This window comes from Winogradskyella eximia (assembly GCF_003386165.1).
Classification (GTDB): domain Bacteria; phylum Bacteroidota; class Bacteroidia; order Flavobacteriales; family Flavobacteriaceae; genus Winogradskyella; species Winogradskyella eximia.
The window spans coordinates 208541-317586 of sequence record NZ_QRDV01000004.1; the positions used below are offsets into that span (position 1 = coordinate 208541).

At 32.3% G+C, this 109046-nt stretch carries 100 protein-coding genes and 2 pseudogenes; 52 read left to right on the plus strand and 50 right to left on the minus strand.

What is annotated here, in order from left to right:
- The 3 genes and pseudogenes from DFQ10_RS18580 to DFQ10_RS10655 form a co-directional block, all read right to left on the minus strand.
- Positions 1–3014 (minus strand): annotated as a pseudogene (locus DFQ10_RS18580) (hypothetical protein); the annotation flags it as partial.
- A gap of 96 nt (positions 3015–3110) precedes the next feature.
- Entirely contained in the window at positions 3111–3938 is an 828-nt protein-coding gene (locus tag DFQ10_RS10650; protein WP_115817403.1) for an ABC transporter permease, read from the minus strand.
- Positions 3939–3997: 59 nt separating this feature from the next.
- Positions 3998–4894, minus strand: coding sequence for an ABC transporter ATP-binding protein (locus tag DFQ10_RS10655; RefSeq protein ID WP_115817404.1), 897 nt, complete (start codon positions 4892–4894; stop codon positions 3998–4000).
- A 215-nt stretch (positions 4895–5109) separates the two neighbouring features.
- On the opposite strand from DFQ10_RS10655, the gene DFQ10_RS10665 reads away from it, so the two are divergent.
- Positions 5110–6174 carry a hypothetical protein gene (locus DFQ10_RS10665; protein ID WP_115817406.1) on the plus strand — a complete coding sequence of 355 codons (1065 nt, stop codon included), beginning with the start codon at positions 5110–5112 and terminating at the stop codon, positions 6172–6174.
- On the opposite strand, the gene DFQ10_RS10670 is transcribed toward DFQ10_RS10665, so the two are convergent.
- The 5 genes from DFQ10_RS10670 to DFQ10_RS10690 all read right to left on the minus strand — a co-directional run bounded on the left by DFQ10_RS10670 (position 6171) and on the right by DFQ10_RS10690 (position 11253).
- Positions 6171–6689: an IS1096 element passenger TnpR family protein gene (locus tag DFQ10_RS10670; RefSeq protein ID WP_115817407.1), complete on the minus strand. Its 519-nt coding sequence runs from the start codon at positions 6687–6689 to the stop codon at positions 6171–6173. The genes DFQ10_RS10665 and DFQ10_RS10670 overlap by 4 nt on opposite strands.
- Positions 6690–6714: 25 nt before the next feature.
- Entirely contained in the window at positions 6715–7731 is a 1017-nt protein-coding gene (locus DFQ10_RS10675; RefSeq protein WP_115817408.1) for a COX15/CtaA family protein, read from the minus strand.
- Positions 7732–7751: 20 nt separating this feature from the next.
- On the minus strand, positions 7752–9170 hold the full coding sequence (locus DFQ10_RS10680; RefSeq protein ID WP_115817409.1) for a CCA tRNA nucleotidyltransferase: 1419 nt from the start codon (positions 9168–9170) through the stop codon (positions 7752–7754).
- A gap of 160 nt (positions 9171–9330) precedes the next feature.
- Positions 9331–10035, minus strand: coding sequence for a sugar phosphate nucleotidyltransferase (locus tag DFQ10_RS10685; protein WP_115817410.1), 705 nt, complete (start codon positions 10033–10035; stop codon positions 9331–9333).
- Positions 10036–10038: 3 nt separating this feature from the next.
- On the minus strand, positions 10039–11253 hold the full coding sequence (locus DFQ10_RS10690) for a UDP-N-acetylglucosamine 4,6-dehydratase (RefSeq protein ID WP_245940688.1): 1215 nt from the start codon (positions 11251–11253) through the stop codon (positions 10039–10041).
- 176 nt (positions 11254–11429) lie between these two features.
- Between DFQ10_RS10690 and DFQ10_RS10695 the strand changes: the two genes are divergently transcribed.
- A complete protein-coding gene (locus tag DFQ10_RS10695; RefSeq protein WP_115817411.1) occupies positions 11430–12191 on the plus strand; it encodes a lipopolysaccharide kinase InaA family protein in 762 nt (253 codons plus the stop codon).
- Between the two features lie 9 nt (positions 12192–12200).
- On the opposite strand, the gene DFQ10_RS10700 is transcribed toward DFQ10_RS10695, so the two are convergent.
- A complete protein-coding gene (locus tag DFQ10_RS10700) occupies positions 12201–12956 on the minus strand; it encodes a glycosyltransferase family 2 protein (RefSeq protein ID WP_115817412.1) in 756 nt (251 codons plus the stop codon).
- A gap of 40 nt (positions 12957–12996) precedes the next feature.
- Between DFQ10_RS10700 and DFQ10_RS10705 the strand changes: the two genes are divergently transcribed.
- Positions 12997–13821 carry a glycosyltransferase family 2 protein gene (locus DFQ10_RS10705; protein WP_115817413.1) on the plus strand — a complete coding sequence of 275 codons (825 nt, stop codon included), beginning with the start codon at positions 12997–12999 and terminating at the stop codon, positions 13819–13821.
- Between the two features lies 1 nt (position 13822).
- Here the strand turns inward: DFQ10_RS10705 and DFQ10_RS10710 are convergent, their stop codons facing one another.
- The 4 genes from DFQ10_RS10710 to DFQ10_RS10725 all read right to left on the minus strand — a co-directional run bounded on the left by DFQ10_RS10710 (position 13823) and on the right by DFQ10_RS10725 (position 17787).
- Complete coding sequence (locus DFQ10_RS10710; RefSeq protein ID WP_115817503.1) at positions 13823–14902, minus strand: CDP-glycerol glycerophosphotransferase family protein; 1080 nt, start codon at positions 14900–14902, stop codon at positions 13823–13825.
- Between the two features lie 29 nt (positions 14903–14931).
- A complete protein-coding gene (locus DFQ10_RS10715; RefSeq protein WP_115817414.1) occupies positions 14932–15876 on the minus strand; it encodes a Stealth CR1 domain-containing protein in 945 nt (314 codons plus the stop codon).
- A 58-nt stretch (positions 15877–15934) separates the two neighbouring features.
- Complete coding sequence (locus DFQ10_RS10720) at positions 15935–16840, minus strand: ATP-grasp fold amidoligase family protein (protein ID WP_245940689.1); 906 nt, start codon at positions 16838–16840, stop codon at positions 15935–15937.
- Between the two features lie 131 nt (positions 16841–16971).
- The gene (locus tag DFQ10_RS10725; protein ID WP_115817505.1) at positions 16972–17787 is read right to left on the minus strand and encodes a 2,3,4,5-tetrahydropyridine-2,6-dicarboxylate N-succinyltransferase; all 816 of its coding nucleotides are present in this window, start codon (positions 17785–17787) and stop codon (positions 16972–16974) included.
- 541 nt (positions 17788–18328) lie between these two features.
- Here DFQ10_RS10725 and ruvX point away from each other — a divergent pair.
- The 4 genes from ruvX (at position 18329) to mazG (ending at position 20731) form a co-directional block, all read left to right on the plus strand.
- A complete protein-coding gene (ruvX, locus tag DFQ10_RS10730) occupies positions 18329–18745 on the plus strand; it encodes a Holliday junction resolvase RuvX (protein WP_115817415.1) in 417 nt (138 codons plus the stop codon).
- Positions 18746–18925: 180 nt separating this feature from the next.
- Complete coding sequence (gene def / locus DFQ10_RS10735) at positions 18926–19516, plus strand: peptide deformylase (protein WP_115817416.1); 591 nt, start codon at positions 18926–18928, stop codon at positions 19514–19516.
- 10 nt (positions 19517–19526) lie between these two features.
- The gene (locus DFQ10_RS10740; protein ID WP_115817417.1) at positions 19527–19955 is read left to right on the plus strand and encodes a DUF5606 family protein; all 429 of its coding nucleotides are present in this window, start codon (positions 19527–19529) and stop codon (positions 19953–19955) included.
- A 2-nt stretch (positions 19956–19957) separates the two neighbouring features.
- Entirely contained in the window at positions 19958–20731 is a 774-nt protein-coding gene (mazG, locus tag DFQ10_RS10745) for a nucleoside triphosphate pyrophosphohydrolase (RefSeq protein WP_115817418.1), read from the plus strand.
- A gap of 604 nt (positions 20732–21335) precedes the next feature.
- Here mazG and DFQ10_RS10750 read toward each other — a convergent pair.
- Positions 21336–23780 (minus strand): outer membrane beta-barrel family protein, encoded by a 2445-nt coding sequence (locus tag DFQ10_RS10750; RefSeq protein WP_115817419.1) that lies wholly within the window; start codon positions 23778–23780, stop codon positions 21336–21338.
- Between the two features lie 103 nt (positions 23781–23883).
- Here DFQ10_RS10750 and DFQ10_RS10755 point away from each other — a divergent pair, with 103 nt between their 5' ends.
- Positions 23884–24246, plus strand: a complete 363-nt coding sequence (locus DFQ10_RS10755) for a CoA-binding protein (protein ID WP_115817420.1) — start codon at positions 23884–23886, stop codon at positions 24244–24246.
- Here the strand turns inward: DFQ10_RS10755 and DFQ10_RS10760 are convergent.
- Positions 24243–25688 carry a sodium:solute symporter gene (locus DFQ10_RS10760; RefSeq protein ID WP_115817421.1) on the minus strand — a complete coding sequence of 482 codons (1446 nt, stop codon included), beginning with the start codon at positions 25686–25688 and terminating at the stop codon, positions 24243–24245. The two genes, DFQ10_RS10755 and DFQ10_RS10760, sit on opposite strands and share 4 nt — an antisense overlap.
- Positions 25689–25764: 76 nt before the next feature.
- Between DFQ10_RS10760 and DFQ10_RS10765 the strand changes: the two genes are divergently transcribed.
- From DFQ10_RS10765 to DFQ10_RS10800, 9 genes are all read left to right on the plus strand, one after another.
- A complete protein-coding gene (locus tag DFQ10_RS10765; RefSeq protein ID WP_115817422.1) occupies positions 25765–28755 on the plus strand; it encodes a T9SS type A sorting domain-containing protein in 2991 nt (996 codons plus the stop codon).
- Positions 28756–28838: 83 nt separating this feature from the next.
- The gene (recR, locus tag DFQ10_RS10770; RefSeq protein ID WP_115817423.1) at positions 28839–29456 is read left to right on the plus strand and encodes a recombination mediator RecR; all 618 of its coding nucleotides are present in this window, start codon (positions 28839–28841) and stop codon (positions 29454–29456) included.
- Positions 29457–29459: 3 nt separating this feature from the next.
- A complete protein-coding gene (locus DFQ10_RS10775) occupies positions 29460–30560 on the plus strand; it encodes a glycosyltransferase family 2 protein (protein WP_115817424.1) in 1101 nt (366 codons plus the stop codon).
- Between the two features lie 90 nt (positions 30561–30650).
- Positions 30651–32051: a dihydrolipoamide acetyltransferase family protein gene (locus DFQ10_RS10780; RefSeq protein WP_115817425.1), complete on the plus strand. Its 1401-nt coding sequence runs from the start codon at positions 30651–30653 to the stop codon at positions 32049–32051.
- A 183-nt stretch (positions 32052–32234) separates the two neighbouring features.
- On the plus strand, positions 32235–32681 hold the full coding sequence (locus DFQ10_RS10785) for a DUF134 domain-containing protein (protein ID WP_220352460.1): 447 nt from the start codon (positions 32235–32237) through the stop codon (positions 32679–32681).
- A gap of 3 nt (positions 32682–32684) precedes the next feature.
- Positions 32685–32885, plus strand: a complete 201-nt coding sequence (locus tag DFQ10_RS18455; protein WP_147299207.1) for a DUF5320 family protein — start codon at positions 32685–32687, stop codon at positions 32883–32885.
- Positions 32854–33243 carry a NifB/NifX family molybdenum-iron cluster-binding protein gene (locus tag DFQ10_RS10790; protein WP_115817426.1) on the plus strand — a complete coding sequence of 130 codons (390 nt, stop codon included), beginning with the start codon at positions 32854–32856 and terminating at the stop codon, positions 33241–33243. Before DFQ10_RS18455 ends, DFQ10_RS10790 begins: the two co-directional genes overlap by 32 nt.
- A gap of 71 nt (positions 33244–33314) precedes the next feature.
- A complete protein-coding gene (locus tag DFQ10_RS10795; RefSeq protein ID WP_115817427.1) occupies positions 33315–33734 on the plus strand; it encodes an acyl-CoA thioesterase in 420 nt (139 codons plus the stop codon).
- Between the two features lie 317 nt (positions 33735–34051).
- Positions 34052–36124 carry a hypothetical protein gene (locus DFQ10_RS10800; RefSeq protein ID WP_115817428.1) on the plus strand — a complete coding sequence of 691 codons (2073 nt, stop codon included), beginning with the start codon at positions 34052–34054 and terminating at the stop codon, positions 36122–36124.
- Between the two features lie 224 nt (positions 36125–36348).
- Here the strand turns inward: DFQ10_RS10800 and DFQ10_RS10805 are convergent, their stop codons facing one another.
- On the minus strand, positions 36349–38577 hold the full coding sequence (locus DFQ10_RS10805) for a tetratricopeptide repeat-containing hybrid sensor histidine kinase/response regulator (RefSeq protein ID WP_115817429.1): 2229 nt from the start codon (positions 38575–38577) through the stop codon (positions 36349–36351).
- 236 nt (positions 38578–38813) lie between these two features.
- Between DFQ10_RS10805 and DFQ10_RS10810 the strand changes: the two genes are divergently transcribed.
- The 9 genes from DFQ10_RS10810 to DFQ10_RS18460 all read left to right on the plus strand — a co-directional run bounded on the left by DFQ10_RS10810 (position 38814) and on the right by DFQ10_RS18460 (position 44088).
- The gene (locus DFQ10_RS10810; protein WP_115817430.1) at positions 38814–39590 is read left to right on the plus strand and encodes a 3'-5' exonuclease; all 777 of its coding nucleotides are present in this window, start codon (positions 38814–38816) and stop codon (positions 39588–39590) included.
- Between the two features lie 17 nt (positions 39591–39607).
- Complete coding sequence (locus DFQ10_RS10815; RefSeq protein WP_115817431.1) at positions 39608–40219, plus strand: fumarylacetoacetate hydrolase family protein; 612 nt, start codon at positions 39608–39610, stop codon at positions 40217–40219.
- Entirely contained in the window at positions 40220–40561 is a 342-nt protein-coding gene (locus tag DFQ10_RS10820; RefSeq protein WP_115817432.1) for an Hpt domain-containing protein, read from the plus strand. It abuts the gene before it with no gap.
- A complete protein-coding gene (locus DFQ10_RS10825) occupies positions 40562–41809 on the plus strand; it encodes a competence/damage-inducible protein A (protein ID WP_115817433.1) in 1248 nt (415 codons plus the stop codon).
- A 170-nt stretch (positions 41810–41979) separates the two neighbouring features.
- On the plus strand, positions 41980–42216 hold the full coding sequence (gene rpmB / locus DFQ10_RS10830; protein ID WP_115817434.1) for a 50S ribosomal protein L28: 237 nt from the start codon (positions 41980–41982) through the stop codon (positions 42214–42216).
- A 32-nt stretch (positions 42217–42248) separates the two neighbouring features.
- Positions 42249–42431 (plus strand): 50S ribosomal protein L33, encoded by a 183-nt coding sequence (gene rpmG / locus DFQ10_RS10835; RefSeq protein WP_020896723.1) that lies wholly within the window; start codon positions 42249–42251, stop codon positions 42429–42431.
- A 6-nt stretch (positions 42432–42437) separates the two neighbouring features.
- Positions 42438–42590, plus strand: a complete 153-nt coding sequence (locus DFQ10_RS10840; protein ID WP_115817435.1) for a DUF4295 domain-containing protein — start codon at positions 42438–42440, stop codon at positions 42588–42590.
- Between the two features lie 199 nt (positions 42591–42789).
- Positions 42790–43764 carry a signal recognition particle-docking protein FtsY gene (gene ftsY, locus DFQ10_RS10845; protein ID WP_115817436.1) on the plus strand — a complete coding sequence of 325 codons (975 nt, stop codon included), beginning with the start codon at positions 42790–42792 and terminating at the stop codon, positions 43762–43764.
- Positions 43765–43815: 51 nt separating this feature from the next.
- Positions 43816–44088 carry a hypothetical protein gene (locus DFQ10_RS18460; RefSeq protein WP_147299208.1) on the plus strand — a complete coding sequence of 91 codons (273 nt, stop codon included), beginning with the start codon at positions 43816–43818 and terminating at the stop codon, positions 44086–44088.
- Positions 44089–44213: 125 nt separating this feature from the next.
- Here the strand turns inward: DFQ10_RS18460 and DFQ10_RS10850 are convergent, their stop codons facing one another.
- From DFQ10_RS10850 to DFQ10_RS10860, 3 genes are all read right to left on the minus strand, one after another.
- Positions 44214–45179, minus strand: coding sequence for a fibronectin type III domain-containing protein (locus DFQ10_RS10850; protein ID WP_115817437.1), 966 nt, complete (start codon positions 45177–45179; stop codon positions 44214–44216).
- Between the two features lie 392 nt (positions 45180–45571).
- Positions 45572–46243 carry a fibronectin type III domain-containing protein gene (locus DFQ10_RS10855; RefSeq protein WP_115817438.1) on the minus strand — a complete coding sequence of 224 codons (672 nt, stop codon included), beginning with the start codon at positions 46241–46243 and terminating at the stop codon, positions 45572–45574.
- 58 nt (positions 46244–46301) lie between these two features.
- Positions 46302–47375, minus strand: coding sequence for a serine hydrolase domain-containing protein (locus DFQ10_RS10860; protein WP_115817439.1), 1074 nt, complete (start codon positions 47373–47375; stop codon positions 46302–46304).
- Positions 47376–47487: 112 nt separating this feature from the next.
- Here DFQ10_RS10860 and rimO point away from each other — a divergent pair, with 112 nt between their 5' ends.
- The gene (gene rimO / locus DFQ10_RS10865; protein ID WP_115817440.1) at positions 47488–48795 is read left to right on the plus strand and encodes a 30S ribosomal protein S12 methylthiotransferase RimO; all 1308 of its coding nucleotides are present in this window, start codon (positions 47488–47490) and stop codon (positions 48793–48795) included.
- A gap of 42 nt (positions 48796–48837) precedes the next feature.
- Here rimO and DFQ10_RS10870 read toward each other — a convergent pair whose 3' ends face one another.
- From DFQ10_RS10870 to DFQ10_RS10920, 11 genes are all read right to left on the minus strand, one after another.
- Complete coding sequence (locus tag DFQ10_RS10870) at positions 48838–49650, minus strand: hypothetical protein (protein WP_115817441.1); 813 nt, start codon at positions 49648–49650, stop codon at positions 48838–48840.
- 137 nt (positions 49651–49787) lie between these two features.
- A complete protein-coding gene (locus DFQ10_RS10875) occupies positions 49788–50330 on the minus strand; it encodes a DUF4287 domain-containing protein (protein WP_115817442.1) in 543 nt (180 codons plus the stop codon).
- A 220-nt stretch (positions 50331–50550) separates the two neighbouring features.
- Positions 50551–51261, minus strand: coding sequence for a flavodoxin family protein (locus tag DFQ10_RS10880; protein ID WP_115817443.1), 711 nt, complete (start codon positions 51259–51261; stop codon positions 50551–50553).
- A 43-nt stretch (positions 51262–51304) separates the two neighbouring features.
- Positions 51305–51676 (minus strand): VOC family protein, encoded by a 372-nt coding sequence (locus DFQ10_RS10885; RefSeq protein WP_115817444.1) that lies wholly within the window; start codon positions 51674–51676, stop codon positions 51305–51307.
- 436 nt (positions 51677–52112) lie between these two features.
- A complete protein-coding gene (locus tag DFQ10_RS10890) occupies positions 52113–52643 on the minus strand; it encodes a hypothetical protein (RefSeq protein WP_115817445.1) in 531 nt (176 codons plus the stop codon).
- Positions 52644–52764: 121 nt separating this feature from the next.
- Entirely contained in the window at positions 52765–53205 is a 441-nt protein-coding gene (locus DFQ10_RS10895; RefSeq protein ID WP_147299209.1) for a hypothetical protein, read from the minus strand.
- Between the two features lie 159 nt (positions 53206–53364).
- A complete protein-coding gene (locus tag DFQ10_RS10900; RefSeq protein WP_115817447.1) occupies positions 53365–53718 on the minus strand; it encodes a hypothetical protein in 354 nt (117 codons plus the stop codon).
- Positions 53719–53899: 181 nt separating this feature from the next.
- Positions 53900–54115 (minus strand): hypothetical protein, encoded by a 216-nt coding sequence (locus DFQ10_RS18715; RefSeq protein ID WP_115817448.1) that lies wholly within the window; start codon positions 54113–54115, stop codon positions 53900–53902.
- Positions 54116–54329: 214 nt separating this feature from the next.
- Positions 54330–54935, minus strand: a complete 606-nt coding sequence (locus DFQ10_RS10910) for a hypothetical protein (protein ID WP_115817449.1) — start codon at positions 54933–54935, stop codon at positions 54330–54332.
- A gap of 9 nt (positions 54936–54944) precedes the next feature.
- A complete protein-coding gene (locus DFQ10_RS10915) occupies positions 54945–57185 on the minus strand; it encodes an N-6 DNA methylase (protein ID WP_181897623.1) in 2241 nt (746 codons plus the stop codon).
- Positions 57186–57491: 306 nt separating this feature from the next.
- Positions 57492–59972 (minus strand): M14 metallopeptidase family protein, encoded by a 2481-nt coding sequence (locus tag DFQ10_RS10920; protein WP_115817451.1) that lies wholly within the window; start codon positions 59970–59972, stop codon positions 57492–57494.
- A 276-nt stretch (positions 59973–60248) separates the two neighbouring features.
- Here DFQ10_RS10920 and bshC point away from each other — a divergent pair, with 276 nt between their 5' ends.
- From bshC to DFQ10_RS10950, 6 genes are all read left to right on the plus strand, one after another.
- Complete coding sequence (gene bshC, locus DFQ10_RS10925) at positions 60249–61859, plus strand: bacillithiol biosynthesis cysteine-adding enzyme BshC (protein WP_115817452.1); 1611 nt, start codon at positions 60249–60251, stop codon at positions 61857–61859.
- A 3-nt stretch (positions 61860–61862) separates the two neighbouring features.
- The gene (locus DFQ10_RS10930; RefSeq protein WP_115817453.1) at positions 61863–63233 is read left to right on the plus strand and encodes a pyridoxal phosphate-dependent decarboxylase family protein; all 1371 of its coding nucleotides are present in this window, start codon (positions 61863–61865) and stop codon (positions 63231–63233) included.
- A gap of 151 nt (positions 63234–63384) precedes the next feature.
- On the plus strand, positions 63385–64920 hold the full coding sequence (gene guaA, locus DFQ10_RS10935) for a glutamine-hydrolyzing GMP synthase (protein ID WP_115817454.1): 1536 nt from the start codon (positions 63385–63387) through the stop codon (positions 64918–64920).
- A 48-nt stretch (positions 64921–64968) separates the two neighbouring features.
- Entirely contained in the window at positions 64969–66876 is a 1908-nt protein-coding gene (locus DFQ10_RS10940) for a LysM peptidoglycan-binding domain-containing protein (protein ID WP_115817455.1), read from the plus strand.
- A gap of 206 nt (positions 66877–67082) precedes the next feature.
- Positions 67083–67622, plus strand: a complete 540-nt coding sequence (locus DFQ10_RS10945; protein WP_147299210.1) for a DUF922 domain-containing protein — start codon at positions 67083–67085, stop codon at positions 67620–67622.
- A 76-nt stretch (positions 67623–67698) separates the two neighbouring features.
- Complete coding sequence (locus DFQ10_RS10950; RefSeq protein ID WP_115817457.1) at positions 67699–67926, plus strand: DUF3820 family protein; 228 nt, start codon at positions 67699–67701, stop codon at positions 67924–67926.
- A 241-nt stretch (positions 67927–68167) separates the two neighbouring features.
- On the opposite strand, the gene DFQ10_RS10955 is transcribed toward DFQ10_RS10950, so the two are convergent.
- Complete coding sequence (locus DFQ10_RS10955) at positions 68168–69475, minus strand: T9SS type A sorting domain-containing protein (RefSeq protein ID WP_115817458.1); 1308 nt, start codon at positions 69473–69475, stop codon at positions 68168–68170.
- Between the two features lie 605 nt (positions 69476–70080).
- Here DFQ10_RS10955 and DFQ10_RS10965 point away from each other — a divergent pair.
- The 4 genes from DFQ10_RS10965 to DFQ10_RS18755 all read left to right on the plus strand — a co-directional run bounded on the left by DFQ10_RS10965 (position 70081) and on the right by DFQ10_RS18755 (position 74204).
- On the plus strand, positions 70081–71697 hold the full coding sequence (locus DFQ10_RS10965) for a CTP synthase (RefSeq protein ID WP_115817460.1): 1617 nt from the start codon (positions 70081–70083) through the stop codon (positions 71695–71697).
- 122 nt (positions 71698–71819) lie between these two features.
- The gene (yidC, locus tag DFQ10_RS10970; protein ID WP_115817461.1) at positions 71820–73721 is read left to right on the plus strand and encodes a membrane protein insertase YidC; all 1902 of its coding nucleotides are present in this window, start codon (positions 71820–71822) and stop codon (positions 73719–73721) included.
- Between the two features lie 69 nt (positions 73722–73790).
- The gene (locus DFQ10_RS10975) at positions 73791–74066 is read left to right on the plus strand and encodes a GNAT family N-acetyltransferase (protein ID WP_220352462.1); all 276 of its coding nucleotides are present in this window, start codon (positions 73791–73793) and stop codon (positions 74064–74066) included.
- Positions 74067–74075: 9 nt separating this feature from the next.
- The gene (locus DFQ10_RS18755; RefSeq protein WP_262510804.1) at positions 74076–74204 is read left to right on the plus strand and encodes a hypothetical protein; all 129 of its coding nucleotides are present in this window, start codon (positions 74076–74078) and stop codon (positions 74202–74204) included.
- Positions 74205–74289: 85 nt separating this feature from the next.
- On the opposite strand, the gene DFQ10_RS10980 is transcribed toward DFQ10_RS18755, so the two are convergent.
- Positions 74290–75297 carry a fasciclin domain-containing protein gene (locus tag DFQ10_RS10980; protein ID WP_115817462.1) on the minus strand — a complete coding sequence of 336 codons (1008 nt, stop codon included), beginning with the start codon at positions 75295–75297 and terminating at the stop codon, positions 74290–74292.
- Between the two features lie 63 nt (positions 75298–75360).
- On the opposite strand from DFQ10_RS10980, the gene DFQ10_RS10985 reads away from it, so the two are divergent.
- From DFQ10_RS10985 to DFQ10_RS18790, 7 genes are all read left to right on the plus strand, one after another.
- Complete coding sequence (locus tag DFQ10_RS10985; RefSeq protein ID WP_115817463.1) at positions 75361–76071, plus strand: toxin-antitoxin system YwqK family antitoxin; 711 nt, start codon at positions 75361–75363, stop codon at positions 76069–76071.
- 269 nt (positions 76072–76340) lie between these two features.
- On the plus strand, positions 76341–77528 hold the full coding sequence (gene mnmA / locus DFQ10_RS10990; protein WP_115817464.1) for a tRNA 2-thiouridine(34) synthase MnmA: 1188 nt from the start codon (positions 76341–76343) through the stop codon (positions 77526–77528).
- 106 nt (positions 77529–77634) lie between these two features.
- Positions 77635–79257 carry a S8 family serine peptidase gene (locus tag DFQ10_RS10995; RefSeq protein WP_115817465.1) on the plus strand — a complete coding sequence of 541 codons (1623 nt, stop codon included), beginning with the start codon at positions 77635–77637 and terminating at the stop codon, positions 79255–79257.
- A 326-nt stretch (positions 79258–79583) separates the two neighbouring features.
- Entirely contained in the window at positions 79584–80525 is a 942-nt protein-coding gene (locus DFQ10_RS11000; protein ID WP_115817466.1) for an NAD(P)H-dependent flavin oxidoreductase, read from the plus strand.
- A gap of 116 nt (positions 80526–80641) precedes the next feature.
- Positions 80642–82114, plus strand: a complete 1473-nt coding sequence (locus DFQ10_RS11005; RefSeq protein WP_115817467.1) for a potassium/proton antiporter — start codon at positions 80642–80644, stop codon at positions 82112–82114.
- 108 nt (positions 82115–82222) lie between these two features.
- Positions 82223–82735 carry a DUF3124 domain-containing protein gene (locus DFQ10_RS11010; protein ID WP_245940690.1) on the plus strand — a complete coding sequence of 171 codons (513 nt, stop codon included), beginning with the start codon at positions 82223–82225 and terminating at the stop codon, positions 82733–82735.
- Between the two features lie 115 nt (positions 82736–82850).
- Positions 82851–82946, plus strand: coding sequence for a hypothetical protein (locus tag DFQ10_RS18790; protein ID WP_394347247.1), 96 nt, complete (start codon positions 82851–82853; stop codon positions 82944–82946).
- A gap of 536 nt (positions 82947–83482) precedes the next feature.
- Here DFQ10_RS18790 and DFQ10_RS11020 read toward each other — a convergent pair.
- Together DFQ10_RS11020 and DFQ10_RS11025 are read right to left on the minus strand one after the other, a co-directional pair.
- Positions 83483–86491, minus strand: coding sequence for an FG-GAP-like repeat-containing protein (locus tag DFQ10_RS11020; protein WP_115817469.1), 3009 nt, complete (start codon positions 86489–86491; stop codon positions 83483–83485).
- A gap of 60 nt (positions 86492–86551) precedes the next feature.
- On the minus strand, positions 86552–87595 hold the full coding sequence (locus tag DFQ10_RS11025; protein WP_245940692.1) for a hypothetical protein: 1044 nt from the start codon (positions 87593–87595) through the stop codon (positions 86552–86554).
- Positions 87596–87908: 313 nt separating this feature from the next.
- On the opposite strand from DFQ10_RS11025, the gene DFQ10_RS11030 reads away from it, so the two are divergent.
- The 3 genes from DFQ10_RS11030 (at position 87909) to DFQ10_RS11040 (ending at position 90200) form a co-directional block, all read left to right on the plus strand.
- Positions 87909–89288 (plus strand): MATE family efflux transporter, encoded by a 1380-nt coding sequence (locus tag DFQ10_RS11030; RefSeq protein ID WP_115817471.1) that lies wholly within the window; start codon positions 87909–87911, stop codon positions 89286–89288.
- Positions 89289–89406: 118 nt separating this feature from the next.
- Positions 89407–89634, plus strand: a complete 228-nt coding sequence (locus DFQ10_RS11035; protein WP_115817472.1) for a hypothetical protein — start codon at positions 89407–89409, stop codon at positions 89632–89634.
- Positions 89634–90200 (plus strand): phosphatase PAP2 family protein, encoded by a 567-nt coding sequence (locus DFQ10_RS11040; protein WP_115817473.1) that lies wholly within the window; start codon positions 89634–89636, stop codon positions 90198–90200. The genes DFQ10_RS11035 and DFQ10_RS11040 overlap by 1 nt, the downstream gene beginning before the upstream one ends.
- Before the next feature lie 3 nt (positions 90201–90203).
- Here DFQ10_RS11040 and DFQ10_RS11045 read toward each other — a convergent pair whose 3' ends face one another.
- The 4 genes from DFQ10_RS11045 to DFQ10_RS11060 form a co-directional block, all read right to left on the minus strand.
- Positions 90204–91811, minus strand: coding sequence for an ArnT family glycosyltransferase (locus DFQ10_RS11045; protein WP_115817474.1), 1608 nt, complete (start codon positions 91809–91811; stop codon positions 90204–90206).
- Entirely contained in the window at positions 91804–92427 is a 624-nt protein-coding gene (locus tag DFQ10_RS11050) for a lipid-A-disaccharide synthase N-terminal domain-containing protein (RefSeq protein WP_115817475.1), read from the minus strand. The genes DFQ10_RS11045 and DFQ10_RS11050 overlap by 8 nt, the downstream gene beginning before the upstream one ends.
- Position 92428: 1 nt before the next feature.
- Positions 92429–93154: a glycosyltransferase gene (locus tag DFQ10_RS11055; RefSeq protein ID WP_115817476.1), complete on the minus strand. Its 726-nt coding sequence runs from the start codon at positions 93152–93154 to the stop codon at positions 92429–92431.
- 91 nt (positions 93155–93245) lie between these two features.
- Positions 93246–93812 (minus strand): DUF2911 domain-containing protein, encoded by a 567-nt coding sequence (locus DFQ10_RS11060; RefSeq protein ID WP_181897624.1) that lies wholly within the window; start codon positions 93810–93812, stop codon positions 93246–93248.
- A gap of 203 nt (positions 93813–94015) precedes the next feature.
- On the opposite strand from DFQ10_RS11060, the gene DFQ10_RS11065 reads away from it, so the two are divergent.
- From DFQ10_RS11065 to DFQ10_RS11080, 4 genes are all read left to right on the plus strand, one after another.
- Positions 94016–94573 (plus strand): RNA polymerase sigma factor, encoded by a 558-nt coding sequence (locus DFQ10_RS11065; protein WP_317124891.1) that lies wholly within the window; start codon positions 94016–94018, stop codon positions 94571–94573.
- The gene (locus tag DFQ10_RS11070) at positions 94557–95126 is read left to right on the plus strand and encodes a hypothetical protein (RefSeq protein WP_115817478.1); all 570 of its coding nucleotides are present in this window, start codon (positions 94557–94559) and stop codon (positions 95124–95126) included. Before DFQ10_RS11065 ends, DFQ10_RS11070 begins: the two co-directional genes overlap by 17 nt.
- A 39-nt stretch (positions 95127–95165) precedes the next feature.
- Positions 95166–96719, plus strand: coding sequence for a hypothetical protein (locus DFQ10_RS11075; protein WP_147299211.1), 1554 nt, complete (start codon positions 95166–95168; stop codon positions 96717–96719).
- Positions 96720–96828: 109 nt separating this feature from the next.
- Entirely contained in the window at positions 96829–97515 is a 687-nt protein-coding gene (locus DFQ10_RS11080) for a peptidoglycan DD-metalloendopeptidase family protein (RefSeq protein WP_115817480.1), read from the plus strand.
- On the opposite strand, the gene DFQ10_RS11085 is transcribed toward DFQ10_RS11080, so the two are convergent.
- The 12 genes from DFQ10_RS11085 to DFQ10_RS11135 form a co-directional block, all read right to left on the minus strand.
- Entirely contained in the window at positions 97512–98798 is a 1287-nt protein-coding gene (locus DFQ10_RS11085; protein ID WP_115817481.1) for an APC family permease, read from the minus strand. The genes DFQ10_RS11080 and DFQ10_RS11085 overlap by 4 nt on opposite strands.
- Before the next feature lie 98 nt (positions 98799–98896).
- Positions 98897–99304: a hypothetical protein gene (locus tag DFQ10_RS11090; protein ID WP_115817482.1), complete on the minus strand. Its 408-nt coding sequence runs from the start codon at positions 99302–99304 to the stop codon at positions 98897–98899.
- Positions 99305–99387: 83 nt separating this feature from the next.
- On the minus strand, positions 99388–100134 hold the full coding sequence (locus DFQ10_RS11095; protein ID WP_115817483.1) for a class I SAM-dependent methyltransferase: 747 nt from the start codon (positions 100132–100134) through the stop codon (positions 99388–99390).
- 365 nt (positions 100135–100499) lie between these two features.
- Complete coding sequence (locus DFQ10_RS11100; protein ID WP_115817484.1) at positions 100500–101432, minus strand: RluA family pseudouridine synthase; 933 nt, start codon at positions 101430–101432, stop codon at positions 100500–100502.
- The gene (locus DFQ10_RS11105; RefSeq protein ID WP_115817485.1) at positions 101419–101967 is read right to left on the minus strand and encodes a hypothetical protein; all 549 of its coding nucleotides are present in this window, start codon (positions 101965–101967) and stop codon (positions 101419–101421) included. Before DFQ10_RS11105 ends, DFQ10_RS11100 begins: the two co-directional genes overlap by 14 nt.
- Positions 101968–102375: 408 nt before the next feature.
- Positions 102376–102501, minus strand: coding sequence for a hypothetical protein (locus DFQ10_RS18760; RefSeq protein ID WP_262510805.1), 126 nt, complete (start codon positions 102499–102501; stop codon positions 102376–102378).
- Between the two features lie 141 nt (positions 102502–102642).
- A complete protein-coding gene (locus tag DFQ10_RS11110) occupies positions 102643–103185 on the minus strand; it encodes a hypothetical protein (RefSeq protein WP_115817486.1) in 543 nt (180 codons plus the stop codon).
- Between the two features lie 256 nt (positions 103186–103441).
- On the minus strand, positions 103442–105250 hold the full coding sequence (locus DFQ10_RS11115) for a DUF885 domain-containing protein (RefSeq protein WP_115817487.1): 1809 nt from the start codon (positions 105248–105250) through the stop codon (positions 103442–103444).
- Positions 105251–105443: 193 nt separating this feature from the next.
- Positions 105444–106112 carry an HAD family hydrolase gene (locus DFQ10_RS11120; protein ID WP_245940693.1) on the minus strand — a complete coding sequence of 223 codons (669 nt, stop codon included), beginning with the start codon at positions 106110–106112 and terminating at the stop codon, positions 105444–105446.
- A gap of 111 nt (positions 106113–106223) precedes the next feature.
- Complete coding sequence (locus DFQ10_RS11125) at positions 106224–106850, minus strand: hypothetical protein (RefSeq protein ID WP_115817488.1); 627 nt, start codon at positions 106848–106850, stop codon at positions 106224–106226.
- Positions 106851–107024: 174 nt separating this feature from the next.
- On the minus strand, positions 107025–107765 hold the full coding sequence (locus DFQ10_RS11130; RefSeq protein WP_115817489.1) for a T9SS type A sorting domain-containing protein: 741 nt from the start codon (positions 107763–107765) through the stop codon (positions 107025–107027).
- A gap of 149 nt (positions 107766–107914) precedes the next feature.
- The gene (locus tag DFQ10_RS11135; protein ID WP_147299212.1) at positions 107915–108505 is read right to left on the minus strand and encodes a hypothetical protein; all 591 of its coding nucleotides are present in this window, start codon (positions 108503–108505) and stop codon (positions 107915–107917) included.
- Positions 108506–108925: 420 nt separating this feature from the next.
- Between DFQ10_RS11135 and DFQ10_RS18805 the strand changes: the two are divergent.
- Positions 108926–109046: pseudogene (locus DFQ10_RS18805) on the plus strand (IS110 family transposase); the annotation flags it as partial.

The following is a 109046-nucleotide window of genomic DNA, read 5'->3' on the forward strand; positions in this document are numbered from 1 at the left end:
ATCGAATTATTTTGAGAGGCATCAACTACTTCAAAATTTATATTTCTTGCAATACTAGAAGGTAAAACTGTAATAGTTCTCTCTTTAAAACAACCATTTGTATTAGTGACTTTTACAGTATAGGTTCCTGGAGCATTTATTTCAATTTCCGAAGTATTTTCTCCTGTGGGCAACCATGCATAATAATAGTTACTAGGTGAATCGTCTATAACTCCTCCATTTAAAACAATTGTATCAGGAGAAGAGTTTAAACAATACAAGGTTTCAAATGTTGTTTCAATATTTGGTAACTCAAAAACTGTTAGTTCTATTTCGCTAATACCATAACAAGCATTCGCATTTTCTACACGTCCATATATGATTTGATTGTATGGTATCGTATTGGTAAATGTTGTACCAATAGGGTTGGTTTCAACCAAAGCATCTTCATAAGTTTCATAAAATACTAAATCTAATCCTGTAGGTGTTCCTGCTAAAACAGTTTCATTAACATCAGTAAGGTTAAAATTCATAAAGCCATCTTCGGTTCCATCGGTATCGCATAATTCTATACTTGCATTGTTTGAAGATGTTGTACTGACTTCTAAAGATATTTCACTAAAATTAATACAACTAGAATCGGTGTTTGTTACTCTGGTATAAACAATTTGTGGGTTGAAAAAGTTATCAAACGAATCACCATCTATCTCATTTTCCTGATTCTGTGCATCCATTAGAGACAAATAATATTCTACCGTATTTTCAGTAGTATTGTCTGTGATTAATTCTAGGCTTTCGTTAATATTAAAAGTAGTGAAGCCTTCTGGAATACCATCTTCATCACATTGTAAAATGGAAATATTATTTGCTACAGGAATTGGGTTTACTATTATATTAAAGCTCTCAGTTTTATAACAATCTGTGAATGCGATGTTTTCAATTCTAACAAAAATAGTATCATTAAATGCAGCACTATTAGTGTAATTTAATGATAATGCCAATACATTGTCATCTGCGTTTTCTTGAGTTGCATGAAATGAAATTGCAGTTTCTGACTCCTCTTGATTTCCTCTGATTAGTGGTATTAGTTCTGCCAAATCTATTATAGCTATGCCATCCAATTCATCACCAATATTATCACAAACTTCAATCGTATTTAATTCTGCTATTTGTGGAGTTTTAAATACTTCGAGGTTAAAAGAGTTGACATCAAAACAATTGGTATTATTTGAATTTTCTACACGAACAAATATCGTTTGTGGGTTTTCAATATTTGTATACGGAAACGTAATGTCATTGTCTCCAGAGGTTGCATCATCTTCAGTTTCAAAGTAACGCACATTATATTCTAAAGGATCTTGCGTTGATAATGCTTCGGGATTTTTATCACTAAAATCAAAACTAGATAAACCATCATTATCATTGCCGTCACAAACTTTTACTTCTGTAAGCGGATGAGCTACAGGAATTTCAAAGACTCCAACGACAGCACTTCCTTCTATTGGACATTCACCATTGTTTGGTTCAATATATACCTCGTAAAAACCAGGTGTGTCCACAAACAACTGTGATGAGGTCTCTGTTAAAGGCAAGCCATTAAAGGACCAAGCGTAGTCTGCACCAACAATATCAGTTGCTTCTAAAGTGTAACTGTCATTTGTGCATAATTTTAATTCTGTAGTACTAATGCCATTTTGAATAATATCTATTTCAGAATTAAACAGAGATTGAATAAAGGGAGGTAAACCAATTCTACTTTTGTTTTGGTTGGTTCCGGTAATATCTAAAAGTATACCTTGCTCATTGTAATTTGAAGCCAAGCCATCTGCTTCAGGAAAATTTATAACACCCAAATATCTTGAAATGGTATTATTACCGGTATAACTCAATTGAGCTCTATAAATTTTTCGATCGATACCTAATTGCAAAGCACCAGCAGATATTTGATTAGACGTGTGTATCGTTTCTATTGAATTTAGAATATCGTCACTTTCTAAATCCCATTGCATTACATAACTAGTGCCAGAACCTCCTTCACCTTCGCTAAGGGTAGCATAAACTTTTCGGTTTTCGGCAGAGAATTCCACACCATAAGGACTATTACCTAATGTTGGACTGTAAAGTTGTAGGTGGTTTGAAACGATTCCTGATTCATTATCAAAATCAAATAAATCTACACTACCAGGAGCATTTCCACCAGACTCGTTAGCATAACCAAAATTTGCGGCAATAAGTTTTGAAGCATCAGGTGATGCTTTTAAATAGCCTAAGGCATTTCGTCTATAACCATCGATAGAAATTTCTGGACCTATTTGAGAAATGACAGGAGTTGTGGATACACCATTAACATCAATCTTAAAAGCATAAAACGTATCTATAAATTGGGTAATGACCCAAAAAGAAGAACAATCTTCAGCTCTTACTGCTGTGATTTTTTCGGAGCATTTATATTTAATTTCTTCGGGATCTGTAGGGTTGTAGGTTACTAAATGTATGTTTTTTTCAATAGGATCTACATCTCCCAAGCCACCATTAAGTGTCATGTCAATTAGAGAATAGTTGAAGCCATTATTAAAGCCATCGTCTTGGCCAGGAACAGTTCCACCTTGATCATAAGTACCTGAAAATTGATTAGGGTAGACTTCTGCATTATTGTGATGTGGCTCATCTACAGTAAAAAGATAGAACTTGTCTGGATCGTTTGGTTTGGGAACAATAAGACCTGAAGACGTACTTGATGGATCACCTAAAAGTCCTGTGCCTCCAAAATAATTACCATTTGGCATTATTTGATGGTTGCTATTCCAAACCGTTTGTCCATCAGAATAAAATAATAAATTTCCTTCTGAATCAGAAATCGATGTACACCCTTCTAGAGTATCTATCTGACCATCCGTAATTGCTGTTACTGAACCATTTTGGGCATTAAATTGCAGCCCAGCATTGTCTCCAAAATACCAAAATGAAGCTTCATTTTGAGAGAAAATTTGGAAGCTAATAACGAGTAAGACATATACTAAATAGTTCTTTTTCATAAGAGCTTTAATGTGTAGAACACATAACGACTACAATATAACAACTAGAACTTAAAAACTCCTAAATTTTGTATTGAATCATTTATTACAAAGCTATTATAAATCTCTCTTTTTTAATAATTGATAAGATAAAAAGATGAAAATAGCAGACCAACCTAAAACAATAGCAATCTCGTACCAATGCACGGCGTAATCGTAGGCAATGTCTGCTTTGTCCGGAAACTTGGTCATTACAATTCTTCGGAAAGGCTCGTCAATTAACTTATACATAGACTCTAAAGGGAAAAATCTTTTGATGTTAAAAGCTAAATCCATCGAATTGGTTTGCCATGATAATAGTCCAAAAATGATCCATTCTAAAATATAAAGTATGAATAAAAAACCCAATGCAAATGCAGACCGTTTTACTAACATGCCTAAAAATAAACACAAACTAAAGAAACCAACTAGTTTTACAAAATAGGCAAGTAAAAATTCAACCTCTCTAAAAATGATTGAAGCCTCTGTGTAACTCGAATAATATAAACCAATAAAAAATGTCGCTAAACCAATTAAAATAGTAGCACAAAGTGAGAAAAACACAATGGTATAGAATTTTGAAAGAATAAATTCCTTTTTGCTTAAACCATCAATGAGGTTTTGTTTTAGAGTTTTGTTGCTGTACTCATTTCCAATCATGCTTACCACAACTATGGCAAAGAAGAATTTAAACTGTGAGGCAAAGAAGGTTGTGATATGCCAAATTACAGGAAAGTTGAAAATACCCAACTCGCCTAGTTCTAAAGTGAAAAAACCGAAAAAATTTATCTTTATAGAAGATAGAATTAATACTGTAAATGGTAATATAAAAGAGATAATTATTAAAACTTTACTAGCTTTATTAAGCCAAAGTTTTTGCAATTCGAGTTGTATGAGACGTAACATATTTTGATTGGTTTTGCATTAGCCTTTTCAAAAAGGATGTATGCTGATTTTTGATTGGTTTATTGGTTATCCGTTAGTTGTAAAAACTGCTCCTCTAAACTCTCTTTTCGTTTTACAAGATGTGATAGAAAAATGCCTTTTTCAAACATTAATTTATTAAAATCTGAAGCAGACATAGGTTCATTTAAAAAGGCTGTAATGAGTTCTCCTTCTATTTTTACTTTGCCAATATTTGAGTGTGATTCTAAAACATCTAATAATTCTTGATGTTTTTCAGCCTTTAATTCAAAGAAACCGTGGCTGCTTATCATTTCATCTACACGGCCAGAATATAATTTTTCTCCTTTACGCAATACCACAACATGTGAGCATACTTTTTCAACTTCATCTAAAAGATGTGAAGCTAAGAGGATGGTTGTGCCTTTGGCAGCAATATCTTTTATAATTTCACGAATCTGATGGATACCTTGCGGATCTAAACCGTTTGTAGGCTCATCTAAAATTAGAATTTCTGGATCGTTAAGTAGGGCAGAAGCAATGGCTAAACGTTGTTTCATCCCTAAAGAATAGGTTCTAAATTTGTGTGTTTTTCTGTCTAATAACCCAACAACTGCAAGTTTTTCTTCTATTTTACTGTGGTCAACACCTTTTATCCTGCAGACTAGCTTAAGGTTTTGTTCAGCTGTCATGTATGGATAAAAGTTAGGACGTTCAATTATAGCGCCAACTTGCTTTAAAGCATTGTGCGTTGTAATATTGCCATCAAACCAATGGAAATCTCCTTGTGTTTTATTTACCACATTTAGTACAATACCTAAAGTAGTAGATTTACCGCTACCATTAGGCCCTAAAATACCATAGACATTGCCTTTATTTATAGTAAAACTTAAATCTTTTACGGCAGTTAAATGCCCAAATTTCTTTGTGAGATTATTAATGGTGAGGATTGGTTCCAAAATTAGTTGGTTTTTAGATGCTGAAGTAACTTCAGCAAAAGTTGGTTATGTGTATAAGACGATTAATGCTTTTATTTGTTACAAGAATTTATATTTAATGATAAATTATGAATCGGAATTGAGTGATTCAAATCAATCAATAGCTTTAAAAGATAATTTAATCAATTTTAAAAGTAACCTTTTTTTATTCATTTTAAAACCCTTAAATTTAGCACATGAGTGAGGATTTAAAAATATCGAAGCGAAAACCAACATACCCTATTTCTGAAAAATTAGATACGTATTTATCTAAATATAGAAGAAATATAGATTTACCTATTTTTTATTCTGATTTACTGCGCTTTCAAGGTTCTGTTGTTGTTTATGATAAAGATGATGTAGATACGCTTTGGGTACGTGTATATTACAATGAGTTTGAACGCGAAGAAATTGATATTAGTTTAAAACAAGTGTATTCAAGTTTAATTTCAGATGGTGGGACCAGCATCTTAAAATACCTTAGTGTAGATGCTATTGATTTTTGCACATTCGGTAATTCTAAACCGTTCAGAATAAAAGTGAGAAATATTCTTAATGATAATTTTACTCATTTTTACGTTAAAACAGCAGATGCTTCAAGGGTTTATGGATTAGAACTTGAACAAATGTTATCGCCATATCAAATCAATTTTTTGGTTTGTAAAGATACGTTGATTGAAGAGCATATTGCCGGTATTCCTGGGGATGAGTTTATAAAGAATATGTTGCCAGATTGTAGTTCATCTGAAAAAGCGCAAATAGCCAAAGAATTTGTGAAGTTTAATGAACGTTGTTTAATTAGGCTTTTGGGTGATATGCGCTCTTATAACTATGTGATAGTTCCAACGCATGATTTTGACCATGTTGTATTTAAAATTAGAGCTATAGATTTTGATCAGCAATGTTATGAAGGCAATTTAAAAATATATAGACCACAGTTTTTTAAAGAGAATTTTAAGATGGTAGAGTTGGTGCGCGAAAAAATCCAGGCAGAATCTATACATCAGTATAAAATTGAAGAACGCTCTATTGTTGCTAAAAGAATGATTAGTTATCACACACGCTTAAACGCATTGCTAGATTGCATGGAAGCAGATGAAATTTCCATTAAAAAGCACATTGATTTAATTAAAGAAGATATCTATAATTATACCTTGGATTTAAACTTTAGAAAAAGTAAAAATATGGGAGAGGTACTTAAAAATGCACTCGATTTTGTAAAGCGAAATTATGAAGATGTTAGTCTGAAACGTTTTACTTAATTCCAGTTTTCATCAAAATTTAGATTATCGTAATCGTCTAAATCTAAATCGTCTTCAAATTCATTGTAGTCATCATCGTCTTCTTCAGCTTCAAATGTTTTTTCTGGAGCTTGATCTGGAATTTGACCATGTACATACATTAAATTAGGATAGTCAGTACCTTCAGCTTCTTCAACGATTTCACCTAATTCTACATAAAACGTCCACATATTCATAAAATCATATAAGTAGATAAGTCGCGTAGATGCTTCATGAATGATAGAATTAAGAACAGTTTCGTTCATCATCTTAACTTCGTTACCAGCTTCACTCATATCCATCATGGCAATTTCTTCACCTTGATTCCATTGATCGTCACTCACGTAAAAAGAAGCCATTTCCATACCATCAAAGCCAAAAGATTGTGTAATGGTATTATGTAAATCTTCCATTGTGTCAGTTTCACGAATTTCTATATCGCGGAACACATCATCTTCGGTATCGTTATCTAATATAATTCTGAATCTGTAAATCATGCTGCAAAGTTAAATCATTTTTTAATTATTTCGTAAAGCGATGTAAAGTAAATGTCATTGCACTAAGCAAAATAAATGCACCAACCTGATGTAGTACTCCTAACCAAACCGGAACAGCTAAAATTAAAGTTAATACACCTAATAAAAATTGAACACCAACCATTGCTAAAAGTATATTAATACCTTTAGTTTGGTAAACTGTTAAGGTCATTCTATTGGCTTTATACCAAATAGCAAGTATAAAAATAACCACAACATAGGCGAAAGTTCTGTGTACAAATTGAACTCCACTTTTACCTTCTAAAAAGTTGAGGTAGGTTGGCTTTTGTTCTATAAAAACAGTTTCGTGAATCCATTTACCTTCATTCATTAATGGCCAATGGTTATGAATCCATCCTGCATCTAAACCTGCCACAAAAGCACCATAGATAATTTGAATGATAAGCACAACTAAACCAATTCTAATAAAATTTCTGAATTTTTTTTCAACCGCTTTTTTGTTTGGAAACATTAAATCTAAAGCCACCCAAAATGTATAGGCAAAGGTTAAAAATGCTGTAGTTAAATGTGCTGCTAATCTATAATGGCTTACGTTAGGCTCATCTACTAAACCAGACTTTACCATATACCATCCTAAAAAGCCTTGAAATCCTCCTAATAAAAGCAGAATAACAGATTTTTTAATGGTGGATTTAGAAAGTCGTTTTTTAATTAAGAAATATATAAAAGGAATTACAAATACTAAACCAATAAATCGGCCAATAACTCTGTGAATCCATTCCCAAAAATAGATATCTTTAAATTCTTCTAAACCAAAGTGATTATGAAGTTTTTGATATTCGGGATATTGTTTGTATAACTCAAAAGCTTCATTCCATTCTACTTCATTCATAGGTGGAATAGTTCCTGAAATTAATTTGTAATTAGAAATGGATAACCCAGAATGTGTTAATCTGGTTATACCTCCAACTACAACCATTATAAAAATAAGAATACAGCCAGTGAGTAGCCAGTAGATGACAGCCTTATTATCTTTTTTCATAGCACTTATATTTTTAAGATTTAGTTTGTTGAAACTTTTAATCCTAATTTTTCTCCTTTTTCTAACATCAATTGAAAAGCAGCCTCATGTTCATTTGGGATTTCTCCTTCTAATATGGCTTCTTTTATTGCTTCTTTAATTAATCCAATCTCTCTTGAAGGTTTTAAATTGAAGGTTTTCATAATCTCCTCGCCAGTTACAGGCGGCTGGAAATTTCTAACCTGATCACGTTCTTCAACTTCAATAATTTTATCCCTTACTTTCTGAAAGTTATTGTGGTATTTTTTGAATTTTTTTGGATTCTTTGTTGTGATATCAGCCTCACAAAGTGTCATTAAATCTTCAACATTATCACCAGCATCAAAAACCAAACGTCTAACGGCAGAATCTGTTACTTCTGTAGCTAAAACTATAGGTCTAGAACTCATAAATACCATTTTTTGAACAAACTTCATTTTGTCATTTAGTGGCATTTTTAAACGTTTGAAGAGTTTGTAAACCATTTTTGAGCCTACAAATTCATGCGCATGAAACGTCCAACCAATTTTTTTGTGGAATTTCTTTGTTGGTGCTTTTCCAATATCGTGCAATAATGCAGCCCAACGTAACCAAAGGTTATCTGTGGTTTTTGCAATATTGTCAACTACTTCTAAGGTGTGGTAAAAATTGTCTTTGTGGCGTTGCCCTTCAATCTCATCAATACCTTTTAAGGCTGTTAATTCTGGAAGAATAAAATTTAAAAGTCCTGTGTTTTCTAAATGAATAAACCCAATAGAAGGAGTTTTACTTTCAAGAATTTTATTGAGTTCAACAACAATCCGTTCTTTAGTAATAATCTTTATGCGTTCTTTATTATCAGCAATAGCTTTAAGAGACGCTTCTTCAATTTTAAAATTGAGTTGCGTTGCAAAACGTATTGCCCTCATCATACGCAACGGATCATCACTATATGTAATATTTGCATCCAAAGGTGTACGGATAATACCTTTATCTAAATCGCTAAGGCCATTAAAGGGATCTAATAAATCTCCAAAATTATCTTTGTTTAAGCTTAATGCTAACGCATTAATTGTGAAATCGCGACGATTTTGATCGTCTTCTAAAGTTCCATTTTCAACAATAGGATTTCTGCTGTCTTCATTATAACTTTCCTTACGCGCTCCTACAAATTCTATTTCAATATCATCATAACGCAACATAGCGGTTCCGTAAGTTTTAAAAACTTGAACTTTAGGTTGGTTAGGTAGGTTTTTAGCAACTTGTTTGGCTAATTCAATACCACTGCCAACAGCAACGATATCTATATCTTTAGCGTCACCGCGTTCTAAAAGATAATCACGCACAAAACCACCAATGACATAGCTTTCTACTTGTAATTCTTCACTAGATTGCGTGATGTATTTAAATATGTCGTGTTTTAATGCTTGTTTGTGATTCATAAGACAATTGAAACTACAGGTGCTTTATATATTAATTAAAACAGCTGTATTTTTAGCTGTGCAAAGATACGACACGTAGCTAATCTTTTAAAATGAATGTCAAGCTTTTTGAGATGCGAGAATTATTTAGAATTTTATAGTGGCAATAAAAAGAAATAGGTTAAAAATTTAAGTGTTTTATGTCTTCTTGAGCTTTTTTAAAATCATCATGTTTTCCAATGTCTAACCAATAATCTAAAATAGGGTAGGTGGTGATTTTTTTATCATTCGCTAATAATACTTCAATTAAATCTGTTGCGTCAAAAAAGGTGTTTTCAGGAATGAAATTTAAACACGCTTTCTTAAATATATAAATACCTGCATTCAAATTATAAGTGTAAGAGTGTTTCTCTCTTAAATTAGAAACAAAACCTTCTTTTGTTTCTACAACATCATGTGGAATAGCCACATTATAAGAAACGGTTGCTATTAAAGCATCAACTTGTTTTAATATAAAATCATTAAAAATGGCTTCTATGTTTATATTAGTGAGCAAGTCTGCATTCATAACTAATATGTAATCGTTCTTTATATTTTCTAATAGTTTTAATGCTCCTATGGTTCCTAAGTGCTTAGTTTCTTGAATAAAATTAAAATCGATATGATGTTTGTTATGATCTCTAAAATATGTAATTATCTGTTCGCCTAAATAATTGATTGAAATATGGATGTGCTTTAATCCGTAAGAAGCGAGAAGATCTGTACTGTATTCTATTATTGGCTTATTACCTACTTTTAAAAGCGGTTTTGGGGTGCTTTTTGTTAATGGCATTAAACGTTCGCCTTTACCACCAGCCATAATTACAACATCTATTTTGTTATGCATCTGTTACATTTTATGATCTAAATATTTACCAGCCTCATTATGATTAAAGTTTGGTAATAGTTTATTGAATAAAGCGATTAAGTCTTCTTTTGTCCACGATTTTTTAGCTTTAAGGTCATTTATGGATTTAGAAAATTCTTTGAGTTTATCACTACCATCAAATTCTAATTTATTTTTAATAATACCAATAGTGCTAAATCGTTCTAGGTCTAACTGTTCATTTTTAGTAAAAAATACTTCAGTCTCTTTTTCGCCAGTAGTATCGCTTTTTGTCAATAAATAGGGCCATTGTCCTGTTTGAGGTAATGTTTTGGCTAATTGTCTGGCTTCTTCTTCAGTAGTGCATAAATAAGGTTCAAAGCCTAAATTTTCAATATATTTTCTAGCAATATTAGCAAAACTTTTGAGGTGTAAGTCATTCTTAAGTTGAGGAAAAAATATAGTATTATTTTCTCCTAATAAGCAAGACATTAAGCATAATTCTCCTGATTCTTTGGGTGTAATAAAGTACCTGCTAATGTCGTTTGGAGCTGCAATAGGTTGTTGTTTTTTAATCCGTTGCTCAAAACCATATAGTAATGAGCCATCGGAAAATGCAACATTAGCAAAGCGTGCTGTAGAAATAGTAATGTCTTTATTTTTTTGCATTAAGAATAGTTCCATAATTCGCTTAGAGGCTCCCATCATATTCACAGGGTTTGTTGCTTTATCTGTAGAAACGCAGAAATATTTTTTTACCTTATTTTCAATGGATTGCTGAATGGTTTTTTGTGTATTAAAAATGTTTACATCAATCATGCGCATTAATGTAAATGGGTCTTCTTCGCTTCTCACATGTTTTAAAGCAGAAAGGTTAAGAACATAATCGTAATTTCCGTCTGAAGTAATAAAGGCATCATATTCAATAGAACCAATATCTAAAGCGAAGGTTTTAAAATCACCATTGATATAACCGTAAGAACTTCTGAGGTCTCTAACTAATTCTACTAAATTGTTTTCGCTAATATCAACAACATGAAGTTTAACAGGTTGACGTTTAAAAATTTCTTTGGTAACAGCTTGCCCAATAGTACCAGCACCGCCTAGAACCAAAAATCTTGAAGATTCCACAATAGTATTGATTTCATTTCCTGTCGTTTTAATATCGCGCTCAAACATTTCATTTTCTCTACCAATGAGATCTAATATACTTTGGTTAAACATTTTTTTGTGGTTCATAAGGCAATCAGAGCTGTTGATATTTTATAATTCAAAAGAAAAAAAACAACTTAATTCTTAGCTTTGTAAATATAGGGTTTACCAATTATGTTTTAAAATTGTTGCATTTATTTCTTTACCTTTAATATGATAAAATTTTTCACATTAAAGATTATTAAAAATTGTAATATTGCGACATGAAAACTTTTAGAATTAGAACTGAATACAAGGATTCCCAAGAGAAACTTGATTATTTTATTCAAAATTTTGAAACAGAAGGCACACCTTTTGGTGATCAAAAAAGGAATTCGCTTAGACTCTTTAAGCTAAAAGATATACAGGTTAATATAAAATCCTTTAAGGTTCCTAATATAGTGAATCAAATTGCTTATAATTTTTTTAGAAAAAGTAAGGCACAACGCTCTTATGAATATGGTTTAGAGCTTATAAAAAGAGGGATTGGTACACCAGAACCGATTGCCTATTATGAATTTAAAACCCCTTTCCTTTTTAAAAAAAGTTATTATTTATCTGAACAGGTAGACTGTGATTTAACGTATAGAGAACTCACGCATGATTTTAACTACCCAGATTACGATACTATTTTAAGGGCATTCACAAGATTTACGTTTCAATTACATGAAAAAGGAATTAAATTTTTGGATCATTCTCCAGGAAATACTCTAATTAAAAAGGTAAACGATGGTTATCAGTTTTTTTTGGTGGATTTAAATCGTATGGAGTTTAAGCAAATGAACTTTGAAGAGCGTATTAAAAATTTCGATAGATTAACTATCCATAAATCTATGGTGGAAGTTATGAGTGATGAGTATGCTAAGGTTTCAGGTGAAGATTACGATAAAATTGTGAATTTAATGTGGGAAGCCACGGAAGCTTTTCAGGCTAAACACCATAAGAAACAGCGTATAAAGAAGAAATTAAGGTTTTGGAGAAAATAATTATTTTCCTTATAGTTTATAAAGTTCTCTTAGCTTAGAATATTTTAAAAAGGTAATATTCGCTGTTTGCACGGCAATCACATAACCATTAAAGCCGTCTAAAATTCCTAATCTTAAAAAATAAGTTTTAAAAAAGGCCCAAGTTGGATTCCATATAATTTTCCAAATAGGAGCTTTTTTTCCTACATCATAATAGGCTTTGGCAGCAATAGTAGAAAAATATTCTGTCTTTTGATTAAACTCTGAATAGGTTTGATAGGTTTTATGTAAGATATCACCTTTTAAATGTCCAGATTTAGCTTTAACGTTGTGTAATTGCACATTATCATGTGGGTTAATACCTTTCCATTCTGCACAGCGTCTATCAAAAACACGTAATTTTTTATTAGGATACCAATCCGAGTGTTTAATCCATTGGCCACAGAAATTATTGAAACGGTTGGCAAAATAGCCATCAAATTTCCAATTCGATTTTAAGTCGATTATAGATTTTTGTAATGTTTCGGATAAGGATTCATCTCCATCTAATGATACAATATGGTCATAGCTAGCTTGTGTTAAAGCAAAATTCTTTTGTTCTATGTAACCTAAGAATTTTTGTTCAATAAATTTTACATCAAACCGTTTGCAAATCGCTTTAGTATTATCTGTAGAAAAAGAGTCTACAACAATTATTTCATCCACAACATTCACCAAAGAATGCAAACATTGTTCAATGTTACGTTCTTCATTAAAAGTGATAATTACTCCAGACAGTTTTAGCATGTTATAGATTTCAATGCTGTAAAAATAGTATTTTTGCTAAATGCAATCTAATCTTCAAGCCACAATAATTATAAGTACATTCAATAAGCCAGAATGGCTTCAGTATGTATTATTAAGTTTTGATATTCAAACAACAAAGAATTTTGAAATTATTATTGCAGATGACGGTTCTGATGAAAAAACAAAAGCAGTTATAGGTCAATTTTCTAAAAATACCGATCTGAATGTGAAGCATATATGGCAAGCAGATGATGGTTTTCAGAAAACCAAAATTTTAAATAAAGCTATTGAGGCTTCAAACGCTGACTATTTAATTTTTACAGATGGAGATTGTATTGCTCGTAAAGATTTTGTTGAAACACATTTAAAATTAAGAAGATTAAAATGTGCGCTATCTGGTGGGTATTTTAAGCTAACAGAGGACGTTTCTAGTAAAATTACAGATACGATTATTAGAGAGCAAAAATGTTTTGAAAAAGATTGGCTTATTGCAGAAGGACAGCCAAAGACTTTTAAAATGAATAAACTAACAACGTCAAAGACAAAAGCTATTTTTTTAAATTTTGTAACACCAACAAAGGCCACTTTTGATGGTATGAATGTGTCTTGCTGGAAAGCCGACCTTTTAGCTGTTAATGGGTTTGATGAACGCATGAAGTACGGAGGTGAAGACAGAGAAGTGGGAGAGCGTATGATGAATAATGGTATCAAGTTTTTGCAGATACGTTACAGCGCTACCTGTGTGCATTTACATCATGATAGACCTTATGAAAACGAAGAAGCTTTGTTGTTAAATAAAAAAATTAGACAGGAAACTAAGCATGCAAAAAGCACATACTCGAAATACGGAATTCATAAATCATAATCTATTTTTCTAAAGTATATGCTTTAGAATAACTCTTAAAGGTAAAGTAACCTAGACGTTTTCGTATTTTATATTTCCTAATAAGGTTGAGCGGTTTCTTTTTTAAATAACGTTTATCTTTATGTAAAAAGGTCAGGCAAGCATCAATAACACGTTCACTAGATTTGCCGTCAAAATAAGGGTGTAATTGCTCAATAAACGCTTCTATGTTTTTTGTTAAATTCAACGACGGATGGAGTGCTTGTGTAAAAGCATTTTCAATTGCGTTTGGTGTGGTGATATTTATGAGGTAATTGTGGTTAAATGTATGATTATAGGTAACTACAGGTTTTTGTTGGAGTAAAAACTCTTGAATTGCAGATGTGGTATCAGCAAACATAATATCTGAGTTCTTAAATAAAGGAATTAAATCTGTGGTGTTATAGTAGGTGAAATTTTTATTTTCTAATGATTTCCATTTTGCTTTTATGGCATTGGGTAGTTTAGGATGTAATACCATGATAAATTTATACTTATCAGTGTTAGACAGCCTTTTAATTTCATTAAAAACATCGTCTTGTACAGCTAAACTTAAGCGTTTGGTAAATGTAGAGGCTATCATTATAGTTGGTGTAGCACTCTTAAGTTTTGTTTTTAATGGAAATAAGGGATCTACTTTACTCCAACCTGTTTCTATAACTTCAAAATGCGAATGCTTTCTTTGCTGTGCCTTAAATCCAGAAGTCGATGTTGGACCTTGCGTACAATACAAATCAAAAAAGCCACGAATTCTAAAATGAGAAAAATTATTGTATCCTTCTGGGCGTTTTTGAGCATTAAAACCATGAAAAATCTGCACTTTCAATCCTGAGATAAAATCAGGTACGTCATTGGTAGCTGCTAATACAATATCTGGTTTGTAATTAACGACACTTTTAATGGTGTCTAATAGATTTTTTTTTCCTTGTAATGCTGTTTTTCCATCGTCAAGGTCGCTAAACCACATTACGGTATCACCTCTGCTTAAGATTTCTTTTTCTAAAGGAATCCCTATGGGCAACGCATAACTATAAGATATATATATTAAAAATTTATAATGCATTCTACTTTTATCTTTTTGGCTGTGTGGATTTAGCGCATACGTTCTTCTAACCAACCTAATATGTAATTCAAAATGTGTGGTGGACTGCGATCTAAACTTTGAAGGCCTAAGAATAATTTGTCTTTAGCTTTGACATTCAATTTGAATTTATACCAATACAACGGTTTCTTGTAAGATCTAAAGTACATCAGCTGAAGATCATTTTTAAAATAACACGTTTTGTTTTTTATTTCTAAATGATTGGCTAACCCTTGAGGTGTAAATTGACTTGTTTTTCTAAATCTATGTTTTATGTTTTCTATAAGTACGTTTTCATTAGCTTTAAAATAGGTTTCAAATGTCGATTTTCTGAGCGGATGCGGTGTGTGCTTAAAGTTGTAATATTTCTCAAAACCAGCTAGTTTAGCTGCATTTTGCTGAATAGATTTATGTCCAACTCTAGGTTTTTTAAATTTCTTATAGAAAATATCCTTATCAAACTTCAGCCATTTACCTCTTAAAATAGGAAGTCCGTCCTTAAAGAAATCACTAGGCTTGGTTTCATTTATTAAAAAGAAATCATCATTAAAATAGATAAAGTGTTCTGCTAATTCCGGTATTCTGTATAAGCAGGTTTCAATTGGTCTACAATTAAAAGTAGGTAAGTATTCTTCGTAACCTCTAAAAATAACTTGGTGATCTACTATAGATACTTTATTATAAGTATTATCTGTTTTGCTGTTTTTTAAAAAATTAGGTGTCTGATTATCTGTTATAATGTAAATATTTCTAATATATGGAGCATATTTTAAAATAGAATCAATGGTGAACTTAATTTCATTGACTTGGTCATAACGCGTTCTAAATTTTTCCGAATTTACTTTAGCCTTGTCTTCTATATAAGGTAACATTTTGGCTTTATGATTATCATCATTGCCATCTACCCATAAAATCACAGCATCTATTGGGTTATTTTTAGAATTGTTTTCTATCATAATAAATTACATCCAAAGGGTAAATATTAGCTTAAATCAAAAATAGAATCTACTATATTTATGTGATGACTTGTTGTCCTTTTTTTAATTTAGGTAACTTAAAATAATCGCCAATAATAGTATTGTATTCTTCAGGATAAAAAGCTTTTCTAGCATCAGAAGGATAAAAAGTCATTTCGCCAAAAATTGTTTTTCCATTTATAGAATAAAAATCGACCCTTACAAATGGTATATTTTCAGCCAAAATTTCAGCACAATTTATCATCTCTTCTAAATTATCAGGTTTTTCTATTTCTGAGGAAATACTTTTATAACTAGAACTTTTTCCAAAAGGTAATAATTTAAAATTCAAATCAAAACACCCTTGTTTGTGGTCTTCATCTCTATCTATATGAATATCTATAAACTGGGCTTTACCATCAAAACAGTAAAATTTATAATCAACAAGTGATGTTTTATCATCTTCTTTTAAAAACTTCTCAATTATGAGTCTTGGTGGTACGTCTTTATAAGCCCATTCTTGTCCTATTCTATAATATTGATTTTTACTTAGCCATTTCTTAAATAATTTAAGCGCTTTAGTTTTATCAAGCGTTTTTTTATCTGTTACAATGAGGTTATGACTACTAGTATGGGTTGCTTTTATTGCAAATTTATTAGGTAATTCATCAAAAGGGACATCTTCAGCATTTTCATAAACACCATAAATCTCATTGAGATATTGAGCTCCAATTTTATCTTCTACAAAAGCCCTAACCGCATATTTGTCTACTAACTGATTTAAAATTTTTGGACGATAAAAAACCTTGTACCATTCTATTTTCTCATTAAACTCTTTTGGGTTGTCTAAGTCTAATTTTTTACCAGAAAAATATTCATAGTGATAACGAACGTACATTTTAGATGGTAAAAAGCGCATTTTTCTCAAATGCTTTAAGAAGAATCTACGTATTTTATTAGACATTATTTATATGGTTTTAACAAATGTAATATAATTATATGGTGTCTTTAATAGTGTAAATTCTAATATTAGTTATCTAACCACTACTTTATATTTATTGCATATAATGGGTAATTCTTTATGTGTCTTAATATTTATACAGCCACATCATACTCACGTAAAGCATCGTTTAAAGAGGTCTTTTTATTTGTACTTTCTTTACGTTTACCGATGATTAAAGCACAAGGTACTTGAAATTCGCCTGCCGCAAATTTCTTGGTATAACTTCCTGGGATTACCACAGAACGCGCAGGTACAACACCTTTGGTTTCAACTGGTTCGTCACCCGTAACATCAATAATTTTAGTACTCATGGTTAATACGACATTAGCGCCTAAAACAGCTTCTTTTTCTACACGTACACCTTCAACAACAATACAACGTGAGCCAATAAAAGCACCATCTTCAATAATTACCGGAGCGGCTTGTAGAGGTTCTAAAACACCACCAATACCAACACCTCCAGAAAGGTGAACATTCTTGCCAATCTGTGCACAACTACCAACAGTTGCCCAAGTATCTACCATGGTTCCTTCATCTACATAAGCGCCAATATTTACATAACTAGGCATTAATATTGTACCAGAAGAGATATACGCTCCATGTCTTGCTACAGCATGAGGAACAACTCTAATTCCTTTTTCTGCATAACCGCGTTTTAATGGAATTTTATCATGATATTCAAAAATACCAACTTCAAACGTTTCCATTTTTTGAATTGGGAAATATAAAACAACCGCTTTTTTTACCCATTCATTTACTTGCCATCCATTATCCGTTGGTTCTGCGACTCTTAATGTGCCTGCGTCAACAAGGTCAATGACATTTCTTATAGCGTCTATAGTCTCTTTATTAGTTAAAAGTGAACGATCGTTCCAAGCATTTTCTATTGTAGATTGTAATTGTTTCATATGGAATAAAGTAAAAAAATTAAGTTCAAAGATAAGTCCATAAATAGCCATCAAAAAATTTTTTTCAAATAATACGAACTGAAATTTAAAATAGCTGATACTAACTTTGAATGATAATTTATTTTGATACTTCTAAAAGATTCGAAGCACTCTCGTTAGTTACTATATTTATTTGATATTTAAGTGCCTTAAAAATGAATTTGAGAAAATAATTTCAAAATTATTGGATTTAAGTGTGACTTATCAAAAATAGTGGTGTCTTAACTATAGATTAAACGGAAGGTAATTTATTCATAATAACTTTATCTGAGAATTTAATTAATAGCTAATTTCGAAAACCCCTTCCCCTTTTTTAGGGGTTTTCTTTTTTTTAAGTTAAAATAATGTGACTTAATTAATGATTAGGTGTCTTAAAAGTGATTGATGAAATGATTTATTTTTAGAGGGAATAATATCATAAAATTGGTTTATTTAGATTGGTTATCTATTAAAACGCTTCTTTTTATAAGAAGCGTTTTTTAATTACAGTATCTTTGCAATTATGGGAAGAATATTAGCCATTGATTACGGTACAAAACGAACAGGTATAGCGGTTACAGACGAAATGCAAATTATTGCATCAGGATTAACCACTGTTGATACCAAAGAGTTACTTGAGTTTTTAAAAAACTATACAACCAAAGAAAAGGTTGAAAAAATTGTGGTTGGTTTACCTAAACAAATGGATAATACAGCTTCAGAAAGTGAAGTGTATATTCAGAAGTTTTTAATACAATTAGCAAAGGCTATTCCTAATATTCCAGTGGATCGTGTGGATGAACGTTTTACATCTAAAATGGCATTTCAATCTATGATTGATAGTGGGTTAAAGAAAAAGCAAAGAAAAAATAAGGCTTTGATTGATGAGATTAGTGCGACTCTGATTTTACAAAGTTATCTTTCTAGCAATCTATTCTAAATTTCTATGTTGTATAAAATTCAGCGTTTTTATTCCTTATGATTATGCACGCTGTTGGTTAAGATAATTTATAACAGGTTGCATAGCAATGTTCTCAATGAAAGATCTAAGTAATTTAGCTTTAATTTTAGAATTATTATCACATAAATTGGTACTTTTGCACCCGAAAATATACAAAATATGATTTTACCTATCGTAGCTTATGGCGATGCAGTTTTAAAGAAAGAGGCTAAGGAAATTGACAAAGATTATCCTAAACTTTCTGAACTTATTGATAATATGTACGAAACCATGTATGGTGCGTATGGAGTTGGTTTAGCTGCACCTCAAATTGGTTTAGCAATTCGCTTGTTTTTAGTAGATGCTAGTCCTTTTGCAGATGACGAGGATCTTTCTGAAAAAGAAAGAGAGCAAATGAAAAATTTCAAAAAAACATTCATTAATGCTCAGATTTTAGAGGAAGAAGGAGAAGAATGGGCTTTTAATGAAGGTTGTTTAAGTATTCCAGATGTTAGGGAAGACGTTTTTAGACAACCAAAGATTAAAATTCAATATCAAGATGAGAATTTTGATACTCATATTGAAGAATATGATGGTTTAATTGCTAGAGTAATTCAACACGAATATGACCACATTGAAGGTGTTTTATTTACCGATAAATTATCATCATTCAAAAAGCGTTTAATAAAAGGTCGCTTAACTAATATTTCAAAAGGTAAAATAAAAATAGATTACAAAATGCGTTTTCCTCTTATGAGTAAAAAGCGTTAATAACATATATATGAGCTTAGACAAAATTTTATCCATTTCAGGGAAACCAGGTTTATACCAAATTGTTACACAAACCAGAACAGGTGCTGTTGTAGAATCGTTAATTGACAAAAAACGTATTACTGTTGGTGCGCATAGTAACATTAGTATTCTTAGTGAAATTGCTATTTATACTTTAGCTGAAGAAGTACCTTTAAGAGAAGTACTGAAAAAGGTTAAAGAAAAAGAAGGTGGTAATCCAACTTCAATTAGTCATAAAGATGGAAAAGATACTTTAGAAGAATTTTTCTTTGAAGTATTACCAGATTATGATGAAGACCGTGTATATCCATCAGATATTAAGAAGGTTGTACAATGGTACAATTTACTTCAAAAGAACAATCTTTTAGATTCACTTGAAGAATCTAAAGAAGACAAAGATACGTCTGAGGAAGAATAAATATGTCTGATAAAGCAGCCCAATTAAAAGCTTTTGAGCGTTTGTTAAATATCATGGATGAGTTGCGTGAGCAATGTCCTTGGGATAAGAAACAAACCATGGAGTCTTTACGTCATCTCACCATAGAAGAAGTGTACGAACTTGGTGATGCTATTCTCGATAAGGATTTAGAAGAGGTTAAAAAGGAATTGGGCGATGTTTTACTTCATATTGTGTTTTACTCTAAAATAGGAAGTGAAACTAACGATTTTGATATTGCAGATGTTTGTAACAGTATTTGTGATAAACTCATAGATCGTCATCCACATATTTATGGTGACGTTGTTGTAAAAGATGAAGCCGAAGTAAAACGTAATTGGGAACAGTTAAAGCTCAAAGAAGGCAAAAAAAGTGTTCTAGAAGGCGTGCCTAAAAGCTTGCCAGCTATGGTGAAAGCTAGCCGAATACAAGAAAAAGTTGCTGGTGTAGGTTTTGATTGGGAAGAACCAGAGCAGGTTTTTGCAAAAGTAGAGGAGGAGTTAGCAGAACTTAAAGTTGAAATCGCAAAAGGCGATCAAGATGCTATTGAAAGCGAGTTTGGAGATGTAATGTTTTCAATGATTAACTATGCACGTTTTCTTAATGTAAATCCTGAAAATGCCTTAGAGCGTACTAATAAAAAATTCATTAAACGCTTTCAATATCTTGAAGGCAAAGCCAAAGATTTAAATAAATCTCTAAAGGACATGACACTTTCAGAAATGGATGTGTTTTGGGAAGAGGCTAAGTTGCTTTAAATACCTGCAACGTCAGAAATCACATCAAAATTTTAATTAATACAAAGTTCTACAACGTGTTTCAGCATTAGAAACGAAGTTGAAGAACACTTTGGTTTTGGTAAGTTTTGTGCTTAAATCATAATTTTTTTTAAAAAATTTAAAATAGAAACATCCAAAAGTGGTTTTTGTGCGTAAATACCGTATATAAAAGCAAACTCGTTTTTATAATCTTAGTAGGAGATCTTAATTATTATTTTAAGCGGTTGTAATTAAGGTTAATTTAGTTTAGTTAGGGCAAAACCCATCTGTAGTAACAGATGGGTTTTGATATTTATAATATTTTCTATTTTCTTTTTGAAACAAAAAAAGTCCAGACATTTTTGTCTGGACTTTCCAACTATTAACCAACTTTAACTAACACTATTATAAAAATTAATTTATAATCATTACTTAAAAACTTATCTCATTACTATAGACGTAAAAAGGACCATTTTATTTCATGGATAAATACATTTAACGTGTATTTAACAAAAACCCGAAACGTAAGTTTCGGGTTTTCTTAATTTAATAATTAAACACTTTCACTAACCATCAACTAATAATGTTAACTATTAAATGTTTTTTAAAACATGCCTCCACCTTCTTTTACGTCATTGTCTCGTTGTTTACGAGATTTAGCTCTGTATTTTCCACCACCAAATCGGTACGATAAGCGTCCTGAAATTTGTTGACTTTCCCAATTAAATTGGCCTTGTTGTACGTATGGTCTTTGTCCATTAAATTCCGCATACATTGTATCAAAAATATCATTGTAACTCAGGCTAAAGCTAGCTCTGTTGTCTTCAAGAAAACTATAACGCATTCCTAAATTAACCATAAGCATATCGCTCATTTCAAATTGAATGTTTTTATTCTTTCCTCTATACATTCCAAAGGCAGAAAAACTTAAGCTTTTACTCACTTTAAAGTTATTAAATGCTCTTACATTCCAAGCCATATTATCAACTTCTACGGTGTTTAAAACAATGTCTCCATTATCAAATGATTCTGCTAAACTTTTTTGAGTTTGAGAGAACAAATCGAAACTTGCATTAATACTCCACCATTTAGTTGGTCGGTAATTAGATGATAATTCAATACCAAATGCTGAAGTATTATCAAAATTTAAATTGGTAAGAATTAGACGCTCCGGATCTGCTCTGTCAATTAAAATGGCTTGCTGAATTTCATCTTCAATAATTCTGTAGAAAACACCAGCTGTGATGCTACCTTTTTCGAGTTGTCTTGTATAGTTTACTTCAACAGAGTTGGTGAATTGAGGACGCAATTCCGGATTTCCAAATTGTGAAATCAAAGATGTATTCCACTCTGGTAACGGATTAACTTGTCCAATTCCTGGTCGGTCAATTCTTCTACTGTAACTAAATTGGTACGAATTTTTTTCAGAAGGCGAATAGGTTGCGAATACTGAAGGATATAGTTCAAAATAATCGTTCTTAAAAACAGAATTTAGTTCTTCATTAGAATCTAAATCTCTTTTAAAAGCATCAGAATCTACAGTAACCGTTTCTGCTCGTAAACCAACTTGGTAGCTCCATTTTTCTATAGTTCTACCATAGGTTGCATAAGCAGAGTAAATATCTCTAGCGTAATTAAAACTTGTGGTTGTAGGGATATATTCTTCTGCTTCATTTTGTTCTCTTGCATCAGATTTGTAAAATATATCTGTGTCAAATAAACGCGCTTCTAAGCCTAATTCTAATTTTGTAGATTCAGATAAAGGATTTACATAATCTAAATTTATGGTTGTACTTTTTCTGTCAGTATCAGTATCTTCTATAAAATTTGGACGCTGTGCACTGAAAAATATATTATTAGTGTCTCCTAAGCCGTCATATATATTATGGTCAACTTCTAACTCAATATTATGACCTTCCTCATTAAAATCGTGCTTGTAATTAAAGTTATATTGTTGTGAGTTGTTTTCGTTATTTGCATTTGCAAATTGCGTTTCATTGAGTGTTGGATTTGTAAGGTAGTTGATATACGAATTTGACATGGTCCAGCCATCAAATATATTCTGATTAGTAAAAACAGAAATTGTATTCTTATCATTCAAATAATAATCTAATCCGGCTTTAAACAAGTTAGATTTGTTATTATTTAATATATCAAAGTTCTGTTGAATTTCTTGCTCAATTCTATTTATATATCCATAATTGGCGTTTTTTGAGACACTATTACTGTATGATCCGTATAAATTAAATTTTCCATTTCTATAATTAGCATCAATAGAGCCATTAAATTTTGGTTCAATATCATAAGCTAAACCAACATTAATATTTCCATTAAAACCAATTTGTGTGTTTTTATGAAGTACAATATTTATAAAACCACTCATGCCTTCAGGATTGTATTTTGCTGAAGGATTAGTAATTAATTCAATACTTTTAATAGATGTTGAAGGAATTTGTTTTAGTAATTGTTCTGCAGGGATATTAGACAATTTTCCATCCACCATAACACGTACATTTTGGTTGCCACGTAAACTTATGGCTCCAGATTGTTGATCTACGCTAACCGAAGGTAAGTTATTCATAATCTCACTAGCATTTGCGCCAGCCGTTTGTAAATCTTTACCAATAGTAATCACTTTGCGATCTACTTTTTGTTGAATAGTAGAAACATCTGCAACAATAGTTACTTCATCTAAACCTGTTGCTTCCTCTTCTAATTTAATGTCTCCAATATCTACTTTATAGTTTCCTTTGCCAATGGTTATGCTTTTATCTAAAGTTTTGTAACCTACAAACTGAATGGAAACGAGAACATTGCCTTCTGGAATATTCTCAATTTTAAAGGTGCCGTCGTTATTGGTGATTCCACCAGTAATTATTTTATTTGCTGCATCTTTAATAATAATGTTTACATAAGGTAACGGTTCATTGAGCTCAGCATCAATAACACGGCCCGATACGGAACCGTTTTTAATATCTAAATTGGAGTTGGGTTGTGCGCTTATAATAGTTGATGAAACTAGTACAAGCATTAATAAGAAATGCTTCATTTTTGATTGATTTTTTGATTGATTTGATAGTATATTATATACTAGACGACTACTTTTACATTATGTTACCCTTTTTAAATCATCTTAACATCTTTTTAACATTATGAGTAAAAAAACACTAGTTATAGGAGCATCATTAAAACCAGAGCGTTATTCTAATATTGCGATTAAAAGATTAAGAAAGTACAAGCATGATGTTAGAGCTTTTGGGTTAAAAGCAGGTATGGTTGAAGATGTATCTATCGATACTGAGTTAATGCCATATAAGGACATTGATACAGTAACATTGTACTTAAATCCTATGCGTCAAAAACCATACTATGATTATATTATAGGTTTAAACCCTAAGCGTGTTATTTTTAACCCAGGAACAGAAAATTCAGAATTTTATAATCTGTTAAAGCAAAATAATATTGAGTTTGAAGTGGCTTGTACATTAGTTTTATTAGGTACAAATCAGTATTAAGCTTTCTTTTTTATAAGAAATAATCCTAAAAACATTAGTAAACCATTGTAGATTAATATTTCAAATCCTATTTCATGCCCATTAAATAATTCTTTTGAATATATGTTAATGAGGTAAGAAATAAGGGGAGCAGCAATGGCAACAACCCATACCAATTTATCTTTAATTTCGAATTTAGTGATTAGTCCAAAAGCAAATAATCCTAATAACGGTCCATACGTATAACCAGCAGCTTTGAATAGCTCCCAGATAACGGACACATCTTTAAAGATTAAATCAAATAATAAGATCACTAAAACGAGTACAATACTAAAGCCAATATGAACGCGTTTTCTCAGACCTTTTCTTTCGGTTTCAGGTTTGTTTTCAATATCTAAAATATCAAAACAGAAAGAAGTGGTTAAGGATGTTAAGGCAGAATCTGCACTAGAATACGCTGCTGCGATTAATCCTAGCAAAAAGAATGCAGAAGTAATAATTCCTATTTCAGGTAGCATAGCAATTGTTGGAAATAAATCGTCCTTTGAGGCTGTAATTCCATTTGCTGCTGCATATTGTGTTAGCATTAACCCAAGTACTAAGAATAGAATATTTACAAAAATCAAAACAATGCTAAAAGTGACCATGTTTTTCTGAGCATCTTTTAGATTACGACAAGTCAGATTTTTTTGCATCATGTCTTGGTCTAAGCCAGTCATTGTAATTGTGATAAAAATACCAGATAAGAAACTCTTCCAAAAATATTGAGAATCATTACTGTCTTCAAAAAAGAAAACTTTACTCAGGTTGCTTTCTTTGGTATATGTCACAATATCTCCAATACTGTTTAAATCTAAAGCAGAAGCTAAAAACGCAATCGTTACCACCACAGAAACCAACATGAATAAGGTTTGAAGCGTGTCTGTAAAAATGATGGTTTTTATACCTCCTTTAAATGTGTATAGCCAAATTAAGGCAATAGTAATAATTACGGTAATAGCGAATGGGATATCAAAAAGATCAAAAACTAAAAGTTGTAAAACCTTGGCAACTAAAAATAAGCGGAAAGCCGCACCGACAGTTCTAGAAATTAAAAATGCTACAGAACCAGTTTTGTAACTCACAACTCCAAAACGATCCTTTAAATAGGTGTAAATAGATGTGAGGTTCAATTTATAATACAGAGGTAGTAATACATATGCAATAATGAGGTAGCCAAAAAAGTAACCAAAAACGACTTGTAAATAACCAAATTGTTTGGCTTCTATTGCACCAGGAACAGAAATGAAAGTTACACCAGATAAAGAAGCTCCAATCATACCAAATGCTACTAAATACCAAGGTGCGGATTTATTTGCTTTAAAAAAAGCGTCATTAGAATCTTCCTTCCCTGTGAAATAAGAGATTAAAATGAGTAATCCGAAGTAACATGCAATTAATAATAGTATTGATGTTGGTGACATGGAGTATAAAGTTTTAGTAATAATTTTGAAAAGTAGTACATTTGAAAAAAAAGACTGCTTTAAAAATTAATTATTTATGAAAAAGATTATCTGCTTAACTACGTTTACGATGTTCGGATTGAGTCTCTTTGCTCAAGATTTTAAACAGCTTATTGCCGAAGGTACAAATACTGTAGAAGATATCGTAGAGGTGGCGGAGCGTCACTTTGATTCCGTAGGAAGAGAACGAGGTAGAGGGTATAAACCTTTTAGACGTTGGCAGTATTTTGCTGAACGCGCTATGGATGAAACAGGGAAATTAAAATCTCCTGAGTTTTATTATGATGAATTGGAAAATTTTAATGCAAGAATAAATAATGAAGGATTATTAGCGCGAACTGTTGTAGGTACATGGGAAGAAATGGGACCAACCTCTTGGAATGCGACTTCTGGTTATAATCCTGGTGTTGGTAGAATAACATCTATTGCAACTGAAAATGGAAACCAAAATCATATAATTGTTGGGAGTCAAACTGGAGGAGTTTGGAAGAGTTTAGATGGTGGAACTACTTGGACAGTACTAACTGATAATCTTGCTAATATGGATGTATACGCACTTGCTATAGATCCTCTAAATAGTTCAACTTATTTTTGGGGTTCTAGAAATGGTTCAATATTTAAATCTATTGATGGAGGATTTACATGGTCATTGCATAGTAGCTTACCAGGAGGTGGTCAAGTAAATAAAATTTTAATTGACCCAACAGATACTTCAAAAATATACTGTAGTGCAGATGGTGGAGGATTGTATAATTCAGCAGATGGTGGTTTAACATGGTCCACAATAAGCTCATCAACTGGTTATGATTTTGAATTTAAACCAGGAGACCCAAATACGATTTATGCTTCGGGTTCTTATTTTTATAAATCAACAGATGGAGGACAAACTTTTAGCATTCCTAGTGCTTTAAATACTTGGAATCAGGAATATATAACGGGTTCTAATTCTTGGATATTAGGTGATGCTAATAGCAATAGTTCAATAACACCAAAAACAGGTAATGCTATGGCAGTTTTTTATATTGGTGATTATTCTGGTCCAATCACAAGAATAGAATCTCCAGTTATAGATTTAGCAAGTGCTGTATCTCCTGAGCTTAAATTTTCCTTTACTCAAGTAAGTTGGGACTCTGATATTGATGCCTTAAAAGTTTTATATAAAACATCAGCTTCAGGAAACTGGATTGAATTAGCTAATTATACAAATGAGGTTACAAGTTGGTCTGATATTACAATTAGTTTACCTAATCCAACTTCAAATTATTATATAGCTTTTGAAGGAACAGCAAATTATGGAAGAGGTGTTACTTTAGATGACGTTTCGGTTGAGGCAACTAATCAAGGTATTATTTTTTCAGAAGGATTTGAAACTATTTCAAATGACTTCGCTACAGGACCTAAAATGATTGGAGTATCTGCGGATAATCCTTCAGTAGTTTATGTTTTAGAAGCTGAAAACTCTTTATTTGGAGGCATTCATAAATCAGCAGATAGTGGAGTTAGTTTTATAAAAATGGATCATGCCAATAAAAATTATTTTGGTTATGATTCTTTAGCAGAAGACGATAGAGGGCAGGCTCCAAGAGATATGGATATTGCTGTTAATCCAAATAATGTTGATGATGTCCATATTGCAGGTATCAATACGTGGAGGTCTACAAATGGAGGTTTAAGTTTTAATATTACCTCACAATGGACTCCCTATAATGCAAATCTTGAAAATGTAGGTTATTGTCATGCAGATATAGATATTTTGGAGTTTGTTGGCACAGGATCTAATGTGAAACTTTTAGTGGGATCCGATGGTGGAATTTACAGAGCAAATAATCCAACTACTGTAAATAGTGATTATTATACTGATTTAACTGCTGGTTTAGGAATCAGACAATTCTACAAAATTGGGGTAAGTCAAACAAATATCGTTGTTGTTACCGGAGGTTCTCAAGATAATGGTTCTTCCGTGCTTGGGTTAAATGGAAGTTGGACAGATTGGTGGGGCGCAGATGGTATGGAAGGTTTTGTAGATAAAAACAATTCACAAACTATTTATGGTACATCGCAATATGGTTCTTTTGTAAAGAGTTACAATGGTGGATCTAATATCTCTTATCTTACGCAACCAGATGATAAAGGCGGTGATTACAATTGGAATTGGGTGGTGCCTTTTGAGCAAGATCCGATCATTCAAAATGTAATTTATTGTGCCTTCGATGAGGTTTACAAATCTATTGATGGTGGTGATAACTGGACTTCAATTTCTTCAAACTTTGGGGCTGATATAGACCATTTTAAAGTAGCACCTACAGATAATAATAAAATGTATTTATCAATTAATGGTGAATTTTGGTACACTATTAATGGTGGAGCAAGTTGGGTGCAGTCTTCTCTCAGTTTAGGTGGAGGGAGAATTAATGAAATTGCTGTTCATCCTATGGATTCAGATAAAATTGCAATTGCAACAACAAATGGCCAAAAAGTATATGTAAGTTCAGATCATGGTTTAACTTGGACATCTATTCTTTGGGACTTACCAAATTTTTCTGCACAAGCTCTAGTTTGGCAAGACAATGGTAAAGATGGGCTTTATGTTGGGATGAATTACGGAATCTATTATACGGATAATGATTTAGGTGATACTTGGGCACCTTTTAATAATGGATTACCAAACGTTAGAATTAATGAACTTGAAATTAACGCAGTGGAAGGTAAATTGTATGCTGCAACTTATGGTAGGGGATTGTGGAGATCTAACCTTTATAATGAAACTTTAAGTATTAGTGATTTTGAATTTAATAATTTTTCTCTTTATCCAAATCCAGCAAGTAACGAAGTAAATTTAAAATGGAATAATAGTGAAGATGTCGCTGTAAGAATTTACAATACCCTTGGTAAACTTATGTTTTATAGTAAAAATGTGAATTTATCAAATGATTATAAAATTGATACTTCAGCATTTAAAACCGGAGTGTATTTTGTGAAATTAAATACATCTAAAGGAGAGATAATCAAAAAACTAATTTTAAAATAAAATCGTTTAGCGATAAAGAAGTCCAATTGCAAAGTACTTGCAATTGGACTTCTTTGTGTCTAAAAATCTGTACCTTCGCGCTCATGGAATTTTCATCAAAACTCTTAGAAAACGCAGTTAACGAAATGTCACAATTACCAGGAATTGGTAAGCGTACAGCGTTACGTTTGGTTTTACATTTATTAAGACAACCAGAAAGTCAAACATTTCAATTGGCAGATGCATTGTCTAAGGTAAGGCGAGAAATTAATTTCTGTAAATCGTGTCATAACATTAGCGATAGTGTTCTTTGTGAGATTTGCGAAAACCCTAATAGAAACAGCGAACTTATTTGTGTTGTTGAAGATATTAGAGATGTAATGGCTGTAGAGAATACAAGCTCTTTTAAAGGATTGTATCATGTGTTGGGCGGAAAGATATCTCCAATGGATGGTATTGGACCTCAAGATTTAAATATTTCGTCATTAGTAGAAAAAGTAAAAACAGGTCAAGTAAAAGAATTAATTTTTGCAATGAGTCCAACAATGGAAGGAGATACTACTAATTTTTATATTTTCAGACAAATACAAGAATATAACATCGCAACGTCTACTATTGCGCGAGGAGTTGCCGCCGGAAATGAATTAGAATATACCGACGAAATCACTTTAGGGCGCAGTATAATAGACCGTGTGCCTTTTGAAGCTTCTTTAAAATCATAGAATTTGAAATTATCTGTCATCATATTAAATTATAATGTGCGCTATTTTTTAGAATTATGTCTAAAAAGTGTTGAGGCAGCCATTGCTAATATTGATGCTGAAATTATTGTCATAGATAACAATTCTCCGGATGAAAGTTGCACCATGGTGAAACAACTATTTCCTTCAGTAAAGCTTATTGAAAATAAAGAGAATTCGGGGTTTTCTAAAGGAAACAACATAGGTGTAGCTCAAGCAAAGGGTGAATATTTGTGTATTCTTAATCCAGATACAGTGGTTGAAGAAGATACATTTACAAAACTCATAGATTTTACAGATACTAAAAATAATTTAGGGATTGTTGGTTGTCAACTTATTGATGGGAAAGGTAAATTTCTTCCAGAAAGTAAGCGAAATGTTCCAACTCCAAAAGTATCTTTAAAGAAAGTATTGGGTGATGCTAGTGATTACTATGCAAATCACATTCCAATAGAGAATACAGGTAAAGTTGATGTTTTAGTTGGAGCATTTATGTGGCTAAAAAGAGATGTTTACGAATCCGTTGGTGGTTTTGATGAAGCTTATTTTATGTATGGAGAAGATATCGATTTATCCTATAAAGTATTAAAAGCAGGTTATGATAATTACTATTTCGGAGAAACTACTGTTATTCATTTCAAAGGAGAAAGTACTTTAAAAGATATTAAATATGCCAAACGTTTCTATGGAGCAATGCAGATTTTTTATAAAAAGCACTTTAAGCAAAATTTGATTTTTAATGCTGTTGTTGGATTAGGTATAAAATTGGCTTATTTACTGCGTAAACCTCCTGAGGAAATAAAAACAAAGTCGGATAGATCTTACCTTTATATCAAAAATAGTCCGCCTGCTTTAGAGAAGCAATTGCCCATGCCAATTGAAATCAGTGAGGTTTTAAAGGATAAAATAAAAATAAATAGCATGTTGGTTTACGATTTTAATATGCTGAAAGTGAATACTGTAATTAAGGACATGAAACATAAATCAATACAAGAAAATATTGTTTTTAGATTTCTACCAAAAAGCAGTAAATTTATCATCGGAAGTGATAGTGCTACAAATAGAGGTGAAGTGCTACATTTCTAGGTTGTAATAATTGAATAAAAATCAACAAATCACATGTTTTTTTATTAATTTTGCAGCCGATTACAAAATAAAGACCTTCAAATTATATATATGGCAAAGTTCGAGCTTAAGTTACCTAAAATGGGAGAGAGTGTTGCAGAAGCAACTATAACCTCATGGCTTAAAGATGTTGGAGATACAATTGAAGCAGATGAAGCTGTTTTAGAAATTGCTACAGATAAAGTAGATAGTGAAGTTCCAAGTGAAGTAGATGGCGTTTTAGTTGAGAAGCTATTTAATGTTGATGATGTTGTACAAGTAGGGCAAACTATTGCGGTTATTGAAACCGAAGGAGGTAGCACTGTTGAAGTGAAAGCTGCAGCAGTAGAACCAGAAAAAGTTTCTGAACCAGTCGCTCCAAAAGTTGTTGCTGAAATTGCACAAACGGTTGTAGCTGCAAAAACATCGGTAGATCCAGTAGTTTCTACTGAAGATCGTTTTTATTCTCCATTAGTTAAAAATATAGCAAAACAAGAAGGCATTTCTCAAGCCGAATTAGATACTATTCCAGGATCAGGAAAAGACAATCGTGTTACTAAAAACGATATTAAAGCGTATTTAGATTCTCGTAGTTCTGCACCAAGTCCTGCTGCTCCAGCAATAGAAACTGCTGCAGCACCAAAGGTAGAGCCAGTTGCAACTAAGAAAGAAGAGGTTGTGCAGAATGTTACTCCAAGTGTTGAAAAGTCTAAGCAAGAGAAGTCAGTTGAAAAGCCTGCTGAGAAACCAATTGCAGTTTCTGGTGGTGACGAAGTTATTGAAATGACCAGAATGGGGAAACTCATTTCGAAATATATGGTAGATTCAGTACAAACTTCTGCACATGTGCAATCGTTTATTGAGGCTGATGTAACTAATATATGGAACTGGAGAAAGAAAGTTAAAGATGGTTTCATGAAGCGCGAAGGTGAAAACCTAACCTTCACTCCAATTTTTATGGAGGCTGTTACCAAAGCATTAAAAGATTTTCCGATGATGAATATTTCTGTTCAAGGAGATAAAATCATTAAAAAGAAAGCGATTAATGTTGGTATGGCTGCGGCATTACCAGATGGAAATTTAATTGTGCCAGTTATAAAAAATGCAGATCAACTGAATTTATTCGGAATGGCAAAACGTGTTAACGATTTGGCAAATAGAGCGCGTTTAGGAAAATTAGATCCAGATGATATACAAGGTGGTACGTATACCGTAACCAATGTTGGTACTTTTGGTAGCATTATGGGAACACCAATTATTAATCAACCTCAAGTAGGTATTTTAGCTTTAGGAGCTATTAGAAAGGTTCCTGCTGTTATTGAGGGACCAGAAGGAGATTATATTGGTATTCGTTTTAAAATGTACTTATCGCATTCTTATGATCATAGAGTGGTTAATGGTGCGCTTGGTGGTCAATTTGTAAAAGCCGTTAAAGATTATTTAGAGTCTTGGGATTCTAATCGAGAAATATAATTTGAGCTTAAGTAGTTAAGTTTTATTGCATACAATCCATAAAAAGCACAGTTTATATACTGTGCTTTTTTTTATGGACTAATGTTATCAATAAATTTATGTTATATCAATGTTTACTTGTGTTGCTTCTTCTCTTTTTTTTATGAATTATTTAGTTAAAATTTTTTAAATAAACCATTAGTTATGAACGTGAGTTCATTATCTTTGTGTAAAGCTTTAGAAATGCCACGTCCAAAAAAAAAGAGAAAAGTTAACTATCCTCCAAAAATGCTAGGATTTAAGCCATTTGGAATTCGGTTTCGTGATGCTGAGCATGTCATTATGCAATTTGAGGAATATGAAGCGCTAAAGTTGGTTGTTTATGATAATCTTTCTCAAGATGAGGCAGCGGAAAAAATGGAAGTTTCCAGACCAACACTTACTAGGATTTATAATAGTGCGTTAAAAAAAATAGGACAAGGTTTTGTGGAAGGTAAATCTATTCTAATCGAAGGAGGTGATTTTGAATTTGAAGAAGATTGGTATAAATGCAAAACATGTTTCAAACTAACTGCAGGTAAAGATAACGGTCCAAAATGTGATGATTGTCCACCTAGTAATACAGAAGATTTAGTGAATTTAAATGTATAAATTATGTCAAATTTAAACCATAAAGGCCCCGAGAATTTAGGACCAAGAACAGGGAAGCAATCAGGAAATTGTAAAAACAAAACATCAGATGCGATTTTGCATGAAGGCAACAGGCATTGTGGAAAAGGAAGACGAAGAAAATTAAATTGTAATAACGAAAATCACTTAGAACATGAAAAAAATTGCTGTTCCCATAACAACTGATAACATAATTGTAGACCATTTTGGTCAATCTAAACTATATGAAATTTATATTTTTTCGGAAAATAAGGAAATTTTAGATGTACAATTACTAGAATCTAATCAAGGTTCTGGTTGCAAATCTAATATTGCTAATGTGTTAGCAGAAGCTGGAGTAACAGCATTGTTATCTGGTCATATGGGTAATAAGGCAAAACATAGATTTAATACTGCAGGAATTAATGTAATACGAGGCTGTAAAGGTGATTCTGCAGACACTGTTTTAAGCTTTATGGGAAATGAAATTGTAGATAAAGATTATGCGTGTTTAAAACATAAGCCTAAACATCGAAACAGTCAAAATCATATTTGTAACCATTAATTTAAATTTTCAACGACTCAAATTAAGCTTGATTATAATTGGGTTGCGGATAAACTTATAAAATTAAAACTATGATAACTGATCTTTTTCAATTTAGGCCAGCATATGGTGATGTTGATCAAATGGGATATGTGTATCACGCTAATTATCTTAAATATTGTCACCAAGCTCGCAATGAATTATTACGGAAGTTAGATTTAGATGAGGCAATACTCGAAAAGAATAATATTATTCTTCCTGTAATTTCTTTCAATATTAATTATAAAAAACCTGCTTACTTTGATGAGGTTATCACAATAAAAACAACAATTAAAGAGATGCCAAAGATTCGTTTTAATTTTGAGTTTGAAATTAGAAATGAACAGAACATATTTTTAAGTAAAGCCAAATCCACAATTGTATTTGCTAATAGTCAATCGCGATTACCTAAGAATATACCAGGTTTTATAGAACAGATTCTCAAACCTAAATTTAAAACTAATATGGTATGAAAATAACTATCCTTACTGAAAATTGTGCTGGATCAAAACACAACGATTTTCAGACTTAACAGACTATAGAATTTCTATTAAAAAAAGAAATAAATAATATCCATCCATCGCATTGTATACAATTACCTGCACTTGTGGCATTTTATGAAAATTTTAAAATAAAGGAATTAAAAACCGGAATGGTTCTTAAGTTTTTAAAATAAACTTATTTTTATATCATCTTAAAAATAGGTGAGCATTAATTTATTAAGAATTAAATAGTTAATAAATTTTATCATTAAAAATCGTTTTAACGAACGTTTTAAATAAAGGCATTTATGACAAATAATATAATTATAGAAAATCAATATAAAAGAACAAGTCTATTTGAAAAAGATAATGTGAATTATCTGGTTCATGTTTTAAAACGATTTAATACTGTTCCTAAATTAAATAACATTAATATAATTACCTCTACTACTGAGCCAGATGTATTTAAAATTGTACCAAACAAATCCATCATAATAGGAGCTTTATATTTGAAAAATCCGGTTTTAGCTCTGGTTTATTTGAGGTATGGTATTGAGTGGCAACTTTGGTATAAGGCTTTAAGTAATAAAAAAAAGGATATTGCTTTATGTGATATTGCAGCATTTGAAGTTACTCGAATATTTTATAAATTATTACCTAAAGAGGACAAAGAGAAGTTAGAATCTGTTAATAAAATTTTAATTGATTTAATTAAAAAAGATAAAGATTTAAGCGCAGAAGCCTTATTAGGTTTTAAAGAACTACAAGATTTTCATGGTTTAAAAAACACCAACAAAGAATTTAAAGAGGAGTGGAAACCTATTGTAGAAAATTTAGCAAAACCAACTGAGTATTTGTTAATGGATGGAGGTGATTTAAGATTAAATATAGACGAAGTTGCACTGTTAAATAAATATGGTTGCAGACCATTTCCTAGGCCAGATGCTTTTACTTTCGCTTCGTCAACCGCGACAAGTGTTTCTAATTATGCCTTTGATAAAACAGATAAAGTTAGAAGTATTTTAATTAAAAATAGTTTAAAGAATGGTTTTCAATCTACAACCAATGCCTTTTCTGAATCTTTAAAAAATAACTTAAAAAACATATTTAATTTAAAAGAAGAGAGTGAAATAATTTTTTCTCCATCGGGTACTGATGCATCACTTCAAATTGCAGGTATTACTCAAATTATTACAGATAAAGATATTGCTCATATTTTAGTAGCGTCCGATGAAACAGGGAGTGGTGTGGCTGCCGCATTAAAAGGTTGTCATTTTGAAAACACTACAGCGCTCAATTATCCAATTAAAAAAGGAGATAGAATTGAAGGGTTTAGAGATGTTGAATTGATTAAAGTGCCTTTAAGAGATGAAAAAGGTGAGTTAAAATCGGCATCTCAATTAGATTTAGAAGTATTTAATGCTATTTTAAAAACTAATGAATCTGGTAAACAGATTGTTCTTCATGTTATGGATCATTCTAAATTAGGTTATCAATCACCTAGTAAGGGCATGATGCAAAAAATAAATAATCTTAATGATATCTCAATACAAGTTGTTATTGATGCAGCTCAGTTTAGGTTAGACCCTCAAGATATACAAGATAGTTTAAATAGAGGGCATATTGTAAGTATTACAGGGAGTAAATATTTTACTGGACCTCCATATTCTGGTGCATTGATTTTTCCAGAAACTATTAGCAATCAAATTTTTGATATAAAAACCACTTTACCTAAAGGATTAAATAATTATTATAATCACTCAGATTGGCCAACAACATGGTCTTGTTCAAAAGATTTATCAGACGGATATAATTATGGCTCTTACATGCGTTGGAATGCAGCTATAGTTGAAATGGATAGATACTTTAAAACACCAATTCTTTATAGAAATATGGGCATTGAAATGTTCTGTAATTTTGTTGAAGATTCTGTGAAAGATGCTACTTTTTTAGAACCATTATATGGTAATGAAATAAAGGCGAATAGCTCTAATAGTAAAGGGTTTGGATTGAGGAATATCCGTACCATTTTTCCATTCTTCATTGTTAATAACGGTAACGTATTATCAGTAGATCAAGTTAAAAAACTCTACGTATTATTAAATTCTGATATATCTGAACATTTTCAAGGTTCGCCATTAGAAATAATTAGACTAGCAGGACAAAAGTGTCATATTGGTCAAGCCGTTAATGTAAAATATGGTAATGATATTCAGAGTGCTATTCTAAGAATTAGTTTAGGAGCAAGGATTATTTCTGAAAGTTGGGTTAATAGAGATATAAGCCTCTTTTTTAGAAATATAGAAATGCAGATGAGTCAGATCACAGTGATTATAAAGAAAATTGAATTAATTCTTAATAACCCAGAGTTATTAGATTAAATAAGCGGTTAATAAAATCACTACTATTTAATACGAGTTTATTGGTCAATTACTACCTCTAAAGTTCTATCAAACTGCTTGATTAAAAGTATGTAATAGTGACAAATTATATTTTATGTAACTCCACCTTGCTAAACCTATCTGTTTATTCAATATAGTAACGACACAAATTCTTTGAAGGCCTTTGTTTTGTTGTATTATAAATACAATAGTACTATGATTTATTAATCGTGTTTATGCGCAGAAACAAGATTTGAAGCAAGTGTCTTTATAAATTCGTTAACTTTATAAGGTTTTACAATAGAGTCATTGAATTGTGCAGTTTTAAAACGATCATCTTGTTCGTCTTGTGTAACTGCTGTTAATGCAATAACGATGACAGGTTTTTGGAGTTCACGGATTTTTTTAGTGGCTTCTATTCCATCCATTATAGGCATGTGAACATCCATTAACACCAGATCATAATCAGTTAGCATAATTTTATCTATACCTTCTTGTCCATTAGTGGCAATTTCTACTAAAATATCATGACTTTCTAGTGTCTTTTTAGTTACCATGAGATTGATTCTATTGTCATCTACCACTAATATTTTTTTTCCGCGAAGCATGTCAATTGAAACCTTGTCTTGAATATCTTCGTTTGCATGTTTCTTTTTTGTAGTTCCAAATGTTATTTCGAAAAAGAAATTTGAGCCTTCACCAATAGCGCTTTCTAGTTGTATGTTAGACTTCATGTCTAAAAGTAATTTTTGCACAATAGTTAGCCCTAAACCAGAACCTTGAAAATCGCCTTGATGTTTAAGTTGTCCAAATTCTTCAAAGATTTTTTGTTGGTCATCCAAAGGAATTCCTAGGCCGTTGTCTTTAACTTCAAACTTAAGCTTTAATTCATTTTCGTTTAATTCTAATAAACCAACAATAAGTTCTACTTTGCCATTATGTGTAAACTTTAATGCATTGCCCAATAAGTTGATAAGCACTTGAGACATTTTGGTTTGATCTCCTTTTACCCAATTAGGAATTTTAGGATTTAGAGTAATAATGAGCTCATTATTAGTTTGCCTTGTTAAGTATTCTAATGATTCTTTAATATTATTTAGAAAATCTTTAAGATGAAAAGTTTTTGATTCAAATTTTATTTTTTCATGAGAATCCATCTTATTTAAGGTCAGTACATCGTTTACAAGATTTAGTAAATAATCTGCTGAAAACTTTAGCGACTGCAATTCCGTTTTGTGAGATTTAAGATTGCTGTCATTATTAAGTACAGTGCTTAAGCCGATAATTCCGTATAAAGGTGTACGCAGCTCGTGGCTCATTGTGGATAAAAAGCGAGACTTAGCTTCGGCTAATTTTTCAGACTCTAGTTTCGCTTCCAAATATTCTTTATTCTTAATCTTTAACTCTGTATTAAGTCTTCTTCTATTTTTAATGACTTTAAGAAGGTAAAATAATAAGCCTAAGAGTAAAAGAGAAACTAAAATACTAATGATTAAGATGTTTTTTTGTGACTCAGCTCTCTCTAGAATAATTTTATTTCTGAGTTCTTCATTTTTTAATTCTTCTTTGATTTTAGCATTTTTAAGAGAGATAGTGAGGTTGTCTGCAGATTTTTTAATTTCTTCCTTACTCTGTTCTAATGAAAGACTATCTTTTATTTTACCAATATCATAAGCTTTTTTGTAATTACCTTTAAGAGCAAGACATTCAATATAGCCATTATAGGCCTTCTTTAAAACATCGAGATTATTAGTTTCTTTAGCTAAAAAAATAGCTTGTTTGTATAGATTTATAGCTAAATCATAATCCTTAGTTTTGTATGCATAATGGGCTTTAAATAAGTTGAGACCAGCGAGCCCAATCTTAAAGTCCTTTGGCACATGCAGCTCAGCAGTATCTAGATATGGCTTTCCTTTTTCATGGTCATTATAGTGCTCAAAATATATTTGAGCTATGTTATGATTTAGGAAAAATAGAGCAAGGTCATTACTGCTTTTTTTAGCAAGTGGGATTGCTTTTTTATAAGAATTTATGGCTTTGTCTGGTTCTCCGAAGGTATAATAAATATTGCCTATATCTATAAGAGAACCCACTAAGGAGGTATTGTCGTTTAATTTTTTTGCTAATTGAATGTTTTTTCTAGCATACTCAAGTGATTTTAGAGAGTCATTTAAGTTGAGGTAAGAATTTGCCAAGAAACTACGAATTCCACTAACCTCATGATTTAACTTATTTAGCTCTGCTATTTTGAGTATATCATTAGCTTTAATAATAACCGAACTATAATCTTCCTTATAGTAATCAGCTATCATTAAATTTTTAATTGAATCAATATGTGTTGTAATTTTCTCTTCAGGTGTTTTTGGTAGAGTATCTAGTGTATTATCACTTTTTTGCGCATATATGTTGCTTTGAAATAAAAATAATGTTAGAGGAAGTAATAAAAATCGCATTCGAGTTAGGTAAAGTGCTTAAATATCGGTTAAAATGTTTAAATGATGAAATTTTTTTTAATTACTTAATTATTATCATCGTTTTGGCTAATGTATATAATTTTAGTTGATCCATTTACCTTTAATAGCAATGCAATTATTAATTAGTATAATTAATTAAGGACACGGTTGCTTTTTTTTTACCTATTAGGTCTTTCTTAAAGAATCTAAGTACCTTTGTAAAAAATTAATTACACATGCAACTCAACCTAACAAAACCCATCTGTTTTTTCGATTTAGAAACTACAGGTATCAATATATCAAAAGATAGAATCGTAGAAATTTCAATCTTAAAAGTCTATCCAGATGGAAAGGAAGTGGCTAAAACTTGGGTTGTAAATCCTGAAATGCCAATTCCTGCTGAGGTTACTGCAATTCATGGAATCTCAGATGCAGATGTTGTAGGCAAACCAACGTTTAAAGAGCTATCTAAAGAAATCTATAACTTAATTAAGGATTCTGATTTAGGAGGATTTAATTCTAATCGTTTCGATATTCCCCTATTAGCAGAAGAAATGCTGAGAGCAGAAGTAGATTTTGATATGAAAAATACACAATCTGTAGATGTACAAACCATTTTTCATAAAATGGAGCAACGAACTTTAGTGGCAGCTTATAAGTTTTATTGCGATAAGAGTTTAGAAGATGCGCACAGTGCAGAAGCAGATACTAAAGCAACTTACGAGGTTTTAAAGGCGCAATTAGATCGCTACGAAGATTTAGAAAACGACACTAAGTTTTTGGCAGAATTCAGCTCACGAAAAAAGTTTGCTGATTTTGCAGGTTTTTTAATATTCAATAAAGAAGGTGAAGAATGTTTTTCTTTCGGAAAGCATAAAGGAAAACGTGTCTTAGATGTTTTAGACAAAGAACCAGGTTATTTTGGTTGGCTGTTAAATGCTGACTTTCCACTTTACACCAAGAAAGTATTAACAGCTATTAAACTTCGTCAATTTAATAACAAATTAAGCTAATACCTAATAGCTAAAGAATGAAATTAGTTTGCATAGGTCGTAATTACACAGACCACATTAAAGAATTAGAAAACGAAAAACCAACAGATCCTGTCATCTTTTTAAAACCCGACACGTCTATTCTGTTAAAGAAACAACCGTTTTTTATTCCTGATTTTTCTGATGAGGTACATCATGAAGTTGAAGTTTTAGTGAAAATCAATAAAGTAGGGAAGTATATTGATAAGAAATTTGCGCATAAATATTATGATCAAATAGGGCTTGGTATAGATTTTACTGCGAGAGACCTTCAGGCGCAATTAAAAGCCAAAGGATTGCCATGGGAAAAGGCAAAAGCTTTTGATGGAGCAGCTGTAGTGGGTAAATGGTTACCAAAGACTAAATTTCAGAATATAGACAAGATTAATTTCAGTTTAAAAAAGAATGATGATGTCGTTCAAAAAGGAAATACTGAACTTATGCTATGGAAAATAGACGAAATCATAGAATATGTGTCAAAATATTTCACTTTAAAAATTGGAGATATTATCTTTACAGGCACACCAGCAGGAGTTGGTAAGGTATTTGCAGAAGATCGATTAATAGGATATCTTGAAGACGAGGAAATGTTTTCAATAAAAATTAAATAAATGTCACAACATTATAAATTAGATAGAGTACGAGAAATGGCTGATGGAGACGAAGATTTCGTCGCAGCTTTGGCAGCCGCTTTCTTAGAAGAAGTACCAGAAGATGCTGAGCGATTAAGAACAGCAGTACCAGCAAAAGATTATAAAGAAGTATATCAAGCGGCTCACAAAATGAAGCCCACCATAGATTTGTTTGAACTTGGTGTTTTAGATACCTTAATAGAAGTACAAGATTGGGGAAAGTTTGAGCAAACAGACAAAAATGTTGATGAACAACTTATTGTGGTATTAACAGCTGTAGATAATGCTGTTAATGAAATTAAATCCGATTTCGGACTATAAATGCAAGCCGAAATAATCACCATTGGAGATGAGATTCTTATTGGCCAGATTGTAGATACCAATTCTGCCTTTATAGGAAAGGAATTCAATAAATACGGAATTTCAATTTATCAGATTACATCTATTCAAGATGAAAAATCTCATATTCTTCAAGCTTTAAAAGAAGCTGAAGCTAATGCAGATATCATAATCATAACTGGTGGTTTAGGACCAACCAAAGATGATATTACCAAACATACTATTTGCGAATACTTTAATGATACATTAGTTGAAGACAAAGCTGTTTTAACTCATGTAGAGCACATATTTTCTAAATTTAGTTCAGCGCCACTTTTAGAGGTTAATAAACAGCAAGCATTAGTGCCTTCTAAATCTGCGGTGTTAATGAACCATAACGGAACCGCTCCAGGCATGTGGTTAGAGAAAAATGGAAAAGTTTTTGTGTCACTTCCAGGAGTGCCATATGAGATGAAAGCATTAATTACAGACCAAGTCCTACCAAAATTAAGAGCACAATTTAAGTTTCCTTATATAGTTCACAAAACCATCCTTACTTATGGTCTTGGTGAAAGTGCATTGGCTGAGCGCATAGAAGCATGGGAAGATAATCTACCTCAATTTATTAAATTAGCTTATTTACCAAGTTTAGGCCGTGTTCGTCTACGTTTATCTGGGAAATTTTTTGACAAAAAGGAATTGGAAGACGAAATACAGAATCAAGTTAATTTATTATTACCGCAAATTAATGATGTTTTCGTAGGTTTCGAAGAGGATGAATCTATTGAGGCTGTCATCGGAAAGCAATTAACTGAATTAGGGAAAACATTAGCTATTGCAGAAAGTTGTACAGGTGGTCGTATCGCAGAATCATTTACGGCAAATGCAGGAGCTTCTGCTTATTTTATAGGAAGTGTTGTTACATATGCTACAGCATCTAAGGTAAAAGTTTTAGGCATTTCAGAAAATATCATTAATAAGCATTCTGTGGTGAGTAAAGAAGTGGCGGAAGCAATGGCAAAGAATGTAAGAACATTATTTGATAGTGATTACGCCATAAGTACAACAGGTAATGCTGGTCCCTCGAAAGGAGATTCAGATGCAGAGGTCGGAACGGTTTGGATTGCTATTGCAACAAAAGACCACGTGTATTCTGAAGTTTTTAACTTTGGAGACCATCGTGAAAAAGTAATTCGAAGGGCTACAAATAAAGCTTTTGAAATGCTTCAAAAACTTTTTTTGAAAAAGTAGAGTTTAATGTTTGTTGAAACATAATATTTTATTAAATTTGCACCCTGTTTAAAATATCCATGTTCGGATTTTAGATTCTTAATGCAAATGTTTATAAAGATTTGCTTTAAAAACAAAGACAACATTAAGAGTTAACAGAAAAACAATAATACACCTAAAGAAAGAAAACAATGTCAAGAGTTTGTGAACTTACTGGGAAGAAAGCAATGGTTGGGAATAACGTTTCTCACGCTATGAATAAAACAAAACGTAGATTTGATGCAAATTTAATCAAAAAACGTTTTTACATTCCTGAAGAAGATAAGTGGGTAACATTAAAAGTTTCTACATCTGCGTTAAAGACTATCAATAAAATTGGTATGGATGCAATGTTAAAAGAAGCTAGAGCAAAAGGATTTTACAAATAATAGCGTTTATTTAACGCTTAAGTCAATTTACAATGGCAAAAAGAGGAAATAGAATACAAGTTATCTTAGAGTGCACAGAGCACAAAACTTCTGGTCAACCAGGAACATCAAGATATATTACAACAAAGAATAAGAAGAATACGCCAGATCGTATGGAGATTAAGAAATTTAATCCTATCCTTAAGCGTATGACAGTTCATAAAGAGATAAAATAATAAGACATGGCAAAGAAATCAGTAGCGTCTTTACAGACAGGATCAAAGCGTTTGACAAAAGCGATTAAAATGGTGAAATCACCTAAAACTGGAGCTTACATGTTCGTGGAATCAGTTATGGCACCAGAATTTGTCGACGACTTTTTAAACAAAAAATAATCTTTATTTCGATATAGATTTATAAAAACTGCTTTCATTTGAAAGCAGTTTTTTTATGGCTATATTTGAAAAATTATGACAACTTAGCAGTAATTCATTAGGGGCAAGGTTGTTGCTTTTGGTTTTGACAGTATGCTTAACTAACTAAGTCAGAAAAAAGTTTAAAGACATTTAAACTTTTAACTTTAAACTAAAATAAATGAGTTTTTTTAAAAAAATATTTTCTTCAGAAAAGAAAGAAACCTTAGATAAAGGTTTAGAGAAATCTAAAACGTCTTTCTTCAGTAAACTAAACAAAGCCGTTGCCGGAAAATCTAAAGTCGATGATGATGTTTTAGATAACCTTGAAGAAATCTTGGTCACTAGTGATGTTGGTGTAAATACAACTTTAAAAGTTATTACGCGTATAGAAGAACGTGTAGCAAAAGATAAATATTTAGGTACTTCAGAGTTAAATAAAATTTTAAGAGAAGAGATTGCAGCCTTATTGTCAGAAACTAAATCTGGTGAGGAAACCGAATACACTATTCCTGAGTTACCAAAACAGGCCGATGGTTCTAAAACACCTTACGTATTAATGGTTGTAGGTGTTAATGGTGTTGGTAAAACAACCACTATTGGTAAATTAGCTTATCAATTTAAAAAGCAAGGTTTAAAAGTCGTATTAGGAGCAGCAGATACATTTAGAGCGGCAGCTATAGATCAATTACAAGTTTGGGCAGATAGAGTAGATGTACCAATGATTAGACAAGAAATGGGATCTGATCCTGCGTCTGTAGCTTTTGATGCTTTACAATCTGGCGTTAACCAAGGTGCTGATGTTATTATTATTGATACTGCAGGTCGTTTGCATAATAAAATCAACTTAATGAATGAGTTGACAAAAGTAAAACGCGTTATGCAAAAAGTTGTTGCAGATGCACCACATGATGTCTTATTGGTTTTAGATGGCTCAACAGGACAAAATGCTTTTGAGCAAGCTAAACAATTTACAGCTGCTACAGAAGTAACATCATTGGCGGTAACTAAATTAGACGGTACAGCTAAAGGTGGTGTGGTTATAGGAATTAGCGATCAGTTTAAAATTCCTGTAAAATACATTGGTGTAGGAGAAGGTATTGAAGATTTACAAGTCTTTAATAAGTATGAGTTTGTGGATTCTTTTTTTAAATAACTTTTCAAAGAAAATAGTATCCTTATGTTATGAGTTCTAACTTCAATTTTAATGTTTATTAAATATATTGGAAATATAGTTGGACATTTATTTAGTTCTCATAGTCCGTTAATGCCAGAATATTTGCATAACTATGTTGCTTTTCCATCATACGTTTTAGTGCCATTTTTTGCAATACTAATTTTCCTTTGTATTAGAACTTTAAGTACTAAACTTTATAATGCTAAATTGGTTTATGTTTTGTTTGGATTAGCATTGCTATTCTATATGTTTCAATGGCAGATTTATCAGTGGATTTTGAGCTTTAATCCTTATAATTCATAAGAAAGTAATATTTCTTTATTCAAATAAAATTAGCAAAGCACAAGACCTAAATACGCTTAAATAAAAAAGACCTCAATTCTTTATTACAAAAATTGAGGTCTTTTTATTTAGAATAATTTTCTGAATTATGGTCCAGTAACTGTAATTGGACCTACCCAATCACTATAACCATCTGTACCACAATAAGCCCTAACATAAAAATCGTAAACAACACCTGAATATGTGTGATTTGTTAACTGTATAGGATTATAACTCGTATCTATATCTGTACCAGTGCCTACAGGCTGCCCATAACCAACTTTATGTAATTGCCATGTACTTTCACCATTCATCGCTTCCCAACTAAAAACTAAAACATCAGAGCCAGCAGAAGTGGTGTAAATTTGATTTAATGTGAAATTAAAAGGATCTAAGCAATTCGCATTTAAAGGTTCTTCTAACGTGCTGTGTGTAACAGGTCCTATCCAAGTACTAAATCCATTATTTCCACAAGTATTACGGACATAAAAGTCATAAGATGTATCAGGGTTTAAGTTGCTTATTCTTGCATAACTAGGATATGTAGTAGTTAATTGTGTTGTACTACCAGTTCCTAATGTAAAACCTTCAATACCATATTGAATCTCTGAACCATCAAAATCTCCATTAGACCAAGATAAATCTATATGGTTATGACTTACAGAATCATTGTATAATCGTACATTAAAACTTTCTGGATCTTCACAGTAAGGATTATTATTTAATGTCACAAAATTATAAGGAGTTGACCAATTACTGTACTCACCAGATTCGTTACAAAAAACTCTTACATAATATGTGTATTGTGTGTTACCCATCAAATCTTCAACATGAACACTATTTTCAGGTACGGTTAAAATCGTTCCAGAACCTTGAGCAAAACCAAAAGTGCCATATTCTACTTGATATAATGAAGATTGAATATCAGTGTACCAATATAAACTCGCTGTTGTGTTTGTTAAACTATTGACGTCTAACGATTCAGGAGTTGGGCATGAGTTGCCATCTGAGCTATCACTAGAACATGCAAATAAAACAAGTGATAAAGTAAAAATAAGTAATAATTTTTTCATATCTATTTTTTATAAGGTCACGAAGATATGTGACTTGTTTAATTTCAGCAAGAAAAGTTTTAATAAATTATACTCATGCTTTTTTTTTGTTTTATAAGATGTAAACTAACTAAAAGAAATAAGGTATAGCAAATCAAATAGAACTAGTATCAATACCGTTAAGAACTGAGGCATACAACATGGCCATAATCTTCAATTACTGTAAATCAATAATTACTAAGAACAGCGTTGGTGACTGGCTTGGTTTGAGATAACTCAACGGTTAATTATAAATAACTATCTAAAATAACGCAATGGTATAGTATTCTTGTAGAATAATACACTCTTAATCTATTAATAAGAATAACAAGAGTTTCTTTAAATTAGTAGGTTATCTAACAGAGAAAACAATATTATAAATCAAGTGTAGTAGCCGTCACAGGACCAATCCAAGCACTAAAACCATTTTCTAAACAATTATTTCTAACATAGAAATCATAGGTAGTGTTTGATTGTAGATTCTCAACAGTTCCAAATCCATCCTCTATATTATTACCCTCAGATTGAATCGTACCAGTTTCTAATGCAAAACCTTGTAATCCATATTGTATTTGTGAACCATCATTACCAAAATCTTCCCATTTAAAATCTACATGATTTGTACCAATAGCAGCACTATTGTTACGTACTATGAAGTTGGTAGGATCATCACATAAAGGATTTGAGTCTAATGTATCAAATTCATAAGGTCCAGCCCAATCACTGTAACTTTCGGTTGAGTTACAAAATAGACTCACATAGTAAGCGTATGGAGTTGAAGGCGTTAAACCGCTAATATTATAACTGCTTTGTTGTGGTAAAACTGTAACTCCACTGCCTTGTGTGAATCCTGATAGACCATATTCTAATTCATATTCTGAAGTTTCAACTGCAGATTGCCAATTTAAAGTGGCTGTAGTATTGGTTATGCTATAAGCCTCTAGTCCTACAGGTTGTAAACAAACCGCATCAACATCATCTGGACTATCACTTGTACAAGCAAAAATTGTAAGCGACAGCGTAAAAATGAATAATATTTTTTTCATGTTTATATTTTAAAAAACACGAAGATAAATGACTGATACTGTTTCGGCAAGATTATTTTTAATAAATCAGCGTGTTGATTTTTTCCCAAAGTTCATTATCAAAATTAGAAAGTGCAAAATTTTCATCTTCTGCAGATTCTCCCATTCTAATGATCACTAACTTTTTACTAGGAACTACATAAATTTTTTGGTCATTTTTTCCTAATGCTGCAAACATATCACTTGGAGCATTTGGAATAAGATCACCAGTAAATTCCATTTGACTTTGAGGTAAGTGATAAGAGGATTTTCCATTTAACCACCATAGGTAACCATAAGATTTATTAATAGACTGAGATGTGTTTGTTGCTTCGGCTAAATATGTTTCATTTACAATTTGTTGATCTTCCCATTTGCCATTGGCATAAGTTAATAAGCCAAATCTTGCCATACTTCTTGTATTACTCCAATATACATTTAATACCCCTAGATTAAACCAACCACCATTCATGCCAATAGGTGTTCTTAGTTTGGTGTTAAAATAAGAATCCCAGGTTTGATTTGTGGCTTGCGCAACAACATCTTGCATTTTTACATAAACGTTATGGTAAGCCCAACGCGTGCCTGCATCTGCTACATATTGTAAGTTTGAAGCAGAAATATCATCACCAGTGGTATCGTCTAATCCCGAAGACATAGATAATAGGTGTTTGCACGTAATTAAATTTTCTTTATCTAATGCAGCACTCGTCCAACCAGTACCTACATAATCTGATACTTTATTATTAATATCTATAAAACCTTCTTCTTGTGCAATTCCAGAAGTTGCTGTGGTAAGTGTCTTTCCTGCGCTTGCCCAATACCAAGTAGAGTTACTATCATGTCCATTCATATATTCTTCAACAACTATTTTTCCGTTATGGAGAATCATAAAACTTTTGGTGTTCTTTTCTTCTAAAAAGTCTAATAAAGGTTGTAGTGCATTGTCATTCCAATTTAATTCAGCCATAGATTTGGTTTCCCAAGTATCAGAATTTATTGGTGGATAATAGATTGATTCGTCCACGATGTCTTCGTCATTAGAATCGTCTGAAGCACATGAAAAGTTTATTAAAAGACTAGAACATAGAAATATAAAATAAATATGTTTCATAAAAGATGGTTTTATTATTAGACAATATAAACACAAAAAGGTTTAATAGCCTTAACGCGCAATCGAATTTAGTAAATCATTGTGTATCTTTGCAAACTGATTTACAAAAAGCATGAGAACCAAGACTATAAAAAAGAATAGAATCAACGTTATAACATTAGGCTGTAGCAAAAATGTTTACGATAGCGAAGTGTTGATGGGACAACTAAAAGCAAGTGGAAAGGACGTTGTCCATGAGCAAGAAGGAAACGTTGTTGTCATTAATACGTGTGGTTTTATTAATAATGCCAAAGAAGAGAGTGTGAACACCATTTTGGAGTACATGCAGAAGAAAGAGGATGGTGAAGTAGATAAGGTTTTTGTGACAGGCTGTTTGAGTGAACGCTACAAGCCAGACTTAGAAAAGGAAATTCCAAATGTAGATCAGTATTTTGGTACTACAGAATTACCAGGATTATTAAAAGCATTAGGTGCAGATTATAAGCATGAGTTAATAGGTGAACGTTTAACTACAACACCAAAAAATTACGCTTATCTTAAGATTGCAGAAGGTTGCGATAGACCTTGTAGTTTTTGTGCTATTCCTATTATGAGAGGAAAACACAAAAGTACTCCAATTGAAAACTTAGTTACTGAAGCTGAGAAATTGGCTGCGAATGGAGTTAAAGAATTAATTCTTATTGCTCAAGATTTAACGTATTACGGTTTAGATATTTACAAAAAGAGAAATCTTGCTGAGTTACTAGAAAACTTAGTTAAGGTTGAAGGTATTGAGTGGATTCGTTTACACTATGCGTTCCCAACCGGATTTCCGATGGATGTGTTAGACATCATGAAACGTGAACCTAAGATTTGTAATTATTTAGACATTCCGTTGCAACATATTTCTGATGATTTATTAAAATCTATGCGTCGTGGAACTACAAAAGATAAAACGACAAAATTAATTAACGAATTTAGAGCTATCGTACCAGAAATGACTATCAGAACAACACTAATTGTTGGTTATCCTGGTGAAACAGAAGCACATTTTGAAGAACTTAAACAATGGGTTTCAGAAATGCGTTTTGAGCGTTTAGGTTGCTTTACATATTCTCACGAAGAAAATACACACGCTTATAACTTAGAAGATGATGTACCTGAAGAGGTGAAAATTCAACGTGCCAATGACATTATGGAAATTCAATCTCAGATTTCTTGGGAATTGAATCAAGCCAAAATAGGACAAGTGTTTAAAGTAGTTATTGATAGAAAAGAAGGTAACTATTTTGTTGGTAGAACAGAATTTGATTCGCCAGATGTAGATAACGAAGTTTTAATCGATGCGACTAAAACCTATTTAAAAACAGGTGAATTTGCGACTATAAAAGTTATTGAGGCAGAAGACTTCGACCTTTATGGCGAAGTCTTGGTGTCCTAACATAGTTTTTGAAAGGTGAGTGAGAAAAAATAGGCGAGTGGATTAACAGCGATCTCTTGGTCCAAAAGTAAAAACGAATTCTTGTTCCATTTTTTCTCCTTTATCATTTACAGCAGGTGTCCATTTTCCTGGAATATTTTTAATGAGTTCCATAAATTTCTCATCAATTGAAGTGTAACCAGTGCTCATAGCATCGTGTTTAACTTCTGTAACGTCACCTTGTTTAGATATTATAAAACTTATTTTTATAGCATTAATCTTGTCGTCTTTTATAACATTCATGTCTGTTAAACTATTTTCTTTCAGATATTGAAGTAGTGCTTCTTTACCATCTGCATATGTAGCCTGAGTCTCTGGAACAACAGTAATATGTGGACCGAAAAATTTGTCTTCTATAATACCTGTTTCCATATTCTTACCTCTAAATTCTGTTTTAATCGTAAAATGATTAAAGTAGTCCATAGATCTTAATAATTTCATTTGTCCATCAGTGAGAAGATCTGTGGTGCCAAATGCTTGCAGTTCCGATTGTTGGTTGTTTTTAATTACCACAAGATTTACGGATTTAATATGTTGTATTTGATCTTTTTCGCTAGCGTTGAGAAATGCATAAATGCTAGTGGCATTTTGTACATCAGATTTTTGTACAGCAGTAAACCTGGTGTCTACACCATAATATAAATCTGGAATAGCTTTAAGATTTGGACCATGGATTTCTTTGCTTTCTAAAGCAAGGTCTTTGTTGTTTGATAAGTTTGAATCTGTAACCGCGTTACTCTTCCATTTTGTGAAACCAAAACATAAGACACTTACAATAGCTAAAGTTGTTCCTAAAATAATAATACGCTTTTTCATAATTAAATTGTTTTTGAGATGAATGAATTCAAATGTATTATTGATAGAAGCTAGGATTGTAAAATTAAATGTAAAAAAAGTGTCAATTCTTTGTGAATTCTAGTGTTTGTAATTGCTTAAGCTAACCAGAGTGCGGATTATTCGGCTTTTGTATAGGCTTCCTTCATCCACCCAATTAATTCGTCGTCAATGTCATCAATAGATGTTATTTGAACGCGATGTGTGCACATGGTACCAAAAGGACCAGAATTGCCTAGTCGGTCTGTAGTTGGTTTTTCAGGAAGCTTTAATCCTAAATCAATTCGTGTTTTTGTAGCAGGTTTTATTAAAACAAATTGGCGTTTTCTAATAACACTAACGCTGGTTTTTTTAGGTGTGATGGTCACATCTGTTCCAAAGGCTTTAACGGTAGCAAGTATCTTTTCATAAATAGGAAATAAACTCTCCTTGCCTTTATATTGGTTGCTCACCAAATCCTCAGACGTATTGTTTTCTTCTTTAGAAAGGGTAACAATGGTATTGGCAAAACCATGGGTGACACCATGTTCTTTTTTTAGAAAGTTGACTCCTTCAGAATGTTTAGCAAATGCTTTTTTACTTAAAATAGATTTCCATTGTTCTAACGATTTGCCTGTTTTCTCAGGCATATTATTAATCATAGTTTGTAACGCTTTTTCCATTTTTGTTATGTATTTGTGTTAAATAAGTGACAATATGCTGTGTTTTGTGTCATATAATTGAATAAAACCCGTAGTTATATGACCAGCTCAGTGAAGCACAATAGAATGCAAATCGTCTTATTATCTTTTTATACGCTTATCAGTGCAATTATTTGGTATTTTGTTTTTTAAATGCTGCCTTTCATTTTCTAACGCTTTATCCCAATTCAATTCATTTTATTTATCTGTATTCCGGATTTTCAAAATTCCAACGTGTACCATCATCCCAATCCTTACGAGAATTACCGTAAGCAGGATACCCATTATTCTCCTTTAAAAGTTTAGCCAAATGCATTAAATTATAAGTCATAAAGGTGGTATTTCTATTGGTAAAATCGTTGTTTTTAGCATCTGCTTCTTTATCGAGATAACTAGGACCAGGTCCAACTTCTCCAATCCAACCGCAATCTGCTTGTGGTGGAATAGAATAACCAATATGTTGCAAGGCATAAAGCATACCCATGGCACAATGTTTTACGCCATCTTCGTTACCAGTTATAATAGCACCTCCAACTTTTCCGTAGAATAGATATTGCCCTTTGTCATTTTGTTGGCCACTCATGGCATAAAAACGTTCAATTAATTTGGTGGCTTCCGAGGATTTTTCGCCCAACCAAATTGGTGTGCCAATAACGCAGATATCTGCTTCAAAAATACGCTTAAAGAGTGTTGGCCATTCGTCGGTTTGCCAACCGTATTCCGTCATGTCAGGATATACTCCTGATGCCACATCATGGTCTATAAAACGAATGGTATCTACACTAACACCTTCTTTTTTCATAATGTCTATGGAGAGATCCATTAAGCCTTGTGTATGACTCACTCTTGGTGACTTCTTAAGCGTACAGTTAATGAAAACGGCTTTTAAATTTGAAAAATCTGGCTTTGACATGTGCTTCGTTTTTTAGTTATCCTTAAAAGATAATAAAAAATTATTAGACATGTTGGTCGATTAAAATAGCATTACCATCAGGATCTAAAACCACAAAGCTTGCAGGTCCAGAAGTGGTTTCATCGGCTTCGTGTTCTAGTGTGATGTTTTTATTTTTTAGATGTTTCTGAATGGTACGCACATCATCAAATTTTTCGAGTGCATTGGCGTGTTGGTCCCAACCAGGATTAAAGGTAAGTATATTGTTTTCAAACATGCCTTGAAACAAACCCACTAAGGATTCTCCATTTTTCATAATGAGATAGTTCTGTTCTATACTTCCAGCAAATACTGAAAATCCTAAAGTTTCGTAAAATGTTTGTGAGGCTTTTATATCCTTTACCGCAAGACTTATTGAAAATGCGCCTAGTTTCATAATTTAGAGTTTAAGTTAGTACTTAAAGGTAATGAAAGTTTTAATTATGGCGTTTAGTAGATGTGTTTTAATACTAGGTATCATAACCGAGTACACACAGCACCAGCAATTAGTTATGCAAATCTTAAGGTTATAAGCCTGTATTATTAATCTAGATATTAGTATTATGCCTTACGCAGTGTATTCTGTTATGCTATAAGCTTGTTTTAAGTACCTAATAAGCATGCTATAACCACGCTATAACCTGTATTGTTAAATTTTTTATATTGCTGTATTATAGGTATTTAGCTTAAAAATTGATGTTATCGCACAACAGACCGAAATTATCCCTTTAGTAGGAACGTTATATGGTATTTTAAAAATTTGGCGACTTTCAAAAAATGCCCAAGCCTTAGTGTTAGCAACGACTTGCGCTGTTTTTTATATACAATGTTACCTACAGTTTTTTATCGAACGTTTCTATTATAACTTCATCATTTTCGCATAAAGGTGTTACTATTTCAGTTTTTAGTTTTGCCTTAATATTTAATTCTAAAAATCTATCAGAACGGTCTGTGTTCCAAGTTGAGTAACTTCCTGTCCAAATAACGTCAAACGCTCCATTTCCATCTTTTTTAATGGCTATTTTGTTATTATTAATAGATTCTCCATCTCTAAAAGTGACCATAGTGAATAACATATCATCAGTCCAGCCATCTTTTAAATCCAATTCTAATTCAGATAGTTCATTTATATTTATCGGATAATTTGCGAGCATTATTGATATTGGGTCATCTAAAAATTCGTCTGCTTCATCATCCAAGTTTTCTCTAACTAAATCCAGATTCTCAAAATGAATAATTAGAATATTTAATTTGTCAGTCAGTTTTCGCAGTTCAATTTCTCCAAACGAATTTGGAACATAACTGAAGTCAGTAGTTTTATTATTATCAGAATCCTTTATGGTGAATTTTACGTATTGTTTCATTCAAATTGTAGGTAATGTCTTGCGGATATAAAAACGTTTCAAGGTTCTATATCCAACGTTAAACGAAGGTAGCTTTTTAGAGGTTTAAAGCCAAGTGACTCACTCTTAATTGTCTAGTTTTTTATTCTTTCCTGTCTTTAGGGTTCAATAAATAATGTTTGGCTTTTCTAAATTTATTTGAATTAAAAAATGTGTAAAAATCAGACATTAAAGCACCTTCAGAAGCTTGGACTTCAATTCCACTTTGAATATTGAGTATTTCAGTTTGATTTTCTTGGCAGAAAACTAAAAAACGGTTTAATCCATATAAGTTATATCCAGCAGATATTTCCAATGGTTTTATTGCGCAATGAATTTCAACAATCAGCGAGTTTTCAATTTCGGTATTTATAAACTTAAAAAGGAAACCATCTTTAGCTAAATAAAGTTCTGAATTTCGGTTTCCATTTAATTCAATTAGTGGATTGAAATATTTTTCAACTTTACTTTTTTCAATAGGATTAACAGTTTGTAGTTTGAATTTTGGTATTTCCATCGTATAGTTACTCCAAATTAATGCCACGTTTGGTGTATGGTTCGTTGCGTGGTTGAGCAACTAATTTAGTAAATAAATTACAGATAGACCCGAGCGCAGTGAACTGGCGAAGCAATATTCCGTAGGAATGTTCGTAAGTCGGCAGTGACCAAGCAATTAATTATACATGGTGTGGTATGTAGTTTATTACCATCTGCTATAATTATATTCAATATTCTTGTTTTGTAAGTAGTCCTTTATATTTTCAAAGCAAGAGTCTTCTCCTCCAAATTCACTATTAATTTTATTCAATAAATTTTGATTCATATTTTCGGCATCCAATATGTCAAGTTCAGCAATGAGTTTGTTTTTATTTTCTTTATCAATCGTTAAATAGAATTCAACACCAGAGTCAGCGAACATTGCTTCGGCAGTTTTATTAATATCACAACAAACAATTACTACTTCATCATAATCGTTGACCTTAATTTTTACATTTCTATAGAAATCAATTCTTCCATTTTCTTTAAGTGTTTTAAAATTGTAAAGAGTTAATTCCATTTTGAAGGGTTTCTGATTTTTCCTAATTACATACAATGTCTCGCGGATATAAAATCATTCCAAGGTTCTATATCCATAGTTAAACGAAGGTCGTTTTTTTGAGATTTAAAGTCAAGTGGCTCGCTCTTAATTATCTAGTTTTTTTTATCTTCAATTGTTAATAAAGTAAAACAAGAGTTTATTACAACTCATAAGCGTTATTATTTACAAAGAACACAGCGTTCACTAAAAAGAGTTTTCCATTTTTCCAGAAGCTTCTAAAAAGCGTGTTGCTTACCATGTAAATAAAATTACCGGCTCCTATTTGATCTTCTTCAAATCCTAAAGTGTCGTAAAATGTTTGTGAGGTTTTTATATCCTTTACCGCAAGGCTTATTGAAAATGATCTTAGTTTCATAATTTAGAGTTTAAGTTAGTACTTAAAGGTCTTTTTGTAACTGAGTGGTTAAATTCTAAGATAATTTGTGGTTCGTTTAACGTTGTTGTATATGGTTTGTTGCGTGGTTTAGCACGTAATTTAGCAAATAAAAACCGAATAGAAAATCCGCGAGGATTTTCGTAAGTAGGCTAGAACTAGCAATAAATTATATACGTTGTTGGCAAATCGTTTTTTATTTCACGTATTCTAATTGCTCTCTCATTGTTGAAAAGAATCCTTGAAACCATTTAATCATTTTCGCATTATCGTTTATTAAATGAATATGTCCGTCATCATTCATCCAGTTACCATTCATTGGAAAGTGAATTTTATTTATATCGATAATTTTTGACTTTTCTTCATTTAAAATTATTGCGGCGAAACCTTCTTCTTCATCCTCTTCTATCAATTCTGTAAAAGTGTTTTCAATTGCTTGGTTAGAGGTAATATGCCAATGTGGCTGTGGATGTTTTTCGTTAGGATTATTATAATCATCCCATTCTGCACGAAATAATTGATTCTTTTTATTGTCGCTAGCATCTCCTTGAAAAATGGAAATTGTTATGAAAGAATTTTTATCTTCGAATCGGATTTCTAAATAAACCCAATATTCATCGAACCATTTTAATACTGAAACTTCTGAACCATAATTTTTATAATTATTTAATGCTTTAGAAATGTTGTTTCCCTTTAATTCAAATCGGTTTGCTTTTGAAAGATGTAAAAAGAAAGTAGATTCTAAAAAAAAAGACTTACAGCTTTTATTAATTTCTTCTATGAATTTTAATTGCTCTATCATAGAATGGATTTAAGTATTTGGATAGAAGTATTTTTCTAAAATATTATCAGATATAGTTTTAGTATATATATTTCCTTCTGAAAGTTCTTTTCCAATTTCAACTAACCTTTGATATCCATCGGAATTTTTGACATCATCTAAATTTACGTTTGGTATAGGTATATCTTTTGTGTATTTTTTACCCAAATCCCAACCAGAAAGTAATTCTTTAGAATAAATAGATAATAGATTATCAAAGAAAGAGCTTGAGAAAACTGCTAAATAGAAATAATAGTCTTTTTCACTAAATTCTTTTTTAGGAATCCAAGCATTCCCTCTTTCAACAACAAAGCCACCTTGTGAATCAATTGCAAAAGAACCTGATTTTCCAAATTCAGCGGAAATTAATTTTCGAGTAGGTTTTCTTAACCAAGCTCTATGCTCACTTAAATGCCACCAATTTGAATCATCTTTTCTTGCTCTATTTGATAATTCTGCTTTGGAATGTAATATGTTGTTATAAAATGAAGGAACCTTTTCTTCAAATTCTTCTTCTGTTTGTATTTTTATACCATCTTCTCCATATGGATACCACACGTAACTAGTAATTTGAAGTTTTCCATTTATAAATGAATCATTTTCTGTTGAAGGTCTAAAATACTCTTTTTCCTCTTCAGGTAAATTAGAATATTCATTGACTGATATTTTAAAAACTTTATTATTACCTGTTCGTATCCCTTGTTTAACGTTGAAAATGTCAATAACTCTTGAGAGCCTTTTTTCAACCACAAATCTCTCAATACCTTTGAAAAGATTATGATTTTTTATTGAGATTGGTGTCCAACTTTCTTTTAATATTGGAAATGAAATAGGTTGGTAGATACTAAAATTAGGTTTGTCTAAAGTAACTTGGTTATTATAAGTTGTCTTTCTAAAATCGCGTAAAGCTTCTTGGGCAACTCCTTTTTCATTTCTCGTCCATATAATAGTTGGTATATGGTTAGTTTTAGGTTTTTTTCCAATTATAAAACTAACATCTGTTAATGCATCTTCAAAAATAAAATTTCCTAATTTACCTAGTAGTTTTATGTCTACTAAATCGTTGGTGTCAGTACGTAATTTTGAGTAAGAATCTAAAGTAAGTATTGAAGATGGTATAACGCATCCAATAACACCATTTTCATTAAGATGATTTAATGCCTTGTAGAAAAAAGCACTAGCTTGATTGGGTTTTTTACCAATAAAACTATTACCCAAGGCTTGACGAACTGCATCTCTGTTTTCTTTATTATTTAGCAAATCCCATGAGGAAAATGGTGGATTCATTAGGATTAAATCAAAATCATTATCCCAATCTTCCAACAAAGAATCACCGACTAATTTTAAGCTAAAATCTAATCTGTCCTGCCAAATAGTTCTTTTTTCATAGGTAAGTAAAAATCTTGAGGTATTAATTGCAGTTTCTGAAACATCCCAACCTAAAATTTCTACATTACCTTGGAAATCTAGCTCAATTAATTGTTTTAATACTTCAACTAAAAATTCAGATGAACCACAAGCTGGGTCAAGTATCTTTAATTTATCCGTTTGTAAATTTATGTTTCTTAATGAATTCTCAACAATAGTCCTAGATAAGAATGGTGGTGTGTAATGAATGCTAGAATATAAATTTGTTTTAGTACTTAAAGAACTTGATGAACCACCAAATAAGTCTCTTTGTGGATTGAAAAATAAAACTTCTTTTTGGGCTTCTTGAAATAAGATTCCGGCAGAATGTCTAATTATCAAATCAAGTTCTGGTTTAACGTTTGAAATTCCATTTTGGATTTGGTCAATATAATAATCAAATCCATCTGGTATAACTAAATTTTCAAGTCCCCATTTTTCAGTATTAATATTATGGACATCATCTTCCAAGCTGGTTAATAACCCAAAAAGTAAATTTAAGGCTTCTACTGGATTAGATTTTTCAAAAGTTAAGTTTCTAAATTGTCGAAAAATATCAATAACAAAAGGGACTAAATCGTTAGATGATTTATAACTTTTTGATAATAAATAATTATAAAATTTATTAAAATTTTCAGAAACAATTTTATGTGAAACTGTTTCAGTTTTATCATTTAACCAATTGTGTATTTGAACATTATCATCTTTTACAATGAGAAAGTTTTTTGTGCTACTTGACCATGATTTGGAATAAAGGTCAATATTTTCAATTTCTAAATTTGCTGTTTGTAGGCAAAAATCTCCATTTCCACCATTTAACATCATATGACCTCCATTATCACTTAAAGGGTTAAGATGTACAGGAAGTAGACCTAGTTGTTGTTTCCAAACTTGTATGTCAAATAGGTTTTTCATTCGGAAACAAAAATATAATTAATTTTTAGCTATATGATAATTATTTGAGGTGTTTTTTCAAAATGTTTGCCAATGTCTCGCGGATATAAAAGCGTTTCAAAGTTTTATATCCAACGTTAAACGAAGGTAGTTTTTTTGAGATTTAAAGTCAAGTGACTCACTCTTAATTATCTAGTTTTTTATCAGCAATTGTTAATAAAGTAAAACAAGAGTTTATTACAACTCATAAGCGTTATTATTTACAAAGAACACAGCGTTCACTAAAAAGAGTTTTCCATTTTCCCAGAAACTTCTAAAAAGCGTGTTATCTACCATGTAAATAAAACTACCGCTTCCCATGGGTTCTTCGCCAAATACTAAGGTTTGGTCTAATGCTTTTAAAGCCTGTTGGCCTGCAAAACCAGAAAACACTTTGGTGTCATTTAAGTATGCCACGTTATAGCCGTTTTCTAATATATTGTATGCAGAGCTTCCTAATTTAAGCGTGAAATACTGATCGCTGTAACCAAATGCCATAGGATGCGTTGCATCTACTTTGGTATTAAAAATGGCTCCTGTAATAAGGTGATTGCTATACTCGCGTTCGCGATCTGCATAAGCCGTTAGGTTTTCTTTTTGGTCTTCATCTTCAGGTGTTTTAGTACTCAGGCTAAAGCCTTCTTTACCTGCAAAACTTCGCAATGCACCATCTATAGCAATTACTTTTCCGCCAGATTTTACCCAATCTTTTAGTTTAGTTAAGTTGTTTTCAGTGAACACTTTTCCGTAATAGCCATTTGGCAGAATTAATACATTGTATTTGTTTAAATTGGTTTTGCTAAAATCATCCGTATTTATAGAGGTCAACGGATAGTGTAATTGTTGCTCAAAGAAATGCCATAGTTCACCATAGCTTAAAGACGATGTGCCTTCTCCAGAAAGAATAGCCACCTTTTGTTTGTTTACTAATTTAATATCTGGTGAGCCCATATCTGGAGTGCTTTGTGAAAATCCAGAATTAATTGCTGTTAAAGGTTGTGCATGCTCTTGTGCAATGGTATTTAATTTTGAAACCATTTTTTCAATATGCTTATTGTCGCCTTTGGTGATGATGAGTGACCCACGTTCAAATTTGGTGTTGTTAGAAGTGAATGGTTTCTCGGTAAACCTTACTTTAAAATCTTGCTTTAATAGTTCGGCTAAAAACTGAGCGTCTTCCATAGAATTCCACTTGCTTACATAGCCATAAGCATCGTTTAAAGTTTGTAATGCTTTACGACTCGCTAATTTATTGCTGCTAACATTAGCCGTTGTTGCAATAGCATCTAATCCATAGGCATAAGGCAGTGACCAAGCCGTAATATCGTAAGTTAAAGAATCTGAAAGTTTGGTGTTTGGTTCAAATAATACCTTTACCATTTTACCTTTAGGCTGATTGCTATGCACCACTACCGCATTTGCATCTACATTAAAACTACCTTGTTTTCCTGTGGCATAATGGTAACCAGAAACCTTAGTACTTGTCGCATTTTCGAAAGCAATATGGTGTTTGTTTAAAAGCGTTTTTAGGCTATTCAATTTATCTTCATTGCCTTTTAAGACGTAGCTTTTGTATTTTAAGTTGGTATTATTAAAGAATTTACCAAACTCAGTATTTAATTGTTTTGCATTTTTTGATGCCATTTCAACCGTAGAAATTCCTGTGGTTGTATGGTGTGTTAAGCGTTCTACTAATGTTAACACATGGCCTTCGTCATTCAAAATGCCTAAACCAGCCATACCGTGACCACCTTGCTCATAAGTCATTCCCATGGCTCCCATAAACGTTGGGTAGGTGTCTCCATAACTTGGATACAATAAATCGAAACGTTCTCTGGTAAAGAATAGCCAACCTTCTTTGTCAAAATACTTAGCGTGATTTTGTCCTATTTGTGTTTGAAAATCGCGTTGCCAATCTGTAATGATTTCATGAAACGGTTCTGCTGCAGGTGCAAAATAGTAAGGCTCGTTAATGCCTTGCTCATGAAAATCGACATGCACATGAGGCATCCATTTGTTATAAACTTCTAAACGTTGTTGTGTTTCTACTTGTGTTGCCCAAACCCAATCTCTATTTAAATCAAAGAGGTAATGATTTGGTCGTCCGGCTGGCCAAGGTTCGTTGTGTTCGCTAGCTTGTTTGTCAACATCATATGGTTCACTTTTTGTTCTGTTATACCAATTTACATAACGATCGCGACCATCAGGATTGACGCTTGGGTCAATAATTACAACCGTGTTTTTAAGTAATTCTTGTTGCTCAGTTAGTAATTTATATAAGGTAAGCATGGACGCTTCAGAACTCGAAGCTTCATTACCATGTACATTATAACTTAACCAAACAATGGCAATATCTGTTGCTGTTGGTTCGCCTTCTAATAAACCTGCATTTTTTAAATTGTTTTCTCTAATAGTTTCGAGTTGCTTCATATTAGCTTCACTCGTTACAAAAGCCACATACAAATCTCTACGCTCGTTGGTTTTTCCGTAGTTTTCTAATTTTACTTGATGAGGTGCTGCTTTTTCAACGGCTTTAAAATAATCAATAACCTGATGATTTCTGCTAAATTGTGTACCAATATCATAACCTAAAAAGTCCGTTGGAGATGGAATGGTTTGAGCTGATGTTAAGGATAGACTGCCAAAAACGACAAAAAGCGCTAAGATGAATTTTTGCATTTAATTTAAAATTAAGGTTGTAAGCTAGTAAAGATAGTTAGTGCAATTGAATTAACTAAAAATTAGCAGATAAAAAATTGAAGAGTCTTATCTTTATGCCATAAATATTGTCAGTTATAATACAATTATAAAAATAACGTCCGTTCGAGTGAATTCTATGATTGCAATGCATAGAATTTGTATAGAGAACTTTAATTTCAATTAAGGATAAGTTCTCGATACGATTTTAAAAGAAAATCACTCGAACTGACGTAGAATAGAAATTTTGATTTTTAAATGAATTCCAGACCAACCACCAACTATATTCCGTTTAAGGAAACCAATTATTTTTCGGATTTTATATGCGATTATCTCGCAGAAAAAGAAGAGTTAAAAGAATTCTACCATCGTTTTCCTAAGTTGGAAAATTTTGAAGCACAGATAAAAGAAAAAGGTTTGTCTGTTAGAGCGCAGTCTAGAACTATTCTCGCAGAAACTTTAAAGCAGCAATATAAAAACATAGCGACTTCAGAGCTAACAGCAGAACATATTGAACGTCTAAATCTTGAAAATACCTTCACGATTACTACAGGTCATCAATTAAACTTATTTACAGGACCATTGTATTTTCTGTACAAGATTATTTCTACTATAAACCTAGCAAAGCAATTACAAATAGCATATCCGGAGTACAATTTTGTGCCTATGTATTGGATGGCTTCTGAGGATCATGATTTTGAAGAAATCAATTATTTCAATTTTAAAGGCAAAAAGATTCAGTGGAATTCTGAGCAAACGGGAGCTGTTGGTCATTTTAATACCGAAGGTTTAGATGAAGTATTCGACGTCATTTCTTTAGAATTTGGAGGTGGAAAAAATGCAGAACAACTAAAAACATGGTTTAAAGAAGGGTATCTTAAACATCATAATTTAGCAGATGCTACACTTTATTTGGCTAACGCATTATTTGGAGAACATGGTTTAGTGATTATAGATGCAGATGATAGAGAGCTGAAACGTTTGTTTATTCCGCAGATGAAACAAGAAATGCTAGAACAAACAGCATTTAAAACCGTTTCTGAAACCAATAAGAAATTAGAAGATTTAGAATTAAAGATTCAGGTAAATCCGAGAGAAATCAACCTCTTTTATATTAAAGATGGTTTACGCGAGCGTATTGTAGAAAGTGATGGAGTGTATTCGGTACTAGATACTGATATTTCTTGGAGCAAGAGTGAGCTACTAGATCATCTTGATGAATTTCCGGAGCGATTTTCGCCAAACGTGATTATGCGACCTTTATATCAAGAAGTGATTCTACCAAACCTCTGTTACATTGGTGGAGGTGGAGAAATGATTTATTGGTTACAATTAAAATCTAATTTTGAAGCGCAGAACGTTACATTTCCGATGTTGTTATTACGAAATTCGGCCTTAATAAAAACGACTAAACAAGCCGAAAAGCTTCAAAAATTACATATTTCGGATAACGATTTGTTCTTAGATAGACATTCGTTTATTAATAAAAAGGTTAGAAAAATATCGAATATAGATATTGACTTTTCAGAGCAAATTCAACATTTAGAAACCCAGTTTAAAGGCTTGTATGATTTAGCAGAACAGACTGATAAATCTTTTGTTGGTGCTGTAAAAGCCCAAGAAGTCAAACAATTAAAAGGCTTAAAACATCTTGAAAAACGATTGTTAACAGCCCAAAAACGGAAATTAGCAGACCAAATTAGTCGTTGTACAGAATTGCAAGAACAATTGTTTCCTAATCAAAGTTTACAAGAACGAAACACTAATTTTTCGGAATTGTATTTAGAATTTGGTGAGGATTTAATTCCAGAATTACTAAAAGCCTTAGAACCACTAAAAGGTGAGTTCTTAATCCTAAATTTAAAATAGTCAATGCATCATATTGATATTGAGTTAATAGAAATGACCTTGGATGTCATGAAATATGTCATCGGACGCGTTTCTGCTACCGACCATGAAATAGGAAAACCAAAAAAAGCTGAAGAATTAAAAGCATTGGTTGGCGAAACTGTAACATCAAAAGGAGTTGGAGGTGAGTACGCTTTTAACCTTTGGAAAGCACATTTAGCAAAAGCCAATGTGCCTGTAGATCACCCAAGAAACTTAGCATTTGTGCCAGCTTCGCCAACTAAGGCAGCTATTATGTTCGATTTAATTACGTCGGCATCAAGTATACATGGCGCGTATTGGATGGAAGGTGCTGGAGGCATTTTTTGTGAAAACGAAGCCATGAAATGGATTGTGTCTTTAACCGGTTTACCAGAAGGTGCTTTTGGAGTTTTTACAAGTGGTGGTACAGCAGCCAACTTATCTGCGATTGTTACTGCCAGAGAACATTGGAGAGAGAACCCAGAGTTTAAGCGCGAAAAAGGATTGATTGTCACTTCAATAGGAGCACATTCATCCATAAAAGCCATGGCAAAAGTGGCTGATGTGGATATTGTTTTGGTAGATTCTGAAGAGCATTTAACAGGCGAAGCGCTTAGAGAAACTATTGCAACATTAACCGAACACCAACGTAAATGTTTATTTGCCGTTGTAGCAACTGGTGGAACTACTAATGCCGGAATCATTGACGATTTAGATAGTATAGCCAAAGTCTGCGAAGAAGAGAATTTATGGTTTCATGTCGATGCGGCTTATGGAGGAGGCGCTTTGGTGGCTGATTCTGTACGTCATTTATTTAATGGTATAGAAAAAGCCGATAGTATTACTATTGATCCGCATAAATGGATGTTTTCACCATACGATTGTGGTGCTGTAATTTATAAGAATATGGAATTGGCAAAAAATGCCCATTCCCAACAAGGCTCATATCTCGAAATATTTAAAGACGAAGGAGCGCATGGATTTAATCCAACCGATTACCAAATTCAACTCACACGTAGAGTTAGAGGTTTGCCTTTATGGTTCTCTTTAGCAACACATGGTACCGACCGTTATAAAGAAGCTGTAGAACGTGGTTTGGAATTGGCACAAATAGCAGGACGACTGATTGAAGCGCATCCTGATTTGGAATTGGTGAGAGCACCAAGTTTATCTTGTGTCTTATACAGAAGAATAGGTTGGAAACCCGAAGATTACACACACTGGACCTACGAAAACCACAAAAAAGGATTTGCATTAGTGACACCAACCAAATGGAAAAATGGTGATACCTATGAAACTTGTTCGCGTTTTTGTTTTATCAATCCTGATACCACAGAAAAGGATATTTCTATGATTCTAGAATCTATGATTTAGTTGAAACGTATTGATGTGTTAAATGGATGAATTATTAGATGCTTTTGTGATATTAACTTAATAACACAAAAGTGGGTTTTATGTTAAAAACTTAATCTAAAAAATTGTAAATCGTAAATCGTAATTCGCAAATCAATCCTTATTTTTGCGCATGCAACACAACAAAGTCCTAATTTTAGATTTCGGATCGCAATACACACAACTTATTGCGAGACGCGTCAGAGAGTTAAACATCTACTGCGAAATTCACCCATTCAATAAAATTCCTTCAGATTCAGAGAGCTTTAAAGCTGTCATTTTATCTGGTAGCCCAAACTCGGTTAGAGGAGAAGCTGTGCTTCACCCAGACTTAGAAGGTATTCGAGGAAAAAAGCCAATGCTAGCCGTTTGTTATGGCGCGCAATATTTGGCACATTTCGCTGGAGGTGAAGTCGCAGAGTCAAATACTAGAGAATACGGAAGAGCAAATTTGGCTTTTATAAAGTCTGATGAAGATTTCTTTGAGAATATTCATGAAGGGAGTCAAGTTTGGATGAGTCATAGTGACACCATTAAGCAATTACCAACAAACGGTGTGCTTTTAGCAAGTACGAGTGATGTTAAAAATGCTGCTTATAGAATTGACGGTGAGCAAACATATGCGATTCAATTTCATCCTGAAGTGTACCATACTACAGATGGACATCAATTATTACAGAACTTTTTAGTTAAAATAGCTGCGGTTGAACAAGATTGGACACCCAATGCTTTTGTTGAAGAAACGGTTCAAGATTTAAAAGAAAAACTAGGCAACGATAAAGTGGTACTAGGTTTGTCTGGTGGAGTAGATTCTTCTGTAGCTGCTATGTTATTACACAAGGCGATAGGTAAAAACCTCTATTGTATTTTTGTAAATAATGGATTGTTACGTAAAAATGAATTCGAAGATGTATTGCATCAATACGAAGGCATGGGATTAAACGTTAAAGGTGTAGATGCTTCGGCACGCTTTTTGGATGCGTTAAAAGGATTGAGTGATCCAGAGAAGAAAAGAAAAGCAATTGGATCAGCATTTATTGACGTTTTTGATGATGAAGCCCATTTAATAAAAGATGTAAAATGGTTAGCACAAGGGACTATTTATCCGGATGTGATAGAAAGTGTTTCTGCAACAGGAGGCCCAAGTGCTACGATAAAGAGTCATCATAATGTTGGTGGATTGCCAGATTATATGAAGCTTAGTGTGGTAGAGCCCTTACGCGCTTTATTTAAAGATGAAGTAAGACGTGTTGGAGCGTCAATGAATATGGACAGTCAGCTGTTAGGTCGTCACCCATTTCCTGGTCCAGGATTAGCAATCAGGATTCTTGGAGATCTAACTGAAGAAAAAGTACGTATATTACAAGAGGTAGATGCTATTTTTATTAATAACCTTCGTTCTTGGAATCTATACGATAAAGTTTGGCAAGCAGGAGCTATGTTGTTGCCTGTGAATAGTGTAGGTGTAATGGGCGACGAACGTACTTACGAAAAATGTGTAGCTTTGAGAGCTGTAGAAAGTACAGACGGCATGACGGCAGATTGGGTAAATTTACCATATGAGTTTTTGCAAAAAACCTCAAATGAAATTATAAATAAAGTAAAAGGTGTTAATAGAGTGGTATACGATATCAGCTCAAAACCACCAGCTACGATTGAGTGGGAATAGAGGTGATTTACTATCTCAGTTTTCAGAATAAAAAGTAAAATAGATTACATGAAAAATATTTTAACCATTATATTATTAGCTTTTACCATTGGTTTAAGTGCTCAAAATTTTGTTGAACATACAGTACAACCCGGTGAAACTATTCAAACTATTGCAAAAAAATATTTGGTAACACCTTTTGATATTTATGCTTTAAATCCTGATGCTAAACGTAAGTTTCAACCTAACACAGTTTTGATTATTCCTAATTCAAAAATTAAGAATAATCCAATAGCTGAAGAAAAGCGCGAACTTATTGATTATAAATCTCACAAGGTTAAACGAAAAGAAACCTTATACGGTTTGGCAAAAGAAAACAATGTTTCTGAAGAAGAACTAAAGAAAGCCAATCGTTTTTTATATTCTGAAAATCTTAAAAAAGGAGATAGAATTAGAATTCCAAGGTATAAAACTGTTGTTTCTAAACAAACTTTAAATAATACTGTAAAAAAATATACGGTTCAACCTAAAGAAGGGAAATGGAGAATTGCTTATAAATTTGGGATTACAGTAGCAGAATTGGAAGCATTAAACCCGAATATGAATGACGTTATTCAGCCAGGTGATGTGCTTAATATGCCAAATATAGAAGATCAAGAAGAAAAGAAAATTGAGCCTAAGTTTGGTTATTATGAAGTATTACCAAAGGAAACGTTTTACGGTTTAAAAGGAAAGTTAGACTTAACGCAAGAGCAATTAGAACAGCTAAATCCAGAATTAAAAACAACAGGCTTAAAAGCAGGTATGATTTTAAAAGTACCAGCAGATGTTGATACTGTTGGAAGCTTAGAAGCTGTAGAAACCACAAATTTAAAACGAAACTTAACCAACTTCAAACCTAAAAAAATAGCTTTGATGATGCCTTATCGTTTAGATAAAGTGAACGTAGCTGAGGTTGAAGATACTAAAGAGAAGATAAAAGAAGACAAGCGATTGTCTGCCGTTTTAGATTTTCATGTTGGTGTTATGATGGCATTAGATTCAGCAAAACAGTTAGGGATTTCAACGAATTTAAAGGTTTTGGATACACGTAATCAAGTATCAAAGACCAACGAATTATTAGCTGAAAATGATTTTTCAGATTATGATGCCGTTATAGGTCCAATGGATGAGGAAAGTTTTAATCGTGTGGCATTGGCTTTAAAAGCAGATAAGGTTCCTGTTATTGCAGCGATGAATAAGCCTAAAGAAGTCTATAGTAATGTATTTCAAACTTTACCAGAAGACAAGTTGTTAATTTCGTCTATGATTGATTTTGTAAAAGCAGATAGTTTAAAAACTAAAGTAGTTATCATTTCAGATCAAGCGCATAGAGCAACCAGCGAAGCTTTGCAGAAGCAATTTCCAGGATCGAAATTGATTTTTTCTAGAATGGACAAGAAAAATAAAACGAAAGATGCTCATTTCATTTATCATACTGAATTACAGAATGTGTTTTCAGCAGGTAGAACTTATGTGTTTTTAGAAACGAATAATAATTCGTTTGCTTCTGGCGTTATTAGTTTACTTAACGGATTTGTTGTAAATAAAACAGAAATCATATTAGCTACAACAGATAAGAACAGAGCATTTGAAGGTAAAAATATAGATAATAATAACTTAACTAATCTTAAGTTTCATTATCCATCTGTAAATAAGAATTTTGATGAATCAACCAAAAATGGCTTTGTAAAAGCTTATCTTAAAGAGTATGGTGTTTCTCCAAGTAAATATGCAGTGCGTGGATTCGATATTACTTTAGATTTGTTAATGCGCTTGGCTTCGGCAGAAAGTTTATACGAAGGATCAACAGAAACCATTGAAACGGAATATGTTGAAAATAAATTTAGATATAGTAAAGACTTTTTTGGTGGTTATGTTAATCAAGCACTTTACATAGTAAAATACGATGATTTAAGGATCATTAACGCTAATTAAGGTTAGATTAAAGGTTAGATTCATCGTTTAATATATGAATACTAAATCTTGTCTTGGTTTTCTGTTTTTAAACGAAAAAGCATTAGAGTTTGTTTAAATGCGACTATTTTTGAGAGGGAGCCTATTCTATATTTTTTAAAATTATAGTAAAGACTAATGTCTTTAGAATAGGAATTAAAATAGCTATTAATTCAAATTATTTTCCATTGAAATATATATTAATCTTATTATTTGTGTTTTTAGTCGGCAGTGAATCTGATGATGAAACTGTGACTTGGAATGCGTCTAAAAAACTGTCTTGGGCAGACTTTAAAGGTAGTCCAGACCTTGAGTCGGATGCAGTTGCCTTAACGGCTTCTGGTATTACATTTGGGTATGCAGTGAAAACATCTGGTGATCGAATTGTTCAATTTTCAACGACTGTAGAAACTCATTTTTATCCTAATAAATCTTGGTATTTAAAAGATAAAAGTAACGAGCATATTCTTGGGCATGAGCAGTTGCATTTTGATATTACTGAACTTTACGCGCGTATGTTTAGAGCGCAAATTTCTAAAGTTGAAGTGAATCAAAATGTAAAGAAACAGTTGAATAGATTACACGATCTAATTAATGTAGCTGTTAGCGAAACTCAAAAAAAGTACGACGAAGAAACACAACATTCTATAAATGCCGTAAAGCAAAGAGAATGGAATAACTTTATTGAAAAAGAATTGGCTAAATATGACCAATTTAAATCGCAATAATTAAAAATTACTTATCCATTTTTGTTATACTTACTTAAGTAAGACATTTTTTTCTCCTACAACTACACTTAGATAAATGGAATTAGACGGTACAGTTTTAATTGAGTTAGCACATTACAAAATGCCGTTTGGTAAGTATAAAGACCAGTATCTTATTGATATTCCTGAGTATTACTATATCTGGTTTCAGCAAAAAGGATTTCCTGAAGGTAAATTAGGTAGTATGATGAAACAGATGTGCGAAATTAAAATCAATGGTTTAGAAGAGTTGATCTATACCATTCGAAGAGATTTTAAGAAGTAAACACGTTTGGTTTAATCCTCTTTTTTCGTCATTTTAATTTTATTAGCGAATTCCGTTAATCTTTGCTAATGTTATTTTCCTAATTCTCAACATCACTTTTACTTATTTTTAATGATAGGATTTTGGATGTACTAAAATCATATTAAATAGTAGTTTTTGGAATTTAACATAACAAAAAGGAGGATTAATTCATGTGAATTACTCCTCCTTTTCAAAATCTTTTAATTTTAAAAATAATCTTCTATTGTTTTAGAGTTCTAAAGCTATGTTGTCCATTGTCAGTAACCAATTTAATAATGTAAGCACCAGAGGCTAGCATAGATAAATCTAATGAAAGTTGAGATGCATTAGTTTGTTTAGAATACACCTTTTGACCTACAAGATTGTAAATATTAACAGCTTTAATTTCAGAAGCATATTCTATATGCAACTCATTTTGAATTGGTGTCGGATATACAGATAAAGCATTGCGGTCAAACTGATTAACACTTAGTGTACCTATATTCAGCGTGAAATCTATTGCTTGTCCATAGCCAGGTTGAGCACTTCCGCCAAAAGGATTAAAAGAGATTGCGCATGGATCTACTATTGCTGGAGAACTAGGGTCTTGGTACGTTTTTGTAATTCTAATGCGAGTTGTACCTGTTGTTGCATCAGTTGGTACAGTGATGTCTAAACTTACAGAAGTTCCGTCACTTCCGTTAGTGTTGTTTAATGTGCCTACCGCATAAACTTCGTTGGCATCATCTAAAATAGCATTTTGATTCCAATCTATAAAAGCGACAATATCAGTATCAAAGTTACCGTAGGTGTTACCTGCTACTGTAATTGTATACATTTCATTTGGTACTACAGTTGCAATAATTGCAGTTTCATCAATTAATAAGGAAGTGGCATCAGTATTTGTAATACTAGCTGCATCAAAAATAATAGAAGTTATTTCTTCTACGACAGCACCAGAAGGTATATCGCAATAAGGACTAGGAAAAGGTTCAGGTGCTTCAATATTTACAGTGAAATCTAATGCTTGTCCATAACCAGGTTGAGCACTTCCGCCAAAAGGATTAAAAGAGATTGCGCATGGATTTACTATTGCTGGTGAATCTGGATCTTGATACGTTTTTGTAATTCTAATACGAGTTTCACCTAAAACAGCATCAGAAGGAACCGTAATGTTGGTGGTGACAGAAACTCCATCACTTCCTGTAGTATCGAACAATGTGCCAACGGCATAAATTTCGTTAGCATCGTCTAAAATGGAGTTTTGATTCCAATCTATAAATGCAACAATGTCTGTATCAAAGCTACCATAAGTATTACCTTCAACTGTAATTGCATACGTTTGGTTTTGAACAATACTTGTTATAGTTGCCGTTTCATCAATTAATACAGAACTAGAAACAGTGTTTGTAATAGTCGCGGTATTAAAATTAACGGATGTAATTTCTTCAATGGATGTGCCGTTGGCAATATCACAATATGGATTAGGAAACGTTTGTGCCTGTAAACCAAAAGTTAATAAGGCAATTGCTAGCGTAATTTTTTTCATATAGTTTAAGTTTTTGATTGACCATCAAGTTAATGTTTTAAAACTCAAAAAAACCTAAAGGATAGGCTTTTAACAGAAAACATTGTATCTGTTTTATACTAGAAAATTAAAAAATCAACAATCATATAGGTCATATGAGTTTCTATAATAATATCGTTTTTAGTCTAGGTTTAAAATAATCCTTTTGTGATTTCCCTTTAATTCAATAACCAGATATGGTCTAATTTCTTTCTTGGTAATAAATATCATTCTTAATGTTTTTAAAATGGATGTTTAAAACTGCAAGTGCCTTTTTTGCTCAATGAAGACTAAAGATTTATATGGTTGGTTGGAGTTTTTTTTATAAGGTAAGTGTGTTACAAAGTGAGTTAAATAAGCCCATGTAGTAATACCATTACCCTTTATAAGCTGAGTAAGTTCATCGTTTACGGGTGAATTATAACTTGGTTGCATTTAAAATGTCTATGAAGTTATAAAACAAAGCACCATAAAAGCTCTATTTTCAGTATACTAATGCGATAAAAAAAGAACATATTAACAAACCATAAACAAATAGGGAATAAGTCATTAAATTTCGTAATTTTGCCTGCGTTTAACAACGTATCATGACCACAAACCCTAAATATATTTTTGTAACAGGAGGCGTGTCTTCTTCTCTTGGAAAAGGCATTATAGCTGCATCTCTAGCTAAACTTCTACAAGCACAAGGTTACAGAATTACCATTCAGAAATTAGATCCATATATTAATATCGATCCAGGAACTTTAAATCCATACGAACATGGCGAATGTTATGTTACTGATGATGGTGCTGAAACCGATTTGGATTTAGGACATTACGAACGTTTTTTAAACGTGCCAACTTCTCAGGCTAATAACGTTACAACTGGTAGAATTTACCAAAGTGTTATAGATAAAGAAAGACGAGGTGAATTTCTAGGAAAAACAGTACAAGTTATTCCGCATATTACAGATGAGATTAAACGAAGAATTCAAATTCTAGGTAACTCTGGTGATTACGATATTGTAATTACTGAGATTGGAGGAACCGTTGGTGATATTGAGTCTTTACCATATATTGAAGCTGTTAGACAGTTAGAATGGGATTTAGGAGAACACAATACCTGTGTTATTCATTTAACATTAGTGCCTTATTTATCTGCTGCAGGCGAATTAAAAACCAAACCAACCCAACACAGTGTAAAAACATTGATGGAGAGTGGAGTACAAGCTGATATATTAGTTTGTAGAACAGAGCACAAACTTAACGAAGGCATAAAAACGAAGTTAGCACGTTTTTGTAATGTAAGAAAGGAAGCCGTTATAGAATCTATTGATGCCTCAACCATTTATGATGTACCAAACTTAATGTTAGAAGAAGGTTTGGATAAAGTGGTTTTAAATCAGTTGCAACTTAAAAGTGATGTGCCAGATTTAAAACGTTGGAACGAATTTTTAAAACGACATAAAAATCCTAAAAGCGAAGTTACAATTGGTTTAATAGGTAAATATGTAGAGCTTCAGGATTCTTATAAGTCTATTCTCGAAGCATTTATTCATGCAGGTGCAGAAAATGAAGTTAAGGTGATTGTAGAGCCAATTCATTCTGAATATTTATCTGAGAGTAACATAGAATTTAAACTCGGTCATTTAGATGGTGTTTTAGTAGCACCAGGATTTGGTGAGCGAGGTATAGAAGGTAAAATTGAAGCAGTACGTTTTGTAAGAGAGAATAACATTCCATTCTTAGGAATTTGTTTAGGAATGCAAATGGCAGTTATAGAATATGCGAGAAACGTCTTAAATCTTAAAGATGCAAATTCTGTAGAAATGGATGAGAACACATCAAATCCTGTAATCAATTTAATGGAATCTCAAAAAGATGTCGTTAATAAAGGCGGAACCATGCGTTTAGGAACTTGGGACTGTAAAATTGATAAAGATAGTATAGCCTATAAGGTTTATAAATCTGAATTAATCACTGAACGTCACAGACATCGTTTTGAATTTAATAGCGATTATAAAGCACAATTTGAAAATGCAGGTTTAAAGCCAACAGGTTTTAATCCAGAAACAGGTTTAGTAGAAATTGTTGAGATACCAGAGAATAACTGGTTTGTTGGTGTGCAATATCATCCTGAATATAAGAGTACAGTAAAAAAACCACATCCATTATTTGTGGCATTTGTAGCTGCAGCATTAAAATTTAAAAAGAAAAAATAATATAAAACTATGCCACTTTGGCGTAAATAGAATTTTGGATAACTATTTGAGTTATGCAAGTGTTACCATACAAGACCTGTTAGATTTTAAAAACCTGACAGGTCTAAAACTGAAAAACAAACATGGAAGAAAAGAAATTCGACATTAAATCTATAATAGGTTTTGTCCTCATATTCGGAATTTTGGTATTTATGATGTACCAAAATCAGCCAACACCAGAGGAACTTGAAGCACAGAAAAAAGCCGCTGAAGAAAAAGTAGAAGCAGAGAAGAAAGACATCCAGAAAGATGATACTTTAATTACAACTTCACAAGATTATGCTAGTTCACAAGTTTTAGATTCTACACAACTCGAAGTTGCAAAAGGTAAATTAGGAGCATTGTCTTATGCGTTAACCGTACCAGGAGAAGCTATTACAACTGTTAATACAGATGTTTTTGAACTTAAGTTTAATAGAAAAGGTGGTTATTTATCTGAAGTAAAGTTGAGGAATTTTGTAGATTATGATTCGCTTCCTATTTATTTGATTAAAGATGGTAACAGTGCTTTTAATATCACTTTTGGCACATCAGATAATCGTACGTTTAATACAAAAGATTTACCATTTCAACCTAGTGTATCTAAAAGCGGAGATAATACAGTAGTCTCTATGAAACTTAAAGTTTCTGAAACTGCATTTTTAGAATACCGTTACGAATTAAAGCCTCACGACTATATGATTGATTTTTCAGTTAAGTCTCAAGGTCTAAGTGGTGTGTTTAACTCGTCACAACCTTTAGTTCTAAACTGGGATTTAAAAGGATATCGTCATGCTAAGAGTATTAGCTATGAGAATAGATATACAGATATTCACTACGAACACGAAAACGGAAAACCAGATTATACAGGAGCTAGAGATGCTGATGAAAATTTAGAAGATGTTACCTGGATTGGTTACAAGCAACATTTCTTTACATCCGTTTTATTAACAGACAACGTTTTTAAAACGGCTAGCATAGATGTTAAAAATTTAGTTGAAGACGAAACTATTGATACCGTTTTTACTAAACAATTTTCTTCTAAAATACCTTTGGCTTATCAAGGTGGTGAAATTAACCAGCCAATGGATTTTTATTTTGGACCAAGTGATTTTAAGATATTAAATGATTACGGTAGAAATTTAGATGAAATTGTACCATTTGGTTGGGGCATTTTTGGTTGGATAAACCGTTACATTTTTATGCCATTATTTTCATTCTTAGGTAGTTTTCTACCTTATGGTATTGCTATTGTAGTCATGACTATTTTAACTAAAATAGTATTATCATTTGTGCAATACAAACAATTTTTGTCTCAGGCAAAAATGAAAATATTAAAGCCAGAATTAGATGCTGTTAGAGAAAAATATAAAGACAACAAGTTAAAAGCGCAACAAGAAACTATGGCTATACAGAGTAGAGCCGGAGCAAGTCCATTAAGTGGCTGTTTACCTGGTTTAATGCAAATTCCTGTATTTTATGCCTTGTTTCAATTTTTCCCATCGGCTTTCGATTTAAGACAGAAACCATTTTTGTGGGCAAAGGATTTAAGTTCTTATGATTCTATATTAGAATTACCATTTAATATTCCTTTTTATGGCAGTCATGTTAGTTTATTTCCAATTTTGGCAGCTATCGCTATTTTCTTTTATATGAAAATGACTACTGGTCAGCAAACAGCAATGCAAGGACCTCCACAAGAAGGTATGCCTGATATGGGAAAAATGATGAAGTATATGATTTACTTCTCACCATTATTAATGTTAGTATTCTTTAATAACTATGCTTCTGGATTAAGTTTATATTACTTCATTTCCAACCTAATTAGTATTGGTATTATGTTAGTGATTAAAAACTACATTATCGATGAAGATAAAGTACTTGCTAAGATAGAAGTGAGTAAAACTAAGCCTAAGAAACAAAACAAGTTTCAAAAGAAAATGGCTGAAATGATGGAGCAAGCAGAGGCACAAAAGCAAGCCCAGCAAAAAGGTAAAAAGAAATAATTTTATATAATCTATATAATTTAGCCTTAACATTTATGTTGAGGCTTTTTTATGTCCTAATTTTAAGTCATGAAAATTGATATTTGTAATAAAGAAGATATTAAGGCTATTGTAGATGGTCTTAATGCCTATAATTTAGAGAAGGTTTCAGCATTATCTTCTATTTGGACTCCTTTAGAATTTAATATAAAGAATAATAACGATGTAGTTGTTGGAGGTGTATTGGCAGGAATAAACTATTGGAATGGATTAGAGATTAAAATTCTTTGGGTGGAAGAAAACTACAGACAACAAGGGTTTGGTTCCGCTTTATTAAGTCATTTAGAGCATGAAGCAAAAATATGAGGAGCTTCAATGGCCATGGTAGATACTTTCGATTTTCAAGCAGAAGGCTTTTATTTAAAACATAATTACGAAGTTATTGGTGAATTAAAAGGGTTTCCAAAACATCATAAACGTATTTACTTCTCTAAAGTCTTATAATAATAAAAGCCCAAACCTTAGGTTTGAGCTTTTACATACTAACTATCAATCAACTTAAAATAAGGTAATCAACCTCTTTTTATTTTTATAGTTCTGGTAAAATTACTGTATCAATAGCATGTACAACACCATTAATAGCTTGGATATCTACTAAACCTGCTGATGCCAAAATTTCACTATCTCTACTGTTATCATCAGTAATAGTAGTACCATTAAGAGTTAAGTCTCCACCTAAAGTTGGTATAACTCCATTAAGCGCACCTAAACCTGATGATTGAACATTACTCGATGCTACAACATGATAAGTTAACACTGAGTTTACTAAAGCTGGATCTAAATCTGCTAAAGCTGTATTACCTGTGTCATCTAGCTCTAACAATAGATTTTCGAAAGCTGTATTTGTTGGTGCAAACACTGTAAAAGGTGCTAAGGTTTGATTCTCTGTACCTGAAACTGTATTTATCCAATTCACTGTAGGTGTACCTGAATCAGCCAATTGCAATGCTGCAACTAAATTTGATAATGCCGGATTTGAGGTTGCAAATGTTGCAATAGTTGGTAACCCAATCACTTCATCAACAATATGGACTATACCATTTGAAGCCATGTTATCTGCATTGTCAACTGTAGAGACACCGTTTAAAACTACACCACTTGTTGTATTAAAGTATAAGCTCAAATTTTCTCCATTTGGTCCTGTTGCACCTGTGTTAGTGTAGCCAGAACCAGCATTTACTAAAGCCGTAGAATTAACAGTTTCACCTATAATCACATGATTTAATAAAATGTTTCTTACTAATGCCTCTTCTTCTGTAGATAAATTGTCTAAATCTAATCCAGTGGCTGCTAATAAATCTGCAAATGCTTCATTTGACGGTGCAAATACAGTAAAAGGTCCGCTACCTTGTAACGTAGTTACTAAATCAGTTGCTTGTAATGCTGCGGCTAAAGAAGTTAAATTGTTTGCTAGAGCAACGTCAACAACCGTTGTTGGTACTGTTGTTCCATTGTCGTCATCATCACTACAAGAAGTAAAACCTATAACCATTAGAAATACTACAAGTAATTTGAAGTTTTGTGAAATAATTTTCATTGTTTTGAGTTTTTAAATTGTTCAACATTCAAACCTTACTGGTTTGTTTAACAAAAATACAATATGATTAAACAAAATAATTATATCCTTTTTATTTTAACAGTATTTTTAACAACTGGTTATGCTCAAAAATCTGTTAATCAATTTGATAAAGACGGCAAACGTCACGGTATATGGACTAAAAACTACCATAAGACTGACCAAAAACGTTACGAAGGAAACTTTGTTCATGGTAAAGAGGTCGATTCATTTAAATATTACACCTTATCTTCAGGTAAAAGCGTGCTGAGCGCAGTAAAAGTCTTCAATAAGAACGATAGTATTGCAGATGTTACCTTTTTGGCTTCGACTAAAAAAGTAATTAGTAAAGGACGAATGAATGGCAAACGTTTTATTGGAGAATGGGTTTTTTATCATAAAAATTCTTCAGATAAAATGATTGTTGAACATTATAATGATGAAGGCTTATTAGAAGGAGAACGTTTTGTGTATTTTAAGAATGGAAAGGTAGCTGAGAGTGCTAACTATAAAAATGGCATGCTTCATGGCGAATCAAAGTGGTATTCAGAGGAAGACGTATTGTTAAGACATGCCAATTATAAAAACGACGATTTAGACGGTATTACCATTCATTATGATGCTGAAGGCCATATTACTTCTGAGGGTAATTATATTAAAAGTCAGAAAAAAGGCATTTGGAAATATTATAAAGGAGGCGAACTCACAAAAAAAATAGATCATACTACACAAGAAGTCCTATATAAGAAAGAATAGCATAAAACTATGCTGGTAATAGAATTTCAGAATGGCAATCTTAATAGGATTGCCTTTTTTATTTTGTAATTTTGCCGAAGTTTTTCGAACTAATTATGAAACTAATAGAGGTGTGATTGGGTTTGAACAAATTCGTCACTTCGAGTGAAATTCATTTTTTTGAATTTTGTATCGACAAGCAATTAAAGTTATGAAGGTTCTCGATACAGTTCTGATAAAGAAATCAGAATCACGCGAACTGACTTTCAGATAATAAGAGATTAATTAATATGAAAAGAGTCATTGTAGGACTTTCAGGAGGAGTAGATTCTAGTGTTGCAGCTTATCTTTTAAAAGAGCAAGGCTATGAGGTTATTGGTCTGTTTATGAAAAATTGGCACGATGATTCCGTGACCATTTCAGATGAATGTCCTTGGTTAGAGGATAGCAATGATGCCATGTTGGTTGCAGATAAATTGGGTATTCCTTTTCAAACGGTAGATTTAAGCGTGCAATACAAAGAGCGTATTGTAGATTATATGTTTAATGAATACGAAAAAGGACGGACACCAAATCCTGATGTACTTTGTAATCGCGAAATAAAGTTTGATGTCTTTATGGACATCGCTTTAGAATTAGGTGCAGATTACGTAGCAACTGGTCATTATTGCAGAAAGGGAACTATTGAAAAAGATGGAAAAGAAATCCATCAGTTGTTAGCTGGTGCTGACGATAATAAAGACCAATCTTATTTTCTTTGTCAATTGTCTCAACAGCAATTAGCAAAAGCATTATTTCCTATTGGCGAATTACAAAAACCAGAGGTTAGAGAAATCGCTAAAGCGCAAGATTTAATTACGGCCGAAAAGAAGGATTCTCAAGGTTTGTGTTTTATTGGTAAAGTAAGATTGCCAGAATTTTTACAACAACAATTAAAACCAAAAGAAGGTGATATTGTTGAAGTTGATTCTGAGTTTGAAATTTACAATAACCAATTGCCTCAATTCGATTCCAAAGAGAATGAATTAGAATTTTTGTCTAAAAAACCAACATATCATTTAACAGATGGAAAAGTAGTTGGTAAACATCAAGGTGCACACTATTTTACCAAAGGTCAAAGAAAAGGTTTAGGTGTTGGAGGAACAGTAGAACCTTTGTTTGTTATAGATACAGATGTAAAAGACAATATTATATATACAGGTCAAGGTAAAGAACATCCTGGTTTGTACAGAAATGTCTTGTTTGTGACTAACGAAGAATTGCATTGGGTTCGCCAAGATTTAGCAATAAACGAAGGAGAAACCATGTCTGTAATGGCAAGAATTAGATATAGACAAAATTTAGAAAAAGCAACTTTACATAAAGTAGCGTCTGGTTTATATGTTGAGTTTAAGCATAAACAATCTGCAATTACTGAAGGTCAGTTTGTAGCTTGGTATATAGAAGATGAGTTATTAGGTTCAGGAGTAATTTCTTAACTTGCAATTGACGTTTTAATTGAGTTAATTTTATTTCAATATTTTAAAACTTGAAAGGTTTAGTTTCTTTTACTGACTAAAACTTTAAACCCAAATAATCAAATCCATGAAAAGCATTTTTACATTATTACTCTTATTTCTTGTAATTGGAAAAGGTTTTGCTCAAGAAGATGCATGGGTTTATCTCACGGACAAATCTAACGTTGCCGCTTCAATTGCTAATCCTATTAGTATTCTTTCTCAAAAAGCCATTGATAGAAAGCAAAATCATAATGTTGCTATTGACGAACGTGATGTGCCTGTTAATGAAACTTATATTTCAGATTTAAAACTTCAAACTGGGATTACAGTAATGGCAAAGTCTAAGTGGTTTAACGCTATTCATGTGAGAGGAACAGAAGAAGATATTAATGCTTTATCGAATCTAAATTATGTTGACAGTATTGATTTTGCCAATCAAAGTTTAAATACAGCATCAAGAAGCGCTTCCAATTTGAATAAATGGGAAGTTGAAAATGAAACTATCGCATTTACTTATGGAGATACACAAAACCAGGTAGAAATGATTAATGCAGACAATTTGCATATAGCAGATTTTACAGGCGAAGGTATTACCATTGCTGTTATGGATGCTGGTTTTCCAAACGTAAATACGATGTCTGCGTTTCAACGTTTAAGAGATAATAGTGATTTATTGAATGGTTATGATTTTGTAGATAGAAACCCAGATGTGTATGCATTTACTGGTAATAATCATGGTACAAAAGTGTTGAGTACTATGGCCGCATTTGTGCAAGATCAATATGTGGGTACAGCGCCAGATGCTTCTTATTATTTGTTTAGAACGGAAGATTCTGGCAGTGAAAATCCGGTAGAAGAAAGTTATTGGGTAGAAGCTGCTGAACGTGCAGATAGTTTAGGTGTAGATTTGATTAATACGTCTTTAGGCTACCAAACATTTGATAATCCTACTTACGACTATACACCTGCAGATATGAACGGACAAGTCACCTATATCACTAAAGGTGCTTCCATAGCAGCCGAGAAAGGTATTTTAGTAGTTGTTAGTGCAGGGAATTCTGGAGCAACGAGTTGGCAAACCGTTGGTGCACCTGCAGATTCACCAAATGTATTAAGTATTGGAGCTGTAAATGCAGATGGCAATTATGTGACATTTAGTTCGCAAGGCAGTGCTGCCCAAGTTGGTTATCAAAAACCAGATGTAGTTGCTAGAGGAGGAGCGGCTTATGTTATAGATGAATTCGGTGGAATTGTGCAGAATAATGGCACATCGTTTAGTGGACCAATTATGTGTGGTGGTATTGCGTCTTTATGGCAAGCATTACCAGATGCTTTACCAACTGAAATCATGGATTTTGTTAGACAATCAGCTTCGCAATATACAACACCAGATGATTTTTTAGGCTATGGCATTCCAGACTTGGATTTAGCGAGAAGCAATGCACTGTCTTTAGATGAAATGGAAATTGAGGCTTTTAGTTTTTATCCAAATCCAGTAGCGACAAAGCTTAATATTGAAATACCTTCTACAGAAAATGAATTAAAAGTCTCTATTTATAATCAATTAGGACAAGAAGTGATGCATCAATTGGTAACCGAAGCTTCAAACTATATTAATGTTTCAAATTTAGCTTCAGGCATTTATATCATTAAATTATCTACTACAAATAATTCAAAAACTTATAAGTTCATTAAAAGTTCTAATTAAGAATAAACCTCAGTTCAAGTGATTTTGAGTCACAAGAAATCATATCGAGAACCATTTAGAATTGAAACGCTTATTCTCGATACAAATTACTTTCATTTCATTCGTGTAATTCACTCGAATTGACGCGTTTCAGAGAATAATCTGTGTTCTTATTTAATAACTTAATGTATAATTCGTTTATAAATGTAATGTCAGTTCGAGTGATTTCGAAGCATGAGAAATTGTATCGAGAACAGAGTGGACTAAAATTATCCTCATTTTCAATCGTGAAATTCACTTGAATTGCCGAAATTTATACTCTATTAGAACAGATATAATTTCGAAACATGGCAAATAGAATCACATCACTTTTCAATATAAAATATCCAATTATCCAAGCAGGAATGATTTGGAATAGCGGCTGGAAACTAGCTTCGGCAGCAAGTAACTCAGGTATCTTAGGCTTAATTGGAGCAGGATCAATGTATCCTGATGTATTGCGAGAGCATATTCAAAAATGTAAATCAGCAACAGATCAACCTTTTGGTGTCAACGTGCCAATGCTATATCCAAATGTTCAAGAAATAATGGATATTATTGTTGAGGAAGGTGTGAAAGTAGTTTTTACTTCTGCCGGAAATCCTAAGACATGGACCAAATGGTTGCAAGAGAAAGGGATTATAGTAGTACATGTAGTGAGTAGTGTGAAATTCGCATTAAAAGCACAAGATGCAGGTGTTGATGCTATTGTAGCAGAAGGTTTTGAGGCAGGAGGACATAACGGAAGAGATGAAACGACTACATTAACCTTAATACCTATGGTAAAAGAACAACTTCAAATTCCGTTAATAGCAGCAGGAGGTATTGCCACAGGTAAAGCTATGTTAGCTTGTATGATTTTGGGAGCAGATGGTGTACAGGTTGGTAGCCGATTTGTAGCCAGTGAAGAATCTTCAGCGCACCAAGCTTTTAAGCAAGTGGTTGTTGATGCTAAAGAAGGAGATACGCAATTAACCTTAAAAGAATTAGCACCTGTGAGATTGGTGAAAAACAAATTCTACAACGAATTACAAGAACTCTATAAAACAAGTCCAACACCAGAACAACTTAAAGAATTATTAGGAAGAGCTAGAGCCAAACGAGGTATGTTTGAGGGCGACTTAGAAGATGGAGAATTAGAGATTGGGCAAATAGCAGGTTTAATACACGATGTGAAACCAGTTTCGAAGATTGTAGAAGATATGGTCGCGGAATTTGAAGAAGCTAAGCAGCATGTTAGTGTATTATGATGTGTTTTTAGAAGCTAATAATTAACACTTATGCCATCCTTTTAAAGTTCTTATTTTTCTATATTTTTTTGATAAAAAAGGTAAATTTGCGTAGACTGATTTAAGGCTACGAAAGAATGAATTTAACCATTGAAAATATATTACTAGTAGGCTCTCTATTACTTTTTATAAGTATCATAGTTGGTAAGACGTCTTATAGATTTGGGGTTCCAACTTTATTGCTCTTTTTAGCTATAGGAATGTTAGCAGGTTCCGATGGTATTGGAGGTATCCGTTTTGACGATCCTAAGTTAGCACAGTTTATTGGTATCGTTTCTCTTAACTTTATTTTGTTTTCAGGAGGTTTAGATACAAGCTTTAAAGCTGTAAAACCTATTCTTAGAGAAGGTCTCATGCTTTCAACATTAGGTGTTTTACTAACAGCTGTTTCTTTAGGTACATTTGTTTGGTTTGTTACAGATTTCACTATTTATGAAAGCATGTTGTTAGGTTCAATTGTGTCTTCAACAGATGCAGCTGCTGTCTTTTCTATTTTACGTTCAAAAAATTTAGCTTTAAAGAACAATTTAAGGCCAACATTAGAGCTAGAGAGTGGAAGTAACGATCCCATGGCTTATGTGTTAACCTTAGCCTTTTTGACTTTAGTTATTAACCAAGACTTGAGTGTTTGGTCAATTATTCCTTTGTTTTTTCAACAAATGATTGTTGGTGGTATTGCTGGTTTCGCATTTGGAAAATTGAGTAAAATAATTATCAATAAAATAAAACTCGGTTTCGAGGGGCTTTATCCCGTTTTAGTTATTGCATTAATGTTTATTACGTTTTCGGCCACAGATTTTGTTGGAGGAAATGGGTTTCTTGCCATTTACATATGTTCGGTTTATTTAGGGAATCAAGATTTAATACATAAGTCTACAATTTTAAAAATGTTTGATGGTATCGCTTGGTTAATGCAGATTGTACTATTCCTTACGTTAGGCTTACTAGTATTTCCATCTCAAATTATTCCATATATGGGTATTGGATTGCTCATTTCAATATTCCTAATTGTTGTTGCAAGACCTTTAAGTGTTTTTATAAGTTTAATGTTTTTTAAAATGAAACTTAGAAGACGATTCTATATTTCTTGGGTTGGGTTGCGTGGAGCTGTTCCAATTGTATTTGCTACGTATCCATTGTTAGCAGGTATTGAAAAAGCGAATATGATTTTTAATATTGTATTTTTTATTTCTGTGACTTCTGTTTTAATTCAAGGAACAACCTTATCGATTTTCGCAAAATGGTTAAATGTCGCTTTACCAGAAGAAGTAAAACCCATTACTGAAAATGATAGATATATTCTTAATTTACCAAAATCGGCAATGGAAGAAATTACAATACCAGCTCGTAGCTTTGCGGTTGATAAACGAATTATAGATTTACATTTTCCTAAATCAGCATTTATTGTAATGATTAAGCGTAATGGTAAGTTTGTGCGTCCAGGTGGCTCTACCATTATTGAAGTTGATGATACATTAGTACTGCTTTTAGATAATGAAGATAGTTTAGGCGAGGTAAATGAAATTTTATCGAATACGACAATAGCTTAATTTAAAATATAACTTGTAGTTTACGTTTGTTGAATTTATCTTTTAATTATATTCTATAAACTAACTCCAATCTACTATTTTTGTATCGAATCATAAATAAACAATCACATGATGAAAAAAATAATAGTTTTGTTTCTAGTGCTTTATGGTTTTTACTCTTGCGAAAATCATATAGGTGATGAAGAGTTTGAGAAAATTAATTGGAAAGCCAGACAAGCCACTATTCATAATGCAGATTCCTTAGAAATTGGAACATCTTATTTATCGGTTTATTCTCAAATTTATAGTTATTCTCAGCATAAAACTTACAATCTTACGGCTATGGTAAGTTTGAGAAATACGAGTGTAACTGATAGTATATATTTATATAATGTGGATTATTACGATACTCATGGGACATTATTAAAATCCTACATTAAAAACCCTGTTTTTTTAGCACCTATGGAGACTTTAGATATTGTTATTAATGAAGCAGATATTACTGGTGGTACAGGTTCTAATTTTATTTTTCATTGGAAAACGCCAAAGAATTGCTCAGAACCAATTTTTGAAGGTGTTATGACTTCTACTGCAGGACAGCAAGGATTATCCTTTATAACACAAGCAAAACGAATTCGCTAAATGGCAGAAATTTTAACCAGTATCTTTTTTTTGCAGTAATTGATCCTATTGGTACTGTACCTGTTTTCTTAGAAGAACAAAAGAGTTTGATGCAAAGTTTAAAAAGAAAATAGCATTGAGAGCATCTGGTGTTTCTTTCTTAATTTTACTTTTCTTTATTGTTATTGGTCAACTCATTTTAGAAGGCATGGAAGTGTCATATTTCAGATAATAAACATGTAATTATTTTTTCCTGTGGCAATTCCTTCCATTGCATCACTAGGAGCAATTATGACTGCGGTATTACAAATAGATAATCATATTTATAGTATTAATCAGCAACTATTTACAACGTTTTTAGTTTTGGTAGTTATTAGCATAACAAGTTTAATTTTATTAGCAGCATACGGAGTTCAAAATATCTTATCCAGAATTTCAGATTATTTTGCGAAATAATTTAATCATAGCAAATTTTATAGCATAAATATTATTTTTTAGATTTTGATAATATTCCTACTAAACGTTTATATACATTCGAGTTTATGAAAATGGTATAATAATTTTAGTGTAAATGTAGGTTTTGGTGGTGCTTTTTTTTTTTTGGAAACAACGTGGCTAAGAAAGCTGCGTTAAATTTTGGAGTACATCATAAGTTTTTGATTACGGTCACTTCTCAGATATGTCATTTTTTGTTTCACAATTTTAAATAACCAAAAAACGTCAATACAAAAGTAGTATTGACGTTTTAGATAATATATCTTTCTGTTTTTATTGTTTGATAAACTTCTGAGTAAACACTTTTCCGTCAGACTCTAAACGCAAAATATAATTGCCTGTACTTAAGTTTGAAACATCAATAGAATGTTGTTCTAATTTTAAGTTCATTATACGTTTTCCTTCTATATTGAAAACTGTAGCAATTTTTCCAATTAAGTTGATAGGGCTATTAATGTTTATAATATTATCAACTGGATTAGGATGAATAGAAATGCTTTTTAACGTTTCATCGTTAACACTTAATGTTTGTCCTTCAACAATTACATGATGTGTATTAATTGCAGGATTTGTTACATTATCAATAGAGCCAGATGGCCAATAAATAACAATATTAGTGATTGCATCATCTGTTCCGATTCCAAAGTGAGTATTTAAAGAACTCATAAATCGGAATCCTTCACCACTACGTACATCTCGAATTTGAATACCAGAAGCAGTATGAACTTCTACTCTTGCACCAATACCGTTAATATTACTGGCCACTCCAGTTGTGGTAATTTTAACCCAGTTATTACTGTTAGTATCATTTGTAAATAATTCATTGCCAGAAATAGCATCAATAAACCCGTCGTTATTTATATCTCCAAAAGAACCATTGTTTCCTGGTAAAATATTTTCATAGAGTGCAAATGTCATATCTCCATTTCCAAATAGAATATTTCCGTGAGAAACAATATCTAAATTTCCATCGTTGTCAAAATCGTGGGTACAGTTTTCAATTCCTGTAGATGTTAAATCTAAAACGCCTGATGCACTAGTTACGTCAACAAATACACCAGCACCATCATTTCTTAATATTTTAGAAACACCAGAACTAGCACCAATATATAGATCCATGTCACCATCATTGTCATAATCTCCCCAAGCTGAAGACCAAGTTTGCATGCCGTCATCTAGCCCTTGAGCAGGTGCAGTATCTGTATAAGTTCCGTCACCATTATTTGTAAATAGTTGATTGATTGGTCCACCACCACATTTTGCAATAAACATGTCGATATCGCGATCATTATCATAATCAATCCAAACTGATCCATAATTTCCTCTTACAAGACCTAATCCACCTTGTCCATATGTTAAATTTCCACTACCATCATTCATATAATAAACGTTGGCATCAACATCATGACATACAAAAGCATCGAGATGACCATCGTTATTAATGTCAGCAAAGTTAGAACGTTGAGAGAATACGTATTCTCCTCCAGAGGTTTGATCAAATCCTGTTCCTGTGGCATTGGCTTTCATAAAAGTAACACCATTCCCTCCTCCGTATAATAAATCTGTAAATCCATTTCTATCAAAATCGGCAGCAGCCAAACTCCAAGAGGGTGTGTTCTGCGCATTAGATGTCGTTATGTTCGTTGCTGTACCACTTAATCCACCACTTGTTTGCTGATAGAAGATATTTACATTGCTAGCACTAATAGAAACAACATCGTCTAAAAAATCACCATTCATATCTACCGTAGCTCTTTGTGTACCTGTTACGCCAACATAAGATGATGTAAATGTTGCAGGAGCAGGTGGTACTAATGTCGAGAATGTTAAAGGTCCACCCCAAAGACTAGTATCTTGTCCACAAATTGAGCGAACATATACTTCATATACTCTTCCAGGTTCTAAGGTTGTTAAGTTCACATTAGTTGTACTAACAGTAGTTCCTGTTCCTGTTGGGATTCCTGTTCCAGCTAGTTGTACAATATATTCCCAATCACTTTCTCCGTTGTTTGCTGTCCAAGAAATAGTTGCTAAAGTTTGTGTAATATCAGTAGCTAAAATACTTGATGGTGCAATACAAAAAGATCCACAAGTTTCTACTCGCACATAGTCAATAGACATATCTCCTGCAATACCTGTACCTGTTCCTGTATGACTAAATTCTAAATAAATTACTTGTCCAACATAAGCATCTAAATTAACGCCAACAGCAACCCAAGCTTCATTTTCACTTGTCTGTAATTCTCCAGAATGCGTAAAAATGTTTGTAAAAGCACCACTTATCGATGTTCCAATGTTTATATTTAAAGTTCCCATATCCTCTCCATAAGCATGCATATAGAAAGATAGTTCTGCGCCATCTGTTGCTGTTGTTAAATCTATTGCAGGACTTATTGCAGATGCTGTATCTGTTGCATTTCCAGATGCTTCATAATTCATAAAGTTTGAACCACTAAATGCATTGTTTGGACCAGTATTAGCAGATGTTGATCCGTTAGGAATTTCCCAACTTCCGTTTCCATTGTTTAAATCTCCTGTCCAACCAGAACCGAGATTAAACTCTTCTGTAAAAATAAAACTTGAAGTTCCTGAAGCACAAGTAACACCAACTGGTCCTGGAGGAGGACAATTACTTTGTGTTATTGAGCTACTATTTAGAGAGCAATTAACATCTTGATCATTTTGAATATTGAAAACAATATCCGTAGCGTTTGCATAGGGTCCGAATTGAACTATACCTGCGGTATTTAATGCTTGTGTAGGACTTGATTGATTATCAGAAATTGTTAAAGAAGTCGCAGTTCCAAGGTCAGAAACATTGACATCTACTAAAAATCCACCACTTGTGGCACAATCATCTATAATTGTGTAAGTTGCTGAAGCGTTTGAGCATGTTGCACAGTTGACATCGAAATCCCACTGTACATAATTATTATCAGTACAGTTAATTGTAAAATCAGAATCTATTGAAACCGTAATCGTATCTCCAGTAGACTGAAAAGTAAGACCAGTTAGATCTCCGTTATTTCCATAACCGTTATATAATTCGGTTCCGTCTGTATTTAACACAATTAATTCGTCATAAGCATTTTCTACTCGTCCAGCATTGAATGTCACCAATAAATCTGATCCATCTGAACTCACAAAAACGAAACTTGTAGTATCGTAATTAGAATAACAATAGGTTGTATTTACGGCACCTACAGAACAATCTACTGTAGTTTGTGCACCCGTAAAATAACAGGATACAAGTAAGACTAGTAAAAGTGTAATTTTTTTCATTGAGTTAGTTTTTTTTACACTATGAAATCGAAAGGCTTCGCTACATAATATTGGTTATTGTTAATCGCATTCGGTTGTTAATCCATCAATCCATTCACCTATAAGTGTAACGGCTTCTTCGTGGATAATAGTCCTGCCTAATAAAGGCATTCTGTATTCTTGTGCTGCTGTATTTAATCTAAAATACATTATAGAACGTTCTTTTATAGATGGTGTTACAATATTGGTCATTCCAGGAATTGCGGTATTCGGTTCTACGCATAGACCTAAATTAATTTCGTTAGCAGTATCACTAAAAGCAAAACGCATTGGCCTGTAATCGCAATATGATAAGTCTGAATGACAATGTGCACAATTGATATCAACATAGGAGCGTACTCGTAAATCTATTAGTTGTGTTTCATCGCTCCAATTTACAACAGTATGTATTTCTTCAGGCAAATTATCTTCTAAATAGCCTTCTGTAATTAATTTGTCTAATTGATTTTGAGTACCATCAGCATATAAATATAAGCTATTTAAATTTTGTGGTTTAACACCAATAGGAACAGAATTAGATCCACTCTTATGGCAAGTAATGCATTCTAAACCTGAAGGTATTCGATAATTAATACTTTTAGCAACACCATTTTCTATAAAATCTATATCAGTAAATGAACCTTCAAGACTAAAGGTTGCTTCTGTTTGATCATCATTCCAGATATAATCTGCAAAATGCCAATCATTTTCCTTTTTTAACATTAAACGCGTTTCTACAATACGTGTAGTGTTGTCAGGTTGCACATTATTGTAATAGAATGATTTGATAAGAATTGTTCCAACAGGAAAATCAATATGTATATTATCTGCGACATAATTCGCTCTTACATCACTTGGCATCCAAATAAAGCGTTTCTTTTTGGCATAATCGGTGAACAGAGTAGAAATTGGTTCATATGGAATGACTCCAAATACGGGATCTTGCGCTTTCATTTCTCCTTCAAAAAAATTATATTCTGAGAGTGTATTGAAAGGAAAAGCGTCCAAATCTAATACAACAGTTGAAACAGAATCGTAGTCATCGTCACTGCGAGAATCGTTATCATTTGTGCAAGAAAGTAGCACTATAGAAATTAGAGCTAGACTAGTAAATATATGTAGTTTTTTGATAGTGATTTTTTGTTTTAAGCACTAATATAAAAAATAGTTATTATTAATATTGATTCTTAGTGTGTTGTTATTATATATAAAACAATTTTGTTTGCTTTATCCCTACCTATTGGTTCGTTTTATTTCTAGATGGTTTAAATATTTTTTTCATGAAGTGGCGTTTATAAGTCAAAAGAATAAATTAAGGAGTTACCAACCGTTAGTAACGAGTGAAGATTTCATGAGGATTTATTAAAAATACTCAAACCAAAACCGCTACTTTTGCGCTATGGTTTTAAGTAATTACACTAAAGAATTTAAATATAATCTTAAACTCGCATCACCAGTGATGTTGGGCATGCTTGGTCATACCTTTGTGAGTTTTGTAGATAACGTAATGGTCGGTCAGTTGGGAGCGGCAGAATTGGCAGCTGTGTCTTTAGGCAATAGCTTTATTTTTATTGCTATGTCTATTGGGATTGGTTTTTCTACAGCCATAACACCTTTAGTGGCTGAAGCAGATACAGAGAATAATTTTGAAAAAGGAAAGTCGGTTTTTAAACATGGGCTTTTTCTTTGTACGGTTTTAGGTCTAATTCTATTTGGGATTCTGCTTTTCGCAAAACCCTTAATGTATATTATGGATCAGCCAAAAGAAGTGGTAGATTTAGCGATTCCGTATTTAGATTTAGTGGCTTTTTCCTTAGTGCCTTTAATCGTTTTTCAAGCATTTAAACAATTTAGTGACGGGTTGTCTTTAACTAAATACCCTATGTACGCTACTATTGTAGCCAATTTACTTAATGTAGCGATTAACTATGTGTTGATTTTTGGGAAATTTGGTTTTCCTGAAATGGGAATTGTTGGTGCTGCTGTAGGAACTTTAGTTTCTCGTTTTGTAATGGTCGCTTATTTGTGGTGGTTATTGGCTAAACGCGAAAAGTCAAAAGCTTACGTAACCAATATTAAAATCTTTCAGTTAAAAAAGCATCCACTAAGAAAGCTAAGTAATTTAGGTTTGCCAAGTGCTATGCAAATGTTTTTTGAAGTGGGTATTTTTACTGCGGCCATTTGGTTGAGTGGTACTTTAGGAGCTAATGCACAAGCCGCTAACCAGATTGCATTAAATTTATCATCTATGACGTTTATGGTGGCCACAGGTTTAAGTGTGGCAGCTATGGTAAGAGTTGGTAATCAAAAAGGATTAAATGATTTTAAAGCCTTAAAACGTATTGCAGAATCTATATTTATGGTCGGATTTATTTTTGCTGTAATTTTTGCCTTATTCTTTGTGGTATTCCATCAGTTTTTACCAAACATGTATGTGGATTTAAATGATCCTGAAAATGCAATAGATACAGCAGAAGTAGTACAAATTGCAGCAACTTTATTATTAGCAGCAGCTGTTTTTCAAATTAGTGATAGCTTACAAGTGATTGCTCTTGGTGCATTACGTGGACTTCAAGATGTAAAAATACCAACAGTAATTACATTTGTTTCGTATTGGGTTGTTGGTTTTCCTATTAGTTATTATCTAGGAAAAGCAGAGGTTTACGGAAGTTTTGGGATTTGGATTGGACTTATTGCAGGTTTAAGTGTCGCAGCAATTTTGTTATTTATAAGGTTTAATCTTTTGACTAAGAAACTAATCGCTAAATCATCTAATTAATTATAAAATCTCTTTTTTTCGATAGTGTAATATTAGAGTTAGAGCTCATTCAAAATCTATATATTTGCAACTTAATATTGAAAAGCTCAGGATTTTCAAAATTCAAATTTAAAAAATAATGGAATTACCAAAATTTATACTAGGCGACAATACAGATTATCCAGACGCTATATTTATTATTCATACAGAATTTCCTCGTTTTATTATTAACCTTGAAAATGATGAAGTAGAATGGTTTGAAGAATTTGATCAGCACGATGAGAAAGAATTAGAGTCGGAAACTGAAAACTATATTCAACAAGCAACTGATTTCTACGATAGAGAAATTGCTAGATACGACGATTAATGCTAGACCAATTAATACAATACGATCAAGAGCTTTTTTTATACCTTAATAATCTTGGTTCTGAAAATTGGGATAATTTATGGTTGATAATTACCAATAAGTTGTCTTCAATACCTTTATATCTTGTATTGTTCTTCTTAATTTATAAAAAATTGGGTTGGAAAGGCTTATTATTGATGGTTTTTGTAACAGCAGCAATGATTACGTTTACCGACCAAATCACCAACCTTTTTAAGTATGGTGTTCAAAGACCAAGGCCTTGTAGAGCAGAGGGTGTAATGGATTTTACCCGCTTTATAGCGCCACGTTGTGGTAGGTATGGTTTTTTCTCGGGTCATGCTTCTAACTCAATGGCTGTGGCCATTTTTGCGGGTTTACTTCTAAAACCATATTATAAAAACTTAATATTTATATTGCTTGTTTGGAGTTCAATAGTGGCTTATAGTCGTATTTATGTAGGTGTTCATTATCCTTTAGATATCCTATGTGGTGCTACATTTGGAATGTTATCTGGCTATGGGTTTTTTAAACTATACCTCTATCTTCATAAAAGATATATATCGTAATTTTTATTTTCTAGTCAATATATAAAGCTTATTCACCAATCGCGATTTATAATCATTATCAGAAAAATTTAAATCGTAAGTAGCAGAAAACTCAATCGTATAGAGTTTGGCGAGTTCGTCAATAGCTTCAGGTTGTGAAGTTGATGTTAGTAGTCTAAATTGTTTTTCTTTAGGTAATATAATGCCTTCTTTAGTTTTAATTCTTGGAATTTTGTTTCCATAATTATAGATGGCCTCAGGTGAAACACCATCTAGCGTATAAAGCGTTATGTTATCTGATGTCAATTCAGAAAGTGGTTTATAATTTTCTTGTGGTTGCATTTTTGCTAAGGGTAAGCCTAATAAACCAATACTAAGCATAAATACAATGACAAGGTAAAATGTAGATTTTATGTTTTTCGCTTTGAGATGTTTAAAAATGAAAAATCCTAAAACAGCTAAAACAATACTTAAAACTATAAATCTTGCTAAATATATACCTGATAATGGTCCTAAATAAAATCCTGAAATCCAAAATAAGATAGCAATACAGCTTATTAATCCAAATTGAAAATACACAGGAATCGTTTCTTTTCTATCTTTTAAATTCTTGAATTCACGAATTAAATATTCAATATAAAATCCAGTATTAAATGCTAATGGAATAAGAACAGGCATCAAATAGCGCGATTTCTTTTCAGGAATAACTGATAATAGAATCACAGCTATAATGGTCCAAAAGAAAGTAAATCTATAAGCTTTTAAGTTTGAAACTCTAGTTTTAAGATAAGGGTATATTAAACTGATAAAAGCAGGAATTGTCCATAATCCACTTTGCACAAAGAAGCTCCAATAATAATAAAAAGGACGTACATGATAACTATGCCAATTTGAGGTTTCACGTTCTGCAATGGCTGTAAAGGTTTCAGGGTCTGCAACTCTAACATGCAGATACCACCAGGCTCCTAATACAATTCCGAAAACCAAAAGACTAAATATTTTTAAAAAATAAAGTATTCCTCCTTTAAATTTAAAAGCGATACCATAAGCAATAACAAAGGGTAAGAATAATACATAAAGAGACACTGGACCTTTTGATAGTACTGAACCTGCCAAACATAGTACAAAGAGTAAACTTCTTATCAATGTTGTTTTTTCGGTTTTAAACATCATAAAAAGTTGATAGATAGCCATAAGCATAAAGCCGTGCGTATAAATATCCCAAGGAGCTTCAATTGTAATACCTATTATATAAAAAGACGTTAGGGCAATAAAACCATTAATTAGGCTGTGCGATTTTTTTAACTCTAATTTTTTAGATAATACATAAACTAAAATGCCAATAAGAGCTACAAATAGAAGTGCTGGCCAACGCAAAGCTAAAACAGAGGTTATGCCAAATACGTATCCAAAACCAGCAGTTATCCAAGTTGGTAATGGTGGTTTTTCATAACGCGCTTCGCCATTCATGGTTGTTAAAATCCAATTGTTATCAGTAAGCATTTCTCTTGCAGAAATAAAATTTCGAGCTTCCATTATAGTTACAGGAATAGCATCAATGGTAAAACCAAGCATTACAATTACAAAAAGTAAAAGACTTAGTTTAGGATGTTTTTCAATGATTTTAATCATTAGTATGTCTAATTAAATAAGCATTACGAGCATAAATCACCATTCCGAATAAGTGACCTAAAAATAGCACAGGGTCTTTTCTAATAATAGCATAAGTTAATATTAAACTGGCTCCTATTAAACTTAAAACCCAAAATCCCATAGGTAAAGTAGATGCTTTATTGCGTTCTGCATGAACCCATTGGTATACAAAACGTAAGGTGAAAATAACTTGTGCCACAATCCCTAATACCAATAACCATGTTGGAATATCTGCATTTTGAAATAGTAGTTCCACATCTATTTTATTGTTGTTGTAATAAAATACCACAATAAGAATGGGTACAACAAATAATAAATATTGGACAATTTTTGGGAATTTTTGCCACTGACCTTGTAATTGTAAATTTCGGATGTAGATGAAATAGGTTAAACTCTGACCTAGCATTATAGCGAAGTCTAAGCGTAAATAGCCATAAATAAATAATAAAAAAGAAGCGATTAAGCTAAGCGTCCAAAAGGTTTTTGGAGTAATAACTTTACGTTGTTTTTCTGAAGCTAGCCATTGAATGATAAGCCGAGAAGAAAATAATATCTGAGCTAAAAATCCGATGCTGTAAATAATCCAGTCTTTCAAATTAGAGGTTTTGTTTACTCGATTTTTCGACCTCGTAATTAATATACTTTTTCTTCATCCATAAATAGGCAAAACAATCCATCAAAGGACCTAGCAATCTATTCCACACTCCAAATTTTGCAGTACCAGCCACTCTAGGAAAATGTTGCACAGTAATTTGTGTCACACGTCCATTTTGTAGCATAATCATAGCAGGTAAAAAGCGATGTAAGCCTCTAAACATAGGAATGCGTTTAGCGTAGTCTGTTCTTATAACTTTGAGCGGACAGCCAGTATCGTCCATACCATCATGTGTAAAAGCACGTCTTATACCATTGGCAATTTTAGACGACATGTTTTTTACAAACGAATCTTTTCGGTTAGAGCGTACTCCTGTCACTAATTCATATGAGTCAATATGTTCTAAAAGAATATTAAAATCTTCTGGAGTAGTTTGCAAATCAGAATCAATATAACCTACTAATTCCGAATCTACGTGATCAAATCCCGCTTTTATGGCAGCACTTAAACCTTTATTATTTTTAAAAAGGATGTATTCAAATGCGTCATTGCGTTTACAAATAGATTCAATTAATGCTTGACTATTATCACTAGAACCATCATTTACAAAGAGTACAGAAGTTGTAACCGTTGCAATATTAAGATATTTTAAAAGCTCTGTTTCTACACGTTCTAAATTATCTTCCTCATTATAAACCGGAACTATTATCGTAAACTTATACGTCATTAGTTTTTTGTCTTACAGGTCTCAAAAGTGTTATTTTTCTGAATTTAACAGATTAATGAATTTTCTAGTTTACAATAGAAACTCTAAACCATTAAGGTTTTGCTGTTGAGTATTCTTTTATAGGCACTTCAATAAATGTATTATCCCAAGCCATAGTAAGCTTTAAGTTTCCTGTTTTATTATCAAAAGCAATTGTAAACTGCTCAACAGTTTCATCTAATTTTTGAGTTGGTACAACGAGCTCTACCGCATCGTAATTAGGATCCCACATGGGTTCCATTTTTTCATTAACTCCCCAATCATATTGTTTGGAATTAAACATTACTTTCCAATTATCTTTCATGGGTACGGTCCAAATGGTATATTTTCCTTTTTTCAATTTTATGCCATCAATTAAAAGATCATAGTTGGTCTCAAAAGTGGTCGCTTCATTTGCGCCAGTTCTCCATACTTTATCAAAAGGTACAAGTGCACCAAAAATATCACGATCGCGTTTAGAAGGCCTATTGTATTCCACTTTTAATTTGAGATGATTTAATGTGGTTTCAACAGAATCCTTCGGACTTAAGCGTTGTGAGAAAATATTTTCTACAAATACTGAATATAAAAGTAAGCCCAGTGCCACAATAGACAAGACGATCAGGAGGCGTTTTAGCATAGTTGTTAATCTTAATATATTAGAGTTGTGCCAAACTTAGGCATTCAAGATTTAAAGATAATTCAAATCCTTAAATTTATAGAGTGTTAACGTTGAATTTTAAATAAATCTTATAATTTTTTAAAAAAAAATAATACTTTTTTGCAACACTCCAATTTTTGCATCGTCTTTAATGTATAACCAATCAAAAAAACCAAACTAAAATCAGCACGTTTCAAATTCATATTGTTGAAAAATGCAAACAGAATGATAGGCAGGCGCAATTGCAACTGTATAATCAATACTGTAATGGCATGTTGCTCGTAGCACTAAGATTTGTAAATGACACCATGGAGGCTGAAGACATTGTGCAAGAGGCATTTATAAAAGCGTTTTCAAAATTAGAACAATATAAAGCGGAAGTGAGTTTTGGAGCTTGGTTAAAACGGATTGTTATTAATCGTTGCATTGATGTTTTAAAATCTAAACGGCAACGTTTGGTAGAATTAGAGGATTATCATATTAATGTCTTTGAAGAAAACCATGAGAATGAATGGACGGTTGAAGATCATATTTCGCTTGAAACCGTAAAATTAGCGATTGAAGCATTACCTGAAAAATACAAATATGTGGTTATGCTTTATTTAATGGAAGGCTACGATCATCAAGAAATATCAGAGATTTTAAATATTTCTGAAGTTGCATCTAGAACACAATTATCTAGAGGAAAACAAAAATTACAATTAGCATTAAAATCAGAAAGAAATGGCACAAGATATTAGAGATTTATTTGAAAATGAGCCTAAAGACGAAACGGTTAAAATGTCTAAAGGCCATGAAGCTCGTTTTTTAGAAAAGCTAGAAAAAGAGCTGCCACAACAACAGCAGTCGGCTTTTAAATTCGGTTTTTTTAATGTGGCTGCAAGTATCATTGTGTTATTAGGTTTAAGTTATGGAGGGTATCAGTTTTTTAAAATGCCAGTGAATTCTGTAACACCTAATGACGTGGTTAATACTGAAATTAAAACGTTAGGTGATGTTTCTCCCGATTTAAAAAAAGTGGAAGACTATTATTTAGCAAGTATAAATTTAGAATTATCTAAAGTACAATTAACACCTGAAAATAAAGAACTATTTGATGGTTACGTAGAAAGACTTAAGGAGTTAAACGATGAGTATAAATCGTTAACCATTGAGTTAAATAATAATGGGCCAAATGAAGCCACTTTAGATGCATTAATTGACAATTTAAAATTTAGACTTAATCTAGTAATGCGTCTCAAAACCAAGTTACACGAATATAATGACGAGGCTTTTACACAAGATCGTATTTAGAATCAATCAATCAAAAAACGAACATTTAAATTAAACGTTATGAACAAAATCAGAATTTTAGTGTTGTGTCTATTAACCACTTTTGGTTATGCACAGAAAAAAATGACTAAAACATCACAGTCTATCAAAGTCAATAAAGATGTGGTTGTAGATTTAAACACCAGTTATGTAGAACTCGAAATAGACACATGGAACAAAGATGTGGTTGAAATTGAAGCCTATATTGAAGGTGAAAAATTATCTCAAGAAGAGTTAAAACAAGCTTTAGAAAGCTGGAATCTAAAGATAGAAGGCTCTAGTGATAAAGTCGTTATTTCTTCAACAGGAGGAAGCAGTTTGGGTTTATTTCCTCATTCAGAATACTCAAATGCATTAAAAGATTTGGAGTATCAATTAATAGAGTTACCAGAAATGCCAGAGATAATGGTGCTATCAGATATGCCGAATCTGGCCAATTTTCCTACCTTACCAGAGCTTCCTGAAATGCCAATTATGCCTAAATTACCAGAATTACCAAAAGGAGTTACAACCATTGAATTTGACTACGAGCGTTACCAAGATCTCGGTGAGAAATATTTAACAGAATGGAGTAAGAAATATGAAAAAAAAGGAGGTAAAGAATTTCAAAAACGAATGGAAGAATGGGCAAGAAAGTTTGGGGAGTCTGGTTACCAAGATAAAATGAAAAAATGGGGTGAAGATTATGCGAAGCGTTTTGACGGAAAATGGGCAAAAGATATTGAAAAATGGGGTGAGAGATTTGGAGAAAAGTATGGTAAGGATATGGAAAAATGGGGTGAGGAATTTGGTGCAAAATTTGGTAAAGAATGGGAAGAAAAAATGGAAGTTTGGGGTGAGAATTTAGAGAGACAAATGGAAGAGCGTGCAGAAGCTATGGAGAGAAGGGGTGAGTCTATGGAGAAACGTCAAGAAGAACTTGCAAAACGACACGAATATTTAGCGGATAGAAGATCGTCTATTTTGGTGAAGCGATTAGAATCAGGAAACCATAGCAAAGTAAAAAAAGTGATTAAAATTAAAATACCTAAAAAGGCTAAACTAAAGACCAATATTAGACATGGTGAATTAAAAATATCTTCTGTAATACACAATATGAAAGGTGATATTTCACATTCATTTTTAGTAGCAGAACACATTGATGGAAGTGATACTTCCATTAATGTGTCTTATTCACCAGTTATGGTGAATACGTGGAATTTAGGGACTTTGAATTTGAATTTTGTAGACAAAGCTCAGATTAAAACGGTTCAAAATTTAGTGCTGAATTCTAAATCGTCTAATATTACAATAGGCAATTTAAATGATACCGCTATTATTGATGGTAGTTTTGGTGATTTAACCATTTCTAATTTAAGCGCTACGTTTAAGAATCTTAACATGGTGTTAGAAAATAGTGATGCCTTAATTAACTTGCCAAAAGATGTGGATTATTCATTGTACTTTAAAGGCAATCGATCAAAATATAATAACAAAGTAACTGAACAGAAAACGCTTCGTAATTATCCTGATGGTCAAAATTCTAATCGAAATATTGTGGTCAATGCTAAATTTAGTAATGTGATTATAAATTAATACAATACCTTTTCATTGTGATTATCACTCAATATCACTGATGAGATTTATTTTTTACTTCCTGTTTTCCATAATATAGTTTTCCTATTTTTATGGAAATTTTCATTTCATGTCTCTTTCAACTTTCGAGAAATTTCTAAAATCACGCATTGCAGAGCCTTTAATAAATCGTTCAATTCTTAACAGCGATTATTCACCTCTCGATTTATCAATTCATAATTCTAACTTAAAAGCCATTAATGTGTCTTCTTCAGATGACTTAGAAACATTTATTTGGGATTATATGAAAACTAAAAATGCTAAAGTGGTCTATGGAGGTTATTTAGAGCATCGTAGCATTTATCAACGTAGTGATTATTTTAATCAATCAAATCCAGAAACTGAACGTAATATTCACTTAGGATTAGACATTTGGACGGAAGCCAATACACCAATTTACGCACCTTTAGCAGGTACAATTCACAGTTTTAAAAACAATACTAATCATGGTGATTATGGACCAACGATTATTTTAAAACATCACATTGAAGGGGTTGAATTTTATACCTTGTATGGACATTTAAGTTTGGCTGCCATTCAAGATTTAGAAGTTGGAGTAGAAGTAAAGAAAGGAGAGTACATAGCAACGTTGGGAACGGCTGAGGTTAATGGAGATTATCCACCTCATTTACACTTTCAAATTATAAAGGATATTCAAGAATATAAAGGTGATTATCCAGGAGTGAGCAATCAGCTCAATTTAGCATTTTACAAAGAAAACTGTCCTGATCCTAATTTGCTTTTAAAGTTATATTAGTTGTTTCTTCTCTTTTCATAAGTTTTAAAAATCCATTCAGCTATAAAACATAAACTAATAATAACCACTGAAACAATAACTCCAGTTAAGTTAGAGTGGTACTGCTGATTAATTAATATCACTAAAGCTAAAGCGCAAAGTAGACTGCCAGCTAACGGAATTGCCTTATTACTATTTGTGTCTTTAGCGGTTTTAAAACCCACCCAATTAACAATGCCAAATATGAGTATAAAGCCAACGCTTCCGGCTGTTGATATGCTTTCTAAATCTAATACATTCACTAAAACTAACGTCGCTATTGCAGTTATGAGCAATCCTATAGGTTGATTCCAAAGTCTAGAGGTAAAATGGTGTGGTAATTCATCATCTTCGGCAATTTCAAAATTAACACGACTGCCTCCATACAACGATGCATTAATGGCCGAAAATGTAGAAATTAAAGCCGCAATGGTAATGATGGTAAATCCAATTTTTCCTAACATGGGTTTTGCCGCTTCTGCTAAAACATAATCTTCGGCTTTTGCTATTTTATCAAAAGGAAGTGAGCCTACAGTTACAATGGCAATGATTATATATAGAATTATTACAAAAATTACGGAGTAATAATACGCACGTGGAATATTTTTTTTAGGATTTACAATATCTGGAGCTGCGTTGGCAATTAATTCAAAACCTTCATAAGCCACAAAAATCACCATACCTGCTGCAAATAGTTGTACGGGTGTTTCCCAGTTAGAAATTGCCAATTGTGACATATTGGGATTCCCAATAAGACCATAAGCACCAATTCCAATAAAACCAATTAAAATAATCAGTTTTATAATCACTGCGTAAGATTCTATTTTTCCAACAATAGTAATACTGTAGTAATTTATCGCAGTAGCCAGAATAATAATGGCACTAGCATAAATATGAAATTCAATGGTTTTGTTTTGTGTTAGTTCTAATAAGTTAGGTGCATAAGATCCAAAAGCAGAAGCGTACAACGAGAGCATAATGATATAACTTACCCAAAGTAAATTATTAATGGCTCCACTAAAAATTGAAACACCAAAGCCTTGATTGATAAATTTAACAGTTCCGCCTCTGTCAGGATATTTTAGGGATAGTTTTACATAACTATACGATGTAATTAATGCCAATAGACCTGCAAATAAAAAAGCGATTGGAGTTCCTCCATGTGCTATGGAAACGGCTAAACCAAGTACAGCGAAGATACCTCCACCAACCATGCCTCCAATACCAATTGAAATTGCATCCCTTAAACTTATTTTGTCTGCCACTTAGTTACTTAGTTTGTGCGTTTATCCTTATTTATTTATAGTGCTTTGATTGAGCATTATAATAATTATTACAATCCGTCAATGATAAAATTGCTTAACTAAGTTTTCTGAATTTGTTTTTGGGCCAGCGTTTTTCCGATTAAGAAACCAGCTATAGCTAACAATCCATCAGAAAGTGAAAACCATAATTCTTTTGGTAGCATAATAATATTGAAGATGGTTGCTGCTAGCATAAGTATACCTACAATATAAGAAGGGATCATGCTTTGTTTAGAAATTTTAGCAGCAACAAACATACCAGCTATAATACCTGCAAAATGACCAATAACAACAAATATTTTAGAACCCATAGGGATTTTATCCATATTGTTTGTTATCCATTCCATATCCATAGGGTTTGCACCTTCTGGTAATGGAAATAAATTATGTCCTATAAATGATTCAAAAATGTAAACAGTTAGAGATGCGACAATAAACCCAATTATGGTTGCTAAAACGTTTTTCATAAACCGACTTGATTAGTTAGAGGGTTTAAGGTAATAAAAAATGTTAAAAACCAATCTGATTTTACGTTTTTAGTTGTGTTATGCTATTTTTTACACACCACATAAAGAATACCTTTGCGTTTACCTGTATTTTTTGAAAACTGATTGGCATTTTTAACTTCTTCAATAGAAAAACCAATGTCTTCTAGTAACGACGTTATTTCTGCACGTTTAACCCAATAGGTTTTAGGCTGGTTTTTATGAAACAGTTTCCAATTAATGTCATTATTTATTTTTAGCCAAGGAAGATGACGACTAGACTGTTCTTCGCTTCGCAGTTTTCTTAATACATTAACGAAAGAACTTAAAGCAGGATTATATATTTTAGATTCATAATCTAAAAACGAAAACATAACAATAGCATCCTTTTTAGCAACACGATAAGCTTCCTTTAGTGCATTAGTAAACAAATCTTTTTTATCTATAAAGCACAGTACTTGTTGCAGATACACTAAATAGTCAAAGGAATTACTTTCATAATTTTCTAAAACAGCAGCATCAGAGATACTAAAATTAATATTAGAGTCATTGGTGCTCGCTCGTTTTTTGGCGTGCGCTATCATATTAGGTACCACATCAAATGCAGAAATATTATTAAATCCTTTTTCTTCAATATAAAAAGAAAGTCTTCCGCCTCCTGTTCCGGCTTCTAATACATGTTTAGAAGTGTCAGTGATGTATTTTTTTAATAAATAATCCTCAGATTTATTCAGATTTTGTTGGTTGGCCCATAATTCAAATACTTCATTTGAATAGCGCTCAGCGTTTAAGTTTTGTACGTTGGCTGTCATTTGTTTTCCCCATTTTTATTATTGACACATGTCAATTAGTTGATTTATAGCTTTTTAAAAATAGGTAATATTAAACATTAAAAAAATTTAGTTAATTGTAAGTTATTAACAATCAGTGTTTGAGGTGGGTTTTTGTTGTGTTCAACTCTTTTTTTTGCATTTTGTCGTAATTAAAGAATGCTAATCTTTAAATGGGTAACTCTCTGTATACCTAGTTTTTATGTTTTTTTGTAATATAAGTATATTTATAAAGTGTATTAAAATAGACCATGTGGTTTTACCTAATGGCTTATAAGTTTCCAAGAAGAGTTAAAAGCAAATGAACTAATGGGAATAGAAAAGGAAATTAATTACGTTTTATCCAATTAAAGATGGCTAGTATTATTAGCCATAATTTCTGCTATTTTAGAAGGAAACAATTTTTTAAAGCGTTTAGGGAAATCATCTTTTAAATGTATTGTTTCATTTGTAAAAGGATGATTAAAACTTAAAGAATAAGCGTGTAAGTACAAGCCTTTGCCTTTCAAAATTAAATTTGTAATACCATAGTCTTTATCTCCAAGTATGGGATGGTTAATGCTATAAAGGTGTTTGCGCAACTGATGTCGTCTGCCTGTCAATGGTTTTAATCGTACTAAATTCAATGTGTCAAATCTTTTAGAAGCTACAGATTCTAAGACTTTATAATGAGATTGTGACGGTTTATCATCAATGTTAGACGTAATTGTACCTTCTGCTTCCATATCTCCAATAGTAACAGCATAGTAGGTTTTATGAATGGTTTTAGCTTCAAAAAGTTGGTTTAAAGCTCTAATGCTTGAGCTTGTTTTTCCCGCTAATAAAATTCCCGTAGTTGCAAAATCTAAGCGATGCACAGGCTGAGGTCTTGCAGCATCATAACGTGTACTTCGCTTTATGTTCTGGGCTAAAGCATTAGCCATGGTTTTAAACGTATTACCACTCACCAAAATACCAGCAGGTTTATGTAGTGCTGCTAAATAATCATCTTCAAACAACACTGTGAGCGGAAAAATGAGTGTGTGAGTTGGGTTTATATCTTTCGGAATAGAAATGGTGATGTGTTCACCTCCATTTATGAGAGTTGCCGAAGTCGCTATGCGCTCATTAACTGTTATGTAGTTTTTCTTTAGTGCTTTCTTTAATGCTGATTTTGTTAATGCAGACTTAAAAAGACCAACACCATATTCTTGTAATCGAATTGGGTGCGGTAAACTAGGTACAATATGTGTTTCGGTTAGGTTGATAGTGTCTTTAATTTCACGTTTAATTGATGCCATTTGGCGCTAAATAATTACCATCATAACGTCCAGTAATTACTTGTCCATCAGTTCTAGTAAAAGTAAACGTAAAAACAATATTATATGCGGTGAAATTAGTAATAGTTACAGAGCCAGATTGTGCAAAGACGTCAGCATCTGGGTCGTTGTCAGATAGAAGGATGGTACCAGGATTAAATTCACTATCTACAAAAGAACCATTAATTGAAATATCATAATCCTCAATGGTATCATAGGTTGTGTTTTCTAAACTTCCTGTATGGATATCAAAATAGACAAAAGCAACAGTGTCTAAATCTTCATTGCCAGTTATTTCTGAACTTGTTTTATTAAACAAACTAATTCCTATATCACTTGGTGCATTCGTCGTTGTATTCTCGTCGGTAATTATAGCAGATACTAAAGGGTAGCTAACACCATTAAATATAAATTCATTCGGATCTTCTGGTGTGGTACTCGTGTTGTCTTCTGGAGAACATGAACTAAAAATAAGGGCAAATAAAAGTGCCATAAGATAAGGTCGTCTGGGTTTCATAATCGTTTTATTGTCAAATTAATAAGTAGGTATTAAAAGTAAATATAGACTAAAAAAATTGATGCGTCATTTTTACAATATTTTATCTTGAAAGCATCTCAAGATCTATGTGGACTATAGCCGAAGAGCAAAAGCCATAAAAAAGGAATTTCATTCGAAGTCATTTTCGGGATTAGACAGATATAAAACGTCTGTAGCTTGTGACTTTTTTAAAATATCTGTGTCTTAATAGTAAAGGATATAACATCATCCTCGATTAATGAAACATAAAGTAAATCCTTGCAGATCTCTAAAAAGAAACATTAATTGTATTGTAACACATACATGGAAATAGCATTCCCAAATTGAATTTCCTATAAAAGAATCCTGATACAACGTGTCCGGATTTTTTTAGTTTATTTCCTTAATTTAATCATCAAATAAATCTCCTTCATCAGGTCCTGGAGTATTATCATTAAAATCTAGTAAATGTCTATTGTAATAGCAAAAGCCAACAATGACTATGAAAATGACTACTAAAGTTGCGATATACATTTTACTAATGATTTATTAAGACAAATGATTAGAGCCAAGTTAGTAAAAGTAATTTAATTGAAAACCACTAACGTCAGTTTGAGTGATTCCGATTTTTTTCATCGGAATTGTAACGAGAACCTTCAAAAACGAAAATTACGCTTACTCACAATCTGCCTGAACAACTTTATGCTTCCACTGTATCCAATATTCTTGTAAACCTTCAGGTGTGGTTTTTAAATCGCTAATGTCTAAATGATGGCCTTGCATCAGTACATCTTTAAGTTGCGCTTTACGTTGCGAAAGGGCAGGAGTATGATTCCAGCCACCAACATGATCAAAAGACGTGTAAGCCTCACATTTTTGACTCACAGTTATAAAAGGAATAGATAACGTATAACTAACATGACCAGAACCCATACCTTCTGTACGCATCGTAATATTTTTAAAATCTACTTTACTGTAGTCGCCAGATTTAAAAAGTGCTTTTAGTTGGTCTCCAACAGCCGCAGACATGGTATTAGAAAATTGATGTGCAATGTCGTCTCCGTTTATAAATTCTTTACCTTGGTAAGTTCCTTGGCAAGCTTTTGTATGGCAGGTGATGCCGTTTTCTTTAGAGATGTTTGTCCCTTCTTTTTTATCTTGATGGTTACAGTTGGTGAAGCCGAAGATTAAGATTACTAAAGTGATAAGCTGTTTCATTGCTATTTAAAACTCCTTTTTTATTCGTTTGAGTTCTTATTCTATTTTAATAACCAAGTAAGAGCAAGTAAACCAAATAAGATAATGGCTAGCGTTAAACCTGTTATTTTTTTCTTTTCAGAATTATAGAATATATTCATGGCTTATTAATGTAAGTGATGCAATAAGGTAGCGTAATTTAATGACATTACATCTCATTACGCCACTTATGTTGAATCTCACAGCCAGAAACAAGGACTAAATTTTTCTAAATTGTCTATTTGGTTTTAGCAATCCATGCATCAATTTTCTTTTCTAAAAGTGCAAGCGGAATACAGCCAGTTTCAAGTACTTGCGCATGAAACTCACGGATATCAAAAGCATCACCCAGTTCTTGTTCAGCTTTAGCTCTCAGTTCTCTTATTTTTAATTGTCCTATTTTGTATGATAAGGCTTGGCCTGGCATGGCCATGTAACGTTCAATTTCAGAGGTAATACTCGCTTCAGATTCTGCTTCATTATCTAATGAATATTGAATGGCTTCTTCTCTAGTCCAGCCTTTGGCATGGATGCCTGTATCTACCACTAGTCTAATCGCTCTGTGCATTTCCATGCCTAGCATGCCAAAATATTGGTACGGATCTGTGTATAAGCCTAATTCTTTTCCTAAGCTTTCCGTATAAAGTGCCCAACCTTCACCGTAAGCACTATACCATAACGACTTTCTAAATTGTGGTAAATCTTCGTTTTCTATCGTTAAAGAAATTTGATAATGGTGTCCTGGTATGGCTTCGTGTAAAAATAATGCTTCATCAGAAAACACATTGTAAGTCGCAGCATCTATAATGGGTACATAAAAAACACCAGGTCTTGAGCCATCTGCTGCTCCAGGATTATATTGTGCGCTTGCAGAAGCCTCTCTAAATTTTTCGGTTTGTTTTACTATAAAATCGGCTTTTGGCTTATTCGCAAAAAGTTTATTTAATTTGGGTTTCATGGTGTTGTGAATGGCATTAAAATTGGCAATCACCTCTTCTGGTGTCTTAAAAGGCATCAAAGCTTTATTGGTTCTAACCGCATTAAAAAAAGATTTTAGGTCTCCTTTAAAACCCACTTCTGCTTTTACTTTTTCCATTTCTGCTAAAATTCTAGCGACTTCTTTTAAACCTAGTTCATGAATCTCGTCAGCCGTCATATTTGTCGTCGTAAAAAATTTAATCGCATCGTCATAATACGCTTTGCCATTTGGTACATCTAAAATACCGCTACTTGTTCTACCTGCATCTAAATAATTAGACTGTAAGTAGAAGGCCATAGATTTAAAAGAGGGTAGAAGCTCGTCCATTAATACTTTAGAATACGCTTCGGTTAATCGCTCTTTATCTTCTTCCGAAAAACTATCTGGCATAGCAAGTACAGGTGCATAGAATAAATGCTCAGAAAGGTCAGTAATACCTTCCGCTGAGGTATTTACTGTGGTTAGTGCATCAAACTGCGGAATCACTTTTATGATGAGCGATTTTGGTAAAACATAACCTTCAGCGCTGCCTTCTTTCATGCGTTTTTCTGCTGTTTGTAACCAAACGTTGTAGCTTTGTAATCGTTTTAACCAATCGTCGTAATTTTTAACGGTTTTAAACGGTTGTGCACTAGTACCAGAAGCCCATTGTGTCATTAATAAATTGGCAGACCACATTTGGTTGATTGGCATGTAAAGATCGTTTTTAAAACTAGATTGTGCCAATGCCATTTCGCAATCCCATGCCATTATCGCTTTACTCATCTGTTCACTTTCTGTGAGATTGGCATCATTAAAATCTTTTAATTGTGATGCGTAAGACGTATAAAAATTTTGAAAATCGGTACGGTATGCATCAGATAGAAAATTAGGAAACGAAGCATCAAAACGAGAATCTCCAATAAACGTGGCTTCAATAGGATTCAGTTTTAATTTGCCTTCACTATAACCCTCTAACATTGTTGCAAATTCTGAATTTTCAGTCGCTGTAATTTCTTTTTTAGCTTCCTCTTTGCACGAGACTAAGATGAAGCTCATGGTTAAACAAGCAATGAGTAATTTTTTCATTTTTTATTGGTTTTAGGTTGGTGGTAATTGTCTATGTGGCTTAAATATAGTATTTTAAGTTGTAAAAAGTGCTTTTTGTTGGCATTTTAAAAAGCCAAGTGTTTCTCTAAAATTAATGGATTATGACCATCTGAAATTGAGCTAGCATGTCACTAACTTTATTTTTATAGTCTTTAAGCCAAATAATCTTAGGTTATATAAGTTTCATTATATCTAATGGATGACTTAATATATATTGAGCACCATTTGCAACTAATTCTTCTTTTGGTCTATAACCCCATAATACACCTACAGCATACATATTTGCATTAGTTGCAGTTTGCATATCAATGCCAGTATCTCCTACGTAAATTATTTCTTCAGCTTTAATGCCTAAGTTTTTAGCGATTTCTATAACTGTAAAAGGATTTGGTTTTTTAAGCAATTCAGAAGTTAAACCAATTACAGGATCAAAATAGTTAGGGAATAACGCATGTGTGATTTTCTTAGTCAATTCATCAGCTTTATTAGATAATACACTTAGCTTTATATCGCGAGAAACCAAATTGTCGAGTAATTCAATAATGCCATCGTATGGTGTTGTTTTATTAGTGCAATTATCTCGATATACTTCAATCATCGCATGCAAACAACGCTCAACTTGTTGCTCGTCATTATGGGCTAATGGCAGCGATTTACTTACGAGACTTCTAATACCACTACCAATAAAACTTTGATGTTTTTCATAGCTATGCGTCGGGTAATTGTAACTTTTAAGAACCGTATTCATGGCATCCGCTATATCCTGAAGTGAATTAACCAGTGTGCCGTCTAAATCAAAAATGACTGCTTTAAACTTTATGTTTTTATCTTTTTTACCCATTACCATCTTTTTAGATGGTGAATTTAATCATTAATTTCAGAGTTTAAAATGATCTAGATTCTTGTGAGTAACGTAGAATTTGCAATGAATTATCGATGGTGTTGTTATACGTTATTTATATTGGATACTAGTATTAATCATTTCAAATGTCATTTTACCTTCAACGGTTGCTGATCCGTCTTCCTCAAGAGAGTCTTGAAATGCTATATATTTAGAATTATTTTCTCCTGTACTATATTTATAAAATTCAATACTTAATTTTTGTCCAACCAATTCTACATTCAACTGAATTCCGCTTAACATTTTTTCGCCAAGTTGAGATTGAATATCTTTTGTTTTGCAGTTTTCTTTCCCAAACTGAATTATCATATTATCAATGAAATCTTTTACTTGCGATGCTCCATCAATGTCAAAAATCATTATTACATAATTATTTCCATCTAATGTCCAGTTTCTATAAGCTTCACTTTTTTCAACTTCAAAACTAAAGTTACTAGGATATTCAAATGAAAGATTCCCAGCATTAAATTTCTTATAACCGAGCAGTTTAATTGATATTTTTGGGTTTTTCAACTCACCATCAATATCTAGTTCGTTGCCTTCCTCTAATTCATATGTTTTAGAATCAACTTGAACTTCGAACATGGACTTTGTCTCCAATTTCTTTTTTGCATTGTCCTGTGCAAATGTTAAACCATTGCATAAAAGCAGTAATACTATTGTAATTGTATTTTTCATAGATTGTGTTTAATGTGCTAAGATGGTTTTGAGTAAGGTTAATGTTTTGCTTTAAGCAGTTAATTTAGTAAATACAAACCGAATAGAAAATTTGCGAGGATTTTCTTAAGTAGGCTAGACCCAGCAATTAATTATACACGTTGTTAGCAAAAGTATTTTAACTAAATTTTTATTTCAGTACTTTATTATCCTCTTTCTTATGACTTGATTTATTTCATTTTGTAATGTCACAAAATATATTCCATCAGCAAATTCTTGAAGATTAATAATTACCTTTTCTTTATTATTCTTATTCAAGTGAAAAACTTGTTTGCCTAGAGTATTAAAAATTCTAATAGAGACACGATCTAGTTGGTTTTCAGAAGCAATTTCAATTGACTTATTTTTAGCATTGTAGAAAAGAGAAATTTCTACACCTTCATTTTCATTAATTGATAAGGTTTGCGAACCATAAATGGCTTGATCACCATTAAAAGAAGTTACAGTTAAAGTTTTACTATTATCAGTGTTGATGACTATAGAGTAGTTAAATATATTTCCATTATTGTAGTTGTCATAAAAAAAACCAAAGTATAGACCTTCATATATTGCATTTTGTGATTGCATACATCCTCCACCTAGTGTTTCATAAGGGCCGTCAGTGAATGAAAAATTACTGCTGCTATTGTTGAATTCAATTAAACCTCCAATTGTTTCACAAGTTGAGCCAAACAAATTAATGTATTGTATGGATTCATGAACATAGGAATCAAAGTCTAAAGTTACATAAGTGATTTCTTCGTTATTTGGTGGTAAATAACTATTGTTGTCAATTACTAAATCTTCTAATATCCATAAATCATCGAATAACATTTGTTCTTGAGCTACACTATTTAATGACATTCCTATTAAAATTATTAATATTCTAATTCTCATTTTGATTATATTTTTGCTAACGTGTTTGTATATGGTTTGTTGCGTGGTTTAGCACGTAATTTAGAAAATAAAAACCGAATAGAAAATCCGCGAGGATTTTCGTAAGTAGGCTCGAACTAGCAATAAATTATATACATTGTTACCTACAGTTATTTATATCCAAATTTTACTAATTCAGGTTTTATTATTATTAATTCTCTTTTTCTCGGAAATGTTCCGTGTTCAAAAGTCAGTTCAACACTATTCTCTTTCTTTTCGAGCGTTTTTATGTCAACATCATAAAAGTCAGAAATCACGAACGTTTTATTTTCATAACCCAATTCAGTCGGTTGAATTAAGATATGAATATCAGTTTTAGAATTTTCGGTTTCCAGAGGTAAACTTTGTCCATTATAAAAGGTCATTACTCTCACAAAAAAGTCATTTCCATATTCCGATTTAACTTGGTCAAAATCACGAAGGACTGATTCAAAATCCGATTCAGACGTTTGAGTGATTTCAGAAGTGTGTTTATAAACGAAAAAATTGTCGGATATATCTAAAGTATCTTTAAAATCCTTTTTGTCAATTAATTTCCGTTCTCCACTTTTTAATTTTTCCGCAACATTTATTTCAGAGTCTGAAGTCTCTACAAAAAGATAATAGTCCGAAGTTTGTTTGTTTTCTAAATTCTCGATTTGTGTTTGTAAATCCGAAATTTGCTTTTCTTTTTCGGTCAGTTTTTCATTCAGTTTTTCCAATTCCAATGAATTTTTTTTTGAATTACAACTTGCAATTAAAATCAATGTTAAAATCAGTAACGGAATGTTTTTCATAATTGTAGGTAACGTGATTGTGTATGGTTAGTTGCGTGATTTAAGGAACTAAGTTAGCAAATAAATCACAGATAGAATATTCCGCAGGAATGTTCGTAAGTAGGCTAGAAGGAAGCAATTAATTATACACGTCTTAAGTTTACAATTCATTAAATTTAAGGATAAATCAGAAAAGACAAAAGAGAGGAGTAAGGTTAATATACACGCAGAAGCTTTAGACTTCGTCAACATTGAAAATCCCCTCTCTTTTCTACACAGATTTCGTACAGTTCTATGAGGCTTTAAGACCTCGATTTTAAGTCGTTGAAACTCGCGTAGATTGTCCTTTCAAAAAAACATTTTCTTATGAATAAAGATATTAAATATTTTGGAATTGACATTAGCCATTTGGTGTTTGATGTCATGGACTCTGATGGTAATTACTATCAGTTTAAAAATAATGAACTTGGCTTTAAAAAGTTCACGA

Excerpts from the sequence above, each read along its gene's own strand:
- mnmA (WP_115817464.1), top strand. The coding sequence starts at position 76,341 with ATGAAAAGAGTCATTGTAGGACTTTCAGGAGGAGTAGATTCTAGTGTT.
- DFQ10_RS11000 (WP_115817466.1), top strand. The coding sequence starts at position 79,584 with ATGGCAAATAGAATCACATCACTTTTCAATATAAAATATCCAATTATC.
- DFQ10_RS10725 (WP_115817505.1), bottom strand. The coding sequence starts at position 17,787 with ATGAAACAATTACAATCTACAATAGAAAATGCTTGGAACGATCGTTCA.
- DFQ10_RS10705 (WP_115817413.1), top strand. The coding sequence starts at position 12,997 with ATGCAATCTAATCTTCAAGCCACAATAATTATAAGTACATTCAATAAG.
- DFQ10_RS10710 (WP_115817503.1), bottom strand. The coding sequence starts at position 14,902 with ATGCATTATAAATTTTTAATATATATATCTTATAGTTATGCGTTGCCC.
- DFQ10_RS10670 (WP_115817407.1), bottom strand. The coding sequence starts at position 6,689 with ATGATTTACAGATTCAGAATTATATTAGATAACGATACCGAAGATGAT.
- DFQ10_RS10975 (WP_220352462.1), top strand. The coding sequence starts at position 73,791 with ATGAAAATTGATATTTGTAATAAAGAAGATATTAAGGCTATTGTAGAT.
- rimO (WP_115817440.1), top strand. The coding sequence starts at position 47,488 with ATGAGAACCAAGACTATAAAAAAGAATAGAATCAACGTTATAACATTA.
- DFQ10_RS10870 (WP_115817441.1), bottom strand. The coding sequence starts at position 49,650 with ATGAAAAAGCGTATTATTATTTTAGGAACAACTTTAGCTATTGTAAGT.
- DFQ10_RS10915 (WP_181897623.1), bottom strand. The coding sequence starts at position 57,185 with ATGATGTTAAATGGTGGAAATGGAGATTTTTGCCTACAAACAGCAAAT.
- DFQ10_RS10995 (WP_115817465.1), top strand. The coding sequence starts at position 77,635 with ATGAAAAGCATTTTTACATTATTACTCTTATTTCTTGTAATTGGAAAA.
- DFQ10_RS10780 (WP_115817425.1), top strand. The coding sequence starts at position 30,651 with ATGGCAAAGTTCGAGCTTAAGTTACCTAAAATGGGAGAGAGTGTTGCA.
- DFQ10_RS10650 (WP_115817403.1), bottom strand. The coding sequence starts at position 3,938 with ATGTTACGTCTCATACAACTCGAATTGCAAAAACTTTGGCTTAATAAA.
- DFQ10_RS11030 (WP_115817471.1), top strand. The coding sequence starts at position 87,909 with ATGGTTTTAAGTAATTACACTAAAGAATTTAAATATAATCTTAAACTC.
- yidC (WP_115817461.1), top strand. The coding sequence starts at position 71,820 with ATGGAAGAAAAGAAATTCGACATTAAATCTATAATAGGTTTTGTCCTC.
- DFQ10_RS10820 (WP_115817432.1), top strand. The coding sequence starts at position 40,220 with ATGTCACAACATTATAAATTAGATAGAGTACGAGAAATGGCTGATGGA.
- DFQ10_RS10755 (WP_115817420.1), top strand. The coding sequence starts at position 23,884 with ATGAGTAAAAAAACACTAGTTATAGGAGCATCATTAAAACCAGAGCGT.
- DFQ10_RS10700 (WP_115817412.1), bottom strand. The coding sequence starts at position 12,956 with ATGCTAAAACTGTCTGGAGTAATTATCACTTTTAATGAAGAACGTAAC.
- DFQ10_RS10880 (WP_115817443.1), bottom strand. The coding sequence starts at position 51,261 with ATGTCAAAGCCAGATTTTTCAAATTTAAAAGCCGTTTTCATTAACTGT.
- DFQ10_RS11110 (WP_115817486.1), bottom strand. The coding sequence starts at position 103,185 with ATGAAACAGCTTATCACTTTAGTAATCTTAATCTTCGGCTTCACCAAC.
- ftsY (WP_115817436.1), top strand. The coding sequence starts at position 42,790 with ATGAGTTTTTTTAAAAAAATATTTTCTTCAGAAAAGAAAGAAACCTTA.
- DFQ10_RS10950 (WP_115817457.1), top strand. The coding sequence starts at position 67,699 with ATGGAATTAGACGGTACAGTTTTAATTGAGTTAGCACATTACAAAATG.
- DFQ10_RS10940 (WP_115817455.1), top strand. The coding sequence starts at position 64,969 with ATGAAAAATATTTTAACCATTATATTATTAGCTTTTACCATTGGTTTA.
- DFQ10_RS18455 (WP_147299207.1), top strand. The coding sequence starts at position 32,685 with ATGTCAAATTTAAACCATAAAGGCCCCGAGAATTTAGGACCAAGAACA.
- DFQ10_RS10910 (WP_115817449.1), bottom strand. The coding sequence starts at position 54,935 with ATGATAGAGCAATTAAAATTCATAGAAGAAATTAATAAAAGCTGTAAG.
- def (WP_115817416.1), top strand. The coding sequence starts at position 18,926 with ATGATTTTACCTATCGTAGCTTATGGCGATGCAGTTTTAAAGAAAGAG.
- DFQ10_RS10720 (WP_245940689.1), bottom strand. The coding sequence starts at position 16,840 with ATGTCTAATAAAATACGTAGATTCTTCTTAAAGCATTTGAGAAAAATG.
- DFQ10_RS11095 (WP_115817483.1), bottom strand. The coding sequence starts at position 100,134 with ATGACAGCCAACGTACAAAACTTAAACGCTGAGCGCTATTCAAATGAA.
- DFQ10_RS10900 (WP_115817447.1), bottom strand. The coding sequence starts at position 53,718 with ATGGAATTAACTCTTTACAATTTTAAAACACTTAAAGAAAATGGAAGA.
- DFQ10_RS10980 (WP_115817462.1), bottom strand. The coding sequence starts at position 75,297 with ATGAAAATTATTTCACAAAACTTCAAATTACTTGTAGTATTTCTAATG.
- DFQ10_RS11060 (WP_181897624.1), bottom strand. The coding sequence starts at position 93,812 with ATGCTAAAACGCCTCCTGATCGTCTTGTCTATTGTGGCACTGGGCTTA.
- DFQ10_RS11040 (WP_115817473.1), top strand. The coding sequence starts at position 89,634 with ATGCTAGACCAATTAATACAATACGATCAAGAGCTTTTTTTATACCTT.
- rpmG (WP_020896723.1), top strand. The coding sequence starts at position 42,249 with ATGGCAAAAAGAGGAAATAGAATACAAGTTATCTTAGAGTGCACAGAG.
- DFQ10_RS10840 (WP_115817435.1), top strand. The coding sequence starts at position 42,438 with ATGGCAAAGAAATCAGTAGCGTCTTTACAGACAGGATCAAAGCGTTTG.
- DFQ10_RS10965 (WP_115817460.1), top strand. The coding sequence starts at position 70,081 with ATGACCACAAACCCTAAATATATTTTTGTAACAGGAGGCGTGTCTTCT.
- DFQ10_RS11045 (WP_115817474.1), bottom strand. The coding sequence starts at position 91,811 with ATGATTAAAATCATTGAAAAACATCCTAAACTAAGTCTTTTACTTTTT.
- DFQ10_RS11075 (WP_147299211.1), top strand. The coding sequence starts at position 95,166 with ATGAACAAAATCAGAATTTTAGTGTTGTGTCTATTAACCACTTTTGGT.
- DFQ10_RS10855 (WP_115817438.1), bottom strand. The coding sequence starts at position 46,243 with ATGAAAAAAATATTATTCATTTTTACGCTGTCGCTTACAATTTTTGCT.
- DFQ10_RS11070 (WP_115817478.1), top strand. The coding sequence starts at position 94,557 with ATGGCACAAGATATTAGAGATTTATTTGAAAATGAGCCTAAAGACGAA.
- DFQ10_RS10825 (WP_115817433.1), top strand. The coding sequence starts at position 40,562 with ATGCAAGCCGAAATAATCACCATTGGAGATGAGATTCTTATTGGCCAG.
- DFQ10_RS11100 (WP_115817484.1), bottom strand. The coding sequence starts at position 101,432 with ATGGCATCAATTAAACGTGAAATTAAAGACACTATCAACCTAACCGAA.
- DFQ10_RS10885 (WP_115817444.1), bottom strand. The coding sequence starts at position 51,676 with ATGAAACTAGGCGCATTTTCAATAAGTCTTGCGGTAAAGGATATAAAA.
- DFQ10_RS11055 (WP_115817476.1), bottom strand. The coding sequence starts at position 93,154 with ATGACGTATAAGTTTACGATAATAGTTCCGGTTTATAATGAGGAAGAT.
- DFQ10_RS11105 (WP_115817485.1), bottom strand. The coding sequence starts at position 101,967 with ATGAAACCCAGACGACCTTATCTTATGGCACTTTTATTTGCCCTTATT.
- DFQ10_RS10740 (WP_115817417.1), top strand. The coding sequence starts at position 19,527 with ATGAGCTTAGACAAAATTTTATCCATTTCAGGGAAACCAGGTTTATAC.
- DFQ10_RS11125 (WP_115817488.1), bottom strand. The coding sequence starts at position 106,850 with ATGAAAAATACAATTACAATAGTATTACTGCTTTTATGCAATGGTTTA.
- DFQ10_RS10955 (WP_115817458.1), bottom strand. The coding sequence starts at position 69,475 with ATGAAAAAAATTACGCTAGCAATTGCCTTATTAACTTTTGGTTTACAG.
- DFQ10_RS11020 (WP_115817469.1), bottom strand. The coding sequence starts at position 86,491 with ATGAAAAAAATTACACTTTTACTAGTCTTACTTGTATCCTGTTATTTT.
- DFQ10_RS10805 (WP_115817429.1), bottom strand. The coding sequence starts at position 38,577 with ATGCGATTTTTATTACTTCCTCTAACATTATTTTTATTTCAAAGCAAC.
- DFQ10_RS10760 (WP_115817421.1), bottom strand. The coding sequence starts at position 25,688 with ATGTCACCAACATCAATACTATTATTAATTGCATGTTACTTCGGATTA.
- DFQ10_RS10695 (WP_115817411.1), top strand. The coding sequence starts at position 11,430 with ATGAAAACTTTTAGAATTAGAACTGAATACAAGGATTCCCAAGAGAAA.
- DFQ10_RS11080 (WP_115817480.1), top strand. The coding sequence starts at position 96,829 with ATGTCTCTTTCAACTTTCGAGAAATTTCTAAAATCACGCATTGCAGAG.
- DFQ10_RS10675 (WP_115817408.1), bottom strand. The coding sequence starts at position 7,731 with ATGAAAAAAGATAATAAGGCTGTCATCTACTGGCTACTCACTGGCTGT.
- DFQ10_RS11120 (WP_245940693.1), bottom strand. The coding sequence starts at position 106,112 with ATGGGTAAAAAAGATAAAAACATAAAGTTTAAAGCAGTCATTTTTGAT.
- DFQ10_RS10850 (WP_115817437.1), bottom strand. The coding sequence starts at position 45,179 with ATGAAAAAATTATTACTTATTTTTACTTTATCACTTGTTTTATTTGCA.
- DFQ10_RS11090 (WP_115817482.1), bottom strand. The coding sequence starts at position 99,304 with ATGAAAAACGTTTTAGCAACCATAATTGGGTTTATTGTCGCATCTCTA.
- DFQ10_RS10860 (WP_115817439.1), bottom strand. The coding sequence starts at position 47,375 with ATGAAACATATTTATTTTATATTTCTATGTTCTAGTCTTTTAATAAAC.
- DFQ10_RS10665 (WP_115817406.1), top strand. The coding sequence starts at position 5,110 with ATGAGTGAGGATTTAAAAATATCGAAGCGAAAACCAACATACCCTATT.
- guaA (WP_115817454.1), top strand. The coding sequence starts at position 63,385 with ATGCAACACAACAAAGTCCTAATTTTAGATTTCGGATCGCAATACACA.
- DFQ10_RS18760 (WP_262510805.1), bottom strand. The coding sequence starts at position 102,501 with ATGTATATCGCAACTTTAGTAGTCATTTTCATAGTCATTGTTGGCTTT.
- DFQ10_RS10930 (WP_115817453.1), top strand. The coding sequence starts at position 61,863 with ATGCATCATATTGATATTGAGTTAATAGAAATGACCTTGGATGTCATG.
- DFQ10_RS10815 (WP_115817431.1), top strand. The coding sequence starts at position 39,608 with ATGAAATTAGTTTGCATAGGTCGTAATTACACAGACCACATTAAAGAA.
- DFQ10_RS10680 (WP_115817409.1), bottom strand. The coding sequence starts at position 9,170 with ATGAATCACAAACAAGCATTAAAACACGACATATTTAAATACATCACG.
- recR (WP_115817423.1), top strand. The coding sequence starts at position 28,839 with ATGGAATTTTCATCAAAACTCTTAGAAAACGCAGTTAACGAAATGTCA.
- DFQ10_RS18715 (WP_115817448.1), bottom strand. The coding sequence starts at position 54,115 with ATGAAACTAAGATCATTTTCAATAAGCCTTGCGGTAAAGGATATAAAA.
- DFQ10_RS11115 (WP_115817487.1), bottom strand. The coding sequence starts at position 105,250 with ATGAAAAAATTACTCATTGCTTGTTTAACCATGAGCTTCATCTTAGTC.
- ruvX (WP_115817415.1), top strand. The coding sequence starts at position 18,329 with ATGGGAAGAATATTAGCCATTGATTACGGTACAAAACGAACAGGTATA.
- DFQ10_RS11130 (WP_115817489.1), bottom strand. The coding sequence starts at position 107,765 with ATGAGAATTAGAATATTAATAATTTTAATAGGAATGTCATTAAATAGT.
- DFQ10_RS18755 (WP_262510804.1), top strand. The coding sequence starts at position 74,076 with ATGGCCATGGTAGATACTTTCGATTTTCAAGCAGAAGGCTTTTATTTA.
- DFQ10_RS10690 (WP_245940688.1), bottom strand. The coding sequence starts at position 11,253 with ATGAACCACAAAAAAATGTTTAACCAAAGTATATTAGATCTCATTGGT.
- DFQ10_RS10765 (WP_115817422.1), top strand. The coding sequence starts at position 25,765 with ATGAAAAAGATTATCTGCTTAACTACGTTTACGATGTTCGGATTGAGT.
- DFQ10_RS11005 (WP_115817467.1), top strand. The coding sequence starts at position 80,642 with ATGAATTTAACCATTGAAAATATATTACTAGTAGGCTCTCTATTACTT.
- DFQ10_RS10790 (WP_115817426.1), top strand. The coding sequence starts at position 32,854 with ATGAAAAAAATTGCTGTTCCCATAACAACTGATAACATAATTGTAGAC.
- DFQ10_RS10810 (WP_115817430.1), top strand. The coding sequence starts at position 38,814 with ATGCAACTCAACCTAACAAAACCCATCTGTTTTTTCGATTTAGAAACT.
- DFQ10_RS10920 (WP_115817451.1), bottom strand. The coding sequence starts at position 59,972 with ATGCAAAAATTCATCTTAGCGCTTTTTGTCGTTTTTGGCAGTCTATCC.
- DFQ10_RS10800 (WP_115817428.1), top strand. The coding sequence starts at position 34,052 with ATGACAAATAATATAATTATAGAAAATCAATATAAAAGAACAAGTCTA.
- rpmB (WP_115817434.1), top strand. The coding sequence starts at position 41,980 with ATGTCAAGAGTTTGTGAACTTACTGGGAAGAAAGCAATGGTTGGGAAT.
- DFQ10_RS10890 (WP_115817445.1), bottom strand. The coding sequence starts at position 52,643 with ATGAAACAATACGTAAAATTCACCATAAAGGATTCTGATAATAATAAA.
- DFQ10_RS11035 (WP_115817472.1), top strand. The coding sequence starts at position 89,407 with ATGGAATTACCAAAATTTATACTAGGCGACAATACAGATTATCCAGAC.
- DFQ10_RS10685 (WP_115817410.1), bottom strand. The coding sequence starts at position 10,035 with ATGCATAACAAAATAGATGTTGTAATTATGGCTGGTGGTAAAGGCGAA.
- bshC (WP_115817452.1), top strand. The coding sequence starts at position 60,249 with ATGAATTCCAGACCAACCACCAACTATATTCCGTTTAAGGAAACCAAT.
- DFQ10_RS10795 (WP_115817427.1), top strand. The coding sequence starts at position 33,315 with ATGATAACTGATCTTTTTCAATTTAGGCCAGCATATGGTGATGTTGAT.
- DFQ10_RS10985 (WP_115817463.1), top strand. The coding sequence starts at position 75,361 with ATGATTAAACAAAATAATTATATCCTTTTTATTTTAACAGTATTTTTA.
- DFQ10_RS10875 (WP_115817442.1), bottom strand. The coding sequence starts at position 50,330 with ATGGAAAAAGCGTTACAAACTATGATTAATAATATGCCTGAGAAAACA.
- mazG (WP_115817418.1), top strand. The coding sequence starts at position 19,958 with ATGTCTGATAAAGCAGCCCAATTAAAAGCTTTTGAGCGTTTGTTAAAT.
- DFQ10_RS10785 (WP_220352460.1), top strand. The coding sequence starts at position 32,235 with ATGAACGTGAGTTCATTATCTTTGTGTAAAGCTTTAGAAATGCCACGT.
- DFQ10_RS18460 (WP_147299208.1), top strand. The coding sequence starts at position 43,816 with ATGTTTATTAAATATATTGGAAATATAGTTGGACATTTATTTAGTTCT.
- DFQ10_RS10750 (WP_115817419.1), bottom strand. The coding sequence starts at position 23,780 with ATGAAGCATTTCTTATTAATGCTTGTACTAGTTTCATCAACTATTATA.
- DFQ10_RS11010 (WP_245940690.1), top strand. The coding sequence starts at position 82,223 with ATGATGAAAAAAATAATAGTTTTGTTTCTAGTGCTTTATGGTTTTTAC.
- DFQ10_RS10715 (WP_115817414.1), bottom strand. The coding sequence starts at position 15,876 with ATGATAGAAAACAATTCTAAAAATAACCCAATAGATGCTGTGATTTTA.